103 protein-coding genes, 1 pseudogene and 1 riboswitch (2 of these 105 cut by a window edge) are annotated in these 115,343 nt (G+C 47.6%); of the genes and pseudogenes, 46 read left to right on the top strand and 58 right to left on the bottom strand.

Annotated features, from left to right (window positions below):
- Both OK023_RS05130 and OK023_RS05125 read right to left on the bottom strand, forming a co-directional pair.
- Positions 1-1,576, bottom strand: partial view of an S-type pyocin domain-containing protein gene (locus OK023_RS05130; RefSeq protein WP_317695513.1) — the 5' portion only. Its footprint begins 218 nt before the window's first position; the window shows 1,576 of its 1,794 coding nt (coding positions 1-1,576); the start codon lies at positions 1,574-1,576; the stop codon falls past the left edge of the window.
- Positions 1,577-1,818: 242 nt separating this feature from the next.
- Entirely contained in the window at positions 1,819-2,946 is a 1,128-nt protein-coding gene (locus tag OK023_RS05125; protein WP_317695510.1) for a tail fiber domain-containing protein, read from the bottom strand.
- Positions 2,947-3,742: 796 nt separating this feature from the next.
- Here OK023_RS05125 and OK023_RS05120 point away from each other — a divergent pair.
- Positions 3,743-4,606: a hypothetical protein gene (locus tag OK023_RS05120; protein WP_317695507.1), complete on the top strand. Its 864-nt coding sequence runs from the start codon at positions 3,743-3,745 to the stop codon at positions 4,604-4,606.
- Positions 4,607-5,072: 466 nt separating this feature from the next.
- On the opposite strand, the gene OK023_RS05115 is transcribed toward OK023_RS05120, so the two are convergent.
- From OK023_RS05115 to OK023_RS05105, 3 genes are read right to left on the bottom strand one after another with little or no spacing between them, the layout of a single operon-like run.
- Positions 5,073-7,160, bottom strand: a complete 2,088-nt coding sequence (locus OK023_RS05115; protein ID WP_317695505.1) for a DEAD/DEAH box helicase — start codon at positions 7,158-7,160, stop codon at positions 5,073-5,075.
- A 27-nt stretch (positions 7,161-7,187) separates the two neighbouring features.
- Positions 7,188-7,550 carry a DUF1870 family protein gene (locus OK023_RS05110; protein ID WP_317695503.1) on the bottom strand — a complete coding sequence of 121 codons (363 nt, stop codon included), beginning with the start codon at positions 7,548-7,550 and terminating at the stop codon, positions 7,188-7,190.
- Between the two features lie 32 nt (positions 7,551-7,582).
- Entirely contained in the window at positions 7,583-7,879 is a 297-nt protein-coding gene (locus tag OK023_RS05105; RefSeq protein ID WP_317695500.1) for an AcrF10 family anti-CRISPR protein, read from the bottom strand.
- A 419-nt stretch (positions 7,880-8,298) separates the two neighbouring features.
- On the opposite strand from OK023_RS05105, the gene OK023_RS05100 reads away from it, so the two are divergent.
- On the top strand, positions 8,299-8,526 hold the full coding sequence (locus OK023_RS05100; RefSeq protein ID WP_317695498.1) for a hypothetical protein: 228 nt from the start codon (positions 8,299-8,301) through the stop codon (positions 8,524-8,526).
- Positions 8,527-8,693: 167 nt separating this feature from the next.
- On the opposite strand, the gene OK023_RS05095 is transcribed toward OK023_RS05100, so the two are convergent.
- The 3 genes from OK023_RS05095 to OK023_RS05085 all read right to left on the bottom strand — a co-directional run bounded on the left by OK023_RS05095 (position 8,694) and on the right by OK023_RS05085 (position 12,385).
- Positions 8,694-9,596: a RelA/SpoT domain-containing protein gene (locus OK023_RS05095; RefSeq protein ID WP_317695495.1), complete on the bottom strand. Its 903-nt coding sequence runs from the start codon at positions 9,594-9,596 to the stop codon at positions 8,694-8,696.
- Positions 9,596-11,701 (bottom strand): hypothetical protein, encoded by a 2,106-nt coding sequence (locus tag OK023_RS05090; RefSeq protein ID WP_317695492.1) that lies wholly within the window; start codon positions 11,699-11,701, stop codon positions 9,596-9,598. The genes OK023_RS05095 and OK023_RS05090 overlap by 1 nt, the downstream gene beginning before the upstream one ends.
- A 69-nt stretch (positions 11,702-11,770) precedes the next feature.
- On the bottom strand, positions 11,771-12,385 hold the full coding sequence (locus tag OK023_RS05085; protein WP_050111157.1) for a recombinase family protein: 615 nt from the start codon (positions 12,383-12,385) through the stop codon (positions 11,771-11,773).
- A 167-nt stretch (positions 12,386-12,552) separates the two neighbouring features.
- Here OK023_RS05085 and OK023_RS05080 point away from each other — a divergent pair, with 167 nt between their 5' ends.
- The 3 genes from OK023_RS05080 (at position 12,553) to OK023_RS05070 (ending at position 16,691) form a co-directional block, all read left to right on the top strand.
- A complete protein-coding gene (locus OK023_RS05080; protein WP_317695488.1) occupies positions 12,553-15,582 on the top strand; it encodes a Tn3 family transposase in 3,030 nt (1,009 codons plus the stop codon).
- 147 nt (positions 15,583-15,729) lie between these two features.
- Entirely contained in the window at positions 15,730-16,266 is a 537-nt protein-coding gene (locus OK023_RS05075) for a hypothetical protein (protein ID WP_317695486.1), read from the top strand.
- A 110-nt stretch (positions 16,267-16,376) separates the two neighbouring features.
- Positions 16,377-16,691, top strand: a complete 315-nt coding sequence (locus OK023_RS05070) for a hypothetical protein (RefSeq protein WP_317695484.1) — start codon at positions 16,377-16,379, stop codon at positions 16,689-16,691.
- Here the strand turns inward: OK023_RS05070 and OK023_RS05065 are convergent.
- The gene (locus OK023_RS05065; protein WP_317695482.1) at positions 16,688-17,503 is read right to left on the bottom strand and encodes a DUF4225 domain-containing protein; all 816 of its coding nucleotides are present in this window, start codon (positions 17,501-17,503) and stop codon (positions 16,688-16,690) included. The two genes, OK023_RS05070 and OK023_RS05065, sit on opposite strands and share 4 nt — an antisense overlap.
- A gap of 393 nt (positions 17,504-17,896) precedes the next feature.
- Here OK023_RS05065 and OK023_RS05060 point away from each other — a divergent pair, with 393 nt between their 5' ends.
- The 6 genes from OK023_RS05060 to OK023_RS05035 all read left to right on the top strand — a co-directional run bounded on the left by OK023_RS05060 (position 17,897) and on the right by OK023_RS05035 (position 22,386).
- Positions 17,897-18,349 (top strand): hypothetical protein, encoded by a 453-nt coding sequence (locus OK023_RS05060; RefSeq protein WP_317695479.1) that lies wholly within the window; start codon positions 17,897-17,899, stop codon positions 18,347-18,349.
- 169 nt (positions 18,350-18,518) lie between these two features.
- Positions 18,519-19,283: a transposase zinc-binding domain-containing protein gene (locus OK023_RS05055; protein WP_317695477.1), complete on the top strand. Its 765-nt coding sequence runs from the start codon at positions 18,519-18,521 to the stop codon at positions 19,281-19,283.
- A 56-nt stretch (positions 19,284-19,339) separates the two neighbouring features.
- Positions 19,340-20,505, top strand: a protein-coding gene (locus tag OK023_RS05050; RefSeq protein ID WP_317692555.1) for an IS3 family transposase whose coding sequence is annotated in 2 segments (ribosomal slippage) — positions 19,340-19,604 and positions 19,604-20,505 — 1,167 coding nt in all. Because the reading frame shifts where the segments join, the coding sequence is not laid out codon by codon here.
- Positions 20,506-20,509: 4 nt separating this feature from the next.
- Entirely contained in the window at positions 20,510-20,815 is a 306-nt protein-coding gene (locus tag OK023_RS05045) for a hypothetical protein (RefSeq protein WP_411569391.1), read from the top strand.
- A 371-nt stretch (positions 20,816-21,186) separates the two neighbouring features.
- On the top strand, positions 21,187-22,098 hold the full coding sequence (yedA, locus tag OK023_RS05040) for a drug/metabolite exporter YedA (RefSeq protein WP_317695475.1): 912 nt from the start codon (positions 21,187-21,189) through the stop codon (positions 22,096-22,098).
- Positions 22,099-22,179: 81 nt separating this feature from the next.
- Positions 22,180-22,386 carry a hypothetical protein gene (locus OK023_RS05035; RefSeq protein ID WP_317695473.1) on the top strand — a complete coding sequence of 69 codons (207 nt, stop codon included), beginning with the start codon at positions 22,180-22,182 and terminating at the stop codon, positions 22,384-22,386.
- 42 nt (positions 22,387-22,428) lie between these two features.
- On the opposite strand, the gene OK023_RS05030 is transcribed toward OK023_RS05035, so the two are convergent.
- From OK023_RS05030 to OK023_RS05005, 6 genes are all read right to left on the bottom strand, one after another.
- Positions 22,429-23,226: an ABC transporter permease gene (locus OK023_RS05030; protein WP_317695471.1), complete on the bottom strand. Its 798-nt coding sequence runs from the start codon at positions 23,224-23,226 to the stop codon at positions 22,429-22,431.
- Positions 23,223-24,158, bottom strand: coding sequence for an ABC transporter ATP-binding protein (locus tag OK023_RS05025; protein ID WP_317695469.1), 936 nt, complete (start codon positions 24,156-24,158; stop codon positions 23,223-23,225). Before OK023_RS05025 ends, OK023_RS05030 begins: the two co-directional genes overlap by 4 nt.
- Complete coding sequence (locus OK023_RS05020; protein WP_317697501.1) at positions 24,155-25,264, bottom strand: ABC transporter permease; 1,110 nt, start codon at positions 25,262-25,264, stop codon at positions 24,155-24,157. Before OK023_RS05020 ends, OK023_RS05025 begins: the two co-directional genes overlap by 4 nt.
- A gap of 153 nt (positions 25,265-25,417) precedes the next feature.
- Positions 25,418-26,347, bottom strand: a complete 930-nt coding sequence (locus OK023_RS05015) for an ABC transporter substrate-binding protein (protein ID WP_317695466.1) — start codon at positions 26,345-26,347, stop codon at positions 25,418-25,420.
- Between the two features lie 244 nt (positions 26,348-26,591).
- Complete coding sequence (locus OK023_RS05010; RefSeq protein ID WP_317695464.1) at positions 26,592-27,722, bottom strand: Gfo/Idh/MocA family oxidoreductase; 1,131 nt, start codon at positions 27,720-27,722, stop codon at positions 26,592-26,594.
- A 146-nt stretch (positions 27,723-27,868) separates the two neighbouring features.
- Positions 27,869-28,360 carry a DUF192 domain-containing protein gene (locus tag OK023_RS05005; protein WP_317695462.1) on the bottom strand — a complete coding sequence of 164 codons (492 nt, stop codon included), beginning with the start codon at positions 28,358-28,360 and terminating at the stop codon, positions 27,869-27,871.
- 294 nt (positions 28,361-28,654) lie between these two features.
- Between OK023_RS05005 and sseA the strand changes: the two genes are divergently transcribed.
- Positions 28,655-29,500: a 3-mercaptopyruvate sulfurtransferase gene (sseA, locus tag OK023_RS05000; RefSeq protein ID WP_317695460.1), complete on the top strand. Its 846-nt coding sequence runs from the start codon at positions 28,655-28,657 to the stop codon at positions 29,498-29,500.
- Positions 29,501-29,618: 118 nt separating this feature from the next.
- Here the strand turns inward: sseA and OK023_RS04995 are convergent, their stop codons facing one another.
- The 7 genes and pseudogenes from OK023_RS04995 to OK023_RS04965 form a co-directional block, all read right to left on the bottom strand.
- Positions 29,619-30,557: a cation diffusion facilitator family transporter gene (locus tag OK023_RS04995; protein WP_317697499.1), complete on the bottom strand. Its 939-nt coding sequence runs from the start codon at positions 30,555-30,557 to the stop codon at positions 29,619-29,621.
- A 209-nt stretch (positions 30,558-30,766) separates the two neighbouring features.
- Complete coding sequence (locus tag OK023_RS04990) at positions 30,767-31,231, bottom strand: DUF1456 family protein (RefSeq protein WP_317695459.1); 465 nt, start codon at positions 31,229-31,231, stop codon at positions 30,767-30,769.
- A gap of 341 nt (positions 31,232-31,572) precedes the next feature.
- Entirely contained in the window at positions 31,573-31,980 is a 408-nt protein-coding gene (locus tag OK023_RS04985; protein WP_317695457.1) for a hypothetical protein, read from the bottom strand.
- A gap of 242 nt (positions 31,981-32,222) precedes the next feature.
- Complete coding sequence (locus tag OK023_RS04980) at positions 32,223-32,606, bottom strand: hypothetical protein (RefSeq protein ID WP_317695455.1); 384 nt, start codon at positions 32,604-32,606, stop codon at positions 32,223-32,225.
- Between the two features lie 70 nt (positions 32,607-32,676).
- A complete protein-coding gene (locus tag OK023_RS04975; RefSeq protein WP_317695453.1) occupies positions 32,677-33,822 on the bottom strand; it encodes an ABC transporter substrate-binding protein in 1,146 nt (381 codons plus the stop codon).
- Between the two features lie 318 nt (positions 33,823-34,140).
- A pseudogene (locus OK023_RS04970) lies at positions 34,141-34,836 on the bottom strand (IS1 family transposase).
- Positions 34,837-35,018: 182 nt separating this feature from the next.
- Positions 35,019-36,119 (bottom strand): suppressor of fused domain protein, encoded by a 1,101-nt coding sequence (locus OK023_RS04965; protein WP_317695451.1) that lies wholly within the window; start codon positions 36,117-36,119, stop codon positions 35,019-35,021.
- Between the two features lie 623 nt (positions 36,120-36,742).
- Between OK023_RS04965 and OK023_RS04960 the strand changes: the two genes are divergently transcribed.
- From OK023_RS04960 to copD, 4 genes are all read left to right on the top strand, one after another.
- Positions 36,743-37,588 (top strand): PA4780 family RIO1-like protein kinase, encoded by an 846-nt coding sequence (locus OK023_RS04960; RefSeq protein ID WP_317695449.1) that lies wholly within the window; start codon positions 36,743-36,745, stop codon positions 37,586-37,588.
- A 195-nt stretch (positions 37,589-37,783) separates the two neighbouring features.
- Complete coding sequence (yajD, locus tag OK023_RS04955; protein ID WP_317695446.1) at positions 37,784-38,125, top strand: HNH nuclease YajD; 342 nt, start codon at positions 37,784-37,786, stop codon at positions 38,123-38,125.
- 423 nt (positions 38,126-38,548) lie between these two features.
- Positions 38,549-38,923 carry a copper homeostasis periplasmic binding protein CopC gene (gene copC, locus OK023_RS04950; RefSeq protein ID WP_317695444.1) on the top strand — a complete coding sequence of 125 codons (375 nt, stop codon included), beginning with the start codon at positions 38,549-38,551 and terminating at the stop codon, positions 38,921-38,923.
- A gap of 150 nt (positions 38,924-39,073) precedes the next feature.
- A complete protein-coding gene (copD, locus tag OK023_RS04945; protein ID WP_317695439.1) occupies positions 39,074-39,952 on the top strand; it encodes a copper homeostasis membrane protein CopD in 879 nt (292 codons plus the stop codon).
- Between the two features lie 147 nt (positions 39,953-40,099).
- Here copD and OK023_RS04940 read toward each other — a convergent pair whose 3' ends face one another.
- Positions 40,100-41,023: a haloacid dehalogenase-like hydrolase gene (locus OK023_RS04940; protein WP_317695437.1), complete on the bottom strand. Its 924-nt coding sequence runs from the start codon at positions 41,021-41,023 to the stop codon at positions 40,100-40,102.
- A 314-nt stretch (positions 41,024-41,337) separates the two neighbouring features.
- Between OK023_RS04940 and OK023_RS04935 the strand changes: the two genes are divergently transcribed.
- The 3 genes from OK023_RS04935 (at position 41,338) to dld (ending at position 44,192) form a co-directional block, all read left to right on the top strand.
- Entirely contained in the window at positions 41,338-41,541 is a 204-nt protein-coding gene (locus OK023_RS04935) for a ParD-like family protein (protein WP_317695435.1), read from the top strand.
- Positions 41,538-42,332 (top strand): type I methionyl aminopeptidase, encoded by a 795-nt coding sequence (gene map, locus OK023_RS04930; RefSeq protein ID WP_317695433.1) that lies wholly within the window; start codon positions 41,538-41,540, stop codon positions 42,330-42,332. Before OK023_RS04935 ends, map begins: the two co-directional genes overlap by 4 nt.
- Positions 42,333-42,485: 153 nt before the next feature.
- On the top strand, positions 42,486-44,192 hold the full coding sequence (gene dld, locus OK023_RS04925) for a D-lactate dehydrogenase (RefSeq protein WP_317695431.1): 1,707 nt from the start codon (positions 42,486-42,488) through the stop codon (positions 44,190-44,192).
- Positions 44,193-44,235: 43 nt separating this feature from the next.
- Here the strand turns inward: dld and OK023_RS04920 are convergent, their stop codons facing one another.
- Positions 44,236-44,826 (bottom strand): Yip1 family protein, encoded by a 591-nt coding sequence (locus OK023_RS04920; protein WP_317695428.1) that lies wholly within the window; start codon positions 44,824-44,826, stop codon positions 44,236-44,238.
- A gap of 306 nt (positions 44,827-45,132) precedes the next feature.
- Here OK023_RS04920 and OK023_RS04915 point away from each other — a divergent pair, with 306 nt between their 5' ends.
- The gene (locus OK023_RS04915; RefSeq protein ID WP_317695425.1) at positions 45,133-45,972 is read left to right on the top strand and encodes a DUF1460 domain-containing protein; all 840 of its coding nucleotides are present in this window, start codon (positions 45,133-45,135) and stop codon (positions 45,970-45,972) included.
- Between the two features lie 150 nt (positions 45,973-46,122).
- Complete coding sequence (locus OK023_RS04910; protein WP_317695423.1) at positions 46,123-47,148, top strand: MerR family transcriptional regulator; 1,026 nt, start codon at positions 46,123-46,125, stop codon at positions 47,146-47,148.
- Positions 47,149-47,276: 128 nt separating this feature from the next.
- Here OK023_RS04910 and pbpG read toward each other — a convergent pair whose 3' ends face one another.
- The 5 genes from pbpG to OK023_RS04885 all read right to left on the bottom strand — a co-directional run bounded on the left by pbpG (position 47,277) and on the right by OK023_RS04885 (position 52,689).
- Complete coding sequence (gene pbpG / locus OK023_RS04905) at positions 47,277-48,206, bottom strand: D-alanyl-D-alanine endopeptidase (protein WP_317695421.1); 930 nt, start codon at positions 48,204-48,206, stop codon at positions 47,277-47,279.
- A gap of 162 nt (positions 48,207-48,368) precedes the next feature.
- On the bottom strand, positions 48,369-49,472 hold the full coding sequence (locus OK023_RS04900) for an adenosylhomocysteinase (protein ID WP_317695419.1): 1,104 nt from the start codon (positions 49,470-49,472) through the stop codon (positions 48,369-48,371).
- 482 nt (positions 49,473-49,954) lie between these two features.
- A complete protein-coding gene (locus OK023_RS04895; protein ID WP_317695416.1) occupies positions 49,955-50,638 on the bottom strand; it encodes an outer membrane protein in 684 nt (227 codons plus the stop codon).
- 108 nt (positions 50,639-50,746) lie between these two features.
- On the bottom strand, positions 50,747-51,370 hold the full coding sequence (locus OK023_RS04890; protein ID WP_317695414.1) for a response regulator transcription factor: 624 nt from the start codon (positions 51,368-51,370) through the stop codon (positions 50,747-50,749).
- Complete coding sequence (locus tag OK023_RS04885) at positions 51,370-52,689, bottom strand: HAMP domain-containing sensor histidine kinase (RefSeq protein ID WP_317695410.1); 1,320 nt, start codon at positions 52,687-52,689, stop codon at positions 51,370-51,372. The genes OK023_RS04890 and OK023_RS04885 overlap by 1 nt, the downstream gene beginning before the upstream one ends.
- A 230-nt stretch (positions 52,690-52,919) precedes the next feature.
- Between OK023_RS04885 and OK023_RS04880 the strand changes: the two genes are divergently transcribed.
- Complete coding sequence (locus tag OK023_RS04880) at positions 52,920-53,483, top strand: DedA family protein (RefSeq protein ID WP_317695407.1); 564 nt, start codon at positions 52,920-52,922, stop codon at positions 53,481-53,483.
- 133 nt (positions 53,484-53,616) lie between these two features.
- On the opposite strand, the gene dusC is transcribed toward OK023_RS04880, so the two are convergent.
- Positions 53,617-54,546 carry a tRNA dihydrouridine(16) synthase DusC gene (gene dusC / locus OK023_RS04875; RefSeq protein WP_317695405.1) on the bottom strand — a complete coding sequence of 310 codons (930 nt, stop codon included), beginning with the start codon at positions 54,544-54,546 and terminating at the stop codon, positions 53,617-53,619.
- 294 nt (positions 54,547-54,840) lie between these two features.
- Entirely contained in the window at positions 54,841-56,187 is a 1,347-nt protein-coding gene (gene rhlE / locus OK023_RS04870) for an ATP-dependent RNA helicase RhlE (protein WP_317695402.1), read from the bottom strand.
- Positions 56,188-56,736: 549 nt separating this feature from the next.
- On the opposite strand from rhlE, the gene hlyD reads away from it, so the two are divergent.
- Genes hlyD through OK023_RS04850 form a run of 4 tightly spaced genes read left to right on the top strand, consistent with a single transcriptional unit; the run spans position 56,737 to position 61,719 of the window.
- Entirely contained in the window at positions 56,737-57,723 is a 987-nt protein-coding gene (gene hlyD, locus OK023_RS04865) for a secretion protein HlyD (RefSeq protein WP_317695400.1), read from the top strand.
- A gap of 9 nt (positions 57,724-57,732) precedes the next feature.
- Positions 57,733-59,469: an ATP-binding cassette domain-containing protein gene (locus OK023_RS04860; RefSeq protein ID WP_411569390.1), complete on the top strand. Its 1,737-nt coding sequence runs from the start codon at positions 57,733-57,735 to the stop codon at positions 59,467-59,469.
- Positions 59,466-60,602, top strand: a complete 1,137-nt coding sequence (locus OK023_RS04855) for an ABC transporter permease (RefSeq protein WP_317695395.1) — start codon at positions 59,466-59,468, stop codon at positions 60,600-60,602. Before OK023_RS04860 ends, OK023_RS04855 begins: the two co-directional genes overlap by 4 nt.
- A 10-nt stretch (positions 60,603-60,612) precedes the next feature.
- Positions 60,613-61,719 (top strand): ABC transporter permease, encoded by a 1,107-nt coding sequence (locus OK023_RS04850; protein ID WP_317697496.1) that lies wholly within the window; start codon positions 60,613-60,615, stop codon positions 61,717-61,719.
- A 59-nt stretch (positions 61,720-61,778) separates the two neighbouring features.
- Here OK023_RS04850 and OK023_RS04845 read toward each other — a convergent pair whose 3' ends face one another.
- The 6 genes from OK023_RS04845 to moaA all read right to left on the bottom strand — a co-directional run bounded on the left by OK023_RS04845 (position 61,779) and on the right by moaA (position 65,354).
- Positions 61,779-62,486 (bottom strand): Bax inhibitor-1/YccA family protein, encoded by a 708-nt coding sequence (locus tag OK023_RS04845; RefSeq protein ID WP_317695392.1) that lies wholly within the window; start codon positions 62,484-62,486, stop codon positions 61,779-61,781.
- 111 nt (positions 62,487-62,597) lie between these two features.
- The gene (gene moaE, locus OK023_RS04840) at positions 62,598-63,050 is read right to left on the bottom strand and encodes a molybdopterin synthase catalytic subunit MoaE (RefSeq protein WP_317695390.1); all 453 of its coding nucleotides are present in this window, start codon (positions 63,048-63,050) and stop codon (positions 62,598-62,600) included.
- 2 nt (positions 63,051-63,052) lie between these two features.
- Positions 63,053-63,298 carry a molybdopterin synthase sulfur carrier subunit gene (gene moaD, locus OK023_RS04835; RefSeq protein ID WP_317695388.1) on the bottom strand — a complete coding sequence of 82 codons (246 nt, stop codon included), beginning with the start codon at positions 63,296-63,298 and terminating at the stop codon, positions 63,053-63,055.
- Positions 63,295-63,774 carry a cyclic pyranopterin monophosphate synthase MoaC gene (gene moaC, locus OK023_RS04830; RefSeq protein WP_317695386.1) on the bottom strand — a complete coding sequence of 160 codons (480 nt, stop codon included), beginning with the start codon at positions 63,772-63,774 and terminating at the stop codon, positions 63,295-63,297. The genes moaD and moaC overlap by 4 nt, the downstream gene beginning before the upstream one ends.
- A 3-nt stretch (positions 63,775-63,777) precedes the next feature.
- The gene (gene moaB / locus OK023_RS04825) at positions 63,778-64,290 is read right to left on the bottom strand and encodes a molybdenum cofactor biosynthesis protein B (protein WP_317695383.1); all 513 of its coding nucleotides are present in this window, start codon (positions 64,288-64,290) and stop codon (positions 63,778-63,780) included.
- A gap of 80 nt (positions 64,291-64,370) precedes the next feature.
- Positions 64,371-65,354 (bottom strand): GTP 3',8-cyclase MoaA, encoded by a 984-nt coding sequence (moaA, locus tag OK023_RS04820; protein ID WP_317695380.1) that lies wholly within the window; start codon positions 65,352-65,354, stop codon positions 64,371-64,373.
- Positions 65,344-65,486: riboswitch (molybdenum cofactor riboswitch) on the bottom strand. It overlaps the preceding gene by 11 nt.
- Before the next feature lie 264 nt (positions 65,487-65,750).
- On the opposite strand from moaA, the gene yvcK reads away from it, so the two are divergent.
- Positions 65,751-66,668: a uridine diphosphate-N-acetylglucosamine-binding protein YvcK gene (yvcK, locus tag OK023_RS04815; protein WP_317695378.1), complete on the top strand. Its 918-nt coding sequence runs from the start codon at positions 65,751-65,753 to the stop codon at positions 66,666-66,668.
- Here the strand turns inward: yvcK and OK023_RS04810 are convergent.
- From OK023_RS04810 to bioB, 6 genes are all read right to left on the bottom strand, one after another.
- Positions 66,665-66,910, bottom strand: a complete 246-nt coding sequence (locus OK023_RS04810; protein WP_317695376.1) for a VF530 family protein — start codon at positions 66,908-66,910, stop codon at positions 66,665-66,667. The genes yvcK and OK023_RS04810 overlap by 4 nt on opposite strands.
- A 79-nt stretch (positions 66,911-66,989) precedes the next feature.
- Positions 66,990-69,002 (bottom strand): excinuclease ABC subunit UvrB, encoded by a 2,013-nt coding sequence (uvrB, locus tag OK023_RS04805; RefSeq protein WP_317695374.1) that lies wholly within the window; start codon positions 69,000-69,002, stop codon positions 66,990-66,992.
- A 728-nt stretch (positions 69,003-69,730) separates the two neighbouring features.
- Positions 69,731-70,408, bottom strand: coding sequence for a dethiobiotin synthase (gene bioD, locus OK023_RS04800; protein ID WP_317695372.1), 678 nt, complete (start codon positions 70,406-70,408; stop codon positions 69,731-69,733).
- Positions 70,401-71,168 (bottom strand): malonyl-ACP O-methyltransferase BioC, encoded by a 768-nt coding sequence (gene bioC / locus OK023_RS04795; RefSeq protein ID WP_317695370.1) that lies wholly within the window; start codon positions 71,166-71,168, stop codon positions 70,401-70,403. Before bioC ends, bioD begins: the two co-directional genes overlap by 8 nt.
- Entirely contained in the window at positions 71,152-72,303 is a 1,152-nt protein-coding gene (gene bioF / locus OK023_RS04790; RefSeq protein ID WP_317695368.1) for an 8-amino-7-oxononanoate synthase, read from the bottom strand. The genes bioC and bioF overlap by 17 nt, the downstream gene beginning before the upstream one ends.
- Positions 72,303-73,340, bottom strand: coding sequence for a biotin synthase BioB (gene bioB / locus OK023_RS04785; RefSeq protein ID WP_317695366.1), 1,038 nt, complete (start codon positions 73,338-73,340; stop codon positions 72,303-72,305). Before bioB ends, bioF begins: the two co-directional genes overlap by 1 nt.
- Before the next feature lie 90 nt (positions 73,341-73,430).
- On the opposite strand from bioB, the gene bioA reads away from it, so the two are divergent.
- Positions 73,431-74,705 carry an adenosylmethionine--8-amino-7-oxononanoate transaminase gene (gene bioA, locus OK023_RS04780; protein WP_317695364.1) on the top strand — a complete coding sequence of 425 codons (1,275 nt, stop codon included), beginning with the start codon at positions 73,431-73,433 and terminating at the stop codon, positions 74,703-74,705.
- A gap of 25 nt (positions 74,706-74,730) precedes the next feature.
- On the opposite strand, the gene OK023_RS04775 is transcribed toward bioA, so the two are convergent.
- Positions 74,731-75,006 (bottom strand): metal/formaldehyde-sensitive transcriptional repressor, encoded by a 276-nt coding sequence (locus tag OK023_RS04775; RefSeq protein ID WP_317697493.1) that lies wholly within the window; start codon positions 75,004-75,006, stop codon positions 74,731-74,733.
- Between the two features lie 79 nt (positions 75,007-75,085).
- Here OK023_RS04775 and dmeF point away from each other — a divergent pair, with 79 nt between their 5' ends.
- The 3 genes from dmeF (at position 75,086) to OK023_RS04760 (ending at position 77,921) form a co-directional block, all read left to right on the top strand.
- The gene (gene dmeF / locus OK023_RS04770; RefSeq protein WP_317695362.1) at positions 75,086-76,060 is read left to right on the top strand and encodes a CDF family Co(II)/Ni(II) efflux transporter DmeF; all 975 of its coding nucleotides are present in this window, start codon (positions 75,086-75,088) and stop codon (positions 76,058-76,060) included.
- Between the two features lie 35 nt (positions 76,061-76,095).
- On the top strand, positions 76,096-76,578 hold the full coding sequence (locus tag OK023_RS04765) for a kinase inhibitor (RefSeq protein ID WP_317695360.1): 483 nt from the start codon (positions 76,096-76,098) through the stop codon (positions 76,576-76,578).
- Positions 76,579-76,880: 302 nt separating this feature from the next.
- Positions 76,881-77,921: an NADP(H)-dependent aldo-keto reductase gene (locus tag OK023_RS04760; RefSeq protein WP_317695357.1), complete on the top strand. Its 1,041-nt coding sequence runs from the start codon at positions 76,881-76,883 to the stop codon at positions 77,919-77,921.
- 34 nt (positions 77,922-77,955) lie between these two features.
- Here OK023_RS04760 and lplT read toward each other — a convergent pair whose 3' ends face one another.
- Positions 77,956-79,143, bottom strand: coding sequence for a lysophospholipid transporter LplT (lplT, locus tag OK023_RS04755; RefSeq protein ID WP_317695356.1), 1,188 nt, complete (start codon positions 79,141-79,143; stop codon positions 77,956-77,958).
- Positions 79,143-81,296: a bifunctional acyl-ACP--phospholipid O-acyltransferase/long-chain-fatty-acid--ACP ligase gene (aas, locus tag OK023_RS04750; RefSeq protein WP_317695354.1), complete on the bottom strand. Its 2,154-nt coding sequence runs from the start codon at positions 81,294-81,296 to the stop codon at positions 79,143-79,145. The genes lplT and aas overlap by 1 nt, the downstream gene beginning before the upstream one ends.
- Positions 81,297-82,111: 815 nt before the next feature.
- Here aas and galR point away from each other — a divergent pair.
- A complete protein-coding gene (gene galR, locus OK023_RS04745) occupies positions 82,112-83,131 on the top strand; it encodes an HTH-type transcriptional regulator GalR (protein ID WP_317695352.1) in 1,020 nt (339 codons plus the stop codon).
- 100 nt (positions 83,132-83,231) lie between these two features.
- On the opposite strand, the gene OK023_RS04740 is transcribed toward galR, so the two are convergent.
- Positions 83,232-83,684 (bottom strand): GNAT family N-acetyltransferase, encoded by a 453-nt coding sequence (locus tag OK023_RS04740; RefSeq protein ID WP_317695350.1) that lies wholly within the window; start codon positions 83,682-83,684, stop codon positions 83,232-83,234.
- 205 nt (positions 83,685-83,889) lie between these two features.
- Here OK023_RS04740 and OK023_RS04735 point away from each other — a divergent pair, with 205 nt between their 5' ends.
- A complete protein-coding gene (locus OK023_RS04735; protein WP_317695348.1) occupies positions 83,890-84,900 on the top strand; it encodes a LacI family DNA-binding transcriptional regulator in 1,011 nt (336 codons plus the stop codon).
- A gap of 21 nt (positions 84,901-84,921) precedes the next feature.
- Here OK023_RS04735 and lysA read toward each other — a convergent pair whose 3' ends face one another.
- On the bottom strand, positions 84,922-86,178 hold the full coding sequence (gene lysA / locus OK023_RS04730; RefSeq protein ID WP_317695345.1) for a diaminopimelate decarboxylase: 1,257 nt from the start codon (positions 86,176-86,178) through the stop codon (positions 84,922-84,924).
- 122 nt (positions 86,179-86,300) lie between these two features.
- Between lysA and OK023_RS04725 the strand changes: the two genes are divergently transcribed.
- Positions 86,301-87,224 carry a LysR family transcriptional regulator gene (locus OK023_RS04725; protein WP_317695342.1) on the top strand — a complete coding sequence of 308 codons (924 nt, stop codon included), beginning with the start codon at positions 86,301-86,303 and terminating at the stop codon, positions 87,222-87,224.
- A gap of 23 nt (positions 87,225-87,247) precedes the next feature.
- Here the strand turns inward: OK023_RS04725 and OK023_RS04720 are convergent, their stop codons facing one another.
- Positions 87,248-88,156, bottom strand: coding sequence for a LysR family transcriptional regulator (locus OK023_RS04720; RefSeq protein ID WP_317695340.1), 909 nt, complete (start codon positions 88,154-88,156; stop codon positions 87,248-87,250).
- Between the two features lie 108 nt (positions 88,157-88,264).
- On the opposite strand from OK023_RS04720, the gene OK023_RS04715 reads away from it, so the two are divergent.
- Positions 88,265-89,149, top strand: a complete 885-nt coding sequence (locus OK023_RS04715; RefSeq protein WP_317695337.1) for an MBL fold metallo-hydrolase — start codon at positions 88,265-88,267, stop codon at positions 89,147-89,149.
- A gap of 655 nt (positions 89,150-89,804) precedes the next feature.
- Positions 89,805-91,538 (top strand): ABC transporter ATP-binding protein/permease, encoded by a 1,734-nt coding sequence (locus tag OK023_RS04710; RefSeq protein ID WP_317695335.1) that lies wholly within the window; start codon positions 89,805-89,807, stop codon positions 91,536-91,538.
- A gap of 304 nt (positions 91,539-91,842) precedes the next feature.
- On the opposite strand, the gene OK023_RS04705 is transcribed toward OK023_RS04710, so the two are convergent.
- The 5 genes from OK023_RS04705 to OK023_RS04685 form a co-directional block, all read right to left on the bottom strand.
- Positions 91,843-93,483, bottom strand: a complete 1,641-nt coding sequence (locus OK023_RS04705; RefSeq protein WP_317695333.1) for an FKBP-type peptidyl-prolyl cis-trans isomerase N-terminal domain-containing protein — start codon at positions 93,481-93,483, stop codon at positions 91,843-91,845.
- A gap of 661 nt (positions 93,484-94,144) precedes the next feature.
- Positions 94,145-94,879, bottom strand: a complete 735-nt coding sequence (locus OK023_RS04700; RefSeq protein ID WP_317695331.1) for an SDR family NAD(P)-dependent oxidoreductase — start codon at positions 94,877-94,879, stop codon at positions 94,145-94,147.
- A gap of 4 nt (positions 94,880-94,883) precedes the next feature.
- Entirely contained in the window at positions 94,884-95,132 is a 249-nt protein-coding gene (locus OK023_RS04695; RefSeq protein ID WP_317695329.1) for an acyl carrier protein, read from the bottom strand.
- 14 nt (positions 95,133-95,146) lie between these two features.
- Positions 95,147-95,950, bottom strand: a complete 804-nt coding sequence (locus OK023_RS04690; RefSeq protein WP_317695327.1) for a hypothetical protein — start codon at positions 95,948-95,950, stop codon at positions 95,147-95,149.
- A gap of 2 nt (positions 95,951-95,952) precedes the next feature.
- Positions 95,953-97,203 carry a beta-ketoacyl-[acyl-carrier-protein] synthase family protein gene (locus OK023_RS04685; RefSeq protein ID WP_317695325.1) on the bottom strand — a complete coding sequence of 417 codons (1,251 nt, stop codon included), beginning with the start codon at positions 97,201-97,203 and terminating at the stop codon, positions 95,953-95,955.
- 1,555 nt (positions 97,204-98,758) lie between these two features.
- Here OK023_RS04685 and OK023_RS04680 point away from each other — a divergent pair.
- Both OK023_RS04680 and OK023_RS04675 read left to right on the top strand, forming a co-directional pair.
- Entirely contained in the window at positions 98,759-99,844 is a 1,086-nt protein-coding gene (locus tag OK023_RS04680) for an efflux RND transporter periplasmic adaptor subunit (RefSeq protein WP_317695323.1), read from the top strand.
- Entirely contained in the window at positions 99,844-102,924 is a 3,081-nt protein-coding gene (locus OK023_RS04675) for an efflux RND transporter permease subunit (protein ID WP_317695321.1), read from the top strand. The genes OK023_RS04680 and OK023_RS04675 overlap by 1 nt, the downstream gene beginning before the upstream one ends.
- Positions 102,925-102,964: 40 nt before the next feature.
- On the opposite strand, the gene OK023_RS04670 is transcribed toward OK023_RS04675, so the two are convergent.
- Positions 102,965-104,290: an MFS transporter gene (locus tag OK023_RS04670; RefSeq protein ID WP_317695319.1), complete on the bottom strand. Its 1,326-nt coding sequence runs from the start codon at positions 104,288-104,290 to the stop codon at positions 102,965-102,967.
- 34 nt (positions 104,291-104,324) lie between these two features.
- Positions 104,325-105,590: an MASE1 domain-containing protein gene (locus OK023_RS04665; RefSeq protein ID WP_317695317.1), complete on the bottom strand. Its 1,266-nt coding sequence runs from the start codon at positions 105,588-105,590 to the stop codon at positions 104,325-104,327.
- A gap of 908 nt (positions 105,591-106,498) precedes the next feature.
- On the opposite strand from OK023_RS04665, the gene OK023_RS04660 reads away from it, so the two are divergent.
- From OK023_RS04660 to OK023_RS04635, 6 genes are all read left to right on the top strand, one after another.
- Positions 106,499-107,173 (top strand): hypothetical protein, encoded by a 675-nt coding sequence (locus tag OK023_RS04660; protein ID WP_317695314.1) that lies wholly within the window; start codon positions 106,499-106,501, stop codon positions 107,171-107,173.
- 39 nt (positions 107,174-107,212) lie between these two features.
- A complete protein-coding gene (locus tag OK023_RS04655; RefSeq protein WP_317695312.1) occupies positions 107,213-109,642 on the top strand; it encodes a fimbria/pilus outer membrane usher protein in 2,430 nt (809 codons plus the stop codon).
- The gene (locus OK023_RS04650; protein ID WP_317695309.1) at positions 109,639-110,343 is read left to right on the top strand and encodes a fimbria/pilus periplasmic chaperone; all 705 of its coding nucleotides are present in this window, start codon (positions 109,639-109,641) and stop codon (positions 110,341-110,343) included. Before OK023_RS04655 ends, OK023_RS04650 begins: the two co-directional genes overlap by 4 nt.
- Positions 110,344-110,721: 378 nt before the next feature.
- A complete protein-coding gene (locus OK023_RS04645; protein WP_317695306.1) occupies positions 110,722-111,396 on the top strand; it encodes a DUF1120 domain-containing protein in 675 nt (224 codons plus the stop codon).
- Between the two features lie 420 nt (positions 111,397-111,816).
- Positions 111,817-112,377, top strand: coding sequence for a hypothetical protein (locus OK023_RS04640; RefSeq protein ID WP_317695303.1), 561 nt, complete (start codon positions 111,817-111,819; stop codon positions 112,375-112,377).
- A gap of 124 nt (positions 112,378-112,501) precedes the next feature.
- The gene (locus tag OK023_RS04635; RefSeq protein ID WP_050094883.1) at positions 112,502-112,774 is read left to right on the top strand and encodes a YrhB domain-containing protein; all 273 of its coding nucleotides are present in this window, start codon (positions 112,502-112,504) and stop codon (positions 112,772-112,774) included.
- Between the two features lie 133 nt (positions 112,775-112,907).
- Here the strand turns inward: OK023_RS04635 and OK023_RS04630 are convergent, their stop codons facing one another.
- A complete protein-coding gene (locus tag OK023_RS04630; protein WP_317695299.1) occupies positions 112,908-113,477 on the bottom strand; it encodes a hypothetical protein in 570 nt (189 codons plus the stop codon).
- 297 nt (positions 113,478-113,774) lie between these two features.
- Between OK023_RS04630 and OK023_RS04625 the strand changes: the two genes are divergently transcribed.
- A complete protein-coding gene (locus OK023_RS04625; protein WP_317695297.1) occupies positions 113,775-114,113 on the top strand; it encodes a hypothetical protein in 339 nt (112 codons plus the stop codon).
- 47 nt (positions 114,114-114,160) lie between these two features.
- Positions 114,161-114,397, top strand: a complete 237-nt coding sequence (locus tag OK023_RS04620) for a hypothetical protein (RefSeq protein ID WP_317695294.1) — start codon at positions 114,161-114,163, stop codon at positions 114,395-114,397.
- A gap of 282 nt (positions 114,398-114,679) precedes the next feature.
- Here OK023_RS04620 and OK023_RS04615 read toward each other — a convergent pair whose 3' ends face one another.
- Positions 114,680-115,343, bottom strand: partial view of an IS1182 family transposase gene (locus OK023_RS04615; RefSeq protein WP_317695291.1) — the 3' end only. The gene runs 779 nt beyond the window's last position; the window shows 664 of its 1,443 coding nt (coding positions 780-1,443); the start codon falls outside the window, past its right edge; its stop codon occupies positions 114,680-114,682.

Here is a 115,343-nt window from a genome sequence, read left to right as displayed (position 1 = left end):
TTTCACGGTTTTTCTTCGTGTCATTGATACCAAAATCGATGGCATGCTTAAACTTCTTATCCAATTGTTTACGGGTAAAACGCCCCGAGTCAAGCGGTTCACTCAACATCACATAAATCGGCTCAACACCGCTTCCTGTGGCGTCAGGCTGCCAGTAGATAAAATCCCGAATATCTTTGAGATCATCTGCCGGATAGGTGGTTGTCACTATGCTGGCAACCTGCTTTATTTCAGTGCCTGTATGTACAGGCGTCACCGGAGCCGGTGAGCTGTTCCCTGTATGGGATGGCGCTGCTGGCCCAGTTGGAACCGGGTTAACCAGAATAGTACGTGCCGGAACCCCACCGACTGCTGGCAACGTGATTTTATCCAGCCCGGTTTGTTCATCACGAACCGCCCTCAGCACCGGAACGTTCTCAGAAACACCGTTTACGCCCGTTTTAATCAGACTGACATACTGGCGGCCATTCACCGTGACCAGTAAACCACGCACGGGCAAATCAACCGAGGTCATCTCAGGCTGAATATTGACTTTGCCAGCGGCAAACAGTTGTGCCTGAGCAGCAAACATTTCAATGTCACGACCAGGCACCTGGTCACTGCCTTCACCGGCTTTTTTTGGATAGAATCCTACCACAAGAGCAGCAACTGTTGACCCAACCGTGCTCACCGTGGCTATCCGACTTAACTCTATGGCGCCTCGCCATAAAGCCCCGGAGATCGAACCTGCGAGGTCGCTGGCTGTAGTCAGAACTCCATTAGCTGCAGTTGACAATTGCAACATGCCCGAGGCACGATTCAGTATCATTCTTCCCGCAGAAGTCAAGGCAGCCTGAGCCGATTCAACCATCGCCGACGTATAGATTGGCGTAGGATTCACACCCGCTACCAGCATCAGTGCTGCGAGTTTCGCTCGTGCCTCTGCTTCAGCTTTTGCTATCACCTCCGCTGCGGCACTGGCTTCTCTTTCAAATTTTACTTGATTAATTATTGCCGTCAGCGTGTTTGATTTTGATACGACATCATTAATAATGACGACAATATTATCTAATGAAGCGAGTAGACGCTGTTTGGCATTAAACTCTTCTACTCGAGGTTTTACCGAGAGTTCTTCCCAATACTTGCGGGATATCGGATCCATAACCCTTGTCAATAAAAGGTCGTAATCAACAGGCGAAACATTAGTAAGACCTAATTTAGGGATGGCTTCTTTTAATGCTTTTTCAGCAGCATCATGTTTTTGAGTAACAAGATTTTCAGACACTTGAAGATCATTATTAGCGTCTTGTAAACCTTTAATCGCTGCATCAAGGAGGTTTCCAGCATTTGATACTCGGCTATCATTACCCGCTTGTGTATTAACAATCCCTTGTAAAGAGGCTATTGCCCGTCCAATGACCTGCGTTACCGGTTCAATGATATGTGTTCTTGCTGTAGCAATCTGCTCATCAAACATTTTTTGTAACTGGGTCAATTGGCTGTAATAGGTATATTGAGGCCCTTGCCCAGGAATATACTCGACGTTATATCGACCCTGTAAATGTACAGGTGTCACACTGAAGGGCAACACAGACACATACAGACCACCATTGGCGGGCGGTGATGAGGGAACCGTCCCTGTCGGTGGAGTTGGACCATTGGTAATAGTGATAATAACATGCCCAGTGGAATCATAGGGCATGCCATCCTTATAATAAGCAACAGGTGTCCTCATTACTTTATCCTTGTAATCAGAGCCATGTTTTCCTGATTTTAAATATTCAATAAAAAAACATGGCTAATATAAAAATATCGGGTTTGCCCGCTTTTTATTGGAGTTTAACCTTCCAGAACAGCTAACCGAGATTCCAATTCACGTCTGTCTTCAATCCTGGCCGCTCGCTCTTCCTTGAGCGCTTCAATCAGAAGAGCTACGACACCATTAATATTGATCCCGCGGGCATCTTTCAGCGTACTGCCATCATTCATTTTCAGTTCCGTTGTGGTCACTGACTGCGGTAACACTTCCTCCACTTCCTGAGCGATGACTCCGGCTTCTGGAATCCCCTGTTTCAGATAGGTGTACCCGTTGATTTTTTCCAGCTTCTCCAATGCGTCACCAATCTTTACGACTTCCGTTTTCATCCGGGCATCGGAGCCAATCTGCCAGGCTCCATTGGTGTAGGCATAACCTCTATCTCGGAATTCATACCACCCATCAGCCCCACTATTAGCCACATGGAGTACCATGAGGTGATGCTGACCAATGCGTTCATAATGGTAGAATTCTGCAGAGAGGTTATTCTGTCCCTGGATACGGAACCCTTGTGTATACCGGTCAGCATTGTTATTAACGTATTTGGTTCCAGTAGCCAAAATCCATCCATCAATATTACGTTTTACCAGTTGCCCTGCTGATAATTCACTGTTTGCTTTCACCTGTATTTCATTCCATCCTCCCTGCAAGTCACGGTAGGTAAGTACCCCGATATCTTCCTTTCCTGGCACAATACGTGTAGTCATCATCATCGTGACGGTTGCATGACCGCTGGTGAAATTAGTATGGATAGGCGGTGCGTTATACGTCTGCCCGCTAATGAGTGGGGTAGGGCCCGTGGTTCTGGCAACAATACCGTCGTTATGCGACACAAGTGCACCACCGGAAATATCAACGCCGTTATCTAGGTTTACTCTGCCAGTAGAGAGATTAAAGTGGAAAGGGCGTAGGGTATTCCATTCTCCGTCCTGTGCTTGACCACTTGGTGTGGCGAGGACATAAAAATCTTGCCCATCATTACGGAAGAACACCCCGGTGTTACCGTATGCCAGGCGAAAACCGTTTGGTGATTTGGACACCACTTCACCATCACTGATGACTCGTTGGCGGAGCGTGGACACTGATTTCAGTTCAGTAATATCGTCATTAACACCGTTAAGCACCTGAGCATTTTTCACTTCTTCAGACATTGTTATTTTCCTCTTCGTACAGCCTGTTTTATGGCGGTGAGCAGCATCACGCGACTTCCCTGTTATCAGGGGGTAAAGTCCACACGGCTACTGCAACCCAGTAAAACACACAGCAAAATACTGTATGCATATACAGTACTTTATTCTTATGGACGGGAAGTGTCAATTATCATTTTGTGTGTGTGGTGGATACAACGATTGGAAGGAATTAGCGAACTAGCCCGGTGACGGGGGTATTTTTCGCTCACAAATAATGTGGGTTGGAAAAGATGGAGTGTAGGCTTGAGGCAAGTAATGTGGGGTGATTATCATTTAATCTGGGTTTAAGTCTCGGTGAGAATCGTCTAATGTGGGTTGAAAACCGCTGTTGATTGCAGGTCGGATGGTTTTCTATTGCAGGTCGCTACACCTAGTTCACACATTCCGACTTTACCCGAACGGAAACTCTGAACCTGGCCAGCCAGATCACCTTCCGAGAATTACCGAGAACGGAAAGCACGTCCAAGAACTGGCTGAGGCCTTCCGAGAAAAACACAAACCGGAAACACCGATCCTGCTGCGGGTAAAAACTGATCGCGTCTCGTCCAACACCTAACAGCAGTTCACTTGGCCAAGAACAATTCGATATCTACAGGATATAAAACGGTAACAGAAAACTCAGCAGGTAAAGAGGATCAGTCTCACCCGTATACTGATCATATGAATAAGTTATGCCAGACACGATGCATTCTGATAACATTCACGCTTCGGCTACATGTCCCTTCTTATATAGAGAATTACTTTAAAGGACTTTTCAATGAAATTTAGCTCACTGCTTTTTATAATATTGCCAACACTCCTCACCGGATGCACATCAATTTTACCAAAATCGACCAAACTAGATGTCTCACACAGCTATGCATGGAATGTAAATAACGCCAGTAACATGGATCTATTCTTCGATAAAGAAGTACCAACAGAGTTAAAAAATAAATTTAAGGAGAGTGACTATTATTGGGGATTAACTACTGATAACAACCCTCTGAATCTCTCTAGAATGGATCTGACTCCACTTATAAAGTACAGTTATCCTGTGGGTATGGCTCTAAAGGAATGGGACTTTGATTATATGCTGGCCTGGCTCCCTCAGAACCTGACAACATCAGAAAAACCTGCCAGTATGGTCATCGAGCAAGTATTAAATGAGGCAATAAAAAAGACCTGGCCTGACATGCAATTCAATAAAATGTCTGAGATGAATGGAAGTCCACTCAATACCTTCACACTTGGGTTAGCCGGCAATAAATCACGCATCAGTACATACTTCATCTGGGATAACGATATCCATTGTCAAACAAACCGGTTTGACAACCAGAGTAAGCCTAATGCTTGCCTTCTTTATATTAAAAATGAAGGGGCAGCAGGTTTGGTTAAAACCCCTGATTTTATTCTCCCTGGTACAACTGAACACAGCTACATGATGGATCCATCATATATATCAATTGATATTACCGACAATAGAAAACTTGATGCTATCGAGGCTCGCAATAATCGTGCGCTCATACAGAAACTTAGCAGCAATCTGCCCTCTTGGATTTATATTTATCTTTCGGACGACATAGATAACAATTTACCCGCAGTAATGCTTCAGAGCGGGACGTCGCATTTTTACATCAATTAAAGAGATTATTCAGATGGACAGTATCTTTCTGTCCATCAACCTGACTAGATTCTCTCGTATAACTCAATGTAAGACGCCTTCCCCCATAGAGCTTTTTACGCTTTCCGGGTTTTACAGAGAACGGAAAGGCCGTTCCCGTTACGGAATAAAGTGGAACGCATCTGGTCCAGACGGCATTGACTACATTATTTATTATTATTGGGAACATAATAATAAATAATGTAGAGAATATCTTTTTATTCCAACTTGCGTTAGTAATCTACTGTCTGAAACTGAAAATAAAATCGGATTCCTTTGCTGCCACTCTACATACGTCATTTTTTCATGTCCAGCAGACGTTCGTTGTTGCTGTTCTTGATACCAGATACAAAGCCTGGGTATCTTCCACTCTCCGTCAGTCAACGTCTGCGTAATTCAGTCTCTCATCGGAAAAGAACTGAATGATAAATTAAGCCAACTGCAGATTTCACTCAGGATTATCTTCCATACCTTCAATAATTTTAATACGGTACATTTTCTCAAATTTCAATATTTCTTCCAATCGCGCTTTCTCTAGCGATTTATTAATGTTGCGCTTCCTGATTGTCCCCCGAAAGCTGTTCATAGCAGGAGTGATTTTTCCGTTATCTCGTAATGTTTCAGCCAATTCAGTCAGTTTTCTAAGAAAAACTTGATCACTCTCTCCAGCAGTATTTAACTCTAGACCTGCCTTACGCAACTGGCAAATTTGTGCCTCAGTAAGTAGATTTTTACGAAATTTCTGCCTCAAGTATTTTACCCAATCAACAAGCTCCGAATCCTTCGCAATCTTTCCTGTATCGGAAACTTCCATTTTTAACTGACGAACTTTACGTTCAAAAATGCTTGTTGGGATATCAAAAACGACACCCAGGGATTCAAGCACCTCTTTTTGATAGGCTGGCAATGAATTTTTATGGTACGCGGCTCGTCTTGCCTTTAAAAATTCCTTAAAAGGGCCAGTTGATGCCTCGTCTACGGTATTCCCCCCCTGTAAATAGTCGCGTAATGATTCAATATTCTGGAAAAACAACTCCTGCTTATAATCCCATATGAAGCCCAACTCATCAAGAATTCGCTTTTTCTCTATATCCAATACATTGCGAGCGTTTAGAGAACGCATATGTTTAACCCAAACACCAAAGCTTCCCGACTCCGCTGTTAATATGCGACAATGCCCATTGATTCGGATAAATTCCTTAAGTTGCTCCACACGATCAAGAAACGTTTTATTGAATGAATCATAAACCTTTAGATAAATAAGCTTCGATAGTTTCTGTACATCAAAGCTTTTTTCATCAGTGAACCTGAAAAAAGACGGGAGCAATGTATTTCCTGGAGAATTATCTTTAGGTACATAGAGTTTTATAGCCCGATGTAACAGTTCATCATTCTCAGATAATGAATTTAGTACCTGCAAGATGACAGAATAATCACTGTACTCCAGTGAGTTTTCACCACTGAGTACCGGAAGAATAATATACCCCAAGCTCTTTCCAGGATACTTCCTCATAGCTCTGCCAGCGCATTGAATAATGTCGATCGCAGACGTCTTGCTACTGCAAAACATGACTGCATCGGTTTCTGGTACATTCATCCCCTCATTCAAACACCTGGCATTGGTGATTACACATGCATCACTGTTTTTGTAAATTGAAAAGTGCGAATTACGAGTATAAGGTCCCTGCATGCTAGAAACATGCGTGACCGGTGTATCAAGCACGTCTGAAAAGATCCTCGCCGCTTTGCTGGCCTCATCAATCGTGGCATGGTAGGTAATTACTTTTTTCAGTCCATACTGCGTCATAGCCCGTTTAAGGGTGAGTGCAATGGCATACGTTTTATGATCTGAAGTGGTGATCGTTTTGCCTTTCAGATAGTCTCGCACATCGGAGTCAGTAACACATGCTACAAGCAATTTGTAATCACTGATAACATCATCTTCAATAGCTTTACGTATCTGGTATGAATAGACTATTTTACCGTAGATTTCCTCATTATCCATACTGAAGAAATCTGTCTTATCATCCTTTTCCTGATAGGATGCGTGCCTTGGTGTTGCCGTCATTCCAAGGCGTTTAATCACGCCTGGGAACCCTTCGAGAGTTTGATTGAATAATGAACTTACTTTTCCCGCAGTTCGATGCATTTCGTCGTATATGACCAAATCAACTTGAATTTTTTTATCCGCCAACAGGGTTAGCATCATCGGTATAGAATTATAGGTTGTAACAATAGCGATATTAATGAATGGCGGTTTTGCCGTAAAAAAATCCGATGTAAGGGCATTTTCGCTATGATATTTTAACACTTTCCGATTTGTCGTTATCCTATATTCATCGGCAATTTGATCAACCAACATAATGGTTGGTGCGACGATCACAGTCACCATAGCATTCATCTTCTCAGCTATAATGGCCCCCGTGTATGTTTTACCAGAACCACAACACATGACAACAAGTGCCTTATCTGCTGTGCTAAGTTCTTGAACAGCAGCCTGAGCCGCTTGTTCCTGAAAATATTTAGGCTTAAACATTATTTACTCTCATTTTTAAATTATTTATCACTTATGAATAATCTCTTCTGACCTCCATTTATCCGCTTCTCGCTCACAAATTAATGAAGCAGATACTGATTGAGCAACTCGCCACATCAGCTCATTACCGCAGCCGTTCGCAGCTTTGTATTCTTCGAACGTTTCAAAATAACGGTAATTTGGGTCGGTATCGTTAAACGCGAACTGCAAACGTTCTAAGCGCGTCAGCGCCAACATTTGAACAATCTGCGCAACGTCGTTCGGGATGACTCTGTCTCCCTTTTCCCAGCGCTGCCAAGTTCTCGGCTCGCACTCGCCAATCAATTTTGCAGCTTCAGTTACTTCAAGGAACAGCAATCTTCGCAACTGCTTGAGTTCATTTTTATTCATATTAGTTCCTAAATAAGGGGTACCCCGAATGATTAATTAAGCTGCAGTGCTTCTTGAACTTCCTCTATTATCTCAGCAAAAGGAACATAATCTATTTTCGGCATGAGTCCAGGTTTTTTACTCATATCGAAAACAGAACACAATTCGTCAACAAGATTACATCGAATGTTGCTGTCAGTGAATTCAACAGATTTAAAATTTCCATCGCTATCATAATTGACATGCTCGGCCAATTCTACACGACCTTTCTTAGTAACAAGGTCGAACTTGACCATATCGAAGTCAGTTATTGTTTCTATTCTGATATTTTCAATTTCGAATGTGTTCATAATGCTTCTCACTTTTTTGAGTCGGTTCGAGCCCTCCCCGAACCGTTGACTTTATTATGGTCGCAATTGCGACCAAGCGCAAGTTTTTTGTGACAATAAAGAGCCATGACATCCAGCAATAAAGACACACCAATTAGCACCATCTACTGCTGTAACATTTACGACTTTCACAGATAACTGAAGCCAGCTTCAGCTGCTTGGCCAACCAGGACAGCTTCCGAGAAACACGCAAAGCGGAAAGGGCGAGCCCGCTACGGGGAAAAGCGCATCGTGCCGGAAAGCGGAAAAGACGTGATGCGATGATTAAAAAATCACTTGCGTAACGACAAACGTAACGATACCTTCGACGTAACGACAAATGGAACGCTTACGTGTGCGTGTTGTACGTCACGGGGGTAGTCCCCGACAAGGAGAATAATATGGAATACACCGTTGAGCAGTTACTTTCCGCCATTCGTGGTGCTGAGAGTCTGGAAGAGTTGCAACGCATGATAGGCCCAAGCGAAGAAGATAGTCAGGCGAATGTGGCGCGTCTGGCCAAATTAGACCGTTTTTTCGAGCAGTACGGCGCTTACAGTGAGAGTTGGCCGGAACATGCTAAGTCGCTGCTGGCCGAGCAGAACCGATTTGAATCTGCCTACTGTTAGAAAAATAGACTATAGGGGGTTCTACGCCGGAATCCCAGAAAATTCCGTCACTAAAGGCAGATTTGCATAACTCATGTGAAAAAACGCTGTCCAAATTATACGAAAAATCCAACATTAGGTGCATAGCCTAATCCCTATGCACCTTTTATTTTTTGAATATCACCTCATCAAGAAGACAAAAATTTTTTCTCCTTATATTTTTCCTCTGCATCCATAAATTTTTGTAAAATTAATCTTGGAGCAATATTTTTTAGATCGAGAGAATTAACGAAAAAATGGTTGCATAAGAATATAATATTATTGAGGTTTATCGGTATATCTATATCGTAATTCAACATAAGGGTTAAAAGTTTGTTCCTGTCAATTCTAAAGAAATCTTTCCCTAGGTTTTTCTCATCTATTATTTCGATGATATTACTATCAATAGAATCATCCATTCGCAGTCTTAATTTGTTTCTTAACATAGCAGACCATGATGAAGATTTATAATTTCGATATGCCAACTCCTCAAATAATTTCATGATACCCCAGTCTGATGTTTCAAGGGATGCATATATTCCATTTAACGCACGGCTGAGATCGCTGTGCTCGTTCCAATCGTCCTTGCATTTATAACGTAAATCATGTTCGACTTCATGCCAACCCTCTGAAAGAATAGTTCTGAACTGAACTTCGAAAGTCTTATCTATATATGAATATTTCTTTATAAGTACACTATCAGATGATAAATCAACCGGGAGTCTAAACACATAATTACAGCGAGTGGCAGAGAAATTGTCAGTTGCAGCTTCATCAACTGTTTTTGAGTCAACTTGAAATAATTTACTCAATGCTTCCTGTGCTATTAGTAAATCATCAGGAAAATACAGAATAATTCTGACGCCAAATAAATCTTGAATCTTTTTCCCGTATTCTGAATATTTATCTGGTTCTTTAAGGAATTTTTTAGTAATAGAGCTTTCTGATTTTGTTCTGGAAAAGAAACGATATAACAGACCAATTCTATTGAGTTCGCATTCAATATTATTCTGTAAGTTTTGAATTATACGAAGTTCACTTGCATTATACATTATACCGATCTCCCTAGAATTGTTTTTATTTCTGATATTTTCGACATATTTAATTCTAGGAATGAACGTTTGTCCGGCGTGAGTAAATAGCCTTCTTTTTTAAGCTTCTGGATAGTATAGAGTATCTCATTAAGATAAAAATGATTGTTATTTTCACACAAACCTTTAATTGGCCTGTGTTTATAATAACTAACACTCCCCTTCGGACAAAATTTCTCAAGTATATATATGTCGCAATCTGTAATGTTATTATCAGACTCATTATCTAATTCTAATATTTTTTGCTGAATGGCATCATTATTACAGTCACAACCAAGGAAGTAAATATCTTCCTTACCATCTAAATATAAAAAACTGCAGTCAATGAAAGAACAACCTACAAAAGTAACATTACGAAAATTTGTACATATGAGTTCGCTACTAAAGAAGGAACAGTCTACAAAGATCGTATCAGTAATGGTGTTTTTATCGCCAAGACTGAGCTTCGTTATCACTAATTGCTCAACACTATCTTGGTTCAAATCTAATGGGACTTTGCCTAATAGATTGTGACAGTACAAAATTTTGTCATGTCCTGACATGAAATTTAAAGAAAATTCAAGGCTATGCCAAAGCAATTCTTTCTCATCATCAATTCTGGGCATATAAGACTGCACTGCGGGTTCTATGAAACGTTTATCTCCGATCCATTCATTATTGCTGTCATCAATAATATTTTCTGATACGAAATTCCCGAGGACAAATTCATTAACAAAACCGATACCTTGTCCTTCAGATCCTGAACGGTCAAGAAGCGCGTGGGAAGCAAGCTTATTAACAATCTCATCAGTTGTTGGCCTTTCGTCAACAGTGTAAAGTTTTCTCGTCGCTTCTAGCAAAGATAGATTTTTTTCCACTATCACGAGAGATATATATTCACGAGACTCAGATGTATAATTTCCCTGCACCATATCATCAGCTATGATCTTCAGTATTTTATATTGATCTTCAATAGACATTAATAAATCTTGTCGTTTCCTCTCCCTTTCAAGCATTGAGTCAAAGTATTTTCTAACAATCTTTGTTGGGTCTTTGACTACTTTTTCAAAATCATTATCATCTATACATCTTAAAAATGATAATAATACTGGGTTTGATAACTTATCGAGTGGGAACCCTGCTGATGAAATTTCTTGCAAACGGTTTGTTGGAATCCAATCTTCAATTTGTGGTTCCTGGATTCTTATTCTGATAACATCAAAGTCATCTTTATGTGAAGCAATCCACTGATGAAAATCATCGCCGTCAAAAATAGCAGTTCTACGGGTTGTTAATACCACTTTTGCACTGTCAGTCAATAACTCAGTAATGGTTTCCAGCATTGGCTCTGTTTTTTCATAGTTTACTTGATCGTTACTAGTACTTTCATGGAGAAGTTCATCAAAGCCATCAAGTATAACAGGAACATTTCCAGCACGAACTTCATTTCTAACTAGTGATGAACTGAGAAGAGGGAAACTCCTATCAATTTCGTCGAGTAATACATACCGAAATATTTTTGCTTGCCTGTTTCGAGATAACTCTGAAAAAAGTGGTATTTTGCCAATATTTTTTGTCACTAGCTCTAATAACAACTCATATGCTGTACATGTTTTACCAAAACCTGCTGCTGCTTCAATCAAAAAAAGCATAGGTTTATTTATATTTATTCTATCTAAAATCTCAGAAACCACATTTAAATCTCCTTCACTCCCATTAATATAATAGTTAGAGTTTATATATGAATACGATGCAGTTGAGGAGTGGATCTTCACTATAGCGTCTGTAAATATCTTATAATCTTTAATAAGTCGTTCTTTAGTGGTTTCGACACTAAAAAAACCGTCAAATAATTCCTTATGAGCTTCTTCATAAGTGTTGTATTTTTTTATCTGACATGCATAACCCAGTTGTCTATATTCTTCAAAAGTCTGATTAACATCTACTCCATCTAACAAAGGTAGGATGTCGGCATTATGATAATGACCTGTTTTTATTGAATACACCGCTATATTGTCATCATAAGTTTTTTCTTGCGTAAAACCGAATTTTTTATATATTTCAGCTAATTTGTTTTTATTTAACATAGTTATCTCTTTAACTACCATACCTTATCTGTGGGCCACCGAAATTTCTGACTATTCCGGAATAATAGTTTATATCTTACTGAGTAGTTTTATTCCATCAGTTCGTAATTGGCCATCCGGAGATATATGCCGGTACAACGTCTGACGGGTAATGCCAAGTTCTTTACATAGCTCATTTATCTTAGTTTCCGGTTTTCCCACCGCCGCCATTGCCAAACGTAGTTTGGCTGTTGTCATCTTAAATGGCCGCCCCCCGCTACGACCTCGAGCTCGAGCCGAAGCCAACCCTGCAACTGTACGTTCGGAAATCAGCTCGCGCTCAAATTCAGCCAGTGCCGCAAAAATACCAAAGACCAGCTTACCGGCAGCAGTCGTCGTATCGATCGCTGCGCCGTGTCCTGCCAACACTTTCAATCCAACTCTACGCACAGTCAGATCATGTACTGTATTGATGAGATGGCGTAGGTCTCGACCGAGACGGTCGAGTTTCCATACCATCAGAGTGTCTCCTTCGCGGAGTGCTTTCAGGCAGGCAGTCAATCCAGGGCGATCATCGCGCCTACCCGAAGCCATATCCTCATAGATATGTGCGGTGTTGGTGCCAGCAGCGATGAGCGCATCGCGCTGCAAGTCCGTCGTCTGTGACCCGTCTGCCTTCGATACCCGCATATAACCAATTAACATACTATTTCCTATCACATATACGTTCGATTATGTGACACTCTGATTTTGAGGTCACAATCTGTCAATGAAAGTCACATTACCCGTCATTTAAATTATGACACGTAAAGGTGTAATTTTAATGATAATGTGACAATTACGTTTTTAAGGGGTATGCATAAGGATCAGGGATGGCCAATAAAAATAAACTCCTCAGTATTCTTTCGGACGCCGAGCAGGAAGCATTATATGGTATCCCTGATTTCGATGATGCACAGCGGCTGGAGTTTCTGGCTCTGGATGAATCTGAATTGGCACTGGTGAACAATCGTAAAGGGCTTCATGCTCAACTCTTTTGCATTCTGCAAATCGCTTACTTTAAAGCCAAACACCTGTTTTTCCGCTTCGGCTGGGATGATGTTCAGGACGACTTCAAGTTTGTTCTGAGCCGTTATTTCCCGGGAGAGCCACCTCCGGACAAATTTCCTTCTAAGCACGAGCGCTATGCTCAGCGGGAAAATATCTGCGCGCTGTATGGTTATCGACCGTGGTCATCAGCACTGTCTTCACAGCTTGAACAACAGGCCGCTCAGATTGTCCACCGCGATGTGACCCCCGGCTTTGTCGCCACTGAGCTGATTATCTGGCTCAACGCGCATAAAATCATCCGCCCCGGCTACACCACGCTCCAGGAACTGGTGAGCAGGGTTCTTTCTGATGAAAGGCAGCGGCTGGGACGAATTCTGACGGAACAGCTTGATGACGCCACCATTGCTGACCTGGACAAACTGATTGAACGGGATGATACCCTTTCCCGACTTGCGGTCCTCAGACAGGATGCGCGTGACTTTGGCTGGCGTCAGATGGTCCACGAGCGGGAGAAACGGGCCATCCTGGAACCGCTGCATCGCAAGGCCTGCGACATCCTGCCAGCGCTGAATATTTCTCAGCAAAACCTGTTGTACTACGCCAGTCTGGCAAATTTCTATACCGTTTACGATCTCCGCAATCTGAAGCCTGAGCAGACCCGCCTTTATCTGCTGTGTTATGCCTGGATCCGTTATCGCCAGTTCAGCGACAACCTGGTGGATGCGATGTTTTTCCATATGAAACAGCTTGAAGATGAGAGCCGCAGCGTGGCCAAACAACTCATGGCTGACGTGCAGGAAAAACACCGGCGCGAAACATCTAAAATCGGGCGTCTGCTGTCGCTTTATGTTGATGACAGCGTTCCAGACCCCACCACCTTTGGCGAAGTACGCCGTCGGGCCTGGAAAATAATGCCCCGGGAGATGCTGAAAACCACCGCACAACGCATGAGTGTGAAACCAGTCAGCAAATTGGCGCTGCAGTGGCAGGCAGTTGACGGTATGACGGCGTTAATCCGGCGTCACCTGAGGCCATTATATCTGTCACTCGACCTCACCAGCGTGGTTCATGACAGCCCCTGGGCTGAAGCGCTGAGCTGGCTCAGAATGGTGTTCAGCAAAAAGCAGACGCTTCCGCAGCGACCACTGGCGGAATGCCCGCCGGAAACATTACCGGAACGCCTGCGTCCGTACCTGCTGGAGTTCGGTGAAGATGGTGAGCCCACAGGTCTGAATGCCGGGCGCTATGAGTTCTGGCTCTATCGTCAGATAAGAAAGCGTTTTCAGTCGGGGGAATTCCACCTCAACAACAGTCTCCGGCACCGCCATCTTTCAGATGAACTGGTACCGGAAGGGGAACAGGCCGCGGTGCTGGCTGAAATGAACATCCCCTTTCTGCAGAAGCCAGTTAAAACGCAACTAAAGGCTCTGGAATTCGAACTGCACCGGCAATGGAAAGCGTTTAACCGCGAACTAAAACAGGGGAAACTGAAACATCTGGAATACGATCAAAAAACGCAGAAACTGACCTGGCATAAATCCGTGGTCAGTCGTCATAAGGCACAGGAGAAGCGATTTTACGAGCAACTGCCATTCTGCGATGTAACCGACGTTTTCCGCTTTGTTAACGAGCACTGCCGGTTTCTGCCCGCCATGAAACCGCTGCAGCCCCGATATGCCAAAAACGAAGCTGATGCAGACAGCCTGATGGCGGTAATTGTTGCACAGGCGATGAATCATGGTAACCATGTCATGGCGCGAACCAGCGATATTCCGTTTCATGTGCTGGAAACCACGTATGAACAGTACCTTCGGCTGGCATCGCTGCTCATGGCCAATGACTGCATCACCGATGCCATAGAGGCACTGCCGATTTTCCCGCTATATTCGTTTGATCCGGGAACGCTTTATGGTGCCGTTGACGGGCAAAAATTCGGCGTTGAACGACCGACAGTAAAAGCCCGGCATTCGCGTAAATACTTCGGCCGTGGTAAAGGCATGGTGGCCTACACGCTGTTATGTAACCACATCCCGATCAACGGATACCTGATTGGCACAAACGACTATGAAGGCCACCATGTCTTTGATATCTGGTACCGCAACACATCAGAGGTAAAACCCACGGCCATAACCGGAGACATGCACAGCATCAACAAAGCCAACTTTGCAATCCTGCACTGGTTTGGCCTGCGCTTTGAACCTCATTTCACCGATCTGAACAGGCAGCTACAGGAGCTGTACTGCACCCGAGACCCATCAGCATATAAGAATTGCCTGATTCAACCCGCCGGACAGATTGACCTGAACCTTATCACCCGTGAAAAAAGCAACCTCGACCGCATTGTCGCCACGCTGGGGCTGAAAGAAATGACGCAGGGAACGCTGATCCGCAAACTGTGTACGTACACAACAACCAACCCGACAAGACAGGCGGTATTTGAATATGACCGGCTGGTTCGCAGTATTTACACGCTAAAGTATCTGCGGGATCCGCAACTGGAACGTAATATCCGTCGTTCTCAGAACCGGGTTGAATCTTATCACCAGCTACGCGCCGCGGTAGCCAAAGTCGGCGGAAAGAAAGAGTTAACCGGGAAAAATGACATTGAAACGGAAATTAGTAATCAGTGTGGGCGGTTGATCTGCAACGCGATCGTTTACTACAACTCTGCGATCCTGTCTCGATTGCTGGAACGACTGGAAACGGAAGATAACACCAAAGGCATTGAGGCTCTGCCCCGGATATCACCTGTAGCCTGGCAGCATATTTTGCTGAACGGGCATTATACCTTCCAGAGCAACAATGAGATTATTGACCTGGATGCGCTGGTTTCCGGGCTGAAACTGAGGTGACGGAAAAATCTGGGGTTCCGGCGTAGAACCCCTATAGGAAGAGTCATTCGTCACTGACTCTTCCAGGGTGGAGTTTTTTGCCGGGTGGTCGTCGTCAGCCTGGTGTTCTTTTTTCGTCTGTTAGGCACTGCGTAATAAGGAAAGATTATGGCTAAGGTATCAGTGAATTTCAAAATCGATGAGCTATTAAAATCTTCAGGGGAAGTCGCCATGAAAAACGCCGGTTGTACACCGACGCAAGAAATCAACAAGCTGTATGAATACTTCTCCCAGCATGGACGTTCGCCATTTGCCACAACCCAAAACACCCTGAATGAGCGTGATTTATGGGAAGAGACTCTGAACAGTTATTTTTGGCTCTGCTCACATTACATGACCTATCGTGACCGGTTAAAAGAGGGAGTTCGAGAACGTGAAGACGCCAACGCTCAGCCTCACTTTTTTAACCAGGTGCACCGGATGTTCACCACGGTTATAAGAAAAACCTTGATGCTGGAAACCACGTTCAATAATTTCACGTTTACCGATGCGAACAGGTATCTGTACGAGTGTCATGGCCAACTCCAGACCAACCGAACGCCTGGCGAGTGGCACATAGACCGTCTGATCCCGCTGACATCCGCTATCGATAACTTGTCGTCTGAACTGCACCAGTTGGATACCCGAACGACCATATCGCGTTGACGTCTCAACATGCGTGGAAGAGTCGTTTATGGCTCTTTTTCAATCCTATAATCCGAATACTCGGCTAAAATTAACCCATTATTTTTATGATTTTTAAGGATTAAAAGTCCATGAAAGTGAGCGAAGAAGCGTTATTAAGATCGGGTTTTAACCCTGTAGAGCTTCAAAAAATCAAAAACAATGTAGACAGTTACGGTGGTACACTGGATGAAGCCATCCAGGATCTGGCCAATCGCTTCCGCGCACTGACATGGATTGTCACCGGATGTCTACTGACCTTCATTATTCTGGTTTTATTCAGTTCAGCCATAAAGATCATTGCCGGTGGGGTTGCAATCCTTTTTGGCGTAGCGATCATGATGTTTGCCCAACCGCCAGTGCTCTGTTACAAATCCTGGCGATTCTGGAGACAAAACCGCAGTTAACGGGTTGCATCATCCGTCGTAATAAGGTCGAAAATAACTTTACCCTTTAATCCATAGCCAACGATCTTCATCGTCAATTTGGGGCGACTCATCGTATCCACCTGACGGTAGTAATCTTTCGGCATCCAACGGAAAAGTCTCCAGGCTCCTGGTTTTCTTGCAAGCCCCAGAATACTGTAGACACTGGCAGTTAACGTTGTCGCATTATAAACGGCTAAGCCAGATTCTGGACTGAATCCCAGAAACTTTGCTGTTTCTATGGCACCATCAGCGAAAATCCCTTCTGATGATTCGCCAACCGATGAATGATTGATGATTTCTCTGGATACGCCATTCAGGCCATCGACAACAAGTACCGCGCCAGCCAAAACCCCGATGGGCGTCATTGTTGATATCATCATAAAACCGGTAAAAAGTGCTACGCCAGATAAAACAACATGGACAGCCGAAATTGTGTAACCCACAATTTCGTTATTTTCCCGGACAAACTCAACTTTAGCGTAAAGTTTTGCTGCTTTCATACGCAGCATTTTGTCCTGTTCCTGGAGGTTTTCTGTTTCTTCTCTCATGTTTTTAATACAGGTCATGCATTCTTGGTCAGACTTCGCATTCCGTGCAATAGAGAACTGCTGTTCAACGACATCTTTTATCTCCTTAACAAAATTCATACGCGTCAATCCATCTTTCAGGTGATACGCTGACAAGGTATTTGCAGTATTAATCAGCTTCCTCGCTTCCAGATTGACCATCGCTTCTATCCAACTTTTATTTCTTCTATTTGAGTTCATTATTGCAAGTAAGGTTTCATCCATTTTTCACTCTTCCTGTCTGTATTAATTTGCTAATGATAGCCCATTATTTTAGACATTCGAATTTGATGCGCGGTGAAGTTTGCATTGACGTCAAACAGGTTGAATAGAATAAATAAATCATATAAAACAGTTAATTATATAAGTATGCCTGATGGGAGCGAAGCTGCGATTTGCGATATTTGAGCTGTATCCGCATCCTACCGCGATAGTTAAGTCTGTTCAAAAAACAGGCCTACCGTACAATAATTCTCTATATCCAAACTGACCCCATCATCATCGGTACCCGACAACGCCTTAATGCGACAAAGCCCACACGACTGCCCCACGGTTTTTCATGCTCTCCATTAAGGTCTTTGGCTATAATCGAAGTTCTTCTTTAACGCCGGAGTCTGTATGCGAAAAATCCCTTTTTTCCTGCCGCTTTTACTCTGTTCCTGTGCGATCCTCAAATCAGAAATGGACGACGGCCAATATAATTTTGTAGCGGGCATGGCGGGCGGTATTGACGTTTGTCTGAATAACGACCTGATGGACTATCAGATAGCCGGTGCCGGTAAAAGCCTAGTCGGGAAATATCTTGAGGTGTGGAGCTACGACAACGCGAAATACCAGCAGAGATACCAGCAGGCGGTCAAAACCTTTAACAATAAACCGGTGACAAAGGCAGACTGTAACCAACTTAGCGCTGACATTTACAGGCAGAATCAGGCACTGGCCAGTGTCTATCAGCAACGCCAGCAGGAACAACAGGAGCGTCAGATCCAGTCTCTCAATGATGCGGTGAGAGCGCCAGTACAGACCAACTGCACCCGCTATGGGAATTCTGTTTCCTGTACATCCTATTAAATCTCCGGACACAGGTTGTAGTCGGGGTCTGAGGAGCAGTGGAACAATAACCGCCGTTAAGCAGCCATTTTAAGTAGCCAAAAAGAACAGTAGCCCGCCTACGGCGGGAGCTAAGACTCTGTTAGAGAGTGACTTTCTTCAACCATCGTAGCTCGCTATACTCCCGCGTATGCACATACCTCGACCGGCAAAACTCCTCTTCCAGATTGATGATGGCTGGGGTCAGTTACTCGCTAAACACGGCAACATCGTCCCCGAATGGACCAAACTGGTCGTCGAGCGGATGCTCGCCTGCGGGACTGGTGCCATGGGCGTTCGCCGGTATTGTTGCGCTTCTGCCCACTGTTCTCACACCAAATACGTCTGCCAAAGTTGTAAAAGCAAAGGCTGCAGCGCCTGTGGCATGAAAGCCACCGAGCAATGGATTGCTGAGCAACAACACATACTGCCCGACTGCGAATGGCAGCACATCACCTTCACCATGCCCGATAAACTCTGGCCCGCTTTTGCCAACAACTGGCCCCTGCTCAATAAACTCTTCGCCTGTGCCGCCAATACCCTGCTGAAATGGGCCAAAAAGCTCGATATCGAAATAGGCCTGTTTGTGGCCCTGCATACCTACGGTCGCCAGCTCAATCAGCATCCGCACATTCATCTGTCCGTCACTCGTGGAGGTTTGTGCCTCAAACATGGCGTCTGGCGGCCGGTTTACTTCAAAAAGAAAATCGTTGAGCGCTATTGGCGTCAGGCCATCATCGCCCTGTTGCGAGAAAGCTACGCTTCGCTCAATTTACCTGCTTCCGGCTATAAACACATTCGGGACTACCGGGAATGGTGCCAGTTTCTTGAGGCGCAGTTTCAGCGTCGCTGGAAAATCCACTTTGCCAAAAAGACCCAACACGCCCGGCAAAACGTCAATGTAGTGGATCAGTAATACCGGACACCTCAATAGCCTGTTAATTTAATGACAGCCAATTGAGGTAATTGATAATGACTCAACCTAAACAGACCAAACGCCGTTTTTCTCCTGAATTCAAACTGGAAGCTATTGAGCAGGTCGTTAAGTATCAGCGGTCAACCATCGAGGTTGCACGCGCTCTGGAGTTGGACCCCAGCCAATTGCGTAAATGGATACGCCAGCACAAAGAAGAAGTCAGCGGGGTGACGCCGGACAATCCTGCACTGACACCAGAGCAACGTGAAATCCAGTCGCTCAGAGCGCAGATTAAACGGCTAGAAATGGAAAAAGAAATACTAAAGCAGGCAGCCGTGTTGATGAGCGAGCTCCCCATCAAATCTTTGCGTTAATCACACGGCTGAAAACAAAATGGTCGGTGGTCGAATTGTGCCGCCTGCTCAAAGTAACGCGCAGTGTTTACTATGCCTCGCTGAATTCGCGGGTTGATGTAAAACGTCTGCAACTGCGTGCTCAGGTGCGGAAATTGCATCAACAGAGCCGGGGAGCAGCCGGCAGCAGAACACTGAGTCTGCTGATGCGTCAGTCGGGTTATAACGTGGGGCGCTGGCTGGCCCGCAGGCTGATGCAGGAATGTGGTCTGGCGAGTCGCCAACCCGGCAAGCCTCGTTACCGTGGTGAACGGGAGACGTCACTGGCATCGCCAGACTTACTGAAAAGGCAGTTTAAGCCGTCGGAGCCCAATCGTGTGTGGAGTGGAGATATCAGCTATATCAAAGTCAATGGTGGCTGGTGCTACCTGGCACTGGTGATTGACCTTTACTCCCGTCGGATAGTGGGCAGTGCCATATCGTCATCCCCGGATGCCGAGCTGGTGTGTCGAGCCCTGCGTAATGCACTGGAGACGCGACCAAAGGAAAAGAGGCTGCTGTTTCATTCGGATCAGGGAGGGCAGTACAGGAGTAAGAAATACAGGCAGTTACTGTGGAGGAACGGAGTGATGCAGAGTATGAGCCGCAGGGGTAACTGCCTGGATAACTCACCAATGGAAAGAGTGTTCCGAAGCCTGAAAAGTGAATGGCTGCCTGTCGGGGGTTATATGGATATCCATCATGCGGTACGAGATATCGGTGAATGGATACAAAGTTATTACAACACGGTACGCCCCCATCGGCACAATGGTGGATTACCGCCCTGTGAATACGAAGAGCAGTGGAAAAAGGCTACGAAGGTGTCCTGATTTTGTGATCCACTACACGTCACGCCATTTTAAGATGGTCAGGTATTACGGTTTTCTGGCCAACCGCAAACGGGGTGAGTTATTGCCTAAGGTCTACACCGCCCTGGGGATTGAGATGAAGGCAAAACCGCAGAAACCGGGGTTTGCGTCGCTGATGAAGAAATTTACCCATGTGGATCCATACCAGTGCGTGTTATGTGGAAGCCGGATGGTTTTTAACAGTGCAGAAGCTGGTATCCGGGCAGAAGAGTTATTAGCCCGGCGTCGACAGGAATTCAAAACAGAGCGATGGTTACGGCAAGCGGCGTAGGGAAGATCCGCCTGAAATTTGGATTGGGCATCAGAATGGGGTTTATTTTAATCAATCGTCAACCTCGCGCTGCCTGAGCGGATGAAACTCATGGCCCTATCACCTTCTTTTGCCTCTGACCTAAAGGAAAAGAACGGATCCAACTTCCTAACCATGAACAGAGGGCCACTCTGCCCTTCACCCTCCGCCTTGATAATGGACTTTTGGGGCTGCGACGGCACCACGGACAGTTAAGGGACACAGCCTATGCCGAGTTATATCTTATCTGTTTAATACATTTTGGCCGTGTCGTAGAAAAGCATTGATTATCAGATATGCATTAGGGTTTACTAAGTCTCTTAACGCTCTCTCACCCTACCGAATAGACAATCATGCTGAGCCAACAAAATCGTCATCTCCTGCCCTTAATCGGGGCGCTATTCACGTTATATATCGTATGGGGATCGACTTACTTTGCCATCAAGCTCGGTGTTGAAAGCTGGCCACCACTCATGATGGCAGGCGTTCGTTTTCTGATTGCCGGTATTATCCTGTTCTGCTTTCTGTTGCTACGTGGTCATGCCATCCCTACCCTGAAACAGTGGTTCGCCGCGAGCATCATCGGCATCCTGTTGTTAGCCGTGGGTAACGGACTGGTTACCGTGGCAGAACACCAGGATGTTCCTTCGGGTATTGCGGCAGTGATGATCGCCACGGTTCCCTTGTTTACCTTGTGTTTCAGCCTATTCTGGGGCATTCGCAATTCAAAACTGGAATGGGCGGGTATTACGCTTGGACTGGTGGGCATTGTGCTACTGAATACAGGCAACAACCTGATAGGGAATCCGACCGGAGCGCTGTTAGTCCTGTTAGCCTCAGCCAGCTGGGCTTTCGGATCTGTGCTCAGTTCGCGTATCTCACTCCCACGCGGAGCGATGGCGGGTGCAGCAGAAATGCTGGTCGCTGGCGTAGTATTGCTGATCGCTAGCCAACTGAATGGTGAGCATCTTGATAAAATGCCCAGCTTAAGCGGCTTTCTGGCGCTCAGCTATCTGATCGTTTTCGGCTCGATGCTAGCCATCAGCGCCTATATGTTTCTGCTTAAAAATGTACGTCCCGCCGTGGCGACAAGCTACGCTTACGTCAATCCGGTAGTCGCTGTGCTGCTCGGCGTCGGTTTTGCGGGTGAGTCGTTGGCACCGCGTGAATGGTTGGCGTTAGTGGTGATCGTTTCCGCGGTGGTATTAGTGACGTTGGGTAAATATCTGTTTGCTCGTCCGCGTAGGCTACAGCGCACCGAGTAACGTTCTAGATACGCCTTGTTTCACCCGGCCAAGGTACTATACTTATCCACTATATATGGATAAATCTGCGAAATAATAATCATGTTGAAAAAAGTGCTCGTCATCATCATTGCCCTATGTGCCTTAAGTTCTCTGGGTGGCGTGTTTCTGGCCGGGCTGAATATTTATACCCGCTCCACCACCCCACAACAAGAAACGACCACGACCAGCGATACCTCAACCAACAGCGAACCCGCTGACACAACTCACGACTATTCAGAACAAGAAAACCAGGTTAGCGGGCCGTAATGCCGAGGGATTAGTCAAGCAACCAGTAAAAACTCTCGACTGTTACCTTGTAGAAGATAAAATGCCGATCGCCTGTTGACGCCAAACGGTAAGATAGCGCACCCAGCGTTCAAACAGCATGTCGGTAATGATCGCTAGCAGCGCAACTAAAACTGCGCCCTGAATCACATAAGCAGTGTTGAACCCACTCAGTCCAATAATGATCGGTGAACCTAACGTTTTGACACCTACCGTAGAAGCAATGGTCGCGGTACCAATATTGATAATGACCGAAGTCCGAAGCCCCGCGACAATAACCGGTGCAGCCAAGGGCAGCTCGACACGCCGCAGAATTTGCCAATGGCTCATACCGACACCTTGGGCGACTTCCCTCGTCGCCTCAGGTACCGATTCGATTCCAGTCAGCGTTCCTTGCAAGATCGGTAACAGACCGTAGAGCACCAACGCAATAATCGCTGGCTGTTCGCTAAAGCCCATGACAGGCACTGCGATCGCCAGCACAGCTACCGGCGGGAAAGTTTGCCCAACAGCCACCACGGTTTCCAACAATGAGCGAAACTCCTTCCCCGCTGACCGCGTGACGGCAATACCTGCAACCACACCCAGCGCCGCCGCAATCAGGCTCGATACCGCAACCAAGAATAAATGAGCTTCTAGCAGCGAAAAGAAACTGTCTTGTTGATAGATCGGCCGCTCAAGACTTGGGAACCAGGCAGCAAACAGGCCGTGTAACTGATCCATGCCAAACACCAATGCTAGCAGCAGCGCGATGACCCACGGCAACGGATCGCACAACCAGCGGTGCCAGCGTGAGCCTCGTGATCCGCAATAGCGGCTCATGATAGAGCCTTTGGCGCAATTAAATCGCTGAGGTGGAGGACACCAATCGGTTCTCCCCGTTCACTTATTACCGGTAGGCATTCGCTGCCCCTGGTGACAAACACCGAAAGCGCATCACGCAGGCTCATGGTTGCACCAATTGGCTCCCCTTCCGCGCTCCCCGGGCATATGCGTTCTGCGACCGTCCCGAGTGACAGCAGTTTGATACCCCTATCGCTGCGGCCAAAGAAATCGCGCACAAAATCATTTACCGGGTGAGTTAACAAAGCAATTGGCGTGCCCTGCTGGACGAGTCGGCCCTTATCAAGTAGCACAATACGATTGGCTAATTGCAATGCCTCATCAATATCGTGAGTCACCAGCACAATAGTACACCCAGAAAGTTGGTGTATACGCACCATCTCAGCCTGCAATGTGGCCCGAGTCACCGGATCAAGTGCGCCAAAAGGTTCGTCCATCAATAACACTTCAGGGTCAGCGGCAAGTGCTCGCGCTACCCCTACCCGCTGCTGCTGGCCCCCCGACAACTGATGTGGATAACGGCGGCGGAACACTTCAGGCTCTAAGTGCAATAGTTCCATCAATTCAGTCACGCGATCGCGAATACGTCCCCGAGGCCATTTTAACAGTTGCGGCACCGTGGCAATATTCTCTTCCACCGTCCAGTGCGGAAACAAGCCAATCGACTGAATGGCATACCCCATGCGGCGTCGCAAATCCTGCGGTTTGAATTTATGGATCTCTTCACCAGCAAATCTTATTTTTCCTTCATCATGTTCGATAAGCCGGTTTATCATCTTCAAGGTAGTCGATTTTCCTGACCCCGAAGTTCCGATTAGTACGGTAAATTCCCCAGCCGCAATGTTTAGCGTGAGGTTATCTACTGCAGGCTTGCCCTGAAAAAGTTTGCTTACCCGCTCAAAGTTAATCATCGGTGCGTCACTTCCAGCATAGAAATCATGAATTTAAACAGTGAATCGACGATCACCGCCATGACGATCACCGGGATCACCCCAAGCAGCACCAGATCCAACGCACTACTGAGTAACCCCTGGAACACAATGGCACCAAACCCTCCAGCCCCGATCAGTGCAGCAACCACGGCCATCCCAACGGTTTGCACCGCGAGAATGCGCACACCGGTCAGCAATAGGGGCAATGCCAGAGGCAATTGCACACCGAAGAAAATCTGCCATCGCGTCATTCCCATGCCACTGGCAGACTCGATCACGCTGGTTGGAACACTTTGCAAACCGGCAACCACACTGCGTACCAGCGGTAGCAGTGCATAGAGAATCAATGCCACAATGGCTGGCGCCATGCCTATACCGCTGATGCCAAGCGTTGCCAGCCACGGCAACGCCGCGACCAATCCCGCCAATGGCGTAATCAACAAGGCAAATAGGGCGATTGAAGGCACGGTCTGGATAATATTGAGAGTAGAGAAGATCGGCATTTGCCAACGGCTTGAACGGAAACAGAGGATCCCTATCGGTACACCAATCAGCAGCGTTGGCACCAGGGTAGTCAGTAAGATCGTCAGATGTTGCAACAACGCGGCGTCAAACACATCCTGTCGGTTATAGTATTCCTTCAGCAGTGAAAGCTGATCCAACTGATGCGTGAACAGCAGCAGTAATGCCGGGATCATCACTACAGTATTTCCCAACATACGCCACAAGTGCGATGCCGTAATCCGCGTTACGGCATTTGTAGCAATCAATCCGCTCAACGCCGCCATCAGCCAACAGCCGCTTCCCCACGATGTGCGTGCCAACGGTGCCCCCCGTAACGCCAACTGCTGTGCGACATGGCCACTCAGCCAGAAGATTAGGGCCAACAAGAGCGCTGCTACAAACGCGGTAAGCATTGCCAGCTGTCGCGTGGGTGGCAATACGCTGAGGATGGTTAGCACAAACATTGGTACCAACAACCACAGCGCTGGGCCATGCAACAGAGATATCAGATAAATCCCCTTTCCAGACAGCAGGCGATTGGGGGCATAACTGAGAAATGGTAAACCGAATGCTGCCAACATTAGCAGGATAAGCAGCGTAAGCAGTACGCGATTTTTAAACTCGTTGATCAAAACCACTCCATGTATTCAGGTATCCTCTTGTTCTTTAGGCGTTAACCTTATTGACCAGATAGACATTACTTTGTTGCTGCTACCCAGCCAACGTGATAGCGATTATTTAATCAACCCTTTCTCTTTCAAGTAATGGACTGCTACCTGCTTGGCATCCTGCCCTTCTACCGCGATCTGAGCGTTCAATTTTTGCAACGTCGCGGCGTCCAGGGAAGCAAATACCGGCTTAAGCAACTCGGCAATATTGGCATGCTGCTTTAGGGTTGCTTCGCGGATAATTGGCGCAGGTGCGTAAATCGGTTGTACGCCTAGAGGATCTTCCAGCGTTTGAAGCCCCAGCGCAGCCACCGGGCCATCTGTTCCATAGGCCATTGCCGCATTCACCCCCGAGGTCTGTTCGGCTGCGGCTTTGATGGTTACCGCCGTATCCCCACCTGCCAGCGAGAGCAACTGATCTTGGCTGAGCTTGAATCCATAGGCATTCTGGAAGGCCGGTAACGCGTCTGGACGTTCGATAAACTCAGCAGAAGCAGCCAGTTTAAACTGGCCACCGCCGTTGATCCATTTAGCCAGATCCATCAGTGTTTTCAGATGATTGCTGTCCGCCACATCCTTACGGATCGCAATGGTCCAGGTATTATTTGCCGGTGCCGCATCCAGCCAGACGATCCGATTTTGCGCATAATCGAGCTGTTTTACCTTATCAAATCCCGCCTGGGCATTTTTCCAGGCCGGATCTTCTTCATCCGAGAAGAAAAAAGCGCCATTGCCGGTGTATTCCGGATAGATATCAATTTCACCAGAGGTAATAGCGCCACGCAGCACCGTGGTCGCCCCCAATTGTAGTTTATTGGTGGTTTTAATGTCGTTGGCTTCAAGCACCTGCACAATAATATTACCCAGCAACGACCCTTCGGTATCAATTTTGGAGCCTACGCGCACCGAATCGGCAGCGTAGGCAATGCTGCCAACTCCCGCAGTCAGAGCCAGCACCAAAGCCAGTAAGCGTTCGCGGAGTGAGATAATTGCCATATTTCTTTCCTCTTTCATAAGGCTTTCCGGCTAGTTGGCCAGACCATCACGTTATATTGCTAATTAAATGTGAGTAACGCTGGCGGTCAATCAGGTAATAGTGCTTATCCCCAAGTTCATTCAAGTTACAGGTAAGCGGCAAACGAGTAGACCCTCTGGAGCATAGCTCACTATGTAGCTTGGGCAAATGACAAATCTGCCGGGAACCGATTTGAATGCCGCAACATGGCTGCCAACCAAGTGGTCAGCCGAAATTAATATTCAACCAACGGCGCTGAACGGCAGAAGCAGCAATGGCATCCAATACGCAGGAAACCCGCCAACCCTCTTCAAAATCTGGCCACATCCGATCACCTGCGGCAATGCCATTCACCAAGTCGCGGATCTCGACCGTTTTCTGATCGTTGAAGCCAATACCATGTCCAGCACTGATACAAAACGCCGCATAATCAGGGTGTTGCGGCCCCACCAGTATAGTTTTGAACCCCTGGCGCTCCACCGGGTCGTCGTGCCGATACAGTTTCAGTTCCGCCATTCGCTCCTGGCTAAAACTCAGCGTGCCCTTGCTCCCGGTGACGACATAGGTCAGGCCCATTTTACGTCCGCAGGCAATGCGTGATGTTTCTATCGTTCCCATCGCACCGTTGGCAAAACGCAGCAGCGCACTGGCCTGATCTTCGTTTTCAACCTCACACAGAGAACCCGGATTTTTAGGGTCGGGCCGTTGTTTGATTACGGTCTGCATATCACCCGATACTGCTACGATATCCCCAACAAGATAATGAGCCATATTAACGATATGCGCCGCTAAATCGCCCAACACCCCGAGGCCAGCGGTAGCTTTACGGCAATGCCAGTCAATTGGTGTACTGGGATCGGCCAGATAATCCTCATTATGCGTACCATAAAAATGCACCACATCACCAATTTCGCCGTTGGTAATCATTTCCCGCGCCAATTGACTGGTCGGGTTCTTGATATAGTTGAATCCGACCAGCGTTTTTACACCTTTGGCTCGCGCAGCCTGCACCATTTCTGCCGCATCTTGCGCATCTAACGCCAATGGTTTTTCCGAATAGACATGCTTACCATGCTCTATAGCGGCAAGAGCCATTTCCTTATGGAGGAAATTAGGGGCACAGATATCAACCAAGTCAATAGCAGGGTCCGCAACCAACTCACGCCAATTGCCTGTTGAACGTGAGAATCCGAATTTTTCTGCACGCAGTGCAGCAAGGTCAGGCGTAACTTCCGCCAACATTTCCAGTACCAGCTTTCCTTTCAAAGGAAATACGGTACCGGCCTGTGCATAGGCAATCGCATGACAACGGCCAATATAGCCGGTACCTATCAATCCAACGCGCACCTGTTTCATTACTTTCTCCTGACAGTTAATGAATGAAAATTAAAATTCATAACATTTATATATGAAATTTAAATTCCAACAACAAGTCGGTCGCCATAATTACCTTATATTCGTGATATGTCCGCGCCCACCAAGATACAGAGAATTGCGTTACTTTACTGTGGTACACAAGTTCTTGATGTCAGGCGCACGCCTTCTTTTAGCCCATGTTTCTGGAACTCTCCGTGAGCCAACTCCAGAGCATCGAGTGCCGGTTGGTTCGAAAAATGATGATCGTCCGTTTCCGGTTGCATATCCTCAACGGCAAACAAAAGCCCTGTATTGTCAAAAAAACCAATAGTTAAAGGCACATATGTGTTCCGCATCCAGAATATGCGCGGTTCTGGTTTGTCCCAAGAGAACAGCATGCCAGGCCCTACGTTGGAGCGGTTGGAGAGTCCCTTAGCCTGCTGTTCAATGGTTCTAACAACAGGTACTCCCTGCAGAACGGTACCATTGGAAAAATGAAGGTCACACTTTTCAGCTAATTGCGTTGCCTGAGCTTGCTGATTTCCGATGGAAAACACCATAGTGAACATCAAAACGACCGATACTCTCCAGTTACGAGCTGCGTGAATGAGTGAGATAACTCCATTTCGATAGTTCATTGCTTATCCTCGGTTTAAAGATTGATGTTAACTTCCTATTATAAATAACGATTAATATTAGGCTGTGTCCCTTAATCGCATGCTAAATAGTGGGTGATCATTTGAGCTTAAGGCAAAACACGATCCTCGTGGTCTACTGAATACGTGAGGATGACTCAACTCCGAGCCGCCCTTACGGGCGTACAAAGGCTAACCCCTTTGCCAGAACACTGCTTAAGGTTAAAAGGTCAGTGAGCATAGCCATAATGGGATAAGCTCTTAGGGTATAAATTTAATAACAGGCGAATAATAACGATGAACTCTCCCTTTATAGTAACGGCACAATGGTTAGAACAGCATATTAATGATGAAAATCTGGCCGTAATTGACGTACGCATGTCTCCCGTTGGTCAATTACCCAAGAAAGACATGTTGGCCGAGTTTGAGCGCGGCCATATTCAAGGTGCAGTGTATTTCGATATCGACGATGTCGCAGATAAAAATACGTCGTTACCGCATATGCTACCTACGGCGGAAGCGTTCAGTGCGGCAGTAGGTAAACTTGGCCTCAGTGAAAAGCATACTTTCGTCTTCTATGATGAGGGTAATCAGTTCTCAGCTCCACGTGGTTGGTGGACATTCCGCAATTTTGGTGCACAGAACGTTTTTGTGCTCGATGAAGGGTTGCAAGGGTGGATGGCTCGCGGCAACAGGTTGCAAACCGGCCCGGCTCAAACCACCTCCGCCAGATTCCAGGCTCACTTCAACGCAGAAGCCGTAGTAGATATGCAGCAGGTAGAGCAGGCAATCGATAACAAACTGCAGATCCTTGATGCACGCGCTGCTCCCCGTTTCTTCGCACTAGCAGATGAACCCCGCCCTGGCCTGCATCGCGGTCACATTCCCGGTAGCATCAATATTCCTTACGGCGAACTGTTGGAGGGTGGACGTTTCAAGTCACTGGCAGGCCTGAAAAAAACCTTCAGCGGCAAAGGGATTGATATTGATGAGCCCATTATCGTCAGTTGCGGTTCTGGCGTGACAGCCGCCGTGCTGGCATTCGGTTTACAATCACTGGGTGCCAAGCAGGTGAAGCTGTATGACGGAGCCTGGTGCGAATGGGGCGCGCTGAGTGGTAAGCAACCCATTGCCAAGGATTAAACGCGTAACCGTTCAATTATCATCTGCACCAAACGTGCGGAGAGCCGTCTTGTTTTGCCGTATAGCAACAAAGCCCTTGAATTAACAAGCTGCGTTCACCAGCCATGCTCCCATGTGACTATAGCCACTTGGGATCATGGGTAAATGAGATCGTCAGCCAGCGATGGGGGCTATCTTCACCGATGGCATCAGCTATTTGGTCACGGATTTTATCAAATTTTTGCACACCGATTTTTTCCATACTTTCCGGGATAACGATGTGGATCTCAATAAACAAGCCGCGCCCAATGCGGGTGGCATAATTCGAGTAATCCAGAAAACCATATTCCAGCGTTAACTGCGCCATAATGGCTTCCACTTTGCAATCGAGGCTGTCGGGTGTCATCTGTAAAACTTCACTCACGGCAGACTTGACCGTTTTGATCGGCACCGGTATTAAGACCAAGGTCAACACAGCCAGAGCAAAAGGATCGGCATAGACGATAAGGTGCTCGTAACGAGTTCCTTCCATCAGCCAGGAAAGAATAAAAGCCAACAGTAATGCAGAGCTGATACAGGCAGACATCAACCAACTTTTGGTATCCAGCGCGATTAACTCCGATTTGATCTGTTTATTCAGTTTGAGCTGCTTAAAGTAGAGAATGAAGCAGAAAAGGCTGATCGTAACGGCATAAACAATCGCCCATCCTAGTTCAAGTTCACGCCCACCGTCGATAATCCCTTTAACCGCATTCACAAAAGCGTAGAGACACAGCAGCGTTAGTAAGCAGCCATTAAACGCTAGCACCAGAGGTTCAATATGCCAAAAACCGTACTGAAAACGACGGCTGTGGGGCTGCCCCAGCAAACGCGAAACCATCAAGGACAGTGCACACATGCCAGCATCCAATGCAGAAAACATTCCATCAAAAATAATCGACATTGAGCCACAGACAATACCAAATACAATCCCAGCACTGGCGATAAATAAGGTACAGAAGATTGAACGCCTGAGTATTTTCTGTTCTATTTCTGTGTTATTCAATTGCTGTGGAATAGGTGCGGGCGCTGTAGTCATCATTGTGGTCTTTTTGTGTCAAAACAGTTCAGACGCGTATTATCGTGATGAAAATAATCAGTTCACTGATACCTATCAAGATAAAACCCCCATATCGTACTGAGTATGATCCACAAATCTATTACGTGCAAAAGGAAGATAATCATGGCAGGAAAAGTAAGGAAAGCGCCCTTGATTAATAGGGCGCCCAAAGTGACCAAATCAAGGAATTACACACCGCGTAGGCGCTGGGCCAAACCTTTCAGAAAGTAGCGCAACATCTGATCGCCACATGGGCGATAGTTTTTGGTACCCTCTTTACGGAACAGTGCACTCAGCTCCGGTTTAGAAATACGGAAATCTACAGCGGTAAATATCTGCTGCAAATCAATATCTTTCAGTTCAAATGCCACACGCAGCTTTTTCAAGACCAAATTATTGGTGATCGGCAACTCTATAACAGGAGGCGGAAATTTATCATCCCTACCCCGCTTGTAAAGTACCAGGCCGTTGAGAAAATGCGCCATAACCTCATCAGGGCAGGGTTCAAAACCCGCCTCACCTTCTTTAACCATGTAGGCCCCCATAGCTGCGACATCGACGTCAAAATCGTCAAGCTTGACGATCGAAACCATCTTCGCGTCATTAATAGCCAGCATGTAGCGCACGCTACGCAGCACATCATTGTTAATCATGGAATTGCCTTTTAGCTTGTTGAACGGAGGTATACTGCGTTGTAAATAACCACCGCACATTTTGTATGTGCGGCAGTATAGGGTTCCTATAGGGGTTTCTCAATCGTATTTCGACTGCTTATACAACTGTAATCAGGCATGTCCTGATTTTTCTGTTTACTACTGGGGTCTGTTCACTCACGACGTGTTTGTTACCGATCATCGGTGATGCTTTGTCCGTAAGCATCACCATAACGACAAGGAAAAAGTGCTAAATATCAATAACCAGTAAGCAACTGTTGAAGATAATATTTGACTTTAAAGCAAGTATGCAACGATTGCTGTATCCGGTAGGTTTTTCATTAAATTGCTGATGCAAAAACAGCGACAAGTCCTGCTGTAACACTAACCGCAAGTACAACGATCACCGCCGTCGTTGCAGCTACACCACCACCTACAGCTGCCGCTGTTTTTGTCTTAGAAAGGTCTTTTCTTTCTAAAGAGGCAATTTCTGAGATTTGAATAACTTCCCCATTCTCACCAACAATTGTGTTTGGCTCCTTTTTAGCCACCTTGAGTTCGCCCTTTTTGCCGTCCTTGAGTTGATATCGAATCTCATCTCCAGCATAGAGCGGTGGCTGCAACTCGTAATAGTTATAACTTTCACCAAGCTGCTGCTTGTTGAGCTGTACAGAATCATAAGAGTGACATCCACTGGTCATCAAAGTTGCCAGTACCATAGCCACACCACAAAGTTTCTTCAATTTCATTCCTCACCCTCACCAAACTATTGGATTTTAGATTTGATATCTTTGCAGTCTTACAGAGCAAATATTATATACTTAAATAGTTAAGATTGCAGAGCACAAGGGAGGATATAAAACTGTTGAAAACAGTTTTTTACAACTTTTGTGTGCGCCATAATCGGCGAAAGTATTGGAAGGAGGGAGGTTCAGCCTCCCTCCTAAACGCAGTTAATCATTTTGTAGTATATGATGAACATAGTATGTTTCTACTCCCCTGAGCCCATCGTACTGAAGTAGCATCCGTAAGCGTTTCCGCTGTCTTTATCGTAAAGGAATAGGGTTTCACCACGGTGCCCACTGCATGTGCTCATTTTGATGACAAATCGGACTGGGGTGTAATTTTCAGGGTTATTTTTGAAATGAATAATATCTTTTTCGATCTGGTAATCTCCGAATGGAGATAGCTTGGGTTGCGTATCCGTTGCCCTGAGCAAACCGCCATCTTTTTGATAGTCATAAATAACCCACTCTCCATTAGGCTTCAATCTTTTCCAACTACCGACAATGCCCTGCCGTTCAGGGGAAATGGCATGGGCTACAGACGTTCCAGCGAGAAAAATACATGCGAGAATAGCAAAATACATTTTCATTCGTAGTCCTCTTAAAAAAAAGTATAAAATAAAAAGTATAAAGCCACTTCCTTAAGAAGTGGCTTTTTGGTTAATGCCCTGTATCTGGGTAAATGCCTAACACACCTGCACTTGGTGGCCCCTTGGCCTCGCCAATATATTGCGTCAGCATAGAACGGAAACGCTCCATCTTGCCACGATCCATCATGTAATCGATAAAATCTTGCACGTAGGCGTTTTCATACTCCCAAATGGGCTTATATCCACCTTTTGGAATAATATCTGTGCGTACAGGCCACTGATACCAATGGTTCTGTTGTTCTTCAGACAACCACCAATTCAGGTAAAGTTTGGCTGCAGCAGGATGTTTACAATCTTTGAAAATGGCAGCTCGCTGTGCCCAAGCCATAAATGGATCATGCTTTGGAATTGAAAATACAGCGGGGTCCTCTGGGTTGCGTTCTAACGGGCCAAACACGCCATATGCCAATGGCATATTACCGCTTTCAACTTCATCAACAGGTTTTTGACCACCACGTGCAAATATTGGATCTTGTTCAAGAAATTTTTCCAACCACTGCCAACCGTGTTTCTCTATCACTTTCATGAACAAGAATTGGGTTGCATCATCATCATTCGGGTAATCAAGAATAATTTTTCCTTTCCATTCAGGATTGAGGTAATCCGTCGCTTCTATTGGTGGATTTTTTACCGATTTGTGTGCCAAGTTAGCAAAAGAGTTGACACAAATACTTACCCAATAACCATCTGGGTCCCTGAAAGGTTCATATACCTTGGAATAGCCCTTTGGTTTATATTGAAGTAATACGCCGTCATCTTTCCAACGTGGGAAATTCTGTATCTCTTGCAGTTGTACTACGTCCACCGCCAACGCCGAGTTAGCTAATTGAATATCGACTCTTGCATCATGGAACTTGGAAAAATCCACGTTCATTTTCAATTTCATCTTGGGGAAACGTTTACGGAAGGCATTGGCATTGAAGTCCTGTTGGTCAATAGTATCACCACCAGCGTACACGACTAACTCGCCACCTTCCTCCAAAGCCTCCTTATAAAGAGTATCTAGGTCTTTAGTCTCTTCAGGGATATTAGCCATTCCTAAATGTTTCCCACCCGAAGATTTTGATGATGAAGATCTAGTTTCACTTGCCTGCGCGTTTATGCCTGCAATCAATGTTGTTGCAACAGCAGCTTTAAGTAAATCTCTCCGATTCATTTTAACTCCCTCTTATATTTTCCGTAAAAAAGATTGCCATGTAGCATGTTTAGATGCAACTAAATTTCATATTTCAACCTTTCAAATATACCTAGTAATTAATTGATTAATATAAAAATGACTTTATATTCAATCACCAAAATCCATTATAGATAATAATTAATTACTTTACGGTAATATGTAAAACCTATTAATTTCGAAATTAAAACCATACTATAAAAAATTAACATATTGTTTTTATAAAAATCAGTAAGATAATGAAATTAAATTTATACCTGTGAACCATGAAGATGCTTGATTGTGGGTCGTGACGCAGATTTATTGATAGTGATGGATAGTAAAATACCAACCGATGATCTTATCGTGCATTTCCTCTGATTTCGAAAAGCAAAGGGTTCTGCGGGTCAGTCGTTTGATGTTTGCGCGAATATTAAAATTATGCCGTTCTATCCTTTGGGTATATTTCTTGCGCACCACGTTGCGGGTTGCGCTCAACAGGACCTTATAAACCGGCCAGGCATCTGTCATATAAAAGGCAATATTAAATGTGCTTAGCAGGGCCAGCAATCGTTGCAGAGTCGAGGCATTTCTCGGTCCGAAGACGTGGGCCAGAGCCCGTTTGCGGATACGCTCATCAGCGTAGAACAACCACCGGGGATTGGCTTTACACCGCTCGTAAGACCACTGTTCATCGGCTTTACAGCAGATAACGGCTTCCGCTTTGGGGTCGATATTCTCAGCTACCTGTTTTGGCGAAATTTTTTAAGTGTCGCAGAACGGTATTGAGGCTGATGCCGAGAACCCGTGCGATATCGCGACATCCAGAACCATTCATCGCCATATTAAAATGGGTTGGTGTGTGTCTGCTTTGGCACCGGAATAGCTAAAGTTAAGCTGAAAGGTTTTTGAGCAGCGCTTGCAGATGTAACGTTGGGCACCAGATGCTGAATGTCCGTTACATCGTACACTCTAGGTTTCATTGCACTGAGGGCAGACCACATCAACTTTTGCCATGAATTTTATCCAAAGTGCGGAGCATACGTAATCAGCAAGTCTGCGTCACGACCCAAAAAATAATTACGGGACACAGCCTACTTACCTTCTTCATACCACAAGAGTGATAAATTGCTGGCAGAACGCGCTGGATAACAGTAACAGTCACTCCCTCACTACGACACTAGGCTGTGTCCCGGTAATTACAACGGTTGACGTGGGCGGAAAATATGATTGACCCCTTGTTCACGCATTCTTTTCACCAGCTCGTGTCCACCTTCTGGTGCAATCTGCGCTAACTCACGTTCGGTTTCGAATATTGGGTGGGCCCAGAAAATATTCACTGGGTCACCATACTGCTTTGACAAAACAAGGCTTTCGCTATCAGGGTAAAATGATGAGGAAAGAACATAGCCAGTGTAACCTGCTGGCACGACTTCAGATACCAAAATGTGACATTCTCCAAACCAGGTAATTTGCGCCCAGGGCGCGTGGGCAAAACCAGCCAATGCACTGGCCATTTGCACAGCATCATCTTCGGTCATATATTGCCCATCAATGGCAATTCCCATTTCCATACGACGATAGCTGGGAGCTTCATCATTAAATAAGCCCTCAACCCATGGCATCGGTCGTATACTGCACCCAATGGTCAGAAAATAATAAATTCCGTCACACTCATGCTGGGTAATCGCCATTGGCGGCCACTTACCCTGATCAATTGCATAATACTTCACCGCAGGCCCGAAGTGTTGTCCATAGCAAGCCTGATAATCACTCCGCATTTGGGGCCATGGGTTACCCTCCTCACGCTGCCAGCTATACCAAAACTGGCGAGTATTTTCTGCCAAAATATATTGATCTTGCGCAGAATCTACACCGAGTGGATAAGCAAGTGGATTCTCTTTGACACAACCAGCGGAATAGCACACCGCAGGCTCGCTATACAAACTCAAACCAGGGATCACAGCCAGCAGTTCATCGTCATACCACAATGCTGCACCATCATCACTCTCTGCCCAAATCACCGTTAACCGTTCAGGGTCCAGCGGTGTGTCTCCTTCAGGGTTACGGCAGTATTCAGCCTGCAGTGTCGGCGGTAAACCGGCTTTCAACGCAGCCAGGTCTTCCTGGAGTGGAGCAACGACAAGATTACGTAACCAGCAAGCGCGAACCTGAAAACGTTCACTGAACTCTTCCGTTGGATAGATATAAAAATAGGCAGTCCGGCTGTCTTGCTGAACCACTGCGACCAATGTTTGGTTCTCGTTGCTGACCTCAGCAAGTACAATTGACTCGTTCATATCGCCTCAATAATTTCGCATTGCACAAATACACAGCCTAGATTGTGTCACAAGTGTAAAACGCCTACTTAGCCCGGTTCACGCATAAGAGCCTAAAAACCTGGCATAACTGTTTTATTTATCCTGCATATTATTCAGTAATAGGAGCAGTTGCGATCTGAGTCAGGTAAATTTTTCCAATCGACTGCACACCAATGTGAGCCCACGATCCTACTCACACACTCCGGTTACAACACAGATGCTTCTGCATGGCAGAGCCGCTATAAAGGCGATTTAATTGCATGACAACAGCATTTAGTGCGAGTCAGTAGATTAAGGTAACGCTCTGCAAAAGAGCGAATTTTACACATAAATTCCGGCACACCTTCCTCGACAACCACAAGGACGTTATCATGACCGATGAAAAGGGTATTCAACAGACGCTGGTTTGCCAAGAGTACGAGTTCCCGCTTATGCTGTTCCACACAAAGCATAAATAGTCGCACTTCGCACCGGCGATCAAGTTGCTTTTAATCTTTTAGGTCAATAACACTATCAGCAGCTTGAAGCACAATGGATATATATTTACGTTATGACCATAAGCAAAATATTCACACCGGAGCCTAAATAGGGTACAAGGCTGCATGAAAATTCCAAAACGACTCCAGCCATTGGTAGATGATGGTTTAATCGACGATGTCATCCGTCGTTTGAAAAGTGGCAAAGAAGCGGACGTATTTATCGTACGTTGCGGTGATGAGATCCGCTGTGCAAAAGTGTATAAGGAAGCCGAAAAACGCAACTTCAAGCAGGCAGTTAACTATCAAGAAGGCCGTAAGGTTCGCAATAGCCGTGATGCACGCGCCATGAACAAGGGTTCTAAATTTGGCCGCCAACAGCAGGAAGAGGCTTGGCAGAATACCGAAGTTGATGCTCTCTATTTGCTGGCCAAGGCAGGTGTACGCGTCCCACAACCAGATATTTGCTTGGACGGCGTGCTGTTGATGGAGCTGATCACCGATGAAGAAGGACTGGTAGCGCCGCGCCTAAGTGATGTGACGTTAACCGTCGAACAGGCATTGCACGACCACGCCTTGATGATGAACTATGCGGTACGGATGCTGTGTGCAGGTTTGGTCCATGGCGATCTATCAGAGTTCAACGTGTTGATGGATAAAGATGGGCCGGTTATTATCGATCTGCCGCAGGTTGTAGATGCTGCTGCAAACAATCACGCTAAAAGCATGTTTGAGCGCGACATCAATAACATAACGCAGTATTACGGTCAGTTCGCGCCGCAACTGCTTGGTAGCAAATACGCCAAAGAGATCTGGGCGCTATATCAAGAAGGCAATTTGACACCAGAAATTGAATTGACTGGCAAACATATCGAAAACAGCAAACGGGCCGATGTAGGCTCCGTACTGGAAGAAATTCAAGCGGCCAACGATGAACACCAGCGCCAGTTAATGGCACGCAAGGAAGAATAACCTATGTCCCGGCCCTCATTGCCGGGGCACTTCACTATTTTGTTAGAAAACTCGCAACGTGAAGTCATTGGGTATACTAAGCATCGACTTTTGATTGTGGATTGTGTTTTGCCGGCAAAATAAGCGGCTTACAGCCACTACCCACAGGTTGTGCTAATATGAGCAGTAATATCGTTATTAGCCTGTAGGCAGACTATGGCATATATTCCAAAAAACTACGCAAAACTGGAAGTCGGTTACCGCGAAAAAGCGCTGAAAATTTTCCCGTGGGTCTGTGGCCGCTGTTCACGGGAATTTGTCTATTCTAACCTGCGCGAACTTACGGTTCACCACATCGATCACGATCACAGCAACAATCCAGAGGACGGTAGCAACTGGGAAATGCTGTGTCTTTATTGCCACGACCATGAACACTCCAAGTATACCGAAGCAGACCAATACGGTTCGACAGTAGTCGCAGGTGAGGACGCGCAAAAAGATGTTGGTCTGGCAACTCATAACCCATTCGCCAATCTGAAAGACATGATGAAAAAATAGCGTGGTATCATTGATCGGCCCATCGACACCCTACACGCGATTCTGTCGGTTAAGGCAAATCTAGTAATGATGATTGAATGGTCATTCTAGATAACGCAGCAGGTTTTATGACCATAGGGACAAGGTAAAGAATAAATCCACACTGAGTCTGGGTTTATGACCGATATTTGTATCAACTCACGGTGTGAGCGCTGAGTTAAGCATATGCGGGTATTGTTCAAGCGGTGCCGTATTAAGGAATCAGTTAAAGTAATTACTTATACCCTTCATTCTTCAAGTTGCATGGGGGTTGGTTTCGTCCGTTCATACCCGTCACATAGTGAGCTATGCTCTTGGCGACGCTCTGACTTGTCGCCTACATGCAACTCGAATTATTTTGGGTCTAGCTGTTATCTGAAGACACACTGTTTAATGGAGTGAATCATGGTAAATAACATTAAAAAACTGGGTACTGCAGCCGTGTTGTTGGCCTCGTTGTTTGTTACACAACAAGCTCTGGCTCATGCATACTTGAAGGATGCTGTCCCTGCAGACAAAAGTGAAGTAGCCACGTCACCTAAACAACTCACACTGAAATTTACCGGGGACGTGGAAGCATCGTTTTCAGGCATTGAACTGAAAGACGCCAAGGGGGACGTTATTCCTACTGGTAAAGCCACGCTCGACTCAACAGATAAAAGCAGTCTGATTGTGCCTCTCGATAAAGAACTGGATGCTGGTCAATACAACGTTGACTGGCGTGTACTTTCTGTGGATGGTCATAAATCCGAAGGGCAATACAGCTTTAGCGTGAAGTAAGCGCAGTCTTCGCCGTCTGATGTTATTCAGACGGCGTTCCAGAACCTGCTTTGCGCGTTCTTACTTAAGCCAAACTGTCATTTTCAGCATGTTATTTACTTCTTGAAAATCACATGCTGAAAATTATGGGCAGGCTCATGAAAGTCGATCATGTCACTAAACATCATTTTCATCCTCTTTAATTCTTTACATTTTTTGGCATTGGCGGTTGTGTTCAGCGCATTGTTTTTTACCCGCATCCTTGCCTCATCTACTTATGCCCAGCATTTTTCACTCTCGACAAGAGGCTATCTTCACGCAGGAAACATTACTGTACTGGTAAGTGCTATCTTTGTGCTGGCAGCTCAGGTCGGATTAATGGGGAATGGTTGGCCCGATATTATAGAACCGAATGTTTGGCTAGCTGTTCTAGGCACTAGTTTTGGACAAGCTTGGCAGTGGCAAATTCTCCTAGCGATCATCTCCTGCGTATTTTTGGGCCCCCTAACGGACAAACATAATTACATCTTATTGGCACTGATTACCGGGCAACTTGCAGGGCTTGCTTTCATCGGGCATGCTTTGATGCATGAGGGAGCGCTCGGTGTGGCCCTAAAACTCAGTCAAACCATTCACCTGTTCAGCGTAAGTTATTGGGTCGGCGGCCTGGTTATGTTGTTGAAGGTCATGAAGGATTCAACAAAGGAGGGAATGAGAGAAGATGCCCTGCTCTGCATAATTAGATTTTCGCGATACGGCCATCTTGCCGTCGCTTTAGTAATCTGTTCGGGCCTGGCTAATACGATTTTTATTCGTGGCTGGTCGATGCACGGATTTTCGCCTTACACGCAGCTGCTTACCGTAAAGATCATGCTGGTTTTCATCATGGTAATGCTGGCATTGATCAATCGTTACTGGTTAGTTCCTAGATTTAAAATATCGGGTAGGAACGCGCTAAAGAAATTTATCCGCCTGACCTACTCAGAGATTGTGTTATCACTCCTGATTATCTGTCTTGTCAGCGTTTTTTCGACCTTAAACCCTTTTTAGGGGCTCTCTTGTGTTAAGGCATTACCCGATCACCCGCTGCTTTTGGCATTTTTGTTCATGTCTCTGAATTGAAACATGTACAATACAAACCACAGGGACAGCGTAGTCGGCGTCCCTTATCCGCTTAGTCTAAAACCGAAAAGTGGTTTAGCGGTTAATTGAGCGAGCCATGCGGGTATAGGTGTGCCGTACTCCGCGTATTGCCACACTGTAGGCAAAAATATTTTCCGGCAGTGCCAATCCTAAAAAACCAGTATCACCAATGTGATGCAGATCCGCCCCAGCCATTTTGCTCATCAGGGCAATCTGGCGAATGGTCTGAACATCTGCCCCCTCCTGCGAAGTACCAATGGCGGTCATTGCCAACGCCCCCTGTTGTTGGGTAAATGTAATCAAAGCAGCAACCTTTTCCTGCGACATACCTGGAATGGTTCCCGGCGCAGGCAGTAGGACAATATCAGCACCGTTTTCAACAAATAGAGCAATATCCTGTTCGTTAATCAATTGGCTACCGCTTTCACGCACAATCCCCGCACCGTGCATTTTACCCGTCACCAGCACCAGTTTGTCGCCCACCTCATCACGAATAAGTTTTAACGCCTCAGCAATGGCCTGATTGCTAACACCATTATTAGGATTACCCGTCAAAACCACGATTCGTGCACCGAGCTGGTAGAGTTTCCGTGCATTTTCAGCCGTCGCCGCCCGCCCTGCCGTTATTTGCCAGAATTCATTATGTGTGGTGGTAAAAACCGGATCGACAGCCTCCAGATTCACGCCGATAACACGTCCCGTCAACCGTTGTAGCTCTCGCAAGACCTCTTCGGGCGGCACCTCTGCGGAGAGGCCAGCAATATGTGGCTGGTTAACATCAAACAGATTCAACAGCAGTATGTCAGCCCCTTGGCTAGCGGCCAATTCACCATTGGTGACACCATTAAGCAGCGGTTGGGTTCCCGCAATAGTTTCACTGATCAGTATCCGTCCTTCGCTGGCACGTATGGCGTAAATCAGGTCATCTTTGCTGATGTTGACAAGTTCAGAGGCGCTGCAATCTAGATATCTTTTCATTGTGACTTCTCCCAGTGACAATTAAAACGGCACCGCTGTATCCATTACTCTTCAAATTGTAGCGGTATTGACCGCCCTCTCTCATCCCAGTCACTTTCCGCTGATTTATCACCAAAAATCACCCCAACACGTAGTTTAGTCACGCACTCAATCCCTCTGTGAAAAGTCATAGCAACAAAGCTACCCATCACAATAAACACATTGCAAGGCAGCGGCAATCAGCATTCTGCCCAAAATCACTAAGCCACAGAATGCCAAGCTGGCAATATACTGAACATATATATTTCATCTGTGATTCACATATGGAGCAAGCTATGGGGATCGTAAAAATTTCAGATATGCTGCATGACGATCTCAGGATCGCCAGCATGAGCATGACACGCTCTATAAATGCTCAAGCGGAACACTGGATCAAAATCGGGATGCTAGCGGAGCTCAATCCCGAACTGACCTATCCGCAACTGGTAAAGAAGATGATCAAGGATAATTCATTGACACTAAAGGAGATTATTGGATGAAGGAGATTGTGATAAAAACGCCGGAGGAGATTGCCAAAATGCGGCACTCTGGCGCATTACTGGCCAAGGTATTTGCTATGCTTGATGGGGTCATTTGTGAAGGTATCACTACCATGGAAATTAATGACCGCGCCGAAGCTTTTATCGTCAAGGAACTGAAATCACGCCCAGCCAGCAAAGGACAGTATGATTTCCCTTATGTGCTCAATACCTCAATCGACGATGTGATCTGCCACGGTATGCCTTCTGCGAGTAAAATCCTGCGTTCTGGAATGATCGTCAACGTGGATATTACGCTGGAAAAAGAAGGTTTTATTGCCGACTCCAGCAAAATGTACTGCATCGGCCAGATTACCCCGCTTGCCAAGCGGCTGGTAAACAATGTCTACGAATCAATGTGGCAAGGCATCCGAGCGGTAAAACCTGGTGCCACTTTAGGCGATATCGGCCACGCTATTCAGCGCCATGCCGAACAGGCTGGCTACAGCGTTGTGAGGGAATATTGCGGGCATGGTATTGGCCGTGAAATGCATGAAGGCCCGGCAGTATTACACTTTGGACAACCCGGCACCGGAGTGATTCTGCAAGAAGGGATGGTATTTACTATCGAACCAATGATTAATCAGGGCGATCACCGTATCAAACGGAAGAAAGATGGCTGGACAGTCGTCACCCGCGATAAGAAACTGTCGGCCCAATGGGAACACACCGTCGCGGTTACTGCTGAAGGTGTAGAGATACTGACGTTGCGCGACGAAGAACGCCTAATGGGATATACGGAACGCTACTAGGCTGGGCTCCTTATTGTACGTGGTGCCATAGCCGCCCCTCAGAGCTGGAATATTTGGGTGCATGGCCGCTGATTAGGTCAGAACGATGCTTAAATGACCGCCGTCAGCACTCACGTGCAATTAAGGGACACAGTTTAATATACGGAGAACAGCATGACGCAGCATACAGACCAGACATTTATCAAACGACTCAAGAATATCGTCGGGGACTCGCAGGTATTAACCGGTAAGCGAAACACTGAGCGATACCGCAAAGGGTTCCGCTCCGGCGGTGGCAACGCGTTGGCCGTTGTATTACCCACTCGCTTACTGCAGCTGTGGCAAACCCTGCAAGCCTGCGTCGACGCGGATAAAATCGTTATTATGCAGGCCGCAAACACTGGTCTAACTGAGGGTTCAACCCCTAGCGGACAAGATTATGATCGTGAAATAGTCATTATCAGTACGCTGAGATTGGATCATATTCAGGTTCTCGATCATGGTAAACAAGTGGTCTGTTTCCCTGGCAGTACGCTTAACAGCCTGGAAAAGCGGCTACAGCCTTATGGCCGCGAACCGCACTCCGTGATTGGCTCTTCGTGTATTGGGGCTTCAGTAATCGGTGGCGTATGTAACAACTCAGGAGGTTCTCTAGTAAAACGCGGCCCTGCCTATACCGAAATGGCGTTGTATGCCAAGCTTGAGGAGGATGGCCAGTTGCGGCTGGTGAACCATCTGGGGATTCAACTGGGTGAAACACCGGAGGAGATCCTTACTCGTCTGGAGAAAGGAGATTATCGGCCAGAAGATGTCGAACAGGGGGAATTACGCGCCTCCGATAATGAATATGCCAGTCGGGTACGTGATATTGATGCCGCTACGCCTTCCCGTTTCAATGCAGATAAACGCCGCCTATTCGAAGCCTCCGGTTGTGCTGGCAAGCTCGCCGTGTTTGCAGTACGTCTGGATACATTTGACAAAGAACAGAATGAGAAAGTGTTTTATATCGGCACCAATGAAACAGCGGTGTTAACGGAACTGCGCCGCCATATGCTCAGCCAATTTGAGAATCTTCCCGTAGCGGGGGAATATATGCATCGCGATATTTATGATATCGCCGAAGTGTACGGTAAAGACACCTTTCTGATGATCGATAAGTTTGGCACTGATCAGATACCGCGCCTATTCGCTATCAAGGGCTATATGGATGCCACACTGAACAAAGTCCCCCTGTTACCACATAATTTTGCCGATCGCCTGATGCAAAGGTTCAGCAAGATGGCGCCGAACCATCTGCCACAGCGAATGAGATCATTTCGTGAACGTTTCGAGCACCACCTATTGTTGAAAATGGCAGGGCCGGGGGTCGAAGAGGCTGAGCAATATCTGCAACGATATTTTGCGCAAGCCAACGGCGATTTCTTCGTCTGTACCCCGGAAGAGGGCAAAAAGGCCTTCCTGCATCGCTTTGCTGCGGCAGGTGCTGCCGTTCGTTATCACGCTGTACATGCCGATCATGTAGAAGACATCCTAGCGTTAGATATTGCACTGCGTCGTAACGACACCGAGTGGTTCGAAACCTTGCCGCCAGACATCGACAACCAGTTGATACACAAACTCTACTATGGGCACTTTATGTGCCATGTTTTCCATCAGGATTATGTCGTGAAAAAAGGTGTCGACTGCAAGGCATTAAAAAAGCGAATGCTGGCGCTTCTCGACCAAAGAGGAGCGGAATACCCTGCCGAACATAACGTCGGTCATCTCTATGATGCAAAGCCGGAGTTGCAGGCGTTCTATAAGCAAGCCGATCCCACCAACAGCTTTAACCCAGGTATCGGCAAAACCAGTAAACAGAAATACTGGGGTGACAAAATCTAGAAACCATCCCCCATGCCATAGGCATGGGGGACAGCAGGCACGGTCAGAAGAACCAGGAGCCATAACCCCACAGCACCACTGTCAGCCCGAGAAGAAACTCTAGTACTAGGACACCGATGGCCAGTGTCCAACTGGAGAAAATAAATCCTTCTTTACTATCAATATTCAAGAAATGAGGAATACCGACGTAAAGCAGGTAGCCTGAGTAAACCAGACCAATAATACCGATAAACAAGCATAGCCAAATCACCGGGTACAGCGCGACCACGCCGCTAAGAAACATAGGTGTAGCTACATAGCCGGCGAATACCATGCAGTGATGCAGACTTGGTCGAGACTCGTAGCGCCGGGCCATAAAGTGGATCACTTTACCCATCATTGCCACACCGACCAAAATCAACAAATAAAAGGCCACTGCAGTATAAAAAGCCGTGAACATACTTAGCCGTACAGCGTGCCCACTTCCTGAGAGCCATCCTTGCTGGGTGGTACCAATAAATGCGCAAATGACAGGTATCAGCGCCATCAACAATACATGGTGAGTATAGAGATGCGAGACTGTTTCATTCTCGTTTTTAATGTGCTTAAACTCGGTGCTGGGATGCGCCAGCAGCCCCCAAACATGATTGATCATGAGACACCTCCGTAGAACACGATTGGTAAAGGTAGACACAACCCTGACGGTTCGCAAACCGCGCGAGGTTTACGGTTCTGGGGATATCCCCCTGCAACAATTATAGTCTTTGGTTGAAAAAACGTACGCTGCAGATGGCCTGTAAGATACTCTGTTCTTTAATCAGTAAGTTGCATTGCCTAATAGATACATAGCCTGTTTTTGATCAGTATCTTTCATGTTTATCTCAAGTTTACTTTTCACCCCTCATGATGCTAATAAAAATCATTACTAATAAAGTGGTCCAGCGTAACTTGGGAGAGAAAAATGTACAGGTTAGCACTAACGATGTTGGTCACCGCTGTCGCAGGCTGCAGTAGTAATAAACACACCACCAGCAATCCTATAGAATCAAAACCGCATAAAATTGAATATCAGGCAATGGTGAGAATGACAATGGACGATTACACAATCAACAAATTGCGAGCACTGCTGACTCTACATGCAGCAGTGCCTGAGCTCGATAAGGGGCAAACTATCGACCTGCTCTCACAAGCTTTCCTTGATACTCCTTACATAGCCAACCGGCTAATAGGCTCATCCATTTCGCAGGAACGGCTAGTGATCGATTTAGGGGCGCTAGATTGTTTTACCTATATGGATTACGTTGAAGCCCTCAGAAAGGCCCCTAGAGAAAGTGAATTTATCACAAACGTGATTCAGACGCGTTATGTCAATAGTGAGATTGATTTCCAGCATCGTAAACATTTCTTCACCGACTGGGCGCAAAAAAAACACGTAATTGCCGATGATATTACTGCACAAATCAGCCCCCATGCCGTCACCGTGGTAAAACATCTCAACCGCAAGGCTGGCGGCGATGTTTATCTACCCGGTATACCCGTAGTAGAACGTAACGTCACCTATATCCCCAGCGAATTTATCGATGAAAAGACCCTGAGCCAATTGCAAACCGGCGACTATATCGGCATTTATACTCAATTGTCTGGGTTAGATGTCACTCATACCGGGTTCTTTATCATGACGGCAAACGGCCCTGTGCTACGACATGCCTCCTCACACAAGGAAAACATGAAAGTCATGGACTCAGGCTTTGTTAATTACGTGCGCAATACGCCTGGTATCGTTGTACTGCGCCCACGCTGATCGTCAGGTTATCAGGATTTACCCCAAGGTGACTGAAGAAGATTTTGGATCAGGATGAGACCAAACAGAAAGTCTCCCCCTGATCCCAAGCTTGACCCTCACCCTACGTTAGGCTTTAGTATCTCTGCTCGCACAAGGGAGAAAAGCCAAATGTTATTAAAAGTAGGCGAACTTGCTCGCCGTTCAGGTATTACCGTCAGAGCACTACATCATTACGACAGTATTGGCCTGTTGACCCCTTCTGCACGTTCCGACGCTGGATATCGCTTATATAACCAAAGTGATATTACTCGCCTCCACCAAATTCAGGCTTTGCGGCGAATGGGCGTGGCGTTGGCAGAGATTGGGGAACTTCTGGCACATTCGGGATCAGCGTTACCTACGGTTATCGAACAACAAATTGATATGCTCAACCAGCAGTTAGCACAGATAACTGCTCTGCGAAGCCGTTTACAGCATATGCATACACAATTGACGCTAGGCAATCAACCCGAACTGAATGACTGGCTAACCACGCTGGAGTTAATGGCAATGTACGATAAATACTTTACTGCCGACGAACTGGCACAATTACCGTTTTATCAGGCTGATGAAGCTCGTACTAAGGAATGGGAAGAGATGGTTGGCAATGTGCAAATATTGATGGAAAACGGGGTTAATGCTGAGGACCCACACGCCCAAGCTATTGCTCTCCGCTGGATGCGTACTTTGGAACGTGATACCGCCGGTAACCCAGCATTCCTAAGTCGTCTTAATACTATGCATGCAGATGAGCCTTCAATACGTGAACAAACGGGTATCTCGCCGGCAATCACTGATTATATCACCCGGGCTTTTGCTGAAACCAAGCTACAAATCTATCAAAAATACCTGTCTGAAACAGAGTATGCTTATGTACGTGCACACTATTTTGACCGCATATATGAGTGGCCAGTGTTGATTGCACAATTCCAGCAGGCAATGAAAGAAGGGATCCCTCCTGAGTCGGCTCAAGCTAAACAACTGGCTGGACAGTGGCTGACTCTGTTTCGCTCCTATGCTGGTGATAACCCGACCACCCAGATGAAAATCCGTCAGGCGATGGAACAGGAGCCAACCTTGATTGAGGGAACCTGGCTTACCCCGCCACTTCTGCATTATCTGCGCCAGTGCATCACACAACTGATGCAAGGCTAAGTTGCACCGTTCAAACGGGAAATGAGGTTATCCACCGCTCACTCCCGTTGGGGAAAATGGTATACCGCCCTGCAGTAATAAAAAGCGGCTTGTATTTAACTGAACAATTCGGTTCAGAAACCAGCATCTTATTCTGCTTCGTTCTTGGCTAGGTTAGCATCTTTCTGACGACGATAGTCCCGTGCAGCTGCCGGGATTGGTGTAACTTTTCCTGTTTCAATCCAAGTCCGAAGACGGCTCGCATCCGCAAAATGCGTATATTTTCCGAACGCATCCAATACCACCAAAGAGACAGAACGGTTACCAACCACGGTACGCATCGCTAGGCAATGTCCAGCCTGATTGGTAAAACCTGTTTTGGTCAGTTGGATACTCCATTTTTGGTTATAAACCAAATGGTTGGTGTTGCGGAACGGTAGCGTGTAATTGGGGTCCCTAAAGGTCGCCATATGCTCGGTAGTCGTACTTAACTGGCCTATCAGCGGGTATTGTTTGGTTGCCAGTAATAATTTGGTGAGGTCACGGGCGGTGGAGACATTATGAACAGACAAGCCGGTCGGCTCAACATAATGCGTGCGGGTCATGCCGAGCGATTTTGCTTTGGCATTCATAGCATTGATAAAAGCGTTATACCCCCCGGGATAGTGATGAGCAAGGCTTGCCGCTGCACGGTTTTCCGACGACATCAGCGCTAACAACAGCATATCTTTGCGGCTGATTTCACTGTTAAGACGAACACGGGAGTAGATCCCTTTCATTTCAGGTGTCTGACTAATGTCGACCGAAAGCATTTCATTCAGGGGCAAATGTGCATCTAACGTCACCATCGCTGTCATCAACTTAGTAATCGAAGCGATCGGTACAATTTCATCTGGATTACGTGCATAAAGCACTTTATTGGTTTGCGTATCTAGCACCATGGCACTTCCTGATGCCAGTTCTGGCTGTGTGGCATGCAACTTAACAGTATTTTCACTTGCCTGCGCTCGCGGCACCAAACCTGTGCCCATCTGCAAAGTGAGCAGAGTTAAAACCAAAAAACAGATTTTCACATGCATTACTCTATAGCTGATAAACAAAAGGGGTTGATTGCGTTGAAGTATAAGTCAGAGATATAGAATTGACACTGTGATTATTAGAAGCTATTTGTGACAAAGTCTGTCGGTTCAAAAATCACGTATACCGCGAGCGCACTGGCCTGCACGCTCGCAGCGAGAAAGTTACAGTGCAGGTAGCCAGACTGAGGAAGGTAGCAGATATAAACCTGCGGGCTGCTGTTCACCAACACCTGTGATATGCCCGATCCCTGCGGCCATAACCGCGAGAGTCACGTCGAAAGCATTCAGGCTGTCGCCATAGCCTGCGGTCAGATTGAACATTGAGCCGTTTGCCAGCAGATATAACGTTTTATCTGCCAGTTGGTAAGCATTAACAAAAGGCATGGGTTCACTGTGCGACAAACCCCGTAAGAAGCCAACATCAATCTCTTCCGCCACATGACCTACGTTAAGGATAAATACTCCGTCTTTTACCCGCTCCAAATGCGCAGAAGACAAGACGTTTCTTGCCCCCGTTGCCGTGGCAATTACATCAGCTCGCGAAACAGCTGTAGCCAAGTCGACCGCCTCCCAACCGTCATAACGTGCCTGCAGTACGCGCGCAGGATCCGTTTCAGCTACTATCACCTGCCCACCATAAGCCTTGGCAGCGGAAGCAACGCCCTGACCAACTAACCCATAACCAATCACTAACACACACTTTTCGTGTAGTGTCAGATGAGTAGTCTGGAAGAAAGTGTGCCAAGCGGTGAGCCCTACCATATGCCTATTATGCAATCCCTCTTTTACTGGCAGGTCGTCCCAGTTAAAAATTGGGTAGCGGGGTGTAATACCCTCCAAACAGCTGATACCGGACCCCGTTGCTTCCAACCCGGCCTTGATGTGTGGGCCATTGATGGATTGATGTAGACGAGACGTCAAGTCTGCTCCCATTTCGCAAAGATGGGTCGGTCCCCAGGCTAATGCACGATCAAAAGATTCAGACCAATCGTTATCACTCATATCACGCCAGGCATAAGCCACAGCACCACGGCGTTCTAACCAAGCAACCACATCATCCTGTACCGTTGTCGGGTTACAGGTAGTGAGAAATATCTCTGCTCCTTTATCCAGCAAGCCTGCTACTAGAGGGGCCATTTTCAAATCCAGGTGCATATTGCAAGCCAACCTAACGCCTTGCAGCCCAGGTAAAGCGTCAACGGCAGCGCGAGTGCGTGGCATGTGACGTATGGCCCAATTCAACTCACTTTCAAAATCCTGATACATCAACTACTCCTCTACTAGGTTGTGTCCTTCAATTGCACGCGAGCGCCGCTGGCGGTAATTTGCGCCCAGAGTAAGGCGTGAGCCGCGAGGTTTGGTGAACCAAATAAGCGGCGAACAACGCAGCAATGCACGCCAATTGCCCCAGCCTGAAGAGTCACGCTCCAGAAGCCCGTTTTCTGTGTTGTCGGGGCCTGAACAGAGGGCCACTCTACCCTTCACCCGCCACCTTGATAACCGGCTTGTGAGTCTGCGACGGCACCACGGGCAATTGAGGGATACAGCCTAAGCCAGGGTAAAAAAGAATGATTTGACTGTGCAGGATGGCGGCTATTACTGCTAAGATCAAACAAAAAACCGAGTTGACCAGCATAGTAGAAACATCAGTAACGAATAATCAGAGAATAGATAGGCGGGTATGAAGGGGGGAGTTGATGGCGGCAGATCGGCTATAGCCGATTGCCGCACATCATTAGGATCAACGGTTAGAAAAGATAACGTGCCCCTAATACAATCTCATGCGATGCCAGACGAGCCTTCATTTGTTCGTCTTTTAGACCACGAACATTGGTAAAATTATTGTAACCACTTTCGATGTCACCCATGTCGACATAACGGTAGCCTAAATCAAAACTCAGGCGTTCCATCGCCGTATAGGTGACACCGGCACCTAAAGAATAGGTCAGATTATTTTGCGTGCTAGACGCATATTGCCGTGACTCATTGCCCTGCCAGCCATCGGACTTGACGTTGGTAATACCTAAACCCAACATGCCGTAAACTGAGAAATCATAGCCTAACGCGTAGTCACGATATACGTTGAGCATCAGACGTTGTGCTTTAACTTTATGGTGGTTATAACTGCTAGGGAACGTGGTTGAACCGCTGGTATATTCACTTTTTTTATAGAAGACATATTCCCCTTCACTGCGCCAGCCATTACCAAATTGATAACCACCTGCGATTGCACCGTTTAAGAAATTATGTTTTTCTTCACCACCAACGAATTGGCCAACACCTGGGCGACTGCTGGTATCCATATCATTCGCTTTTTGCCATGCATACTGCAATTTTAGCGCACCGTAGTATCCTTCCAAATAATCGGCGGCTAAAACGTTACCAGAAACAGTTGCTAGAGAAACCACCAGTAAAAGGGGTTTAATATTCATGCATCCCTCGCTTGAAAAGGTTATTTATGAAGAAAAAAATGTTCAGATAACATAACCGGCTCGGAAAAGCAGAGCAATTCGTACCATTACCTAATTAATTAGGTATTTTTACTTAACCCTTTCCAGCGAAAATAATCCGCCATAGATTTTCATTAGTTTTATCGAGGAATTGATATCCAGCTTTGCAAACAACCTGGCACGATGCGCCTCTACCGTTCGTGGAGAGAGTGCCAAATCATTGGCAATTTCTTTACTGGACTTACCTTCCATAATCAACTTGGTTACTTCATACTCCCTCGCTGACAGTTTATTGATTTTATCCTCCAACTCAGCCAATTCTTGCTGCTCTTTCCGCAATATATACTGGTGTTCCAACGCACTGCCTACAGTTTCAATCAACAGATCCGCATCAATAGGTTTGGTCAAGAATTCAAAAGCGCCATTTTTGAAAGCGCGGCGACAGAGTTCAATATTTCCGTGCCCGGTCATAATAATGACAGGAATTTCCAAGCCTTGTTGTCGCAACTGCTCAAGGTAAGCCAAGCCGCTTTTTCCCGGCATGCGTATATCCAACAGTAGACAACCGGAGAGTTCTCTGGGTTCACCAGCCTTTTGCTGAAAATCAACGATATTTTCGTAGACAGCAGTTTGCCAGCCCATCGTTTCCAATAATGAACTAAGCGAACAACGGATAGCCTGATCATCATCAATCAGATAAATAAATTGCTCCATTACGCCTCCTGAGTATTAAAAGGAAACCATAACGTAAAACAGGCTCCTTGCCCGATGATGTTTTCCGCTTTAATACTACCATTAAGCCTTTGAACCAAAGTTTCAGTCAGTGCCATGCCTAACCCCAACCCTTCATGACGGGTTGTAAAAAAGGGAATAAATACCTGTTGCAGAGCTTGCTCAGATAATCCTGGACCACCGTCTGTAATTACCAGCGTTATGCCTTGATCTGAATGATCAGCGGTGATAGCCACCCAAGCACAAGAAGCATTATTATGTTGTTGCGCTTGGATAGCATTTGACACAATGTTATGGAATATTTGCTCAATCCAAAGAGGATCGGCACGCAGAGTGGGTAAAGACTCTGGCATCTGGTTGATTATTTTTACCTTACCCTGATTGATATCATTTTCTAATAACATCGTAACACGCCGCCAGACCCCACTGAAATTAACCTCCTGAAAAGCCACCTGTTCAAGAGTCAGTTTTTGTCGAAAATGCAATAACAGCGTACTAATACGTTTTATTTGTATCACGGCCGCATCAAGCAACGGTGCCACTTTGTTCGTTTGTTGCTGACTAATCAAGCGCAGTGCAGCCTGGTTATAACTGAGCACAGCAGTCAACGGTTGGTTGAGTTCATGAATAATACCAGTAGTGATTTCCCCCATAGCATTAAGCCGAGTCAGTTCTGAGAAGTGTTCACGCTGAACAGCAATACTATGCTGGCGCTTTTTAATACGATACTGACCGATGAAATAAACGACAATGGCCCAAATAACAGACAGCAGTAAAAGTAGTGACCAAGGTAAGTCTAACCAATCGGGATTGTTATACGCAGATAACTCAAAGGGTTGTAAATTGCTGCTTATTCCTTTATGCCATTGCCAAAAAGTGGACTTTCCACCCTCCCCTATTTCAAACAACGGCATATTATGCCAGCTCATGATTATATGTTTAAAAGAGTGAATTTGAGGAATATCAGCCAATAACAGTTGGGGATCAATCAACAGTGCAAAACTTTGATTTTCCAACCAATAAGTACCATTATCTGCCGACCTTAACGTTTTAGTCGTTGCTTCTTTTGGCAGTGGTTTCCAGGCAAGAATTTGCGGGAATTTTTGTTGTACGATGGAAGGATCGCTTGCCACTGACAGTAACGAAAGTATTGTCTCAGCCTGGGATAACTTAACCGTTACCTCCCGATATAAGATACGGTAGGTTACTGATTGATCCTCATATTGCTGCTGTAAAGCATAAATAACCACCCCACACCCTGAAAACAGAGTTAAGACTAACCAAAGAAGAACCTTAAACATAACTGTTCCATGTTTTTGTCGGATGAGTTTATCCTCAAGTTACTTCAACATATAGGTAGGCTGCAACGGAGCAATAAATCTGTCAATAACCGATTTGAACGGTGCTTACCCTACAGACAGAATGAGCCTCAAAGATGAGCTCATAAGCTTGGTAACTCAGTAGCTGAAGGACTATATCTCCAACAACGTATGGCGGTTATAATCACACCTCTTTGTTGTAAGGGGTCGTAATGACAGACTTGAGCCATTACATTGCACAGTATGGTTACTGGGTAATACTTATTGGATGCCTGCTAGAAGGGGAAACTATCACCCTGTTAGGAGGCATTGCCGCACACAACGGGCTTTTACAGTTACCCTGGGTAATGGTCGTGGCTGTACTTGGTGGAACCTTAGGTGATCAATTACTCTACTTTGCCGGCCGTTACTTCGGTATCCGGGTGTTCGCTCGCGTGAAACATCAGCAATCACGTATCAAGCGGGCTCAGAAACTGATTGCGAAACACCCTATCTTATTTGTGATTGGTGTCCGTTTTATGTATGGATTCCGTATTATTGGCCCAGTACTGATCGGGGCCAGTAAATTGCCCCCTTCTCGTTTCGTCCCGCTGAATATTCTGGGCGCTATACTGTGGGCAATTATTTTCGTACTACTTGGTTATTATGGCGGTCAGGCGATCGGTAAATTCCTTAACGACACCGAAACAAAGCTCTATAGCCTGCTATTGTGCGCATTGATTATCGCCGCCATCATACTTTTATGTTTTTGGTGGCGTCGCCGTGAGGCTGAATAGACCCGTTTATTAAACATTAGCAATCAAGGCGAAAAATATAAATAAAATCAAAACCAATCTATGGCCAGAACCCCTACCACAGGTCATTGAAGAACACCAGACAGGGGCTTCGGAAAGGACTGTCAAAAATCGATTAACGACAAATCACCCGTGCTATATCCTTGGAGTTATTCAAGGTACGGATCTCGGTAAATAGTTCGCTTGCTTCCCGATACTCTTTGCGGAGATAGCCAAGCCACTGCTTGATGCGTGCAACATGGTACAACCCGGTATCACCCTGTTTTTCCAGATGGATATACTTTTGTAATAACTGCATCACCTGAATCCAAGGCATGTGCGGCTCGTTATATTTCACGACACGGCTCAGATTTGGAATATTCAGCGCACCGCGCCCCAACATTACCGCCTCGCAGCCGGTGGTCTGTAAACAAGCCTGTGCGCTTTGATAATCCCAAATTTCCCCATTGGCGATGACCGGAATAGACAAACGTTGTCGGATCTCACCAATAGCCCGCCAGTTGATACGATCGGCTTTATAACCGTCCTCTTTGGTACGGCCATGTATAGCGATTTCCGTGGCACCAGCCTGCTCTACCGCATCGGAAATTTCAAAGCTGCGGGAATCTGAATCCCAGCCCAATCGTACCTTTACCGTTACTGGCAAATGCATGGGCACAGCTTCTCGCATAGCTTTCGCCCCTTGGTATATCAGTTCAGGATCTTTAAGAAGGGTTGCCCCTCCACCACTGCCGTTCACATGTTTAGAAGGACAACCGCAGTTAAAATCAACACCGTAAGAACCTAATTCGACAGCCTGGGCGGCGTTTTCCGCCAGCCACTGCGGGTGTTGACCAAGTAATTGCACACGTACGCGGGTTCCTGAAGGCGTACGACTGTTATTAAGCAGTTCTGGGCACAAACGGTGGAAGGATTTCGTTGGTAGTCGCTGATCGACCACGCGTAGGAATTCAGTAATACAGAGATCGTAATCGTTCACCTCGGTGAGTAATTCTCGCAACAGCGAATCGAGTACCCCCTCCATGGGAGCCAATAATACGCGCATACCAACCCCTGCTAAAAAAGACGCGCAATGATACGGGTGAATGACAGTGCCAGACAAGTCCAACGCCGATAAAATCTAATCGGGTTTTTTATCGTAAACCATTTTACCGCTGTAAAAAAACCGCCAATTGATGGCGGCTATCTGGGTCAGAAGCAAGGTTGTGCCAAATAAGTGACGAACAACATTCTCAAATGCCCGATCTCAAAAGCCCGACCTACGCGTTGTCGAGCTTGATAAGAGACTTTTGGATCCAAGATGGCGCCGTCGACAATTCAGGGGCACGGCCTAAAGCCATTACTCAGCAGATCTGCTTCTACGCGGCCGGCGCGCAGGTGCACCAGAGCGCGGTTTATTCTCGCCTTGTGGCCGAGCACTACCGCTACCACGATTTTCACGCTGGGCCACACCGCTGCTGCCGCTGCGTTGGCCACCGCCATTACCACGTGGAGCGCCTCGTCCCCCGCCTTGACGACCATTGATGATCGGTTCAGCCTTGATGCTAGGATCGGGTTCATAACCCGGCAGAGCAATGCGCGGTATTTCTCGCTTCAGCAAACGCTCGATGTCTCGTAGCAATTTATGTTCGTCTACACACACCAGCGAGATCGCTTCACCGGTACGCTCAGCACGGCCAGTACGGCCAATACGATGCACATAATCTTCAGGCACGTTTGGCAATTCGTAATTCACCACATGGGGCAGTTGATCGATGTCCAAACCACGCGCAGCGATATCCGTTGCCACCAGCACACGAATTTTACCCTCTTTAAAGTCTGCCAGCGCACGTGTCCTGGCACCCTGACTTTTGTTACCGTGGATCGCTGCAGCGGTAATACCATCTTTATTCAACTGCTCAGCCAGATGGTTTGCACCGTGCTTGGTACGGTTAAACACCAGCACTTGTCTCCAGTCACCTTCACCAATCATTTGTGAAAGCAGTTCGCGCTTACGTTTTTTATCAACGAAGTGAACACTTTGCTCAATTTGTTCAGAAGCGGTATTACGGCGCGCTACTTCGACCGATGCCGGATTATGCAGCAACTTACCTGCTAACGTTTTGATCTCGTCTGAGAACGTTGCAGAGAAAAGCAGGTTTTGACGCTTGGCAGGAAGTTTGGCCAGCACGCGACGGATATCATGGATAAAGCCCATATCCAACATACGGTCAGCTTCATCCAACACTAAAATTTCAATTTTGGACAGATCAACGGCGTTCTGATGTTCCAGATCTAGCAGACGGCCTGGTGTAGCCACCAGAATGTCGACGCCGCCACGCAGTTTCATCATCTGCGGATTGATGCTCACACCACCAAATACCACCAGCGAACGTAAGCGCAGGTGTTTACTGTAAGCATCAACGTTTTCACCGATTTGTGCAGCCAGTTCACGGGTTGGCGTCAGGATCAACGCACGTACAGGGCGTCGGCCTTTAGTTGGGTGATCGTGCTTACTCAACAGTTGCAACAACGGCAAGGTAAAACCAGCAGTTTTACCGGTGCCAGTCTGAGCGCTGGCCATCAGGTCACGACCTTCCAACACAACGGGAATAGCCTGGCGTTGAATGGGAGTAGGTTCACGGTAGCCCTGTTCTTCAACAGCGCGCAGAATTTCAGCACTTAAGCCGAGGTTTTCAAATGACATAGTAGAGAAAGACTCCAGATCCTCCCTAACCTGAACAATGTTGTTCGGTGCAGTTTCCTGGGAGGAAGATCAGACGGGACATAAGGAAATGCTCACGTTTGTGTTAGCGGCATATCCTCGGCATGGCCTCGAGGGATTTGGCACAAACTGCAGTGCACCAGTACAAATTATAGCAGAAATCGAAATGGAAAAGCTAGGGTGAGTGGCAAACCTGCCTAGAACGATTTAAACGCAGCTTACTGCGTCCCTGAAGGAAGGAGGCTAGTAGACAGGCCGAGTAACGCAGCAACTTGGAGGACGATGGATACAGGTAGTCAGAGTATTTGTTATCGATAAAACACTCCAGCAGGAGCAGCGCGAGTCTGATTTTGCTCGGTTGCAGTTTACCTGCATATTGCAGTAACTTGGCCCCTAACAGCCTCATCGAGTAAAAACCCGTCAAATAGCGAAGCGCGCCAGATTGAATGGCGACTGATAGCTGGAGTAAACAGGCGACAGACTGTCCCCTTCTGATAAAGTGAAGTCGGTATAACTCTGGCAGGGAGTATTATGAACAAGAAGAAAATGACCTTCGTAGGCGTACTCATTGTGCTGATTGCCGCTGCAGCCTATAGCTTCTGGTATTACCAACAGCAGCAAGACGCCCCCCTGAGGCTTTACGGCAATGTGGATATCCGTACGGTGAACCTGAGCTTCCGTGTTGGTGGTCGATTAGCAACCTTGGCAGTGGACGAGGGGGACAGCGTGGCACCGGGGCAATTACTCGGCAAGCTGGATGACACGCCTTACCTCAACGCATTGCAGCAAGCTCAGGCCAATGTGACCAGTGCCAAAGCCAAACTGGCATTATTGCAGGCTGGTTATCGTGATGAAGAAATTGCTCAGGTGCGATCAGAAGTCACACAGCGCCTTTCGGCATTCAACTATGCTGAGAGTTTCTTCCAGCGCCAACAGGCTCTCTGGGCGAAAAAAGCCACTTCTGCCGACGCATTGGAAGATGCCCGAACCTTACGTAACCAGGCCCAGGCCAACCTACAAGCATCAAAAGACAAATTGTCACAATATCTCAGCGGTAACCGCCCGCAGGAGATCGAAGAGGCCAAAGCCAACCTGGCACTGACCGAGGCGTCATTGGCACAGGCTCAGTTGGATCTGCAAGACACAACGTTACTCTCCCCTTCTGTTGGCCGGGTAATGACACGTGCCGTCGAGCCGGGCACCATGCTCAGCCCCGGCAATACGGTATTTACCCTCTCTTTGACCAAGCCCGTCTGGGTGCGTGCCTATATCAACGAGGCTCACCTGGGCAGCGCCCAACCAGGCACCGAGCTGCAAATATTTACCGACAGCCGTCCAGGCAAACCGTATCACGGTAAGATTGGTTTTGTTTCACCCACCGCAGAGTTCACCCCTAAAACCGTAGAAACCCCGGACCTGCGCACCGATCTGGTCTATCGCTTGCGGATCATCGTCACCGATGCCGATGACGCTTTACGTCAAGGAATGCCCGTCACTGTCAACTTCGCCAAGCCGTAGGGAACAGTGATGACACTCGGACATACGATTGAACTGAAAGCGTTGGAAAAATGCTTTCCATCACTCGATAAGCCAGCGGTAGCCAGCCTGACGGCAACGTTACACAGTGGCGCAGTGATAGGGTTGGTTGGCCCGGATGGCGCAGGTAAAACCACCTTGCTACGCATGTTGGCAGGGTTGCTGAAACCCAGCCGCGGCAAGTTGTGCGTTGCCGGGTTGGAGCCAATCGCTCAGGACCATCAGTTGCATGCCATTCTCGGTTATATGCCGCAAAAGTTCGGACTGTATGAAGATCTGACCGTAATGGAAAACCTGACTTTGTATGCCGATCTGCGCGGCGTTACCGGCGATTTACGTCAACAGACATTTGACAGGCTGCTGACGTTTACCGACCTGACTCGTTTTACTGAACGATTGGCTGGTAAGCTTTCCGGCGGTATGAAGCAAAAACTTGGGCTGGCCTGTACGTTAGTTGGGAAACCTCAGGTGCTATTGCTGGATGAACCCGGCGTCGGGGTTGATCCTATTTCACGCCGTGAATTGTGGCGCATGGTGCATGAACTGGCTAGCGACGGCATGCTGATCCTATGGAGTACCTCTTATCTGGATGAAGCAGAACAATGTCGCGAAGTACTGCTGATGAATGAGGGGGAATTGCTGTTCAGCGGTACTCCACAGCAGCTCACTCAACGCATGACCGGACGAACGGTTTTGATTACGGCACCTGCCGGTAGCCGCCGTGCACTGCTGCAACGTGCGATCTGTTTACCTTCGGTGAGCGACGGCGTGATCCAGGGCAAGTATCTGCGGCTGATCCTCAAACAGGGTGAAGATCATCAACGGTTATTACAGCAGTTGGAACTTCCAGATGCAGAACTGACAGAAGCGGCGCCCCGTTTTGAAGATGCGTTTATCGATCTGTTGGGCGGTGGCCCGAACAGCAAATCCGCCTTGGCTGAAATCATACCAACCTTGGCAGGTAACAGCACAGAAACCGTGATCGAAGCGCAAGACCTGACGAAAAAGTTTGGTCACTTCATTGCAACCGACCATGTTGATTTCAAAGTAAAACGCGGCGAAATTTTTGGCTTACTCGGCCCTAACGGTGCAGGTAAATCCACCACCTTCAAAATGATGTGTGGCTTATTGGTGCCCAGCGCAGGTAAAGCTCTGGTGCTGGGCATGGATCTGAAAAGCAGCTCAGGTAAAGCACGCCAGCATCTTGGCTACATGGCGCAAAAGTTCTCTCTGTACAGCAACCTGACGGTAGCACAGAATCTGAAGTTCTTTTCCGGCGTTTACGGTCTGAGTGGCAAGAGGCAGCGCGACAAAATTAATGATATGTCTACCGCTTTCAACTTCGGTCCGATCCTCAACCAAACGCCAGACTCCCTGCCATTGGGGTTTAAACAGCGGCTGGCGTTAGCCTGCGCACTGATGCACGAACCGGACATTCTGTTCCTTGATGAACCCACCTCCGGTGTCGACCCGCTAACGCGGCGTGAATTCTGGCTACATATCAATGGAATGGTGGATAAAGGGGTAACGGTCATGGTCACCACCCACTTTATGGATGAAGCGGAATATTGCGATCGCATCGGGCTGGTGTATCGCGGCAAAATCATCGCTGCCGGTACGCCTGACGATCTCAAAAACCAAGTAGCCAGCGAGCAATACCCGTCACCCTCGATGGAACAGGCGTTTATCGAACTGGTGCAAGGTTATGACCGCGAGGAAACAGTATGAGCAGCGATAACGGTTTTTCCTGGCGACGCCTGCGGGCACTGTGCCTGAAAGAAACGCGGCAGATCCTACGCGATCCCAGTAGTGGGTTGATTGCCTTCGTTATCCCGTTGATGCTGCTTTTTATTTTTGGCTACGGTATTAACCTGGATTCCAGCAAGCTGCGACTCGGGATACTGATGGAACAAAAAAGTGAAGAAGCCCACGACCTAGCCAATACCTTTATTGGCTCGCCTTATATTCAACCCACCGTCAGCGATAACCGGCAGCAATTAATTCAGATGATGCAGGCTGGGAGCATCCGTGGCCTCGTGGTTATACCCGACGATTTTGCCGAGCATTTGGCACGGCCTTATGACCGAGCACCACTACAGGTGATTACCGATGGCAGCGAACCCAATACCGCTAATTTTGTCCAAAGCTATGTCCAGGGCGTCTGGCAAATTTGGCAGCAACAACGTGCCACCGATAGGGGGCGAGACGAGAAACCACTGATTGAAATTCAAATGCGTTACTGGTTTAACCCCGCCGCGCTCAGCAGACACTTTATCATTCCCGGTGCAATCACCATCATTATGACGGTGATTGGGGCCATTTTAACTTCGCTGGTCATTGCACGCGAGTGGGAACGTGGCACCATGGAGGCTCTACTCTCAACTCAAGTCAGACGTAGTGAATTACTGCTGTCTAAACTGGTGCCTTATTACTTCCTGGGTATGATCGCCATGATGCTCTGCATGGTCGTTTCAGTATTTGTGCTCGGCGTACCCTACCGGGGGTCATTACTGATCCTTTTTGTTATCAGTAGTTTGTTTTTGGCCAGCACCCTTGGTATGGGACTGCTGATTTCAACACTCACCCGTAACCAGTTCAATGCGGCGATGGTGGCACTGAACGCCGCCTTTTTACCTTCAATCATGCTCTCCGGATTCATCTTTCAAATCGACAGTATGCCTGCCATCGTGCGTGCGGTGACCTATATCATACCGGCCCGTTACTTTGTCAGTACGCTGCAAACACTGTTTCTGGCGGGTAATATCGGCACGGTGCTGATAATTAACCTGCTATTTTTGATCGCCTCAGCCGTGGTGTTTATCGGCCTGACGGCCTGGAAAACACCACGGCGACTGGACTAAGGGGGGAATGATGTTTCATCGCCTTTGGACATTAATCGTTAAAGAAATGCAGTCGCTACTGCGCGATCCGCAGACCCGCGCAATTCTGGTGATGCCGGTGTTGCTGCAGGTACTGCTGTTCCCTTTCGCCGCAACGCTCGAAGTCACTAACGCCACCGTTGCGGTTTACAGTGAAGACAGTGGTCCTCATTCCATCGAACTGACTCAGCGTGTTGCCAAGGCCAAAGCGTTTTCTCACATGCTATTGCTACGCAATCAGCAGGAGATCAAAACCACTATCGATAACCAAAAGGCACTGTTGCTGCTCCGTTTCCCGGCCAACTTTTCGCGCGATATTGCTAACGGTAATACGGCACAGCTTCAGCTGATCCTTGATGGTCGCAACTCCAACAGCGCGCAGATAGCAGCCAACTACGTTCAGCAGATTGTGCAGGATTATCAGAATGACCTGATCGGTGGGCGTGCCAAACCGAATAACAGCGAACTGGTGATACGCAACTGGTATAACCCGAATCTGGATTACAAATGGTTCGTCGTGCCTTCATTGATCGCCATGATCACCACTATCGCCGTGATGATTGTGACCTCTCTTTCGGTAGCACGCGAACGCGAGCAAGGCACGCTGGAACAGTTGTTGGTATCACCGCTGACAACTTGGCAGATATTTATCGGTAAAGCCGTACCTGCACTGATTGTGGCAACCTTCCAGGCATCAATCGTGCTACTGATCGGTATCTTTGCCTACCAGATCCCGTTTGCCGGTTCTCTGTTGCTGTTTTATGCCACGATGCTGATTTACGGTCTTTCTTTGGTGGGATTTGGATTATTGATTTCATCACTTTGCGCCACGCAGCAACAGGCGTTTATCGGGGTATTCGTGTTTATGATGCCCGCGATACTGCTTTCAGGCTATGTATCTCCGGTGGAGAATATGCCGATATGGTTACAAAACGCCACCTGGGTTAACCCTATCCGCCACTTCACTGACATCACCAAGCAAATCTATCTCAAAGACGCCAGCTTCAGCATTATCTGGCACAGTCTGTGGCCACTGCTGGTTATTACCGCAACGACAGGCAGTGCGGCTTATGCCATGTTCCGACGGAAAATTGCCTGAAAATACAGAGGGCTCTGCAAGCAGAACCCTCTTGATGCGTGGAAAAACGCTTGGATAATTTAGCGACGGTTGCCGAAGATACGCAATAACATCAGGAACAAGTTGATGAAGTCGAGATACAGCCGCAATGCACCAACGATAGAATATTTACGGAAGCTGTCACGGTCATTCGGATTCAGTTGCTCACCCATTTCTTTCAATTTTTGAGTATCATATGCAGTGAGGCCTACGAATACCAACACACCGACATAGGTGACCACCCACATTAATACCGTGCTTTTCAGCCAGATATTCACTAGCGACGCCAGCACAATACCAATCAGTCCCATAAATAGCATACTGCCAAAGCCGCTGAGATCGCGTTTGGTGGTATAGCCATAAATGCTCATGGCACCAAACATACCGGCGGTAATAACGAACGTTCTCGCGATTGACTCACCGGTATATTGTAAGAGGATCACTGAAAGTGTTAACCCAGTGAGAGCTGAGTAAAGCATAAACAGTGAAGTCGCAGCCGAACCACTTAAACGACTCACCATACCGGAAATAACGAATACCAAACCTAGCTGAGCGATAATCAGAGCAAAAAAAGTGATCTGGCTGGAAAAAATAAATGCTTGTATCTGGCTGTTATAACTAACATACCAGGCGACAAATGCTGTCAAGAGTAGACCACAGGTCATCCAGCCATAAACCTGCGCCATATAAGCTTGAATGCCGCTGTTGGCACGTTCAACAATCGAACCATTACGTGGATATTGGTCCATGACGGTTACCTTTTTATATAAGAGCCAAATTTCGGGGAACATCCCCACTAATAAGCGTATCACAGAATACATTGCGCGAAATGGCGCGACGCATGGATTTATTTCTGTCCTTCACCAGCGTTTTGCAGCCTGTTCATCGCTATCACGAGCCTCTACCCAACGTGTACCCTGTTCAGTTGCCTCACGTTTCCAGAACGGTGCCCGCATTTTAAGATAATCCATAATGAACTGAGCAGCTTCAAACGCATGGCCTCGATGCGCGCTGGTGACGCCAACAAATACAATCTCATCGCCGGGAAACAGCTCACCAACACGATGGATCACCGTTGCCCGCTGCACTGGCCAACGTATGCGCGCTTCAGCCACAATCTCTTCAAGCGCCTTTTCAGTCATGCCAGGATAATGCTCCAGGGACAATGCACTGACGCCATCCCCCAGATTGTGGTTGCGTACCTTGCCAGTAAAAGTGACAACTGCACCATCATCATCACACTGAGCCAACCATTGATACTCATCGCCAACGCTAAAGGCAGCATTACCAACACGGATACGGGTATTTTCCATGATTAACCCCCGGTTACCGGAGGGAAAAACGCGACTTCATCCCCCGCCTTCAGTGGATGTTCAGCGACCACAAGAGATTGATTCACCGCCGTCAGCAATTTGCCAGACTCCAACGCCAAAGCCCAACGTTCGCCCCGCTCACACAGCGACTTACGCAACTCTTCTACCGTAAGATATTCTGCCGGCACGCTTAACGTACTGATCCCAATCAGTTCACGTACCTGCGCAAAAAATAGAACATTGATCATATACCCGCCTTGAAATCACCGGATTTACCGCCGCTTTTCGCCAACAACCTTACCGGGCCAATCACCATATCCTTTTGCACCGCTTTGCACATGTCGTAGATGGTCAACGCAGCCACTGAGGCGGCTGTTAACGCTTCCATTTCTACACCGGTTTTGCCGGTCAAACGACAGCAGGTTTCGATACGTACGCGGTTATATTCAGGTTGTGCTTCAAGATGTACTTCCACCTTGCTCAACATGAGTGGATGACAAAGGGGGATCAATTCCCAAGTGCGCTTCGCAGCCTGAATACCGGCAATACGCGCAGTAGCGAACACGTCCCCTTTATGGTGATGGCCTGCAGTAATCATCGCCAATGTAGCCGCCTGCATTTCCACAAAAGCTTCGGCGCGGGCTTCGCGAATTGTCTCAGCCTTGGCAGAGACATCAACCATATGGGCTTCACCTGCGGCGTTGATATGGGTTAGCTGCGTCATGGGTTACTTCTTCAAATGTGGTAAGAAGTTGCACGGGCGATGGCGCGCGTCCAACTGTTCTTCAATGATATGTTCCCAAGCAGTACGGCAAGCACTGGTAGAACCCGGCATGGCAAAGATCACCGTCTTGTTGGCAATACCCGCTACAGCGCGAGATTGGAGGGTAGACGTGCCGATTTCTTCAAACGACAGCATACGGAACAACTCACCAAATCCTGCCACTTCACGATCGAACAACGGCAGAAGCGCTTCGGGCGTGTTGTCGCAGGTAGTAAAACCTGTCCCCCCGGTGATCAACACGGCTTGTACATCATCACTGGCGATCCATGCCGAAACCTGAGCGCGGATCTGATAGATATTATCTTTCACCAGAACACGCGCTACCACATGATGACCCGTTTCCTGTACTGCTTCCTGCAAATACTGCCCAGAGGTATCTTCCTCTATGCTACGACGATCAGAGACGGTCAGAATGGCAATTTTTGCCGGAGTGAATTCACTGCTGGTATGGCTCATAGCTGAATATGCTCACTGTTATAAATACCTGTGGATTTCAAATTGCAGCCAACGGCGCTAGAACTTGAAATAGATGAGTATTAGCCACCGATAAACGATAGGTTCTGCGTAAGACCGCTATTTCCTTGATGCAGGAAATGGGTTTGTTTTTTACTTTGCAGCCCCGCCTGAATTCTCAATTTCAGTTGTTCCAACTGGCCGTCATCCTCCAGCAAGTCACGCAGGGTAATACCTTGTTCGCCAAACAGACACAGGTGCAAATTGCCAACGGCTGAAACCCGCAGGCGATTGCAACTGGCACAGAAATTTTTTTCGTACGGCATGATCAACCCAACCTCCCCCTGATAATCTGGATGGCTGAATACCTGTGCGGGGCCATCGCTGCGGCTACGAGCCTGCCGTTGCCATCCTTGCTGTTCTAACTGTTGGCGGATCACCTCGCCGGAAACATGGTGTTTGCGGAACAAATCACCGCCGTCTCCAGTTTCCATCAGTTCGATAAAACGCAGTTGGATTGGCCGATCCTTGATCCAAGCAAGAAAGCTGGCAAGTTGCAGGTGATTCACATCCCGCATCAACACAGAATTCACTTTCACCTTACTGTAGCCGGCGGCAAAAGCAGCATCGATACCGTTCATCACCTGACGGAATTTGTCCTGCCCGGTAATCGCCTGAAATTGGCGCGGATCGAGACTGTCGACGCTGACGTTGATTGCCGTAAGGCCCGCATCGCGCCAGTTTGCCACATCACGAGCCAGACGGTAGCCATTAGTGGTCACAGCAAGAGTGTCGATCGCGGGATTTTCACGCACAGCGGCAATGATATCGACAAAATCACGGCGTAAAGAAGGTTCTCCGCCGGTTAAACGTATTTTTTCAGTACCCAATGCCGCAAATGCGCGGCTGACACGCCGAATTTCATCCAGAGAAAGGAAGGTCTTGGGGCTACCGCTGGGCTTGTAGCCATCGGGCAAGCAGTAAGTGCAACGGAAGTTACACACATCGGTTATCGACAGGCGCAAATAATAAAACTTGCGCTCAAAAGCATCAATGAGTTGTGGCACCTTAACACCTTCCAAATACGGGAGATGCGAGCGTTTCCACTCTGCACCCTGGTGGCTGACATCGCCACGGCCCAAACACCCTATTGTTCCGTTGAACAACGTAGGTATAAAGGCTAGGAGTTGAGATTTTATTCCCGCTACGCTGAGTAGCCAGAACCAAATCGTGGTTTTCTTCAGGATTCTAGCGCTAAACAAGTACGATAGCCAACGTCCATTTTACGCTACATAATTGTGTATACAGCGCTTTTTAACGGTAGCCATCCAGAATCGCCATAATAAACAATAGGTAAACGGATAAATTGACAAGATTTATGTAAACTTCACTCTTTTTCGCATTTTTGCACTAAATCCGCTAATTTATGCAGGCTATTTTTTTACCCCGAATGAAGGAATTTTATGCGTAACCGTACCCTCGCCGACCTTGATCGGGTTGTGGCACTTGGCGGTGGCCATGGACTTGGCAGAGTGATGTCGTCTTTGTCGTCATTGGGCTCACGATTGACCGGTATTGTCACAACTACCGATAACGGCGGATCCACTGGCAGGATCCGCCGCTCTGAAGGTGGTATTGCCTGGGGAGATACGCGTAACTGTCTCAACCAGCTCATTACAGAACCCAGCGTAGCTTCGGCAATGTTTGAATATCGTTTCTATGGTAACGGTGAACTATCAGGACATAACTTGGGCAATCTGATGCTGAAAGCATTGGATCATTTAAGCGTACGCCCATTGGAGGCGATCAATCTGATTCGCAGCTTATTGAAAATTGACGCTGCCTTGATCCCTATGTCGGAGCAACCCGTCGATCTGATGGCCCACGATCATGAAGGTCACCAGGTTTACGGCGAAGTCAATATCGACCAGCTCAGGCACATGCCACAGGAGTTGATGCTATCACCACCGGTAAAAGCAACGCGCGAAGCAATAGAGGCTATCGCACAGGCTGATCTGATCCTGATCGGTCCGGGCAGTTTTCTTACCAGCTTAATGCCGTTATTACTGCTCAATGAACTGACACAAGCTCTTAGGCGAAGCAGTGCCAATATGATCTACATTGGTAATCTTGGCCGTGAACTGAGTGTGGCCGCTGCAGCCCTGACGTTAAAAGATAAACTGGCAATAATGGAAGAAAAAATAGGGCGTAAGATGATTGAAGCCGTCATTGTTGGCCCTGCGGTAGATACCCAAGAGATACACGATAGAATTGTGGTCAAACAACCGCTGGAAGCCAGTGACATTCCCCACCGTCACGATCGTCAGCTATTGCGCCAAGCGATGGATCAAGCCTTGGTAGCGCTGTCAGCCCGTAGTTAAGCTTTACCTTGATGCCATGGGTTATCACTAACGGTACTGAGATAGAGCTCTTCTACCTGCTTGCGTGCCCATGGGGTACGACGTAAAAATTTTAGGCTGGACTTGATACTCGGATCGCTGCGAAAGCAGTTGATACGAACGCGTTCAGCCAACCCATCCCAGCCATAATGATCTACCAAGACGTTCAATAAACGCTCTAAGGTCATGCCGTGTAACGGGTCTTTGGAAGGTTGTGCAGTCATTTTCAGCCACTCGCATCAATACTTGGGGCGCACACCTTAAACAGCTAGCGTGTGCACAGCAAGATAAATTACAACCAGGTCATGACAGAGCAATAAATTGCTGGCGCAACTGATGGATCTCATCACGTACGGCGGCAGCTTGCTCAAACTCCAGATTCTGTGCGTGGGAGTACATCTTCGCTTCCAGTTCCTGAATTTTTTGCTCCAAGGCTTTTGGCGTAAGATGCCGGTATTGTGCTGCATTTTCTGCCGCTTTGCTTTTGCCCTTATTCTTACCGCGCGTACTCGGTTGCCCGAGCTGCAGAATATCAGAAATCTTCTTATTCAGGCCCTGAGGCACAATACCATTGGCTAGGTTATGTGCCTGCTGCTTAGCGCGGCGGCGTTCCGTTTCGCCTATAGCCTTAGCCATGGAGTCGGTGATCCGGTCGCCGTAGAGAATGGCCTTACCGTTAAGATTACGGGCTGCACGGCCAATGGTTTGGATCAGGGAACGCTCGGAACGCAGAAACCCTTCTTTATCTGCGTCTAGAATCGCCACCAACGACACCTCAGGCATATCAAGGCCTTCCCTTAACAGGTTGATCCCTACCAAGACATCGAACTCACCAAGGCGTAAATCACGGATGATTTCGACACGTTCTACCGTATCAATATCTGAGTGCAGATAGCGCACCCGCTCACCATGTTCTTCCAGATATTCGGTAAGGTCTTCTGCCATACGTTTGGTGAGCGTAGTGACCAGTACACGTTCGTTGATGGCCACGCGCTTACGGATTTCAGAGAGCAAATCATCAACCTGTGTCGTGACAGGACGAACTTCCACTTCGGGGTCTAGCAAACCGGTTGGACGGACGACCTGGTCGATAACATCACCGCCAGACTTCTCCAACTCATACTTGCCCGGTGTGGCAGAAACGTAGATAGTCTGAGGTGCCAGAGCTTCAAACTCTTCAAAGCGCATCGGCCGGTTATCTAGCGCAGAGGGCAAGCGGAAACCATATTCTACCAATGTTTCTTTACGTGATCGGTCGCCTTTAAACATCCCACCAATCTGCGGAATGGTAACGTGTGATTCGTCCACCACCAGCAAGCCGTCTGCCGGCAGGTAGTCGAATAGCGTAGGAGGTGGCTCCCCCTCACCGCGCCCAGAGAGGTAACGCGAATAGTTTTCAATGCCTGAGCAATAGCCCAATTCGTTCATCATCTCGAGATCGAACTGGGTACGCTGCGAAAGCCTCTGCTCTTCCAACAGTTTGTTGTTTTCTAACAGCACCTTTCGCCGTTGCGCCAGTTCCACCTTAATCTCTTCTATCGCCTGCACAATACGTTCACGCGGCGTAACATAGTGGGACTTGGGGTAAATGGTGAAACGCTGTACCACTTGCTCGATCTGGCCGGTGAGTGGATCAAACAACGACAGGCGCTCCACTTCCTCATCAAATAGCTCAACACGCAGTGCCAATTCGTCTGATTCAGCAGGGAAAATATCGATGACCTCGCCACGAACGCGAAAGGTTGCACGCTGGAAAGCCTGATCGTTGCGTGTGTATTGCAACTCTGCTAAACGCCGCAGGATCGAACGCTGATCGATGATCATACCCTTGGTCAGGTGCAACATCATTTTCAGGTAAAGATCGGGATCGCCAAGACCGTAGATCGCAGAGACCGACGCCACAACCACCACATCACGCCGTTCGAGCAACGCCTTGGTTGCCGAAAGGCGCATCTGCTCTATATGTTCGTTTACCGACGCGTCCTTCTCAATGAACGTATCAGAACTTGGCACATAGGCTTCTGGCTGGTAGTAGTCGTAATAAGAGACAAAATACTCTACGGCATTCTCAGGAAAGAATTCTTTCATCTCACCATAGAGTTGTGCCGCCAGCGTCTTATTCGGTGCAAGCACCATGGTTGGCCGGTTAAGATCGGCGATCACATTGGCGATAGTGAAGGTCTTGCCCGAACCGGTGACCCCCAACAAAGTCTGATGCGCCAGACCATCTTCCAGCCCTTCTTCCAATTTGCGAATGGCTTCTGGCTGATCGCCAGCCGGTTTGAATTCTGAATGCAGTTTGAAAAGTTTGCTCATATCCCTTCATCGTTCAGGTTGCAGCCGGGCGTTAGGGGCACGGAGAGTGATGCAAACAAGGCACGACACCCGCTTTACTGTGGTCAGGTTAGCATTTACCAGAGGCTACTACTTAGTATGTTCAGCCTTGATAATTTGCGCCAAGGCTTATCATACTGGATATAAAACCAGCCTCAAGTGAATTTGTCTATTAACATACCTTAATACGTCATCAAGGCGTCGATAAAGTGTCCACAGTGCAATATTTTTATTGTCAATAGCCATGTTATCCCCAGCTACCGCTATTCATTAACGCATTGATAGCGTTCTGACGAAAAACCACTCACAGAGCTTCACCGCTTAACTACCTTGCTTGATTTTAATTAATTTGTTGATATTTAATGTTTTTAATAAAAAGATGATAATGCGGACAACGCCGATACAACCCGCGTCCGCTCTCTGTTTAAGCTGGTTTTCTAGATATAATGCACAAGGTTATCCACAGAAATAGTGGATAACTCCCACAACCCCTAGGGGGGCGGGAGTTACAGAAAAAACGCTTTTCTCTTCGAAATACCTCTGAAGCCCGTTTTTTAGTTATTTTTTACAATAATATTGCTTTGGTTATGACGATTCATACTAAAAGATCGCACCCACCCTTTTCGTTTGCTCAGGAAATAGCACAGGCTCCAATAATAGGAGCACGCGAAATGAGTATAATCTATTGTTTTTTAAATATTTATTTTTCATTAACTCAGCAGTGTCAAATCAAGATATTGCCCTAACGGCTGCAGTTCTATATTGGGCAGATATGGGATCTCTCCCAGCAAAGGCGCGGGCAGCATACGGCAAAGCGTTGTCAGATATTCCTGATGGCGTCGTCCCGGTGCGGTAACATCGTTAGCAATCCAGCCTGCCAAGGTTAATTCTGCCTGCTGGATCGCTTGGGCGGTCAGTAACGCATGGTTGATACAGCCTAACTTAATACCCACCACCAAGATCACCGGTAACCGCTCCTGTTGCACCCAATCGGCGAGTGTATGCTGCTCGGAAAGTGGCGTGAACCAGCCTCCAGCACCTTCCACCAGCAACCAGTCGGCTTGTTTTTCAAGATCACGCAAGCCAGCAGAAAGCCGTGGCAGAGAAATGGGGAGGCCCACATCTCGGCTGGCAATATGGGGTGAAGTCGGCTCAGCAAAGGTGTAAGGATTCACTAAGCTATAGTCCATCACTACTTTGCTATGGCTCAGTAAGGATAACGCATCGCTGTTGCGCAATCCCTCGCTGGTCATCTCACTGCCCGATGCCACCGGTTTGTAACCGGCACAGCGCCATCCCGCAGCGCTGGCAGCTTGTAACAGTGCGCAGCTGGCAACGGTTTTCCCCACCTCGGTATCCGTTCCGGTCACGAACCAGCGTTTAGTCACGATAAATTACCCCATAAACCAGATGATAACTGAGTGGCAATTGCCCACACAGGCTTGCATAAGCGTCCTGCAATGCGGCAAAACGCTGGCGGGAAAGCAGCCCAACCTCACGCCCCTGATGCAAATGCGTAGCACCAATCCCCTTGAGCGAACGCATCAGCGTCATAACATCTGGGTAAGTCAGCGTTTGCCATGCAGACTCAAGATGATGGCGATAATGGCGGCATGCGCTAGAGATTTTCATGAGTGGCAAAAAATCATTAACATGACGTTCACCATCCACCTGCTGCCAGGCATCCCCTAGCTCATGCAAAGTTCCTTCTGCCAGCGTAGAAAACAGGATCAATCCACCAGGGCGAGTCACACGATGCAACTCTGCCAGCGCACGGGGCAAATCACTACACCACTGCATCGCCAGGCTGCTAAAACTGATATCAACCGACGCGGTTGATAACGGGATGTGTTCTATATCCGCCAACAAATAATGATCTGCCGCCTGCTGTTGACGGGCAAATGCCAGCATGCCCGGAGCCAAATCGAGCGCGGTCACCTGCTTACCCAGCTCGCGCCAGCGACGACTGAAATAGCCAGTACCGCAACCGGCATCAAGCACTGATTTACCAGGATGATATGCCCCCCTCCCCAGTAGGTACTCCCCCACCTCACGCTGCAATACTGCGAAAGTATCATAGCTCGTTGCAGCGCGGCTAAACGCCGAAGCTACCGCTTTTTTGTTGACGTTATCAATGGCAGATGCCATGCAACACCTCCAGTAAACGGTCAATATCCTCGGACTGGTGTACCGCCGTGAGCGTAATGCGTAATCGCGCTCCGCCAGGAGGCACTGTCGGTGGGCGAATGGCACTAATCCATAGCCCTCGCTCACGCAAACGCTGCGCTAAATCAAGCGCACGTTGGTTATCCCCCACCAGTAACGGCTGAATGGCGGTATCCGAAACGGTTAACGCCAGCGGCAAGCCGGCGACACCAGCACGAAAATGCTGGATATTGTTCTGCAATCGCTCACGTAACGCATCTCCTTGCTGGATACAGCGCAATGCCGCTTGCAAAGCACAGGCTTGAGCCGGGGGCATCGAGGTGCTGTAAATAAGATGGCGGGCAAACTGCAGCAGGTATTCCGCCAACGGTTCATCACACAGTACCGCGGCCCCACTGACGCCGAACGCTTTACCAAAGGTCACCACCAGCACCTCGGGGTGAACGCCTTGCTGCCAGCAACTGCCGCGCCCTTGCTCACCGCGAACCCCTATACCATGCGCATCATCCACCATTAGCCAAGCACCGGCCTGTTGCGTTAATCGGTGCAGTTCAGCCAGCGGGGCGCTGTCCCCATCCATACTGAATACCCCTTCAGTAATTGCTAACTGCTGGCCAATACAGGTTTTTTCTAGCAATGTGGCCAATGCCTGTGGCTGGTTATGCCTAAAACGTCGCAATTGTGCCGGGGAGTGAGTAGCCGCTTCTAACAGGGAGGCATGGCTGAGTTTATCCGCCAGAATGCGATCGTCAGCCTGCATCAAGGCGGCCAGTACGGCCTGATTGGCCGCATAGCCAGAAATAAACAACAGCGCACGCGGATAACCGAGCCATTCCGCCAGCTTCTGCTCCAATTCATCATGCGCGTGACAAAAACCAGTAACGTGGCCCGATCCACCACTGCCAACACCATAACGCATCGCCCCCTGTTGCCAGGCAGCAATCACATCATCATGTTGGCCAAGCCCCAGATAGTCATTACCTGAAAAATTGAGATAATGCTGGTCGTTGAGTTGTAGATAGCGGCCACCACCCCCCATATTCGCTTGCCGTTGGCGATAAGTGGCACTTCGCTGGCGTTCTTCCAGCGCTTGCTGGATACGTTGTTGCCAGCTCATTACGGTGCCGCGTTATAAAACGCGTCAGTATCGCTATGAAGCAACCTTTCGGTCAGTATCTGTTGCTGTTGAACATCGCCTTGCTCGATCGCGGTCCGTTGAGGATTTAACCCCAGCTTGCGGAATAACTGCCGATCCTGGTCTTCCTCTGGATTTGGTGTGGTCAGTAGCTTGCAGCCATAAAAGATGGAGTTGGCCCCGGCCATAAAACACATGGCCTGAGTTTGCTCACTCATCTGCTCGCGACCTGCAGACAAACGAACATAAGATGTAGGCATCATAATTCGAGCAATCGCAATAGTGCGAATAAAGTCAAACGGGTCAACGTCGTCATTGTTAGCCAACGGCGTCCCCTTCACCTTGACCAGCATATTGATCGGCACACTTTCTGGCGGTTTGGGTAAATTGGCCAGTTGTACCAGCAACCCAGCACGATCGCGTACCGTTTCTCCCAGGCCGAGGATGCCACCGGAGCAAACCTTGATGCCTGCATTACGCACATTATCCAGCGTATTCAGTCGTTCCTGATAGCTGCGGGTAGTGATAATACTGCTGTAAAACTCAGGTGAGGTATCAAGGTTATGGTTGTAATAATCTAGCCCTGCCTCCGCCAGACGTTCAGCCTGTTCGGTATCCAACAAGCCCAAGGTCATACAGGTTTCCATCCCCATCGCTTTAACGCCCTGCACCATCTGCTGCAAATAAGGCATATCGCGCTCGTGGGGGTTTTTCCACGCGGCCCCCATGCAGAAACGGCTTGAACCTGCAGCTTTGGCCTTGCGTGCCGATTCCAGCACCTGTTCTACCTGCATCAGCCGTTCAGATCCAACGCCGGTTTTATAACGCGAGCTTTGTGGGCAGTACTTACAATCTTCCGGGCAGGCACCGGTTTTGATCGACAATAACGTGCTGATCTGTACCTGCTGCGGGTCAAAATGCTGGCGGTGAACGGTTTGTGCCTCGAACAACAACTCTAGCAAAGGTTTATCAAATAGCGTTTGAGCAAGCTCGACTGTCCAATGAATACGATCGGCCATTTACCCCATCCCTAAAGCGAAAAAAGTGTCGTCAGTGTAAATATTGCGACTATACTGTCAACCATTCTTATTATTTTTGGTTTACAATTAATGCCTCTCTCCACCTACGATCTGGAATTCGATCGTCGCCATATTTGGCATCCCTATACCTCAATGACCCACCCACTACCTTGTTATCCGGTGGTTTCAGCCAGTGGCGTTGAGCTACAGCTGGCTGACGGTCGTCTTATGATCGACGGGATGTCCTCTTGGTGGGCTGCCATCCATGGTTATAATCATCCGGTATTGAATCAGGCGGCAGCGGCACAGTTAACGAAGATGTCTCACGTTATGTTCGGGGGTATTACTCACCCTGCCGCCATTGAGTTGTGTCGCAAACTGGTAGCGATGACGCCAGAAGCATTACAGTGTGTGTTTCTGGCAGATTCAGGCTCGGTAGCGGTAGAAGTGGCATTGAAGATGGCGCTACAGTACTGGCAGTCTCGAGGGGAAAAACGGCAACGTATTCTGACCTTACGCCACGGTTATCATGGCGATACTTTCGGCGCAATGTCGGTGTGCGATCCTGATAACTCCATGCACAGCCTGTATCAGGGCTATCTCGCTCCACATCTGTTTGCTACCGCCCCTCAGTGCCGCTTTGAGGAACCCTGGAACGAACAGGATATTGCACCGTTTGTCGAACTCTTGGAGCAGCACCAAAGTGAGATTGCCGCCGTTATCCTTGAGCCAGTAGTGCAAGGTGCAGGTGGAATGCGCATCTATCACCCCAGTTATCTCAAACGCGTTCGTGAGCTGTGTGATCGCTACCAGATACTGCTGATTGCCGACGAGATCGCCACCGGATTTGGCCGCACCGGTAAACTGTTCGCCTGCGAACACGCCGAGGTTGTGCCGGATATTCTTTGCCTGGGTAAAGCCCTGACCGGGGGTTATATGACGCTTTCTGCCACGCTGACAACGCGGCATGTCGCTGAGACTATCAGTGACGGCGCTGCCGGTTGTTTTATGCACGGCCCCACCTTTATGGCTAACCCACTAGCCTGTGCGGTAGCCTGCGCCAGCCTGACATTACTGGCAGAAAATCACTGGCAACAGCAGGTCACCACGATTGAGGCGCAGCTCAAACAACAGTTGTTGCCTCTGGCAACATTACCCAGTGTGGCAGATATCCGTGTGTTAGGCGCGATTGGCGTAGTAGAAATGCACCAACCGGTGGATGTAGCCATGCTACAACGTAGATTTGTCGAGCGTGGCGTATGGATACGGCCATTCGGTAAACTGATTTACCTGATGCCTCCTTATATCATTTCATCAGAACAACTCTCACGTCTGACTGCTGCCGTTGCCGATGCCATTGAATGAAGTAGGCAGATCGTCACCAATCTGCCTACCTCATGTAGGAACGTAATACTGACATCAATTGTTCCACGTCCTGCTCGCGCTGCTGCGGCGTGGCATTTTCCACCACCAGATGTTCCCGCACATGACCTTCCAGCACCTGCACCATCAAACCATTTACTGCGCCGCGCACCGCTGCTATCTGTTGCAAAATGGCAGAGCAATCGTTGCCATGTTCCAGTGACCTTTCCAAAGCTTCCGCTTGGCCTTTGATACGTCGCACGCGAGCCAGTAGTTTCTTTTTATCTTTTACCGTGTGGGTCATAATCAGCATCCGATTGTCATCTAGTATACTGGGGTATAGTATATTTTACTTCAACAGTATTCACAGGAAATTGATAATCATGACTTCCTCAGCACATATTTTCCACTATGAACATAGTCATGCCTTTGATGAAGGTAACCCATTGGCCGAGAAAAATACACGGTGGGCAGTCCTACTCACCGCAAGCATGATGATCATCGAGATCATGGGGGGATGGTGGTTTAACTCCATGGCACTGTTGGCCGATGGCTGGCATATGAGTTCCCATGCGCTGGCTCTCGGCTTATCGGTACTGGCCTATGGCGCAGCACGCAAATTTGCCCAGGATCGACGCTTCAGTCTGGGTACCTGGAAAATAGAGATCCTAGCCGGTTATACCAGTGCAGTACTGCTAGCATTGATAGCCGTATTGATGTTATTCCAGTCAGCAGAACGTCTGCTCAACCCCAGCCCCATTCATTATGACGAAGCTATTTCCATCGGTGCCGTGGGGTTACTGGTCAATCTACTTTGTGCTTGGCTACTGCGTGGAGGGCATCATCACGATCATGGCCACCATCACGATGGGCACACACACTCCCACGGTGAACACCAGGATCTCAACCTCCGCTCGGCCTATATTCATGTAATGGCTGACGCAGCGACCTCTGTGCTGGCTATTATCGCCCTGTTTGCTGGCAAACTATGGGGGGCCAGTTGGCTTGATCCGTTAATGGGGATCGCCGGCGCGATTATGGTTGCCCTCTGGTCTTATAGCCTGATGCGTGATACCGGCAAGATCCTGTTGGATGCAGAAATGGATACGCCTGTCGTTGAAGAGATCAAAGAAGTCCTGGCGCAATCAGGATCCACAATGACCATCACCGATCTGCATCTTGGGCAAATTGGTAAGGGGAAATTTCACTGTGTAATAGCATTACGCAGCACAGACCCATTGCTCACAGCCCAGCGGGTAAGGCAGTTGCTGAGTATTCATCGGGAATTGGTGCATATTACCGTAGAAATCAACCGTCCTTCTCTATCGGGCTTGTATTTCTCTAGCAAAACGAACTAGGCTGGGCCTGTTACTTTAGACAACAAGGAGTCATTATGGCTTTTCGTTTGTACAGCAACGATCTGCAAGATGGTGCAAAAATGCCGGAACGGCAGGTATTCAACGGCATGGGTTATCAAGGGGATAATCTTTCCCCTCATCTGGCCTGGGATGGCGTGCCTGAAGGCACCAAGAGTTTCGCCATAACGGTTTACGATCCCGATGCCCCTACTGGCTCAGGCTGGTGGCACTGGGTCGTTGCCAATATCCCGGCAGATATACGCGAACTGCCTCAGGGAGCGGGTTCCGGCAAGCCGGGATTGCCAGCGGGTGCAGTGCAGACCCGTACCGACTTCGGCAAAGCCGGTTACGGTGGCGCAGCACCTCCACAGGGTGAAAGCCACCGCTACCACTTCACGGTTCACGCATTAGATGTAGAGAGTATTCCTGTGGATGCAGAGGCCAGCGGCGCGATGGTCGGTTTCAATATCCACTTCCATAGCCTGGGCAGTACAACCCTGACCGTAACATACCGCTAAAATTGTGGGGCGGAGCACTTCGCCCTGATTTTTATCGCTCTCCACTGATGACATCAGGATACGGCTAATCAATCTACCAAAAGCGGATCTGGGTACGGCACCCGGAGAGGTAAAGCAGCCCACCGGCTTCTTGAATAACAACGTGTACAATCCACTTTCCCCATGCTCTTTGCTTGGTTATAGTCAATAAGGGCGTCTTAACGCCGTCGACTCTGGTTGCTATTTTATCGAGGCATCTCTATAGCGAAGTGATCGAAACCTATGAAGAGCCCGTAAGCACTAACACTGAAGGAAGGCCGTTAATGCAATACCACCGAATTCCCCACAGTTCTTTGGAAGTGAGCGTTCTGGGATTGGGCACCATGACCTTTGGCGAACAAAACAGCGAAGCCGATGCCCACGCACAACTGGATTATGCATTGGCCGCTGGCGTCAACCTGATCGATACCGCAGAAATGTACCCCGTGCCACCTCGCCCAGAAACACAAGGGTTGACAGAGCAATACATTGGCAGTTGGATCAAGGCACGCGGAAACCGGGACAAAATCGTGCTAGCGAGCAAGGTGAGCGGACCAATAAGGGGAAGTGATAACCTCATTCGCCCACAACAGGCACTGGATCGCAAGAATATTCGTGACGCATTAGATACCAGCCTGAAACGACTGAATACTGATTATCTTGATCTTTACCAATTACATTGGCCACAACGTTCAACCAATTGCTTTGGTAAGTTGAACTATCAGTATACCGATGAAAAGGCCACCATTCCGCTACTGGAAACATTGGAAGCACTGACCGAGCAGGTACGAGCTGGTAAAATCCGCTACATCGGTGTTTCTAACGAAACCCCATGGGGTGTGATGCGCTACCTGCAACTGGCGGAAAAACATGAACTTCCGCGCATCGTGTCAATCCAGAATCCCTACAGTTTGCTGAACCGCAGTTTTGAAATCGGCCTTGCCGAGATCAGCCAGCATGAAGGAGTGGAACTGTTGGCCTATTCCAGTCTGGCGTTCGGTACACTGTCGGGTAAATACCTGAACGGTGCCAAACCCGCTGGCGCGCGTAATACCCTGTTCAGCCGCTTCACCCGTTACACATCCAAGCAGAGCCAGTTGGCGATAGCCGAATACGTAGCATTAGCGAAAAAGCACAATCTCGATCCCTGCCAGATGGCGCTGGCTTTTGTTCGGCAACAGCCGTTCGTTGCCAGCACACTGCTGGGAGCCACAACCTTGGAACAGTTGAAAACCAACATCGACAGTTTTAACGTAGTGCTCGGCGCAGAGGTGTTGCAGGCACTGGAAGAAATTCATACCCGTTTCACCATTCCCGCACCGTAAATGCCATCGGGCGCTGCATACAGCGCCCGATATTTCAAGCTTTAGCGCGTTGGGATAGCCACAACGCGGCGATAGCCATGGCAAATATCACGCCAAAACCTATGCCCAAACCGATCACCGGCACGCTTAATTTAACCGCTAGGGAATATAAGCTCAGCATCAGCAGCATGGCCGTGTTCTCGCCCAAATTCTGCACGGCAATCGCATTACCGGCTCCAACAGAATGTTTACCACGCTCTTGCAGTAGTGCATTCAATGGCACAACGAAGAACCCACCGAGCATACCAATCAATAAGAGTACACCATACGCATTTAGCATACTGGTTTGTAAGGCAAAAAACGCCACAGCAACGCCAATCAGTATTCCGGCAGGCATACAACGTCTCACCGTTTCCAACGTCACAAAACGTGCAGCTGCCCCCGCCCCCAGGACGATACCAAGGGCCACCATTGCATTAAGTAACGTTGGCGTAGCGTTATCGGTAATGCCCAGCGCCACAGGCACCCACAGCACTAATAAAAAACGTAGCGTGACTCCAGCCCCCCAGAACAGGCTAGTACCAATCAGCGAGAAGCGTGTCTGGCCATCACGCCACAGCAGAATACAAGCGTTGAAAAAACTACGCCCCATCTCGCGTGGCCGCCATGAAGATACCTTGCGGGCTACAGGCAAACGCGGGATATACAGGTTGGCAACCACCGCGCCCGCATATACCAATGCGCAAACCGCTAAAGCCGCGACAATCTGCCAGTCTGCCAGCAGGCCGCCCGCAACCGAGCCGAGAAGGATCGCCGCAATGGTAGACGCTTCCATTAAACCGTTAGCCTTGACCAGTTTTTCACCACTGGTGATTTCCCCCAAAATACCGTATTTCGCAGGAGAATAAGCGGCGGCGCCGATACCTACCAGGCTATAACCGAAGAATGGGTTAAGCCCAAAACAGATCACCAATGCTCCGGCAAGCTTGAGTCCGTTGGCCACCATCATTACCCGCCCCTTGGAAAAGCTGTCCGCTATCTGCCCGACAAAGGGAGCCAAGATAATATAGGTCGCCACAAAGGCCATCTGCAGCACCGGCTGACTCCAGTCGGGGTACGTTTGCTGTTTGATCAATGCCAATGTGGCAAACAGTAACGCATTGTCACCAAATGCCGAGAGAAATTGGGCGCAGATCACCGCGATCATAGTGCGTGACAGCAGAGGAGGATCCGTCGCATTCATTAAGTGCTCTCCGGCTGTTCAGCCATTTGACGTAAAGCAACGAAATCAGGTTTACCACTGCCAAGGAGCGGTAGCGCTTTGACCAGCCGAATATCGCGAGGTACTGCCAACTCAGGGCTACCCTGTTCACGCGCCACTCGTAGCAGAGCTTCGCGGGTAATGCTGGCATCGCTGGTGAACAAGACTAACGCTTCACCTCTATTACTGTCGCCCTTCACCGTTGCTGCATGCATCCCTTCAGGTGCCAAAAACTGTGCCAGTAGCTCCACGCTTTCCAGCGAGACCATCTCCCCTGCCAACTTGGCAAAGCGTTTCACTCGGCCACGGATGGTGCAGTAACCCTGTTCGTCAAAGGAAACAATATCCCCCGTGTCATACCAACCCGCCTGCAGTGTTCCATTTTCATCTTCAGCAGCCGGTAATTCCAATTGTCCCGGTCTTTCCACACGCAAATAGCCCTTCATGATATTCGGGCCTTTCAACTGCAGGCGGCCAGCGTTAGCAATGCCTGGTACCGTTATCAATCGTGCTTCCATCCCCGGCATGATCCGCCCAACGGTGCCAACTTTCGCAGCCAGTGGAACGTTAATCGAGACCACCGGGGCACATTCTGTTACTCCATAACCTTCCAGAATACGGATACCGTATTTGTCCTGATAGGTCTGTTTGGTGCTCTCGGCCAGCTTTTCCGCTCCGGCAACCACATAACGAAGGCGCGCAAAATCATAAGGCTGGGCAAAGCGGGCATAGTTATTGAGAAAGGTGGCGGTACCAAACAACACAGTACAGTTACGGTCATACACCAGTTCAGGAACGATGCGGTAATGCAGTGGACTTGGGTAAAGGAAAACACGGCTACCGGTCATCAAAGGCGTAATCAACCCCACCGTCAGACCGAAAGAGTGGAATAAGGGTAAAGCGGACATAAAGCGATCGCGCGGTGTAAAGTCAGCAATGGTGCGGATCTGCTCCACATTCGCCAGCAAACTGGCATGGGAATGAACCACGCCTTTCGGCGCGCCTTCCGAACCGGACGTAAACAGGATCAGAGCTGCATCCTCAGGCTGTTGAGCTACCATCGCCCGTTCTGGCTGAAACAGGTGACGCAGGATCCATAGTTTGTCCTGCAAGGTAACGGTATCCTTGAGATCCTCCAGATACACCCAGTTAGCTTGCGTAACCTGCTCCGGCAGGTGGGTGAGCTTGCCTTTTTCAAGAAACTGACGTGAAGTCACGATGGTCTTAATGGTCGCTGCAGTTATTGCAGCCTTAAGCCCATTTGCACCAGCGGTATAATTGAGCATTGCAGGGATACGACCACTCAATGAGGCACCAAAAATAGCGGCAACGGTAATAGTGGCATTGGGCAACAGCATACCAACATGCTCACCCTGTGCGGTAAAACGCTGCAGAATACGGCTGACGCCTAACGCTTTCTTGAGCAGCACTTGGTAGCTGTCTTCCTTGAATGTAATATCTTCAATACAAGGTTTAAAACGACCGTAGCGGCGTTGTGCAGCCAATAATGCACTGAATAGGGTTTGCGGTTTAAGGCTCTCCATGCGCGCATACATCATGATCTGGTGCAGCCGATCGCCTGCCAGCATACGGCGCTCTCGGGCTCTTGGTGCATCAGGCATCGCCAGATGGGTGGCGGGCAGGATGGTGATAGTGATTGGTGGGAAAGCGCGGATTTTAAACACCCCGGCCATACGGCCAAACGGGCTAAACTCAGGGCCATCAATGCGGATCGGTACAATTGCCGCGCCAGATTTAGCTGCCACAAACGCTGCACCATCATAGATCTTCATCAGTGAGCCGGTCACCGTAATTCGCCCTTCCGGAAAGACGACCACTGGCTGCCCTTGTTCAACCAAACGCACCAAATGCTTGATGGCCATTGGCTTGGTCGGATCTAAAAAAACAAAATCAATATACGGTTTCAGCCAACGTATGAACCAGCGCTCTGAAATGCTGGAATAAACGGCGAAAACCGGTTTTATCGGCAAAAATAGCGCCAACAGCACGCCATCAATGAAAGAGACGTGATTAGGGGTAATCAACAGTTTCTGTTGTTCAAAATGCTGGGTATCACCTTCAAGACGTACACGGAACAACAAACGCATCAGGGCACGTAACGCAGAAAATATCATCCCACTCTCCCTCGGGCTTAATAGTCTCTTTTATTGTGGAGGGAAGGATACTATATGACAGGCAAAAAAAAACCTACGCTTCCGCGTAGGTTGGTGCAAGTGAAAATAGTTCAACATACAGAGTATGCTGATTTCTCACCAATCAATACCTCTGGGACTCTCAATGTACCTTGCAACACTAAATACATACCAGCGGCTAATCGCAACAGTCAGGCGCAAAGTGTAACCAGCGGTGTGGAACTTCTTTTTCTGAAATAAGCGCTTTCCGTTAACAACATAATTAGAGTTGCAGGAAGGCGGCAACGCAACGAATCCCTAGGAGCTTACTCAAGTAAGTGACTGGGGTGAATGAGGAAAGCCAACACACATGCAACTTGAGGTATGAGGAGTATAAAACGCTAATAACACCCCATAAAAAGAATAGTGCTCTAGGCTGTGTCCCTTAACTTTACGCGAGCGCCGCTGGCGGTCATTTGCGCGCAGAGCAAGGCGTGAGCCGCGAGGTTGGGTAGACCCAATAAGCGGCGAACAACGCAGCAATGCACGCCAATGGCATCAGCCCGTAGGGCCGCGCCCCAAAAGCCCATTCTCTGTGTTGTCGGGCTTGAACAGAGGGCCACTCTGCTCTTCACCCTCCGCCTTGATAACAGGCTTTTGGGTCTGCGACGGCACCACGGACAGTTAAGGGACACAGCCTAGGTAAGTGGGAATATCTGCAACCGCTACCACAACTTATGCCTTAATCCCCTTGCAGCGCCTAATTTTTTACGCAAGACTGAGGAATGTAAGCGATTACCCAGGAAGTGTTGATAAATATGGCCACGATTAAGGATGTTGCCAGGCTAGCAGATGTTTCTGTAGCCACGGTATCCCGCGTAATAAATAATTCGCCTAAAGCCAGCAAAAGTTCACGCGCTGCGGTTCTGGCAGCGATGGAGGCGTTGCAGTATCACCCCAATGCCAACGCCAGAGCGTTAGCACAGCAATCCAGCGAAACCGTTGGCCTGATTGTGTCCGATGTTTCCGATCCCTTCTTCGGTGCCATGGTAAAAGCGGTGGAACAAGTGGCTTACGCCACCCGCAACTTTCTGCTGATTGGCAACGGTTATCACGATGCAGAAAAAGAGCACCAGGCGATTGAGCAACTGGTCCGCCACCGCTGTGCGGCGCTGGTGGTACATGCCAAGAAAATGACCGATGATGAATTGATCGTCTGGATGCGCCAGATCCCAGGGATGGTCCTAATTAATCGAACACTGTCAGGGTTTGAGAACCGTTGCGTTGCTCTTGATGATCGTTACGGTGCCTGGCTGGCAACGCGTCATTTGATCCAGCAGGGTCACCAACGTATCGCAATCATCTGCTCAACCCACCAGATTTCAGACGCAGCCGACCGGTTGCAAGGTTATCGGGACGCTCTTCAGGAACAAGGTATCCCGGTGGATGAGAAACTGATCGCCTATGGCGAACCGGATGAAATTGGTGGTGAGCAGGCCATGACAGAACTGTTGGGGCTTGGTAAAAACTTCACCGCCATCACCTGCTATAACGATTCGATGGCCGCGGGTGCGCTTTCAGTACTGAGTGACAACAGCGTTGATGTGCCGGGCCAGATGTCACTGATTGGTTTTGATGATGTGCTGATTTCACGCTATTTACGCCCACGTCTGACAACGATCCGTTACCCGATCGTCACAATGGCAAAGCAGGCAGCAGAGTTGGCATTAGCGCTGGCAAACAACCAGTCGCTACCAGAAATCACCAATATGTTCAGCCCAACGCTGGTACGCCGACACTCAGTAGCCAGTATCAATAACATCTTCGAGCAGAATTAACCCTGATTTATCCCCATCGCTCTTCAAGATGCAAAGGTGTTGGCTGCCTTCAACTCCCCCCAGGCGGTGTCCCTTTTGAAAATAACGTTGGGATAAACAGTTAAAGAGAGCGATGATAAAGACGCACCGGGCGATCTGGGTAGTCCAACGCGTCACCGATGTGGTTCCAGCCATGGCGCTCGTAATAACCAGCAAACTCCGCATACAGATACAGTTCCTTAAACCCGGCACGACGGCTGTGATCCTGTACATACTGCTGCATTTGCAATGCCAGCCCGCTACCACGGTGACTCTCTTCAACGTAAAGTGCCGCTAGCCAAGGTGTTAAGTCTTGACGGCTAATCAGATCACAGCGCCAAAGACCCACGGTGGCTACCGGTTTATCGCCCTGCAATGCAATAAATGTAATCGGTAAACCCTCTTGCCTGAGACTAATTGCCACTATACTGGCAAAAAATGCTCGGCTGTTATCACAGCCAAATGCCTGCCATTGCCAGTCAATGACCTGTTGCTGATGCTGCGGGTAATCCGCTAACTTAACGATACGAATCACTCTGTTTTCCTCTTCAAACGCCCCCAACTCAGTGCACAGCATAAGGGAATATTGGCCGATTCTACCCAATACTACTTGTGACAGATACTCTTAAACCATCAACGTTTACGACACAACCAACATAATCACTGGGCACAACCTGATCTAACCCTATGCTAAACTAGGCCTTATTGCCGCAGCGGACGTAAAAAGGGGTTAACCACTAATGATCACCATGTTGGATGTATCCATTCGCGCTGGGGTATCCAAAGCCACGGTTTCGCGCGTTTTAAATGGCACCGGACAGGTAAAAAAGAGCACGCGCGATGCCGTTTTTAAAGCTATGGACGAACTGGGTTACCGGCCAAATTTTCTCGCTCAGTCACTGGCCAATAAAAGCTCCAACAGTATCGGCCTAGTCGTCTCTAATTTCGACGGGCCTTATTTTGGTCGCTTGTTGCGGCAGGCTGCTAAGATGATCGAAGCCAGCGGAAAACACCTGATCGTCACTGATGGTCACGATACACCAGAAGATGAATTACAAGCCGTACAGCTTCTGGCCGATCGTCGTTGTGATGCCATTATTCTGTATACACGCTTCATGAGTGAAAATACGCTCATGACGTTGCTGGAAAGTCTAGCTGCGCCACTCATGGTGATTAATCGCGAGCTCCCTAAAGCCCGTGAGCGCTGTGTGTTCTTTGAACAACAACATGCCGCATTTAATGCCGTTAATTACCTGATCGGTCAGGGGCACCGTGACATAGCCTGCATCACTGGCCCGATTGCAACACCGACCGCTCGGGCAAGATTGGCTGGATACCGTCAGGCACTGGAACATCATCAGATTGCCTTTAATGGCGCGCTAGTCACCAATGGGGACAGTAGCGTGGCGGGGGGATACCAGAGTTGTAAAATCTTGTTGGCAACCGGTAAACCGTTCAGCGCACTGTTTGCCAGCAACGACGATATGGCGATTGGTGCAATGAAAGCCCTCTTCCAGGCCGGTATGCGCCTTCCGCAGGATGTCTCTCTGTTTGGTTTTGACGATGAGCCCAGCGCCACCTATCTGCAACCCGCCTTGTCCACCGTTTATTTGCCAATCGATGCCATGATAGAAACCGCCATCACGCAGGCGTTCCGCCTGATAAATGGGGAAACGGTGCAACCGCTTCCCTCCTTTACCGGTGAATTAAAGCTGCGTGAGTCGGTGGCCCCTGGCCCATACGCCGATTGAGTTCATAGCCCGGAAGCTCGCTTAAACCAATTCCAGCCCAATCAACTCTTCAATCGTTTGCCGACGACGAATCAGACGAGGTTCACCGTTTTCAAACAACACTTCCGGCAACAACGGACGGCTGTTGTAGTTGGAGGACATCGAAGCACCATAGGCACCGGTGTCATGGAATACCAGATAATCGCCAACCCGCGCTTGCGGCAACGAGCGGGTTTCAACGCCACCGCCAGCCTGCTGAGTGAAAACATCGCCAGACTCGCACAACGGCCCGGCAATCACGGTCTCATACAGCGGTTGATGTTCTAAGTTGCGTCCATCGGCAGGTAACAACGAGATATGATGGTAACTGCCGTACATCGCTGGACGCATCAGATCGTTGAAACCGGCATCGACCAACACAAAATGACGGCTCCCCATGTCTTTTACCGATCGCACTTCGGCTACCAATACCCCTGCTTCCGCGACCAAGAAACGTCCAGGTTCGATTTCCAGTTTTATCGGATGGCCCAAATGCGCAGCAATCCGCTCACGCGCATGGTTCCATAAACCATAATAATGCCCGGTATTGATCGCTTCTTCTCCTTGCTGATAAGGAATAGAAAGCCCCCCACCGGCAGAGATCGCACTAATATCCTGCCCAAGTGTTATCACCTGTTGCACCATGGCATCGCATACACGCTCCAGATGCTGATAATCCACGCCGGAACCAATGTGCATATGTAGACCAATCAGCTTAAGCCCATATTGCTGTACCTTGGCCAGCGCTTGTGGTAAATCGGCATACCAGATGCCGTGCTTGCTGTTTTCACCACCAGTATTGGTTTTCTGACTGTGCCCATGGCCAAAACCAGGGTTGATCCGCAGCCACACCGGATGACCAGACGAAGCTTGCCCAAGTTGCTCCAACATATCGATGGAACCTGCGTTTACCGGGATTTTCAATTCGCTAACGCGAGCCAGAGTGGTGTGATCCAACACGTCAGCGGTAAAAACAATATCTTCTCCACCTGGCTCAAAACCCGCTTTCAACGCACGTTCGATCTCACCCAACGATACCGAGTCTACCTTCACGCCCTGTTCACGCATCAAGCGTAAAATATGAATATTCGAACAGGCTTTCTGGGCAAAACGGATCACGTCAAAGTGACGCAACTGCGCGATCTGCTGGCTGATAATATCCGCATCATAAGCCCAGACAGGGCAACCAAAACGCTGTGGCAATGCCCGCAGATTAGCGGTGTTCAAAGCAGTAGATGTGTCATTCAAAGCGCGTGGCATGGGTTTGTTTCCATAAAAAGATTTCCCATTATCATGCCGTCTAAAGCTCTGCGTGAAAAATATCTATTTCGCCATAGTCTATTCATTTATGATATAGCATTCTCCGCCAGAGGCGTTCTACCATGCATGGCATTACCCTACGCCAGATTGAGATCTTTCACGCAGTGATGACGACCGGCAATCTCACCGAAGCGGCAGCGTTGCTGCAAACGTCACAACCCACCGTCAGCCGCGAACTGTCGCGATTTGAAAAAATGATCCAATTACAACTGTTTGATCGCCTGCGTGGTCGTCTTTATCCAACGGTTCAAGGCCTGCGATTATTTGAGGAAGTACAACGCTCTTACTATGGTCTGGAACGTATTAAAAACGCCGCTGCAGGTATCCGCCAGTTCGAACAGGCACAACTCTCCATCGCTTGCTTACCGGTGTTTTCACAATCTCTGTTACCTGCCGTATGTAAGCCTTTTGTTGATCGTTATCCCGAAGTGAGCTTCAGCGTGATCCCACAGGAATCACCGTTGTTGGAAGAGTGGTTGTCGGCACAGCGTCATGATTTGGGCCTGACAGAAAATACCCTGACGCCAGCGGGAACTGAACGAATGACGCTGATGACCTTAAATGAGGTATGCGTTCTACCAGCTGGGCATCGCCTGTTGGCAAAAAGAGAGTTAGTGCCACAGGACTTCTACAAGGAAAACTTTATCAGCCTGTCTAGCACTGACAATTACCGCCAATTGCTGGATGCGCTGTTTAATGAACAGGGAATTGAACGCAGGATGGTACTGGAGACACACAGCGCAGCCTCCGTCTGTGCCATGGTCAATGAAGGGGTAGGCATCTCAATTATCAACCCGCTAACAGCCGTGGATTACGCCCGTCATGGCATCCACCTCAGACCATTCAGCATAAATGTGCCCTTTACGGTCAGCCTGATCCGTCCGTTGCACCGCCCTTCCTCGGCGCTGGTGACCACTTTTGTGCAGCACCTGCAGCAACAGGCGGAAAAGTTTCCGGCTCGCTTAGCCTCAGTGATGCAGCGCTAGGCTGTATCACTCGCAACCTTATTTCACCGCAGTGTGGCTTGCCAATCGGGATCGGTCGCAAACCACGTTACCAAAAAGTCCAGCATAGTACGTAACGTGGCTGGCATTTGACGACGCGACGTGTAAATACCGTAAATGCCCATCACTTGTGGTGTATAACCGGGAAGTAACTCTATCAAATCCCCCTTAGCCAGCGCCGGGGCCGCTGAAAAATAAGGTTGTAGAGAAATTCCCGCCCCCTTCAACGTCCCTGCCAGCAACACCACCGACTCATTAGCGCTGAGATTACCACTGACCGCCACGGCCGACTTCGTCCCACGACAATCAAAATGCCACAGGCTTTTACCAAAGTAGGAATAGGTCAAGCAGTTATGTACCGCCAAATCCTCTGGATGTCGTGGAGTACCGCAAGCGGCTAAATACGCTGGTGACGCACAAACCACGGAAGCACAAGTGGAAAGTTGCCTTGCAATCAGATTAGGGTCCAGATCATTGGTAATACGCAGTGCCAGATCGATGCGCTCTTCTACTAGATTTACCGCGCGATTGTTCATTTGCAGATCCACTACAACCTGAGGATAGCGCTTCAGATACTGAGCCACAGCGCCGACCAACGCCGTTTGGCCGAGTGATTGCGAACAGGAAATGCGCAACAAGCCACGTAAAACATCGCCTTGTGCGCTTTCAACTAGATCGATTTCCCCCGCCACAGCTAACATTTGTCGGCAACGCTCCAGCGTACGTTCACCAGCATCGGTCAGGCTCAGTTTGCGCGTAGTACGATGCAACAAGCGCGCTCCAGCCCACTGTTCCATTTTCGCCAGGTAGCGGGTAACCATAGCTCGCGACATCTCCATCGCATCTGCCGCCGCAATCATGCTACCGCGATCGACAATGGTGACAAAAACTTCAGCAGCGGTAATTCTATCCACAATTTGCTCGATCTATGCAACTAACCATTGCCTATTTTCCGATTTTTCTTTCAATTTATGCAACGTAATATTCTACCAACGACAACAAAAACCCAAGGAAACTTACACATGACCAACAAGTCATTAACTAACCTTGCTTTTACCAGCATCATGACTCTCTGCACCGTCGCCAATGCGGCTGACACACTGACTCTGGAAGTGTATAACCCCGGTGAGAAAAGCATATTCCCGGTTTCATCGGAGATCATCAGCGGTAAGCACGAAGTAGCGTTGATAGATGCTCAATTCCAGCACAATGACGCAGAAGAGCTGGTAAAAAAAATCAAAGCCACCGGCAAAAAACTGACGACGGTTTATATCAGCCACTCGGACCCAGATTTCTACTTCGGCCTTGATGTTATTAGCGCCGCATTCCCACAAGCAAAAATCATCGCATCACCAAGCACCATCAAACAGATCAATGCCACCAAGGCAGGTAAAATTGCCTATTGGGGGCCAATTTTAAAAGAGAATGCCCCCCAACAGATTATCGTTCCGCAACCATTACAAGGCAGCAGCTTTACCATTGATGGCCAACAAGTTGAAGTTAAAGGTCTGAACGGCCCAACGCCAGGGCGCACTTATCTGTGGATCCCAGCACTGAAAGCCGTGGTGGGTGGAGTCTCCGTAGCCGGTGACAATATCCACCCGTGGCTTGCCGACAATCAGACCCCTGAGTCCCGCGCTCACTGGCGACAAACCTTGGAAAATATCCAGACACTGCAACCACAGGTGGTTGTCCCCGGTCATTTCCTGCCTGGAGCACCGCAAACGCTAGAGTCAGTGACATTCACCCTAAACTACCTGACTACTCTGGAAAACGAGTTGTCAAAAACCAACAATGCCACTGAGCTGATCGCTGCCATGAAACGCCATTATCCGCATATAAAAAACGATTCAAGTCTGGAATTAAGTGCCAAGGTGCTAAAAGGCGAAATGAAATGGCCACAGTAAATTAGGTCGCTTCACCCAATTGCTTTCGAGCGCTGTTGGCGGTCATTTACGCCCAGAACAAAACGTGAGCCATGCAGTTTGGTAGACCCGATAAACAGCGAACAACGCACCAATGCGCACAAATGTCCCTAGCCCGGAGGATCGCCCTCCGGACGGAAATAAGCGGGTTGCGTTGTTCGCATCATCCACGCGCTTCCTCCCTTCGGACCTGTGGTAACCAGTGTTTAAAATAGGCTACGGTCAATTTATCTCGCGTTTCCCGTAGACCCGCTTCTTGGAGTCACGTACAACCAACGTACTTTTTACCTATCCACTTATTGTCAATCACATTTTTTACCCCCAGTATATGCTCGTTCACAAAATTGCAGTGCTGTTAATGACAACACCCGGTACATCCGTGAAGTTCATCCCTTTGAAAAAGGATAAAATCAACTCATGGCAGTATTGTCATTGACCTGAGCGGGTCTTCTGAAATGAACAAACGGTTGGTTGGCTGCAATTTTAAGTATGACGAGTATAGCTGCCGTTGTGCAGCTAGGCCGTGATGGGCCTTTTTACAAAATGGTTAGCAGCGTCAAAAACGCTTACATATACCAGTTTGTTAATTCCCCACCATACGTCCATCCTAAAAGGAAATAATACATTCTGGATCACAATGAAAAAGACTCCTTCGCAAAAACATGCTGTCTGGCAATTGATCAAACCCTTCTGGGTCTCTGAAGAAAAATGGCGTGCCTGGTCGATGCTGATCGCTATCATCGCCCTTTCATTGGGGTTGGTGTATATCAGTGTACTTATCAACCAATGGAACCAGGTGTTTTACGACGCCTTGCAGAATAAAAACTATCCGGTATTCAAAGCACAACTATGGCGATTTACTTATCTGGCGTTGATCTTCATTGTGCTGGCGGTTTACAAGGTCTATCTAACCCAGGGGCTGCGAATGCTTTGGCGGCGCTGGATGACGGAAAAATTCATGGCGAAATGGCTAGCGCATCAGTCCTATTACCATACAGAACAACAGCAAGTTATCGATAACCCTGACCAACGTATCGCCGAAGACCTCAACGTTCTGACCCAATATACTCTTTCACTCTCACTCGGTCTGCTTTCCAGCCTGGTAACGCTGTTCTCATTCATCGGCATTCTCTGGAACATCAGTGGGCCAATCAGCTTTGCCATCTCACAATATACAATCACCCTCCCTGGCTATATGGTGTGGTTTGCCCTGTTGTATGCGGTTTTGGGTTCATTGGTGATCTGGTGGGTTGGTAAACCGTTGGTCATACTCGGTTATAATCAGGAGCATTTTGAAGCAAACTTTCGTTTCGGATTGATTCGTATCCGTGAAAATAATGATGCTATTGCTTTGTATCAGGGTGAACCGCGCGAAAAGCAGCAGTTGAATAATCGTTTTGAAGCTATCCGCAGTAACTGGTGGTCAATCATGCGTATTACTCGACGGCTCAATATTGCCAGCAATTTCTACGGCCAGTTTGCCGTAATTTTCCCGTTGCTAGTGGCTGCACCACGCTATTTCTCTGGCGCCATTCAAATGGGGGGGCTAATGCAGATCGCATCCGCTTTCAGCCAGGTGCAAGGGGCATTATCGTGGTTTGTCGATGCATTCACAACCTTAGCCACTTGGAAAGCCTGCGTTAACCGTCTGGCAGGCTTTAATGCGGCGGTGGATCAGATCCATCACCAAGAACGTGGGATCAGCCTGCAACAAGAGGACAAACAACCACTGATATTACGCGATCTTGGCTTGACGTTACCTAGTGGGGAACCATTGTTGAACTCAGCAACGATGACGTTAAAGCGTGGTGAACGTGTACTGATCGTCGGCCCTTCTGGCTCTGGCAAATCTACCCTGCTGCGCGCGATTGCCGGGATTTGGCCATACGGTTCAGGTGAAATAGCCCGCGATACAAAACTGAGCACCCTATTTTTACCGCAACGCGGTTATATTCCAATCGATACATTGCGTGAAGCACTGACTTATCCGCATCAGAATAAAGACTATAGCGATGAACAATTGCTTAATGTATTGGAAAATTGTCGCCTGAAGCATCTGCAACCTTGGTTGGACACCATAGCCAATTGGAGCCAACGCCTGTCCCCAGGTGAACAGCAACGATTGGCGTTTGCCCGCGCTATCCTCACCCGTCCGGACATATTGTTTCTGGACGAAGCGACTAGCGCTCTGGATGATGATACAGAGCAATTGATGTACTGCCTATTGGTTGATGAATTGCCCGATGTGACGCTAGTAAGTGTGGCACACCGTAATAGTGTAGCCAAATACCATCAGGTCTGTTGGCGTTTCAGTCGTACCGAGAATGGCGCGGCAAAAATGGCGCTTAGCCCAATGCCGACAGTAGGTTAAGCACTCTGGATACTACAGGTGAGAAGGGCTCTAAAGCCCTTCTCACCGTCAGGGTTCGTTAAGCCACCTCACGCCCAAGTAAGTCAGCAAGCCAACAACCACGACGATCATGATCACGGCGATGGTATACACTGCAATACGTCGGGGATTGTAAAAAGCCATCAGCTGTTCCTCTAAATGGAAAATATGTTTACCGTAGTTACTGTAGATAAACGTGATGCAGGTTAACTGGCCGTTGATCGCATTACTGGATGGCGATTAAAAGACACTCCAGCAATGCGCATCATCTGGCCTGAGTTAATTGTCATCTCACAGAAGCGGCAGCATCAGCAGGAGCCATAACGTTCAGAATTTTTACGTTATATACCATTGTAGACCCCGGCGGGATATCTGGCGGTAGGCCTTTATCACCGTAAGCCAAATTCGGAGGGACTACCATCGTCATACTGCCGTTATTTTGTAACTTTGAGAGTGCCGATCTGAACATGGGTGGATAACTGCTCAATGGTTGCTTGATCGAGGTGCCCGCCGCCCCCATATCCTTGATAACCTTGCCATTTACCAAACTTTCTTTTACGACTACCGTGACAATACTGTTGTCTTCAATTTTTCCTTTACCAAGCTTATCGATACGATAGAAATAACCAATTGCATCCTTTTTAACCTGATTTTGCTTTTTAAATTGCTCAACGTATCTTGAACCTTCAGCTTCAATTTTCAGTTTTCGCTGTTTTTCATTGGTGATCACGGCGGCTTCAGTAGCATCAAGCGCTTTATCTAGCTGTTCATGAGGTAATTTACTCTTACCGGCGAAAGTGTCCTGCACCCCAGCCAAAGCCAGGCGGTTATCTACCTCAATACCGTTTTCCGCTTTTTCTTTGAGCAAAGCCAGCATATCCTCAGCCAATGAACTCCCAATCGCATAATCACGGATTTCACGTTCGGTTTTCGGCTCTACAACGGCTTTTTGCAGTGTGGCTAACTGTTGTTGGAGTGCACCGTTTTCGGCCTGTTGCTCGCCCGCTTTTTCCTTTAAGGCAATCAGTTGGTTCTGTAATTCCATACTCTGTTTACGACTTTCATCCAGAGCAGATTGCAACGCCTGGGTGCTTTTCGCTTTCTCACTGTCTGACAATTGCAGGGTATCCAGCTGTTGCTTTATGGCAACCAGTTGTTGATCTTTCTCCGTCTTCTCTTTTGTCAGCAAAGCGAGTTGCTGTTGCAATGCCTCACTCTGTTTCTTACTTTGCGTCACTTGCTCGCTCAGCGCATCACGCTCGCTATTCTTTCCTGTGTGAGTCACAGCCAAAGCATCCAGTTGCTTTTGCAGCATCAATGTCTTCTGTTCTTTTTCATTGGCTTGCTTGGTTAACTGTGCCAGTGCTTTTTCAGTTTCTTGAGCCTTTTTACGGCTTTCGTCCAGCTCTACAAGGAGTTCTTTGCTTTTCTGCGTATTTTCATTGTACGACTGAGCCAGTGCATCAAGTTGTTTTTGCAATAACGCACTTTGTTGCTGGCTTTTATCGAGTTCCGTTTGTAACTGACCGCTATTCTTTGAATTTTTTTCTTTCAGGGCAGCCAGCTCACGCTGCATCTGTTCTGTAGATTTGAGGTTTTCCTGCAAATTTTGTTTCAATCGATCAGCTTCAGTGCGGGTCTTCGCATCTTGTTGCACCGTCTTCCTAAGTTGTTTTAACTCTTGTTCCTGCAGGCTGACGGTTGTATTCAACTGATTGATTTTTGCCTGTAGTTTTTTTAACTCAGTAACGGGAACCGGGCTGGACTCACTTGGTTTTTTACCCGATGAGCGTTTAGCGGGTTTGGCTACCTCTTGCTCAACACTAGGCCTAACAGCATCTAACTGCGAGGGAGTCAGCAAGAGTAGTGCCGGAGCTTCATCTACCTCATTGGTTATCGCATTTAATGATTCAAGTGTTGATTTCATGTCTTGCTTGAGAGGCTCCGCAGCAAAAGCGCAACTTAGCGGGAGCGTCAATGTAAATAAAAAACCATACTTTAATCCCTGCTTCACTTCACTCACTCCCATTCACGAATCAGTCAATTGTAAGAACGACAGGCACAAATTCCAAACACACCTGATTAACCTTACATTTATACAGTGTGCCTAAAATACCGTTAGTCAACGGGTTAACTTTAGCACGCAAAGAATTATATACCGAGGCACTTTTCTGCAGATTGATGAAGTCGAGCTTTCTTGTTGCAACAGCTGCAAAAATCATCATTTCCAGTAAAGAGAACGCTTATCAGCGTTTTCCCACATTTATGCGATAGTAAACACCACTAGGCTGGATCTTTTAATTGCACACAAGCACGGCTGGCAGACAATTAACATGCATAATCCAGACTGATTTGCATAACGTTTTCATGCGCTAAAGGTGTGCATAATACAGGTTAACTGGGCATTAAGACCAGGAATTATGGGGTTTTATAGCACCATTGCTCTCGAGTTGGCAGATAAACGTCAGATCAGCATCGGCCGAAAGGGAATAAGTTAGGGAACAAACGAATGTTAGAAGGGCATCAGGGGAACAACCTAAGTTGGGGTATGTAAAAATACCCCAACTGTTGATATAAAAAATGCCGGTTCAGGCCGTCAAGCCTCCGTCAAGAATCAAGGTTTGGCCTGTCATGTAGCGGCTATCTTCACCGATAAGAAATGCTGTAGCTCTGGCCACTTCGCTAGCCTTACCTAAACGGCGTAAAGGGATTTGCTTACGCAGTGCTTTCAATGCTTCTGCGGGAATAGCCTCTGTCATCTCACTTTCAATAATCCCTGGCAACAGGCAGTTTACCCGAATACCAAAGCGAGCGACTTCCAGAGCGAGCGATTTTCCCATACCAATCATTGCCGCTTTACTGGCACCGTAAGCAGTCTGCCCAATATTGCCTTTGATACCGCTCACCGAAGACATCAGCACCATAGCCCCTTCTCCTTGTGCCATCATGGCTGGCAACAGGTGACGGTTCCAATAGAATATGGCATTGAGGTTGGTATCGATGACCTGCCGCCAACGCTCGCCAGTTTGCTGTATGAGCAAACTATCCAGCGTGATGCCGGCATTGTGGATCACCGCAAAAGGTGCACCATGACGAGCCAATAATTCAGGTGCTACAAGATCTACTGCCTGTTCATCACTGCCATCACAAACACAGTGTTCTATCCATCCCGGTGTATCGGTACAGGCTTCAATCACCTCTGCGTTTTGCGGTCGATCGCTTCGGCAGGTGAACACCACATTCCATTGTTTAGACAACTCGACCACCAGCGCACGTCCAATCCCCCGGCTGCCGCCTGTGACTAACACCCATTGCTTCGTCATAGAATTATTTCAGTTGTTTTACCAAGTTCTGGCAGAACTCCTCTATAGTGATCTCCAGATTATCAGTGAACAATTCAGGGCCAAGCGTTATGCCAAACTCGCGTTTAACCATAACCACCAGCTCGATGTAATCCAAGCTCTCCAGTTTCAATTCATGCAGCGATGCCTCTGGCGAAAGCTCAGACTTATCAAGATCTTTGGCATCACAAATCATGTCACAGACGGCGTTATAAATCTTTTCGTATTTTTCCACGTTTAAATCCTTAATCAATTACCGGCCAATGGCCATGTTTTCAACGTTACTGAGGTAGTCATCAGCGGTTGATGCTGCGTTCTGGCCTGGATCATTGCCCGTAAAATAAATCCGCTGTTTCTACTTCCCATTATCAGCATCGGTTGAATGGCGTAGTACAGCCTCTCACCTAGATGAGAGTAAATATCAGGGGTCAACAATCTGGCGCTAAAGTAGGTTTCATGATGAGTCTGCACTATTGGGATCTGGGCAAACACATCAACCAGTGTCTCTGCGGTCAATTCAGGTAACGCTGTGGTCAACATCGCTAACGTTTCCGGGGATTTCACTAACAGCTGGAACAATAGAGCATCAAAGAAACTCCATGACTGGGTAATGTCTGATGCATCTCCAGGAAATCGTTGGCTGTGCGTGATGATATCATCTGTTACCAGTGCATGTTCACGTTCGCACACTGTTAATTCCAACGACGGGGCCGAAACTAACTTACTGCTGAAGCAACTCTCCTGCGTCGTGCTATCCAGCAACTTACCCGTTATCTGCTTACCATTGCTCGCAATCTGCAAATGATAGGGTCTCTGGCACAATATAGGCTGACGCAGACGCGTACTGAAAGTATAGAAATCTTGAGACGGATCGTCAGCAAGAAGTACCGCACTCAGATGACGTTTCATATCCAGCATTGCTCGCATACCATGGACGCTTAATTGTTCTGCTCCCATCTTACGAACATGCTGTAAATCAAAATGGATTGGGTTGTAGTCGCCGGAAAAGGCGGCCCACTCTTCGGCATCATGCAGAGTATAGTTGTAATTCATGCTCACGCTTTTCCGATCACCAACGCCGCGTTAGCACCACCGAAACCAAAACTCAAATTCAGCGTATTATGCAATTCAGCCGGACGGTGGCCTTCGCTGATATAGTCCAGATCGCACAGTGGATCGGCGTTGTTGAGGTGGCAGGTTGCTGGCATGATTTGATATTTTAACGCCTGTAGACAAATAATCGATTCGAAACTGCCTGCCGCCGAAATCAAATGCCCAGAGTAAGATTTGGTACTGGAAAGTGGCGTTGAATAGGCTGCCTCACCGAATGCCAACTTAATCGCCTGCGTTTCATTGAGATCGTTAAGTGGCGTAGAAGTGCCATGTGCGTTGATATAATCAATATCAGAAGCAGTCATCCCCGCCTGTTGCAAAGCTTGCTGGATGGTTTTCACTCTGGGAATTTTATCTTCTGCCGGAGCAGTAAAATCGAAGGCGTCGGAATAATTACCATAACCTTTAATCTCTCCCAGAATCGTCGCCCCGCGTGTCAATGCGGCTTCACGCTCTTCCAGGCACAAAACAGCGGCTCCTTCAGAGAGCACAAAGCCGTTGCGATCGAGGCTAAAAGGACAACAGGCTTTACTGATATCTTCCTGTTCACTCACCAGGGCACCCAATATGTCGATATTCCAAACCGCAGAATCGGTGCGCAAGGATTCACCCGCTCCCGCCAGCATCATTGAAGCACGACCACTGCGGATCGCTTCAAAAGCGTCACCAATGGCAATCGTTCCTGTCGCACAGGCCGCTATTGGGCTGTTTTGGTAACCGCGCAACCCCCAATAGAGACTACAAGCCGCTGTGGCAACATTGGGCATTGAGAGGAAGCAACCAAACGGCGAACCCAGCCCGGTACTCAGAAAGCTTTCATGGTTGTGATGGGTTTCATCCTGGCCGCCCCAACCGCTGCCAATAATAGTACCGCAGTCAAACGGATCGTAATAAGCTATCGGGCTTTCACTGTGGAAGGCCATCTCCGTCGCTTCGCGCGCCGCCGCCAACGCTAATCTGGCGAAACGCGGCAAGCGGCGACGGATTGATGCAGGGACAGCTTTCAGATTGGGTTCTTCGTCGATCACCCCAAAGAAACGAGCCTGAATTCCCATACTGGATTTATCGTAATAACGATAGCCCAACTGGTAATCCATTATTGCTGCCCAACTTTGCTCAGCATTCATTCCCATTGGCGTTACCGCCCCATAGCCAGTCACCACCACCCGACGTGGCCAAGCACCTTTATTCATATTCTTCCTGCTCAAGCTTCTTTTTTCTGCGCTACTGCCGAATACTCACCAGAGTATTATGCGTCGCATTTAAGGGCGTTGTGCTTTAGGTTGGTTTCAATCATCAGCATCGCATCTCCAGCCCCCTAAAATGTCTGGAAAAGGATGGGCCTAACGCCATATTGGCTCTTGGCCCGCGAAACGAAGAAACATGGCCTAAAACCTACATCTCTTGCTCAACATTCAATACCGCAAGTTCTGCCTGACGATGGATGAGTGAACGATTGAACGACATCACCAATGTATTTCTGGCCGATTTACCCCTTTGCTGCATCGGCTTTCACGAACGTTCAGATGTTATTACACCTGTAACAAAATAACTCGCGCAACGGCGCATGACTCTACCACCTCAAACGTTTTCTTGCCAATTCCTAGCCCCGTTTTCTATTGTGCGGCCGGCTGATTCTCATTGGCGATCTGCCAGTAATATCGCAGATTCTGTCGCATGCAAGCACTACCCGATAATAGGTTGTTTTTTAACGCTTTCTCTAACCCTAACGTTGATAGAGAAAACCTTCACATATCTACATCAACTTATCAATATTATATACCCAACTTTATATAAGTTGCAGGCGAGCATGTCTTCTGGAGCATAGCTCTAGGCAGTGTCCCAAAATTGCACGTGGTGCTGTCGCAGCCCCAAAGCCGTTATAAAGGCAGAGGGTGAAGAACATACTGGGCCTCTGTTCAAGCCCAACAACGCAGAAAACGGGATTTTGGGGCGCGACACGCTGGGCTGGAGCCATTTGTGCGCATTTTCGCCGCTTATTGGGTCCACCAGACCTCACGGCGCTCGCGTGCAAATGATGGCACAGTCTAGTGTATTCGTTGATAGTTGATTTGTGCGCTAAGCCTGCCCAGTGGTGCAAGGGTAAATCCACAGCGGGGCTGGAATAATAGGCCTAACGCAGCGCAGTTTTAGCTGTTGAACCCCAGAAAATAGCCAATCGAGAGATTGACCGTTCACTTGTTTTTAATACGAAAAACCGGATGGCCTCCAACCAAACGGTATGAAACCTTTTCATCCTCAAGATATTTTTACCGATATCGTGGCAACGCACTAAACTTGAAGAAGTTGCGAGTGATTGAAACTAAAGGAAACGATGACAATACTCAAAACCTATAAGAACAACGTAAATAGTAAGCAGGATCTGTCGTAGGAAGAAGTTATGACCTACGCTCATTAACATAGAGTGGTAATAAAGAGGGAATTGGAGTAGCTGGTAATCAACAGGATTGGAGATCAGTCGTTGTACAGCTCTCCCAATCCAAGACCCGTCAGATAATCAGGATGTTATTGTTACCCGATTATCACTTGGTATCTGACGTATTTTTACAAGTTTGACTCGTTAACTGTTGCCTAATTTAGCAGATATTTCGAGTCATTTATGTTCACGCTGCCGCGGGAACAGGGCCGGAGCGGTCCAGACGAGCGATAAACCGTAGCGTAATTACGTATCAAAATCTACGCGTTAACTTATCGCTCCCTTAAAATCTGATCCGAAGAGATTACATCGTGAAAACAAAACTTGTCGCTGTTCTACTTTTCGCACTTTCACTCTCCGCCTGTGATAGAGGAGCACCTGAGAAAAACGAAAGCGTACGCCCGGTGAACATTTTTGAAGTCACCAATGGTGCGCAGCAAGGAGTCAGGATATTCCCCGCCAGAATTATCGCAGGTGACCGAACTGACTTGGCATTTAAACGCCCAGGGCAGCTGCAACAATTACTGGTACGTGAAGGGGAACGCGTTAGTAAGGGGCAACTGATTGCCGAACTCAACAGTACTGATGCACGGTTAAGGCTACGCGACCGCCAAGCTACGTTCGACCTCGCGCAGGCTCAGTTTAACCGCTTCGCTACACTAAGTGTACGTAACGTCATACCCCGTGCTGAACTTGACGTACAGCGAGCAACTCGCGATTCAGCCCAAGCAGCCTTAAAGCTGGCCAAAGAAGAAGTGAGCGACATGCAGATCCGTGCTCCTTTTGACGGTGTCATTTCCATGGTCGATGCCCGTAACTTTCAGGTTATTCCAGCAGGCCAACCAGTGGCCAGATTGGATTCGCTGGATTCACTGGATGTTGTTTTCAGTATCCCTGAAAACCTGTTCATCATTATTGATAAAGATAATGCAAAATACCAACCAGTTGTTCAGCTGAATAATCTACCTGAGCGCGAGTTCTCTGCCCGTTATAAAGAGCACACCACAAATACCACATCAGGCTCGCTGACCTATCAAATGACTTTAAGTATGCCACGTCCACAAGACTTACCTCTGCTTTCGGGGATGAGCGGCAGTGTGAAAATAAATCTTGGTAATCTGGCCGGTGCCATGCAAACGGCGAATGTGATTGTTCCCGTTGAAGCGGTATTTAACCCGGATAATACTGCTCGCAATCACCCCCACGTGTGGGTAATCAAAGAGCGTGAAGGAAAACTGTTTGTTGAATCTCGTCAGGTCGAAACAGGCCAATTAACCGCTAATGGCATCCAGATCGTTTCCGGTCTGGCAGATGGCGAACGGATTGTCGCAGCCGGCACCCGCGAACTGCGTCCAAATCAAGAAGTGCGCGCCTGGGTCCGTGAGCGAGGTCTGTGATGAAACTGACAGAAAACTTTATCAACAACGGCACCCGTATCTGGCTGGCCATTTTACTGCTGGGCATTGGCGGGGTAATTGCCTTTTTGAACATCGGCAGGCTGGAGGACCCGGCCTTTACCATTAAAACTGCAGTGGTGGTTACCCGTTATGACGGCGCATCGGCACAGCAAGTGGAAGAGGAAGTTACCCTACCACTGGAAAATGCGATTCAACAGCTTCCTTACATCGACAACATAACCTCGATCTCCAGCGTTGGGCTGTCACAGATTACCGTTAATATCCGTGCCGAATATGGGGCTGCTGAACTGCCTCAGATATGGGATGTTCTACGCCGACGTATTGGCGATGCCGCAATACGTTTGCCACCGGGTGCCAGTGCCCCCTTCGTTAACGATGATTTTGGCGATGTATACGGTTTCTTCTTCTCGCTTTATGGCGATGGCTACACCAACCAAGAACTGCGCAACTTTGCTGAACTGTTACGCCGTGAGTTAGTGGTGGTACCTGGCGTAGGCAAAGTCGGTATTGTCGGTATCATACCGGAAGAAGTACAGATTGAGATATCCAGGGCCCAGATGACCGCGGCCAATATTATCCCGCAACGTCTTTATGACCTGCTTAGCCGGCAAAACGTGGTGTCTAATGCAGGCGACCTGCTGGTCGGCAGTGAGTCGATCAGGCTGCACCCTACTGGCGAATTTGACAACGTCCAGGAACTGGGTAATTTGCTGATTAGCGAACCAGGCAACCCACGTAGCGTTTATCTGCGTGACATCGCCACCATCACTCAAGGAGTGACGCACTCACCAAATAATATTTACCGTGCCAATGGGCGGCCAGCCCTCTCTATCGGCGTGTCATTCGCCCCTAACGTCAACGTGATTGTGGTTGGTGAAGCCGTAAAAGCCCGTCTGGCACAATTGGAAGCTGAACGACCTGCGGGGATGGATATCAGTGTCTTCTATGATCAGTCACATGAAGTTGAAGGTGCCGTTAACGGCTTTATCATGAACTTCTTGCTGGCACTGCTGATCGTCGTCGGCACCCTACTGATTTTCATGGGGGTACGCAGCGGACTGGTCATTGCCGCCTCACTGGCACTGAACGTGTTAGGCACCCTGCTGTTGATGAAGCTGTTCAATATCGAGTTGCAACGGGTGTCGCTCGGTGCGTTGGTTATTGCCCTTAGTATGCTGGTGGATAACGCCATCGTGATCGTTGAGGGGGTATTGGTTGGTCGTCAAAAAAGGGAAAATACCCTAAGTGCAATCAGCAATGTGGTGAAACGCACCATGTTCCCACTCTTAGGGGCAACCATCATTGCTATCTTGGCATTTGCACCTATCGGTTTGTCTAACGACGCAACCGGGGAATATTGTAAGTCGCTGTTTCAGGTATTGCTCATCTCGTTGATGTTAAGCTGGTTTACCGCCTTAACATTGACACCGGTATTCACCAAGTGGGCATTTGAAAAGCAGAAAATAGCGGAACCCAAAACCGATGAACCCGCCAAAACGCCTTATGACGGCTGGTTGTTCCGCGTATATCGCAACATACTGGCTAAACTGCTGCGCCAACGGACGATAACCCTAACGGTTCTAGCTGCGTTGATGGTGGTTTCAGTCATTGGTTTTGGTAATGTTCGCCAGAGCTTCTTTCCACCGTCCAATACCCCCATCTTCTTTGTCGATCTCTGGTTACCCTATGGCACTGATATTGCCTACACAGAGAAGATGGCAGCCCAGATAGAGCAGCATATCAGGGAACAAGCCGGTGTCAGCGATACCATGGTGACCATCGGCCAAGGGGCAATGCGTTTTATGCTCACCTACAACGCACAACGGCAATATTCCAACTATGCGCAGGTCATGGTTCGTGCCAAGGAGCTGAACCAGATCCCAGGTATGATCGGCCAGATAGAAACCTATGTACGTAATAATTACCCGCAGGTAAACGTTCAGGCGAAGCGCATCATGTTCGGGCCGTCAAATAACAGCTCGATCGAAGCCCGCTTTATTGGCCCAGATCCAAATGTGCTGCGTACACTGGCTGACAAAGCTGAGAAAATCGCCAGTGCCGACCCACAAGCTGACGGCGTTATGCACGATTGGCAAGAACGTACCAAGGTTATTCGCCCGCAGTTCTCCGAATATCTTGGCCGTGAGCTTGGTGTAGATAAACGTGAAATAGACAGTGCGTTACGCATGAGCTTTGGCGGCATTGCCGTGGGTCTCTACCGTGACGGTACAAGGCTCATGCCGATTGTATTAAGAACGCCAGACAGCGAGCGGTTGAATGCCGAGCGGCTAAACGATGTGATGATCTGGAGCCAGGCACGCCAGTCATTTATTCCTATCGATAACGTGGTCAGCGGTTTTACCACCGATTGGGAAGATCCACTCATCATGCGCCTGGACCGCAAACGTACCTTAACGGTGCAGGCAGACCCAAGTTCTCAAGGCGGGGAAACCTCTGCTGAATTGTTACAACGTATCAAACCCGATATTGATGCCATCGAACTGCCTCGTGGTTATCAACTGGAATGGGGCGGTGACTATGAGAGCACCAAAGAGGCACAAGCCGGGCTGTTCACCAGCCTGCCCGTCGCCTTTGTGATCATGTTCATCATTACCGTGTTGATGTTCAGTTCTCTGAAGAATGCCATTGCAATCTGGCTGACCATTCCTCTGGCACTGATCGGGGTCACGTTAGGCTTCCTATTGACCGGCATACCGTTTGGTTTTATGGCGCTGATAGGCTTGCTAAGCTTAAGCGGCATGCTGATCCGTAACGGTATCGTGCTGGTAGAAGAAATTGGCTTGGAACGGCAGAAAAAACCGATGCTGGAGGCGATTATTGATGCATCCACTTCACGTTTACGCCCAATACTCCTAACGGCCTTCACTACCGTACTCGGCCTGGCTCCGTTGCTAAGTGATGCCTTCTTCCAGAGTATGGCGGTAGTCATCATGTTTGGACTAGGCTTTGCCACCGTATTGACGCTGTTAGTGCTGCCGGTCATTTACAGCAGCATGAACTCCGACAATCAGAAAGAGACGGCGGAAGCGGAAGCCTAACCCCTCCGCCTGGCAGCCCTCTTTAGCTATAAAGGGGGCTTTATTTTTTAGCCTTCCGTAACAAATCCCACTTTGATAAAGCGCGTTGAAACCAACTTTGTGGATCGGGGTTAACAATACTCTGCAAGGCGCGGGCATAATCCATCACCAGTCCTGGGGTCCAAGCCATTGATAGCGCACGTTTGCGCAGTTGGGCGGCGATCCACAATTCTGGCGTCACCAACATGCGTAATGTGCATAACCACTTTTTACGCCGTTTGGAGAGTACGCCATCAAGGGAAGCTTCCAAAGCATAAGCGACACTGCTTGAACAGTTACGATAGGTCAGATTATACGTTTTACTGCATCTATATACGTTCCAAAACCGCAACAACGCCATGCTGTTATACTCATAGAACTGTATCTTCCGATCTGAATCACACCAGTTTGCCGCCTCTGTGGCATAGTCCGGCTGAAATACACCAGGCACATCATTATCCTTGGTGGCCTTGAGCGTATTGAGAAACTCTGAAGGAGAACGATCAATATCCGCCTCAGGATAAAGGCTGATATAAATACTTGGTGGTAGCTCCAATGCGGCATGACCTGTCGAGATAACCCCTTGTGAATCCACAGCCGCAATGTAGCGATTGATGACTGGCCTGGGAATCGGTGAGGTGTTGGCCGTTCCTTCGGGCGTCCAAATATGAACTGTCAGCGGCTTACTAAACTCATCTGGGGAGATGTTAGTGACAGATTGCAACGGTTTAGCCATTTTTTCAAAACCGTTGGCAATATCGGCCGGTGCCAACAGCTCAAAAACAGAGGTTCCTTCGCGTAACCGGTTCACCCGGCGAGCCAACTTGACCGTGCTCACAGCGCTGAAGAACATCAATGTTCCCAAAAATGCCGATACCGTCGCCTTGTAATGGATTGGGTAAGGGCTAAACATCAATACTGCGAACAGAATTTGGCCAATACCGCTGAGTAGTGTGCTCTTCCAATGAGGAAATCTGACTATCCAAGCGGAGGCAATGACAAACAGGCCAATAACAAAGTAAGCAAAGCCAAAAATGATGGCTAATAAAAGATCGCTATAAGACCTGTTAGACAAAATCAGGATGGCAACGAAACAAAAAACGCCGCCTTTAAAATAGAGAACGACTTTTTGCGCACCGACACCACTCGAGGCGATACTCAGCGTAACCAGGCTTTCTAATAGCAACAGAATACCAAAAACATGCAAAGGGAAATAAGCAACACCATCCAGACCATCGATAAAGATGCCTATTCCCAATACCCCCCAGATTATCCCAATGTTCACCAGGTATTTCGCTCTGGAACGCACAAAATCAAGACCAAATAACAGCAGAGCTATCTGGATCACAGGCTGTAATCTCCCACCTTAAATACTAAAATCTTCATTCAGAAGGCAAGCGGTATTGACTGGATTGCCAGTTGCCCACAATGACACGCTTCTCGCCACTCACCATCTGGATACCGCCGCTATCAACCAGCGTTAGCCATTCACCATTAGCAGTCTGGATGCGAAAAACCAGCGATGGCCTTTTTACAAGCCCATAGGATGAGAACCAATGGTTATAGAGTTTATCCCGGTCGAGGGGATGAACTCGCTGTAAAACAGCGTCAACACTATCGAGCATTCTGGGTTCAAGATGCCCGAACAGCGTGGATATCTCATTCGACCAAGACAATGTGCCAGAGCGAGTGTCTAGGCTATAAAGCACACCGTTGCCAACAATCCTGCCGGTATCCGGGTTGAAGCTATTAGTTGCATGCTCTACCACCCGGATAAACGCAACCAACAGAGCAGTAGCGGACAGATAGCTCTGAGCAAGCAACAAGGATTCAGCCAAATCCAAACCGTCGATGAAAAAGGGGCCTTTACGCAGATCGGTAAAATGAATCACGATGATGCCAAGCGCTAATAGCGAAACGGAAGCACCACGGTTACCCGACAAGACAGTAATGGCTATCACCAACACGATGGGTAAACATGCCAGAGCAAAATAGAGAGCAGCTGCGTGCTCCTGCAACCATGGCCAGTGATGAGCAAAAATAATCCAGGTTACGGCACAGAGTAAAAACCAAAGAATGACACCTGTTAACCGAGTTAGTATGTTCTTGGTGACGACGGTTCCGCGCCGGCTCATAAATCCCATCACCACCGCAGTGGCAAAGATAATCCCCGTAACGTCTGCAATAAAGCTACGCCAAAAAAGACTCAAAGCCGGTTGACCGTTCAACAACGCATATCCGCCGCCAACAATCAACGCATCCAATCCACTGATAACAAGTGTTGCCCCTATCCACAGTAAAACCACATGAAGATCATCATTTAAGCGTGCAAAGCGGCGAACTACCCAAGCAATAGCAACACTGGCAGGCATGGATACGAAAGAATATATCAACAACAACAAGAGATTATCCTGGCTCCCTTTATCGAAAAGGACATTGACAAAAGTGAACAGCAGAAACAACAGCGGGTATTCTCGCCACCGCGCGTACAAAAAGGCGGCAACCGCAACACCGGCAGGAAACCAGACAATCGCAATAGGCGAGTCAGGATCATCAAACTTTAAGGAAACAAGCCCAGCAACGTAGAAAGCAAGCCCCCACAAGAGCAAGATGAAAATTTGCCGTAGCAATGAAGAATACGATTTCATTGAACCTTCACTTAGCACCTATCCCAATAGGCCTTATTGTTGCAGGTAGTTTGGATACGAGTAGCACATAAAAACAGCAGCATACACGCAGTACATGAAGACCTCGAACACTTACCAAAGTCAAAATGGCCAGTGAATAACACTCGTCAGATAGGCTCTTGTTACTGATTTTATTGAAATAAAGCCTTGATCCACTGTTTCACCAAGCTGTGATCTTGATCCCTAGGCCGTATCCCTTAACTGTACGCGAGCGCCGCTGGCGGTCATTTGCGCGCAGAGCAAGGCGTGAGCCGTGAGGTTTAGTGGGCCAAATAAGCGGCGAACAACGCAGCAATGCACGCCAATGGCGTCAGCCCATAGGGTCGCGCCCCAAAAGCCCATTCTCTGTGTTGTCGGGCTTGAACACAGGGCCACTCTGCCCTTCACCCCCGCCTTGATAATGGGCTTTTGGGGCTGCGACGGCACCACGGACAGTTAAGGGACACAGCCTAATGCTAGCAATCCCTGGTTAAAAAACAAAGCGCCGTATTCCAGGCTGTTTCTCTAAATTGTGCGCGAACGCTACAAAGGGACATTTTAGCACAGACCAAAAGCACGGCACGGTGAACCACATAAACGGCGAACAACACAACAATGCGTTCAAATGGTGCTAACGGCAAGGGACGCAGCCTTAATAGCCATAGGTGGTGGGATGCAGGTTAGTTGAGCGCATAGGTGCGCGATACGAGCCGCCAGGGAGGGGAACCTCATCATTCCCGCCTGCCGAAAGCTTGATGTGTAGCGATATTGAGAACGCCTAATTAGGGCCTGACTCATTCTTCAACGTATTGTTACAGCCTGTAATTTTAAGATGATTCCTATTGCTATATAATTAATCGCAATTTAGTTGCGCACAAAAGGAGTCTTCAGTGAAGAAAATTTTCTGGATCACCGCACTCGCAGTATGCAGTACCCAAGCAATGGCCAACTCATTAACGCTAAATGTTCAAGGCATTATTTCACCACCGGCCTGTGTGGCCGATGTAGTTGGTAACACAGACCTCGATTGGGGGGCGTTGCAACACAGTGAATTAGGCAGCAAAGTCAAAACGTTGGAAGCAAAACCCATCACTCTGAGTATCAATTGCCCCGACGATGCTAATACACATGTTGCCTTTTGGGTCGCCGATGGTATTACAGATCCTGCAATGCAGGGTGACAACACCGGCGGAATGACTAACCATGGCCAGATCATACGTGACTTCAGTATTGGATTGGATCCGTTCACATCCCAACCGCTTGGAAATTATACGCTCAATCCGGTTGAGGAACTCGTTGATGGCAATAAACAAACTTCATTTGGCTTTGTGGCAAGTGGTTCTCACTCAAATACGGTTTTTTCACCGAGAAAAATCACCGCCTATTCCTACAGCAAAGCCGAAGATTGGACATTCTGGGATGATAAAACCGCTAAGCCAGCAATAGGAAACAATTTCCAAATGACGTTTAACGTTGAGCCACAATTAAACACAACAGATAAAATCTCAAATATAAATCAAATTAACTGGAAAGGTACCGCCCAGTTTAACATTCGCTACTTCTAAATTAGCAAAGCCGCAGAACATCTCTGCGGCTTTTATCCTATGCTGATTATCAAAAATAAAAGAGCCTTTTGGCTAATATGTGCCGGTTATTTACCTGGAGCTATCGCCAGCAATAACCTTGCATTCACTTACGACAAAGAGATGCTCAAAGCACTGGGTGTTCCGGTAGGCTTAGTGACAGAAGCTATTCACGACCATGATATTCCCAAAGGCCATCATGAAGTTGGTGTTTATATCAATGGTAACTATCTCGGCAGTCATCCGATTAACTTTTTGACAAATGGTCAAATTCAACTCGATCGCCCTACTATTCAACTTTTGGGGATCAACCCTCGTTATCTCCAGCCCTCACCCAACACCAAAACATTCACTTGGTGCAATGGCATCAATATGGAAATGAGTTATAGTGCGAGCAAGAATGCATTAAAAATAACATTACCTCCGCAATATCTTATCCAAGAACGGCAGGGAAAACATCCATTACTCCGCGGCGGTAATGCCGCTTTTATTAACTATGACTTATTTAATACCGAATTTGACGATCGGTTTGGTCGTAGAACAAGCACCAGCGGGCATTGGATTTTTGGGGCTAATAGCCATGGTTTTATCTTTCGCAGCAATAACTATTTTTATCGAACCCGAGATCAGCATCAAACTCAGCGGAGTAGCTATAACAATGAAAATTATATACAAAAAGATTTTACCCACTTTGGCATCAAACTTGGTCGTTTCAATGCCCCGTCAACTTTTTTAGGTGTAGGCAATATACAGGGCATGGCTTTCAATCTCGGAAAAAATGCTATTACTCCCAGTGCTGTCGTTGATATATCTGGTGTAGCTAATGGCAGTAGCGTGGTTGAATTGTATCAAAATAATACCATCATCTATAGTGAGAGTGTGCAAAGCGGCTCCTTTCACTTTCCGCAAGTCCCTGTCATTGCCAATAATGCAGATATCGATGTCATTATTCGTAATAACATGGGGATCAGTAGCCATTATCGTATTTCACGTGGTGCAATTCGCCCTGCAAATAATACCGATAATCAATTAACACTTTATGCCGGGCACGTAATCAACGAACGTGAGCCTGGAACACAAAACATCTTGGGTATTGCTTATACCTGGCCATTCTGGCGACAGCTTTCGCCCAAAACAGAGTTTTTATCCAGCCAGGCTTACCAAGGGATAGGCGGTGAAATGAGCTTTTCTTGGGGGAAAGAGAATAGTATCTATAGTACAGTTTCCTTATCTGATGCTCACTTATCTAATAATCACCGTAGAGGTATTCGCTGGAGCCAAACATTCAACCACGGTAATCTCTACACATCGCTTACATGGCAAAGCCTGCATTACACTGACTATGGTGTCTGGGCTGATAACAATTACGGAAAAGAAAAATATAATCTCTCTACTGGCTATAGCCATTTATTAAGTGAAGGATACTCAGGTTCAATTTCACTAGGCCGCACGGCTTATTACGACCATCAGGTCACTACCTCTGCAAGTTTGGGCTTAACTCACAGTAATCACTGGATGACACTCAGTACCAACTTGGGGTATTCAACAACAAATAACGATCAGCTCCCTATTACCACACAAAGCCAACTCTATGCATGGGTAAGTTTGGGTATTCCATTACAGTTCGGCACTCGCACTATTCGTTCTCGGTCTATTTTTAATCATTTCTCCACAGCTAACCAGTTCAGTACTGAGCTATCGGCACCTGTGACAGATAATATCAATCTCGCACTTGGCACCAGTAAAATAACCGATACCCAAGATCACAGCACAACGTTACAGCATTTCATTCAATCCTCAATGCTGACCCCCTACTCTGCGATTGGCGCTGCTTATACGCAGGAGTATGGCAGCAATAACTCTGCGAGAATGCTCAATACCACCTTGAGTGGTTCGGCAGCAGCGACAGGAGAAGGCGTGATTTTTTCCGCTCAGAAAGTGGGAGATAGCTTTGGCATCGTGAATACGGGAGTGAAAGGATATACAACCATTGACACACCAAGCGCTAAAGTCATCAGTAATCATGATGGATTAGCATTAATCCCACAATTGCATCCCTATCACGACAATCTGATCCGCCTAGAGACTTATACGTTACCACGCGGTTATTTTATTCAGAATGCACGCAGAGACATTTGGGTCGAACCTGGAAGTGTCGCAAGCGTTAATTTCACCTCAACTTATAACCGTGACTACTTAATTGAACTTGACTCATTACCACCAGAACTTGGAAACGATGACCTTCTTACCGATGACACAGGTCACATCATGGGCTTCTTTATTGACCGTGGGGTGGTATTAGTCAATCAATCCGAGATCAAAAAGATACAACGTCAACAGGCGTTTATTGTCACATCAGCACAGAAAAAGTGTGTGCTTTCTTTAAATCCGCATCAAGACATCTCTGCGTTAGAGGTGCTCCATGCCCAATTGGATTGCCATCAATTATGAAAAAAACTCTATTACACTACGGATTTATTTCATCTCTCGTGCTTATAGGATTAATCACACAGACTGAAGCAGCAGAGATTCAGCCGTTAACTTCTGCTGTGATTATTAATCAAAACCAAGGTGAATCGAGCATTGATATCAAAAACACAGATTCCCAACCCATCATTCTTTATAGCAAAGTGAATCATTTAGATGATGATAACCTTGACGGAGGAGTTATCTATCCCTCACCAGCCGCCGTCATCGTACAGCCTGGCGAGGTTCAAACCGTCCGAATCATTTATAAAAATAATCATTCTATTAATGTTGAACATCTTGCACGTATTATTTTCACCGGAATTCCCAATCAGAAAGAATCAACGGGGCAGCGGATAAATTTTTTGGTGGGTCAAGATCTCCCGATTGTCATCCAACCAGGCAATCAACCACCAATCAAAGCGTTGTGGTCTTTGGTCAAATGGCAACAAATCGATGGAAAACTCTGTGCAAAAAACCCGACTACACGCGTATTCCGCTTTGATAATAATGTAAAAATTCTTCCCACGGGGCAGTATATTAAATTCACTACCCCTTATTTACTTCCCCATCAGCAACAGTGTATTGAGTTAAACCAAGCACTCCCTGCGCATGCTCAAATTCATTTCGACTCAATTTCAGTTTTTAATTACAGAATGCTTGGCCACGATGTAACCGTTCTCTAAACATACATTAGGCTTTGTCTTGATTGCCCACGTAGTACCGTCACATTCTCTCTGGGCTGGGCCATCTAAGCGTACTACGGTATCACTCGGCGCTTATTTGGCCCACCAAGCCCCTGCAATTAAAAGACACAGGCTCACATTTCTAAAAAGCGTGGAGCACTGACTTACCAGTAAACCTAACTAAGGAACTCTTGCTCTACTACGTCGTTCTGCCAACTGAATCGTCGGCCAGACAAGTCTCGATAGTCCTTCGTTAGACGCTTATTGCTGCCGAGCACCGACTTATTTATCAACGTAATGTTACATCTTGAAATTTTAAGACCATTCCTATTGCATTATAATTAAAAATAAATTTCTGGCGTATAAAAGGAGTCTTCAATGAAGAAAATTATCTGGATCACCGCACTGGTAGTCTGTAGTACCCAAGCTATGGCCGCTTCATTAACGCTTAACGTTCATGGCATTATTTCCCCTCCAGCCTGTGTTGCCGACGTTGAAGGTGGCGCAGACCTCGATTGGGGTGTGATACATCACACTGAGTTGGGAAGCAATTACACAACCCTAGAGGCAAAACCAGTGACACTGAGCATCAATTGCCCTGCAGATGCCAATACGCACGTCGCCTTCTGGGTTGTCGATGGTGTAACAGAAAAGGCCATGAGTGGTACAAATACCAACGGGATGACTAATCATGCGGATATTAACCGTGACTTTAGTATTGGCACGGATCCAAACACCTCCAATCCAATTGGAAATTACACGCTCAATCCAGTTGAAGAAAGCATTGATGGTAATCCACAAACTTCGTTTGGATTTGCAGGAGGCGGCTCCCATTCCACAACGTCTTTTTTGCATGTAAAAATGAGCCAATTCGCCTATGACAAAATAGAAGATTGGACATTCTGGGATGATAAAAAAAATATGCCAGCCGTTGGTAACAGTTTTAAAATGAAGTTTAACGTTGAACCACAAATAAATAAAATCTCTAATCTATCGGTTGTAAATCAAATTAACTGGAAAGGTACAGCCCAATTTAACATTCGTTACTTCTAAGTTAAGGTAACCGGTTGAAAATATTCAACCGGTTATTCGTAAACCACTATTCTCCTAATTTTAATAAATTACTTCAGATACTTGATGAAAAATGTTGGTTGACTGGGGGTGCTATCGTATTGAATGGCGGTGAAGGGATTAGAATGCCGTCACTTAAGGCCAGTAAAAACTGGCAATCTCTGAGTTCAATAAAATCAAACTATACCCAAAATAATTCGAGTTACAATTTGACCGGATGGTGCATTGTGTTAAGCCACGATAAAGCTTGATGGGCGGCTAAGTGTCAGGTGCGGACGTTACTAACATCGGAATGTACTAATCTGCGGGGGCTGGTCAGCGCAATATGGCAACATACGCTGCTGTCATGACATCAGCTTGTAAAGTAGTATGAGTTCTTCTTCTGTCACACTTGGATACTCAATGACATTACAATCGGCCTATCTTGAAAAGCCTACGCCTGGTGATGAAATGGAAGGTGTTTCGATCATCGACATCAATCCTTTTGGCCCAAATGGGGAAAAGGATCGGCTACTGCTAATCAGTAAGGACGCTGAACCCATTCTGATTTTACAGTTGTATGTACGTGCAGATGAGGATGGCTGGCTGATTTCCAGCGCCTTTTCTGATTTTCTCCTGAATGAATCCCACGTTGCAATCATTTGTGGCGACCACTTTCATGTTTTTGACATGGCCACACACTCGTTCAGAAGTCATCCATTAGGTGATTACGTTGCCCATATTTATTCAATTCCTGACATCCATTCTGACAGGCTACGTGATCGGGTTATGGTCACCACTTACTGCCACGTTTTTCTGATTGATATTCCAGCTGGCATTCTCTGGAAATCCAGTCAGTGCGCCATTGATGGCGTGATCATTACATCAATAGAGAATGATACGGTGCTTGGCCTTGGAGAGTGGGATCCGCCAGGAGGCTGGGAACCTTTTAAGCTCGATCTCAAAACGGGTATCCCGATTTGAAGAAGAGGGGTTATCCTCACAGTAATTGCCAGAAGCGGAACTTGCTTACATCGTGCTATGTTAGTTTGCTGGGAGAAGGTCATATCAGTCAGTTCAAATGACGTTATCGACTGAGGGCGGAATAATGATTACTTATCAAAATGCGATGGACAAGGCTTTGGATTACCTTAAAGGCTATGACATTCCAGTCGTTATTACACTTCATGGCCGATTCTCAGAAGGCTGGTTCTATTGTTATCAATCGAGAGAGTATCTGGAAACGGGTGAGTTTTCTGCTCAGTTGGCAGGGAATGCACCATTCATAATTGATAAAGATAATGGAGAAATTCACTCATTTGGAACTGCTTATCCGTTGGATAAATATCTGCAGGATTACGAACAACTAAAAAATAAATAACGTCCGTTTCTCGCTCGAAGCTTCTGTAGCAAGGTTTTCGGGCAGCGATGAGCAGGCGTTGGCTATCATTCATTTTCACAGGTGCAAAAAAGATAGCGACCTTATCGATTGTAATATATTCAGATTTTTTCATTTAAATATAAATAAATTCGTATTTCACAATGTAAGTTCCAATTTTATTTACACGAGCTGTTACCCATACTCCTGTCATTCCTTGCTTACGATGGCTGCGCAGAAACTCTTTGTTTGTACAAAGCTGTATCCATCTGGCGGTGTTCTGATCTTTTAACCAGATACCGGCTTCACAATGCCCATGCTTACCTCTCGATGGCCCTGAAAAGACAACCTCATATTCAGATTCATAGCCAATTATTTTGTCTGGGAAGAGATAAACATAGACATCGTAACAATTTAAGCTCAATACAAATCCCAGGCAAAAACCGCCAAAAAATGCATTACAAAGATACTTTAATGTTTTGTTAAAAGTGCGAAGATAAAAAGCGCGTATAAAAGAGAAGCTTCCAATCAATGCACCAAAAGAAATATACGTTATCCATTCAGGTACCGATTTTTGTAAAATGGTATTATGGGAGATACTTGATGCCCACAATATATACCAGAACCATCCGCCCATAATGATGCATATCACGGCTGTAATGGACCATTTCTTATATTTATTTTCGAAATAATAACTTTTATTCATGATTATATTTTTTGCATGTATTAAAAGATGATAATAGCCTTGCCGTGCACGGCTATTTTAACTTATTAATCTGAGTATGCCATCTTTTTCGACTTTATTTTTAAACGTCCGCTTCACGCTCACAATGGGCCTATAGTTCCACCTAGCTTTCCGCTCCGTGCCAGGATCGGACATACAGCAATTATTGAAGATTCAGGCATGGTTGTTAGTTATAGTTAGCCATATCTGAGCTCTGGGTAGTACATAGCATTGCACTTTGACTGTCAGTTACCTCTACGTTATGCGAAAGGATAGATTATGAAAAGAACAGTGAAAATAACAAAAAATAGTTTTTTTAAAATATTTTCGGATGCAATAATGCTATATGAACCATCAGTGAAAGAACAAAAAACACACATTAAAAAAACGCTTGCGAAATCCGGTACTCTGTCAGTTAATTACGCATTTGAAGCTGCGGCAAACTCATTCTTATCATCTATCGATATTACGAAAAATCTAAAAGGTCAAATTGACAGGTTCTCAGCACTTGATAAACTTGACTACACTCTTCAATGGCATAAGGAAACATCGCTACCCCAAGGAGTCAATGAAACACAAATAATTAAAGAACTATTGGAACGATGCGGATATTGCTAATATCGCAATATCTTAATTTATGGGGAGCAGTTCATGAGAGCAAAATTATGATGCATGAGTTATGGACAAATGATGATGGTTTGGATTTGTTTTGTCTTGTCGGTCCACAGGGAGACTCTGCTCGTAAATTGCTGGATCCGAGCTACAGATTAGTGTGGACATGTGATGCAGACTCCCACCTTGAAGCAATGAAAAGATATTACACGTTCCGCAACTGGGGAAAATATCAAACGGATTTTCCTGAACAGGATAGTAAGACCTATAAAGAAATGGGATGGGAATAAAAAGCATAACACCCATAACATAGTAGCTCGGTATTCTAATGCCTCCGAGACGTTTGCTTCTTGCTCGAAGCTGCTGTAGGCAGGACTTAGGCTGCTATGAGCGCAGGCTGTGTGAAAACTCGGTTTTTGCATTATCTGAGTACTATCCCCGTTCAGGAACGCAATATATTCCAGATGTTGACTGCATTCGGAGTAATTTAGATATAGAGGCAGTTCGAGGCTTTTGAAGCCTGGTATCGAGGGCTATTGAGTGGTTATCAGGGGCTAAAGCGGTTATACCCGCTAGCTGTATTGCTCTCGCTGCTTAATGGCCAATCCTTCATTACCCAAGATCGACATCATTCTTTTCAGGTTATAAGCCAGCACATGCAGACTGATTTCGGTGCTGACGTTTTTAAATCGTCGCATCAGGAAGTGAGTTGCCCCCATCCACATTTTAATTGTTCCGAATGGATGCTCTACCGTTTGCTTTCGCACGACAGCTGTTTGTGGCGATGCATCAAGCTTGGTCTGCATATCTTCCATTTCGGTTTCATGAACCCAGCGTCTTATACGTCTCGGATCGCGTTTTGATGTGGTGCACCTTGACCGCTGGCTGCAATCGCGACATGCAATATGGTTAAAGTACATTTGCAGCTCTAACCCATCTTCGACTACTGTAAACCTGTTCTGAAGCTCGCTACCCGTAGGGCAAATATAAATGTCTTTTTCTTGGTCATATTTGAACAATGAGCGATTGAAAAGACCTTTGCGGTCTGCGCCAGAGGTATCACCTTTTGGTACTAAGGCTACGGCACCTAAATCCTGAGCGGCTTTAATATCACTCCGGCTGTAATAGCCTTTATCAGCTAGAACTGTAATATCCGTTTTGCCAACAGCATCTTGCGCTAATTTTGTCACAGCAGTTAACTGCCCACGGTCTGGTGTATTCGTCACTTCATGCGCA

Origin of the sequence: Serratia sp. UGAL515B_01 (assembly GCF_033095805.1) — a bacterium.
Taxonomy (GTDB): Bacteria; Pseudomonadota; Gammaproteobacteria; order Enterobacterales; family Enterobacteriaceae; genus Chania.
The sequence above is the reverse complement of the archived record's forward strand: the minus strand, read 5'-3'. Positions and strand labels throughout refer to the sequence as shown.

Coding starts and splice junctions, on each gene's coding strand:
- OK023_RS04965 (WP_317695451.1), bottom strand. CDS start 36,119: ATGAACGAGTCAATTGTACTTGCTGAGGTCAGCAACGAGAACCAAACA.
- OK023_RS04895 (WP_317695416.1), bottom strand. CDS start 50,638: ATGAATATTAAACCCCTTTTACTGGTGGTTTCTCTAGCAACTGTTTCT.
- dld (WP_317695431.1), top strand. CDS start 42,486: ATGACGCAGCATACAGACCAGACATTTATCAAACGACTCAAGAATATC.
- OK023_RS05005 (WP_317695462.1), bottom strand. CDS start 28,360: ATGAACTATCGAAATGGAGTTATCTCACTCATTCACGCAGCTCGTAAC.
- OK023_RS04765 (WP_317695360.1), top strand. CDS start 76,096: ATGGCTTTTCGTTTGTACAGCAACGATCTGCAAGATGGTGCAAAAATG.
- OK023_RS04655 (WP_317695312.1), top strand. CDS start 107,213: ATGCTGATTATCAAAAATAAAAGAGCCTTTTGGCTAATATGTGCCGGT.
- OK023_RS05075 (WP_317695486.1), top strand. CDS start 15,730: ATGGCTAAGGTATCAGTGAATTTCAAAATCGATGAGCTATTAAAATCT.
- OK023_RS04715 (WP_317695337.1), top strand. CDS start 88,265: ATGACCAACAAGTCATTAACTAACCTTGCTTTTACCAGCATCATGACT.
- OK023_RS04845 (WP_317695392.1), bottom strand. CDS start 62,486: ATGGACCAATATCCACGTAATGGTTCGATTGTTGAACGTGCCAACAGC.
- copD (WP_317695439.1), top strand. CDS start 39,074: ATGTCACTAAACATCATTTTCATCCTCTTTAATTCTTTACATTTTTTG.
- uvrB (WP_317695374.1), bottom strand. CDS start 69,002: ATGAGCAAACTTTTCAAACTGCATTCAGAATTCAAACCGGCTGGCGAT.
- OK023_RS04850 (WP_317697496.1), top strand. CDS start 60,613: ATGTTTCATCGCCTTTGGACATTAATCGTTAAAGAAATGCAGTCGCTA.
- OK023_RS04995 (WP_317697499.1), bottom strand. CDS start 30,557: ATGACTACAGCGCCCGCACCTATTCCACAGCAATTGAATAACACAGAA.
- OK023_RS04685 (WP_317695325.1), bottom strand. CDS start 97,203: ATGAATAAAGGTGCTTGGCCACGTCGGGTGGTGGTGACTGGCTATGGG.
- bioF (WP_317695368.1), bottom strand. CDS start 72,303: ATGAGCTGGCAACAACGTATCCAGCAAGCGCTGGAAGAACGCCAGCGA.
- OK023_RS04980 (WP_317695455.1), bottom strand. CDS start 32,606: ATGAAAATGTATTTTGCTATTCTCGCATGTATTTTTCTCGCTGGAACG.
- OK023_RS04880 (WP_317695407.1), top strand. CDS start 52,920: ATGACAGACTTGAGCCATTACATTGCACAGTATGGTTACTGGGTAATA.
- bioA (WP_317695364.1), top strand. CDS start 73,431: ATGCCTCTCTCCACCTACGATCTGGAATTCGATCGTCGCCATATTTGG.
- OK023_RS04900 (WP_317695419.1), bottom strand. CDS start 49,472: ATGTATCAGGATTTTGAAAGTGAGTTGAATTGGGCCATACGTCACATG.
- OK023_RS05110 (WP_317695503.1), bottom strand. CDS start 7,550: ATGAATAAAAATGAACTCAAGCAGTTGCGAAGATTGCTGTTCCTTGAA.
- moaC (WP_317695386.1), bottom strand. CDS start 63,774: ATGACGCAGCTAACCCATATCAACGCCGCAGGTGAAGCCCATATGGTT.
- OK023_RS05105 (WP_317695500.1), bottom strand. CDS start 7,879: ATGAACACATTCGAAATTGAAAATATCAGAATAGAAACAATAACTGAC.
- OK023_RS05090 (WP_317695492.1), bottom strand. CDS start 11,701: ATGTTAAATAAAAACAAATTAGCTGAAATATATAAAAAATTCGGTTTT.
- OK023_RS05080 (WP_317695488.1), top strand. CDS start 12,553: ATGGCCAATAAAAATAAACTCCTCAGTATTCTTTCGGACGCCGAGCAG.
- OK023_RS04640 (WP_317695303.1), top strand. CDS start 111,817: ATGACATTACAATCGGCCTATCTTGAAAAGCCTACGCCTGGTGATGAA.
- OK023_RS04910 (WP_317695423.1), top strand. CDS start 46,123: ATGTTATTAAAAGTAGGCGAACTTGCTCGCCGTTCAGGTATTACCGTC.
- dmeF (WP_317695362.1), top strand. CDS start 75,086: ATGACTTCCTCAGCACATATTTTCCACTATGAACATAGTCATGCCTTT.
- OK023_RS04625 (WP_317695297.1), top strand. CDS start 113,775: ATGAAAAGAACAGTGAAAATAACAAAAAATAGTTTTTTTAAAATATTT.
- bioB (WP_317695366.1), bottom strand. CDS start 73,340: ATGGCCGATCGTATTCATTGGACAGTCGAGCTTGCTCAAACGCTATTT.
- OK023_RS05070 (WP_317695484.1), top strand. CDS start 16,377: ATGAAAGTGAGCGAAGAAGCGTTATTAAGATCGGGTTTTAACCCTGTA.
- yajD (WP_317695446.1), top strand. CDS start 37,784: ATGGCATATATTCCAAAAAACTACGCAAAACTGGAAGTCGGTTACCGC.
- pbpG (WP_317695421.1), bottom strand. CDS start 48,206: ATGCATGTGAAAATCTGTTTTTTGGTTTTAACTCTGCTCACTTTGCAG.
- OK023_RS04710 (WP_317695335.1), top strand. CDS start 89,805: ATGAAAAAGACTCCTTCGCAAAAACATGCTGTCTGGCAATTGATCAAA.
- OK023_RS05055 (WP_317695477.1), top strand. CDS start 18,519: ATGCACATACCTCGACCGGCAAAACTCCTCTTCCAGATTGATGATGGC.
- moaB (WP_317695383.1), bottom strand. CDS start 64,290: ATGAGCCATACCAGCAGTGAATTCACTCCGGCAAAAATTGCCATTCTG.
- OK023_RS04885 (WP_317695410.1), bottom strand. CDS start 52,689: ATGTTTAAGGTTCTTCTTTGGTTAGTCTTAACTCTGTTTTCAGGGTGT.
- OK023_RS04690 (WP_317695327.1), bottom strand. CDS start 95,950: ATGAATTACAACTATACTCTGCATGATGCCGAAGAGTGGGCCGCCTTT.
- OK023_RS04760 (WP_317695357.1), top strand. CDS start 76,881: ATGCAATACCACCGAATTCCCCACAGTTCTTTGGAAGTGAGCGTTCTG.
- OK023_RS04960 (WP_317695449.1), top strand. CDS start 36,743: ATGAAAATTCCAAAACGACTCCAGCCATTGGTAGATGATGGTTTAATC.
- map (WP_317695433.1), top strand. CDS start 41,538: ATGAAGGAGATTGTGATAAAAACGCCGGAGGAGATTGCCAAAATGCGG.
- OK023_RS05015 (WP_317695466.1), bottom strand. CDS start 26,347: ATGGCAATTATCTCACTCCGCGAACGCTTACTGGCTTTGGTGCTGGCT.
- sseA (WP_317695460.1), top strand. CDS start 28,655: ATGAACTCTCCCTTTATAGTAACGGCACAATGGTTAGAACAGCATATT.
- OK023_RS05100 (WP_317695498.1), top strand. CDS start 8,299: ATGGAATACACCGTTGAGCAGTTACTTTCCGCCATTCGTGGTGCTGAG.
- bioC (WP_317695370.1), bottom strand. CDS start 71,168: ATGGCATCTGCCATTGATAACGTCAACAAAAAAGCGGTAGCTTCGGCG.
- OK023_RS05030 (WP_317695471.1), bottom strand. CDS start 23,226: ATGAGCCGCTATTGCGGATCACGAGGCTCACGCTGGCACCGCTGGTTG.
- OK023_RS05020 (WP_317697501.1), bottom strand. CDS start 25,264: ATGTTGGCAGCATTCGGTTTACCATTTCTCAGTTATGCCCCCAATCGC.
- OK023_RS05115 (WP_317695505.1), bottom strand. CDS start 7,160: ATGTTTAAGCCTAAATATTTTCAGGAACAAGCGGCTCAGGCTGCTGTT.
- OK023_RS04620 (WP_317695294.1), top strand. CDS start 114,161: ATGATGCATGAGTTATGGACAAATGATGATGGTTTGGATTTGTTTTGT.
- OK023_RS04775 (WP_317697493.1), bottom strand. CDS start 75,006: ATGACCCACACGGTAAAAGATAAAAAGAAACTACTGGCTCGCGTGCGA.
- OK023_RS04630 (WP_317695299.1), bottom strand. CDS start 113,477: ATGAATAAAAGTTATTATTTCGAAAATAAATATAAGAAATGGTCCATT.
- OK023_RS04920 (WP_317695428.1), bottom strand. CDS start 44,826: ATGATCAATCATGTTTGGGGGCTGCTGGCGCATCCCAGCACCGAGTTT.
- OK023_RS04700 (WP_317695331.1), bottom strand. CDS start 94,879: ATGACGAAGCAATGGGTGTTAGTCACAGGCGGCAGCCGGGGGATTGGA.
- OK023_RS04860 (WP_411569390.1), top strand. CDS start 57,733: ATGACACTCGGACATACGATTGAACTGAAAGCGTTGGAAAAATGCTTT.
- OK023_RS04725 (WP_317695342.1), top strand. CDS start 86,301: ATGCATGGCATTACCCTACGCCAGATTGAGATCTTTCACGCAGTGATG.
- OK023_RS05060 (WP_317695479.1), top strand. CDS start 17,897: ATGCGAAAAATCCCTTTTTTCCTGCCGCTTTTACTCTGTTCCTGTGCG.
- OK023_RS05010 (WP_317695464.1), bottom strand. CDS start 27,722: ATGAAACAGGTGCGCGTTGGATTGATAGGTACCGGCTATATTGGCCGT.
- OK023_RS04990 (WP_317695459.1), bottom strand. CDS start 31,231: ATGATTAACAATGATGTGCTGCGTAGCGTGCGCTACATGCTGGCTATT.
- moaE (WP_317695390.1), bottom strand. CDS start 63,050: ATGGAAAATACCCGTATCCGTGTTGGTAATGCTGCCTTTAGCGTTGGC.
- galR (WP_317695352.1), top strand. CDS start 82,112: ATGGCCACGATTAAGGATGTTGCCAGGCTAGCAGATGTTTCTGTAGCC.
- OK023_RS04890 (WP_317695414.1), bottom strand. CDS start 51,370: ATGGAGCAATTTATTTATCTGATTGATGATGATCAGGCTATCCGTTGT.
- lplT (WP_317695356.1), bottom strand. CDS start 79,143: ATGAATGCGACGGATCCTCCTCTGCTGTCACGCACTATGATCGCGGTG.
- OK023_RS04665 (WP_317695317.1), bottom strand. CDS start 105,590: ATGAAATCGTATTCTTCATTGCTACGGCAAATTTTCATCTTGCTCTTG.
- OK023_RS05025 (WP_317695469.1), bottom strand. CDS start 24,158: ATGATTAACTTTGAGCGGGTAAGCAAACTTTTTCAGGGCAAGCCTGCA.
- OK023_RS05095 (WP_317695495.1), bottom strand. CDS start 9,596: ATGTATAATGCAAGTGAACTTCGTATAATTCAAAACTTACAGAATAAT.
- yedA (WP_317695475.1), top strand. CDS start 21,187: ATGCTGAGCCAACAAAATCGTCATCTCCTGCCCTTAATCGGGGCGCTA.
- OK023_RS04705 (WP_317695333.1), bottom strand. CDS start 93,483: ATGAAATCAACACTTGAATCATTAAATGCGATAACCAATGAGGTAGAT.
- OK023_RS04650 (WP_317695309.1), top strand. CDS start 109,639: ATGAAAAAAACTCTATTACACTACGGATTTATTTCATCTCTCGTGCTT.
- OK023_RS04935 (WP_317695435.1), top strand. CDS start 41,338: ATGGGGATCGTAAAAATTTCAGATATGCTGCATGACGATCTCAGGATC.
- hlyD (WP_317695400.1), top strand. CDS start 56,737: ATGAACAAGAAGAAAATGACCTTCGTAGGCGTACTCATTGTGCTGATT.
- OK023_RS04985 (WP_317695457.1), bottom strand. CDS start 31,980: ATGAAATTGAAGAAACTTTGTGGTGTGGCTATGGTACTGGCAACTTTG.
- OK023_RS05120 (WP_317695507.1), top strand. CDS start 3,743: ATGAAATTTAGCTCACTGCTTTTTATAATATTGCCAACACTCCTCACC.
- OK023_RS05065 (WP_317695482.1), bottom strand. CDS start 17,503: ATGGATGAAACCTTACTTGCAATAATGAACTCAAATAGAAGAAATAAA.
- OK023_RS04635 (WP_050094883.1), top strand. CDS start 112,502: ATGATTACTTATCAAAATGCGATGGACAAGGCTTTGGATTACCTTAAA.
- OK023_RS04810 (WP_317695376.1), bottom strand. CDS start 66,910: ATGACTGCACAACCTTCCAAAGACCCGTTACACGGCATGACCTTAGAG.
- OK023_RS04735 (WP_317695348.1), top strand. CDS start 83,890: ATGATCACCATGTTGGATGTATCCATTCGCGCTGGGGTATCCAAAGCC.
- OK023_RS04915 (WP_317695425.1), top strand. CDS start 45,133: ATGTACAGGTTAGCACTAACGATGTTGGTCACCGCTGTCGCAGGCTGC.
- rhlE (WP_317695402.1), bottom strand. CDS start 56,187: ATGTCATTTGAAAACCTCGGCTTAAGTGCTGAAATTCTGCGCGCTGTT.
- OK023_RS05085 (WP_050111157.1), bottom strand. CDS start 12,385: ATGTTAATTGGTTATATGCGGGTATCGAAGGCAGACGGGTCACAGACG.
- dusC (WP_317695405.1), bottom strand. CDS start 54,546: ATGCGCGTATTATTGGCTCCCATGGAGGGGGTACTCGATTCGCTGTTG.
- OK023_RS04855 (WP_317695395.1), top strand. CDS start 59,466: ATGAGCAGCGATAACGGTTTTTCCTGGCGACGCCTGCGGGCACTGTGC.
- OK023_RS05035 (WP_317695473.1), top strand. CDS start 22,180: ATGTTGAAAAAAGTGCTCGTCATCATCATTGCCCTATGTGCCTTAAGT.
- aas (WP_317695354.1), bottom strand. CDS start 81,296: ATGATATTTTCTGCGTTACGTGCCCTGATGCGTTTGTTGTTCCGTGTA.
- OK023_RS04940 (WP_317695437.1), bottom strand. CDS start 41,023: ATGAAAAGATATCTAGATTGCAGCGCCTCTGAACTTGTCAACATCAGC.
- copC (WP_317695444.1), top strand. CDS start 38,549: ATGGTAAATAACATTAAAAAACTGGGTACTGCAGCCGTGTTGTTGGCC.
- OK023_RS04675 (WP_317695321.1), top strand. CDS start 99,844: ATGAAACTGACAGAAAACTTTATCAACAACGGCACCCGTATCTGGCTG.
- OK023_RS05125 (WP_317695510.1), bottom strand. CDS start 2,946: ATGTCTGAAGAAGTGAAAAATGCTCAGGTGCTTAACGGTGTTAATGAC.
- OK023_RS04975 (WP_317695453.1), bottom strand. CDS start 33,822: ATGAATCGGAGAGATTTACTTAAAGCTGCTGTTGCAACAACATTGATT.
- lysA (WP_317695345.1), bottom strand. CDS start 86,178: ATGCCACGCGCTTTGAATGACACATCTACTGCTTTGAACACCGCTAAT.
- yvcK (WP_317695378.1), top strand. CDS start 65,751: ATGCGTAACCGTACCCTCGCCGACCTTGATCGGGTTGTGGCACTTGGC.
- moaD (WP_317695388.1), bottom strand. CDS start 63,298: ATGATCAATGTTCTATTTTTTGCGCAGGTACGTGAACTGATTGGGATC.
- OK023_RS04645 (WP_317695306.1), top strand. CDS start 110,722: ATGAAGAAAATTATCTGGATCACCGCACTGGTAGTCTGTAGTACCCAA.